We start from the raw sequence: 114310 nt of genomic DNA, 5'->3' as shown, positions 1-114310 counted from the left end.
TAGCGTGTCATCAAATTGTCTTAGGCGTCGCTGCCTGTCAATTCCTCGAAGGTCGAAAGCCCCTTTTTCAGAAGCATCGCATGCGGGCTCGGCAGCTTGCCGCGGAAGGCCTTGTAGGCGTCCTCCGGATCGACCGAGCCGCCGACGGAATAGATATTCTCCTTGAGCTTGCGCGCCATCTCGCCGTTGAAAGCATCTCCCGTCTCCTCAAAGGCGGCAAACGCGTCGGCGTCGAGCACCTCCGACCACATATAGGAGTAATAGCCGGCCGAATAACCGCCGGAAAAGATGTGCTGGAAGTGCGGCGTGGCATGGCGCATGACGATCGATTTCGGCATGCCGATCTCGGCCAGCACCTCCGCCTGCACCGCCATCGGATCCGCAACCGCCTCCCGCGTGTGAAACGCCATATCGACCAGCGCCGACGAGGTGAATTCGACGGTGTTGAAGCCGGCATTGAAGGTGCGGGCCGCCAGCACCTTGTCGAGCAGAGCCTGCGGCATCGGCTCGCCGGTTTCGACATGCACGGCGTAGCGCTTCAAAATATCCGGCACTGTCAGCCAATGCTCGTAGAGCTGCGACGGCAGCTCGACGAAATCGCGCGAAACGCCGGTGCCGGAAACCGAGGGGTAGGTGACGTTCGAAAGCATGCCGTGCAGCGCATGGCCGAATTCGTGGAACAGCGTGCGCGCATCGTCGAGCGACAACAGTGCCGGCTTGCCTTCGGCAGGCTTGGCGAAATTGCAGACATTGTAGATGATCGGCAGCTCGCCGCGGCGGCCGTTCTTCAATTCCAGTCTGTGCTGCGATTGCAACGAGCTCATCCAGGCGCCGGATCGTTTCGAGCCGCGGGCGAAATAATCGCCGAGGAAGAGCGCGACCAGCCGGTCTTCGCGATCCCTGATTTCAAACACCCTGACATCCGGGTGATAGGCGGCCACATCATTTTTCTCGACGGCGCGGATACCGAACAGCCGGCCGGCCACGTCGAAGCAGGCCTCGACGATCTTTTCGAGCTGCAGATAGGGCTTGAGCTCGGCTTCGGAGAAATCGAATTTCCGCGCCCGGATCTTTTCGGCGTAGTGACGCCAGTCCCAGGGCATCACCTCGTGGTTTCGCCCCTCCTCGGCGATCAGCGCTGATATATCGGCCTCCTCTTCGCCGGCACGTTTCACCGCCCTTGCCCAGACGGCCTTAAGCAGGTCGTTCACCGCATCCGCTGTCTTTGCCATCGTGTTGTCGAGCTTCAGCTCGGCGAAATTGCCGTAACCAAGCAGGCTCGCCACCTGATGGCGCAACGCCAGCGTTTCCTTGATAACGGTGCGATTGTCCGTCTCGCCGTGATTTTCGCCGCGCGCCACCCAAGCCTTGAACGCCTGCTCGCGCAGATCGCGGCGCTCAGAGAAGGTCAGGAACGGCTCGATGATCGAGCGTGACAGCGTCACCGCATATTTGCCTTCTTCCCCGCGTTCGCGCGCAGCCGCAGCCATGGCGTCACGCAGGAATTCCGGCAGCCCGTCGAGTTCGGCCCCGGAAGAAAGCGCGAGTGCCCAGGCCTTCTCGTCGGCGAGCACGTTCTGGCCGAATTGCGTCCCGAGGCCGGCAAGCTTTTCATTGATCGCCGCAAGCTTCTCCTGCTCGGCCTTTTCAAGCTTGGCGCCCGACTTGACGAAGCCCTTCCAGTGGCGTTCCAGCACCCGTGTCTGTTCGAGCGTCAGGCCAAGGCTGTCGCGCGCCTCCCAGAGTGTGTCGATGCGCGCGAAAAGCGCGGCATTCATGCCGATCTTCGAATAGTGGCGCGACATCTTCGGCGAGATCTCCCGCTCCAGCGCCTGGATCACATCATTGGTATGGGCGCCCGCCTTGTTCCAGAACAGCGCCGAAACGCGCGACAGTGCATCGCCGGCAATCTCCAGCGCCGTGACCGTATTGTCGAATGTCGGCGCCTCGCCGTTACCGGCGATCTCGTCGATCTCCCTTTCATGGGCGGCAAGCGCCGCTTCGAAGGCGGCGGCAAAATCACCATCGTCAACGGCATCGAAACGCGGCAGGCCGTGAAGGCCGTCCCAAGTCACCAGCGCCGGATTGAAATCATGGGGAGAGGGCATCGGAGAATTCCTTTTTGGCATGCACGGGTTCGTCAATATAGGAGAGCTGTCGTAGAATTGGTATGCGCGAAGGACCTTTTGCCTCGCCTGCAAAATCTGGTGGACAAAAATTGACGCGCGAAAATTAACCATTCGTTAACGATTGACGCGAATCGCGTGTTAGCGCTAGCTTTCCCATGTTTCTTCTTCTACGGGGACATGCGCCATGGAAATTTTTTCTGTGCGGTCTTCTCAGAGTTTGCTTTTTAAAAACAATCCTAATAACGCAAAAACTTCGAAGACCTCTGATATTGAAATCGAGACCAGGGCGGTGGCTCCAGCCTCGTTCCAGATCGACGACAATGGTGACGAAGGACCGGATTTCACCGCGGTCAGCCCTGGCGAATTGCGCAATTACGCGCGTCAGAGCTTCGACAGCGGCCTGATCGACCAAAGCACCTACGCAGCAATCTCCGAGCCGCTGCCGATGCACGCGATCGATCCGCTCGGCAACGTCATCGATCTCTCCAGCGTCACCGACGGCACCAGCTTCAATTTTCTCGATTATTACAAAAATCAGTTGCAGATCGCCATGTCGATCGGCGATCCCCAGGAGGTCCAGACGCTGAAATCGATCGTCAATTTCCTGGATAGCTAGGCTCTAAATCAAGCCTTGCGCCAGCCGATGAGGCCGGGTGTTGCATGCCAGAGTGCCTGGGCGGCAAACCCCATGAAAAGAACGCCGGAGCAGCGCACGATCAGCCGCTCATGCGCGCGATAAAAGCGGCGCACCGCACCTGCGCCGATGATGCCGATCAGGATGATGTCGGCCGTCACGAAACCGACGAACGACACACCGACAAGCCCCGGCAACGCCTCGAAATCAAGCACTTCGGCCGAGCCTGCGACCAGTGCGGTGAAGGTGGCGAGCGCCACCGGATAGCCCTTCGGATTGGTGACGCCGAAGATCAGACCGCGGCGAAACGGCCGCTCGACCACCACGAGAGCCTGCCCCGCGGCTTTCGGCTTGGCATTGACGGCGCTCCATCCGATCCAGGCGAGATAGAAGCCGCAGACGAGGCCGAGCAGGTCGAAGACGAAGGTTCCGATCGTCTTTGCCCCGACGATCGCGATCAGCGCCAGCGACGACCAGATGATATCCCCGACCAGATGCCCCATCATGAAGAAGGCGCCGGCCTTGCGGCCCTGCCCGGCACCGATGCCCAGCAGCTGCAGAAAGGCGGGGCCGGGAATGAGCACATAAAAGAGTGCCGCCAGAAAGGCGCCGACGACGAGAGACTGCGTCATGGAAATTCTCCGGGGATGATTTGGTAGACTAAGCGATGGCAGACTACCGTCAAGGGCTATGAAAAGCGGGATCGGGGATGATGGCGTTTGTGCCTTTGCTGAACAGGCGGTTCCGCCATTCAAGCGGGCCTCGACGACGCAGATTGCCTGACGATCCCAAGTGCATCGAGAGGGTGGTTCTCATTTTCACTGGGTACCGGCCCGGGCCTCTAGCCGGTAAATTTTCACCCATTCGATCAAGTGTCTCGCCAGATTGCCAATCGAAGCTGCCGGGCGTCACGAAGATCAAAGGTCCAGCGACGACGCAACGTCAAAAGGGTGAACATTATGGACAGACTCTTCTATATTGGCGTATCGGCCGCACTCTTTGCGGCCTTTGCCTTTTCGCTCAACTTTGTTGTGCCCTTCATCATGGGTGACTATTCCACCTTTGATTTTGCCCTCGTCCGTCATGTCGTCTCGGCTCTCGTCGGGCTTTACATTCTGTTTTCGCAGAAAGGTGCAATGCGCCATCTCACGCTTCGGAACTGTTTGCAGGCCGTCTGGCTCGCCTTCATTGGATATGTCGGCTACTTCCTGACGGTGACCGGAGCGGCCGTCTTTGCCGGGCCCGTCATCGCTCCGGCATTTCTCGGTCTGGTGCCGATCGTATTGATGATCATTGGCAATCAGCGTCAGGAATCATTGCCGTGGCGCTCCCTTATCGTGCCTTTGGCGCTGGTGCTGGTCGGCCTTATCCTCGTCAATGGCACCGCGTTCACGGCTGAAGGATTGAACTCCGTTAAATCCTTGTGGGTTGGTGTGCCGCTGGCGCTTGCTGCCGTGGGGCTTTGGGTCTGGTTCGCTCTCGCCAACCAGGCTGCACTCGCCGCCCGACCGGAAATGCCCTCCGGTGTGTGGTCGGGCCTGATATTGGTCGGAGGTGGCGTCTTAATGCTGGCCTTCTACCCTATCGGTGCCGCGATGGACCTCTTCCAGCTTCCAGCACTGGGATTCGGCTGGAGTGCCGCCGGCAGCCTGTATGTTTGGGGTGGATCCTTCGCGCTGCTGGCAACCGTAGGCGGCGTCTGGGCCTGGAATATTGCGTCACGGAGCCTGCCCGTTGCCTTGGCTGCACAATTGATCGTTTCGGAAACAGCCTTCGGTGTCATCGGCGGACTTATCGTGCATGCTCGTTGGCCAACCCCCATCGAAGTCGCTGGGGTGGTTGTCCTGATCGCCGGCGTTGTTCTGTCAGTGCGGATTTTCTACGATCGCCAATTTGCATCGGGAAAGATATCGCTTGCGCACGAGTGACCTGCTTCGCGTAGGGCCAGGTTCAGCGCAATACGCTCCGGCGAGACGGAGCAACCGATGCGCTCAGATTCTTCGATCGAACACAGCGACCGGCGTCTTCAGACGATAGAGCGTCGTCGGTCGCCGGGCTCTCTCGGTCTGTCGTTTTTCGCCCTCGACCACCTCGAGCAGATCGAGATCGTTGATCTTGCGGCGAAAGGCGCTTTGGTCCAGTCGTTCGCCCATCACCGTTTCATAGATTGCCTGCAGTTCCGACATCGTGAAGACCTCGGGAAGCAGCCTTGCCGGAATGGTCGAGTAGGCGCCCTTGCCGCGCAGCCGCTCCAGCGCCGCGATGATAATCTCATTATGATCGAAGGGCATCTCGCCTACGGCATCGACCGGCCGCAATTCCAGCGGGCTGGCGCCGCCTTCCAATGCTCCCCGCGGGACCAGCGCAAAATAGGCGATCGATACCGACCAGTCGCGAGGATCGCGCCGCGCCGACGCGAAGGTGCCAAGCTGTTCGAAGAAGATGCCCTCAAGGCCTGCCTTGGCCTTGAGGATACGCCGCACCGCCGCCTCCGCATCGGCGTCCTCGTCGGTGTGCAGATAGCCGCCGATCAGTGCCGGCACGCCGGCAAACGGCTCGGCCGACCGCGGCAGCAATGCCACGCATAGCCGTCCTTCGTGCAGGGTCAGCAAGACGATGTCGACCGTGACGATCGGTCGTGCGAATTCAGCCCCTGCCATCAACATCATCCCGCCTACCAATATCGGTTTTCATAGCGGCTAATCGCGAAAAACACAATTTGCAAATAGCAACTTGCAAAGTGCACTTTGCAAGTATATATAATTGGCACGAAGGCAGCGGGCAGGACGCCCGAGCCGGATCGCCAAGGCAACAGCAAAGGAGTGATGCCATGGGTATGGGACGTTTCAGCACGGCCGACTGGGCGGCCTACAACGCACGGCATGTGGATGGCCGCAGCCGGTCGGAAGTATTCGGCGCCACCGGCATTGATCCGCAGTTCGATCCGGCGCGTTTTGCCACCCGCGAGAGCCGCGACAGTGCCTACAATCCGCACTCGACCCCGATTATCCTGGCCTCGGATGTGACCGGCTCGATGGGCATGATCGCCCACGAGCTTATGCGCGGCGGGCTCATCACCCTGACGTCGGAGATTTACGACCGCCGACCGGTATCCGATCCGCATATCATGGTGGCGGCGATAGGAGATGCGTATACCGACGCGGCACCCCTGCAGGCCACCCAGTTCGAGGCCGATATCTCGCTTGCCAGCCAGATCCGCGCCTTGTGGCTGGAAGGCAATGGCGGTGGCAATGAGGGCGAGAGTTACAGCGCCGCCCACCTTCTGGCGGCGCTCAAAACCTCGACCGATGCCTTCGAAAGACACGGCCGCAAGGGCTATCTCTTCACCATTGGCGACGAGCCGGTTCACAATGGCATGACGGCCGACCAGATCGCCCGCATCTTCGGCATCGAACCGCCGCGTGGTCTGAACGCCCGAGAATGCCTGGCGATGGCGCAGAGATCCTACGAGGTCTTCCACATCGTCATCCGCGACGGCTATGCCGCCAGGCGGCTCGAGCGGGTGCTCGCGAGCTGGCAGCCGTTGCTGCCAGGCCGGACCTTCGTGCTCGATGATCACCGGCGCATTGCCGAACTGGTGGTCTCGATCATCGAGATCACCGAGGGCCGGGATGCCGGCGACGTCGCCGCCAGCTGGCCGGGTGCGGCTGCCGCAGTCGTCGCCAAGGCCATCGGCGAACGCCCGAAGCGGCGCCTGCTGCCATTCTTCTAATCCGGGAAAGTGCCAAGCACTTTCCCCAGGGATTTAAGCAAAGGGTTGGAGCGGTTCTGAACCGCTCTAGCCCATACCTTCCAGAACAAAAGCCGCGGCGCGCTCCGGGCGCCATTTTGAGGAGCAGAGCATGAGCAGCCAGGCACAGGCCGTAATAGGCGCGCTTTATGGCGACGAAGGCAAGGGACTGATGGTCGATCGCCTCGCCGCAGCCACGCCGGGGGCCGTGGTGGTTCGCAGCAATGGCGGGGCTCAGGCCGGTCATACCGTGCTTGGCGACGCCGGTGCCCGTCATGTCTTTCACCATGTCGGCGCGGGCAGCTTTGCCGGGGCTGTCACCCATTTCAGCCGTTTCTTCGTCGCTCATCCGATGCTGCTGCTCGACGAATTGGCCGCCCTCGGCCAGCTGGGTGTGAAGCCTGAGATCAGCAGCGACCCGCGTGCGCCGGTCACCACGCCGTTCGACGTCATCATCAACCAGGCCTTGGAGCTGGCGCGCGGCGCCGCCCGTCATGGCAGTTGCGGCCTCGGCTTCGGTGAGACCATCGAGCGCAATCTGCACCCGGAATTCGCCCTCTCGACCAAGAATCTGTTCCGCCCCGATCTGCACGCCCGCCTTGTTTCCATCCGCGATGCCTGGGTGCCACTCCGGCTGGCCGCCCTCGGCATCACCGCCCTGCCCGCAGAACTGGCCACCGCACTGGCTGACGACACCACCATCGCCCGCTTCGAGGCCGATTGCGCCGCCTATCTCGACCGCGTCACGCTCTGGCCCGACCGACGGCTGTGCGAACGCCGCTCTGTTATCTTCGAAGCGGCACAGGGCCTCGGGCTTGATCAGGACAGTGGCGTTTTTCCCCACGTCACCCGTTCGAAAACCGGGCTCGCCAACATGCTCGCTGTCGCCGCCGAGGCGGGTATCACCGAGCTGGACGCGACATATGCGACGCGCTGCTACACCACCCGGCACGGCGCAGGGCCCCTCAAGGGGGAAGTTGCCGCACTCCCCGGCATCAATGTCGTCGACCCCACCAATGCTCCGAACGAGTGGCAGGGATGCCTAAGGCTTGCGCCGCTCGATCTCGGCCCGTTGCGTGAGGCCATCACCCGCGATCTGACGTCGGACCGCAACGGTATCACGGTCAGAGCAGGGCTTGCGGTGACCTGCCTCGATCAGACGGAGGATGGTTTTACCGTGACGGATTGCGGAGGGGTGATGCCGCTTGATCCTGCCAAAGCGGCGGCTGATATAGCCGAACTGGTCGGCCTGCCGCTCTGGGCCGAGAGCTGGGGACCGCGGCGCGGGGATGTCAGGCTGTATATGGATGCAGCCGCGGCAGAAATCGCTGAGCAATGAAAGAGCCCGCGCGGCAATGCCGGCGGGCTCATATCCGGTGCGCAAGCGACCGTGACTACTTCTTGAGATTGCGCTTGCCGAGCGTACGCAGGCGCAGCGCGTTGAGCTTGATGAAGCCGGCGGCATCCTTCTGGTCGTAGGCGCCCTGATCGTCCTCGAAGGTGACGAGCTTGTCGGAATAGAGCGACTTTTCGCTTTCGCGGCCGATGACCATGACATTGCCCTTGTAGAGCTTCAGCGTCACTTCGCCTTCGACATGCTCCTGGCTCTTGTCGATCAGCGCCTGCAGCATCTCGCGCTCCGGCGAGAACCAGAAGCCGAAATAGATCAGCTCGGCGTAGCGCGGCATGATCTCGTCCTTGAGATGGGCGGCACCCCGGTCGAGCGTGATCGATTCGATAGCGCGATGCGCCGAGAGCAGGATCGTGCCGCCTGGCGTTTCGTAGACGCCGCGCGACTTCATGCCGACATAACGGTTCTCGACGAGGTCGAGACGGCCGATGCCGTTGTCGCGGCCGTAATTGTTGAGCGTCGCCAAGAGTGTCGCCGGGCTCATCCGCACGCCATTGATCGAAACCGCGTCACCCTTTTCGAAATCGACCTTGATCACCGTTGCCTTGTCGGGTGCAGCCTCGGGCGAAATGGTGCGCATGTGCACATATTCCGGCGCCTCCTGAGACGGGTCCTCGAGAACCTTGCCCTCGGAGGACGAATGCAGAAGGTTGGCGTCGACGGAGAACGGCGCCTCGCCCTTCTTGTCCTTGGCAACGGGGATCTGATGCTGTTCGGCGAAGGCCAGCAGGTCGGTGCGGCTCTTGAACGCCCAGTCGCGCCACGGCGCGATGATCTTGATGTCGGGGTTCAAAGCATAGGCGGACAGCTCGAAACGGACCTGGTCGTTGCCCTTGCCGGTCGCGCCATGGGCGATCGCATCGGCGCCCGTCTTGCGGGCGATATCGATCAGATGCTTGGAAATCAACGGACGGGCGATCGAGGTGCCGAGCAGGTAGACGCCCTCGTAAACGGCATTGGCACGGAACATCGGGAAGACGAAATCGCGCACGAATTCCTCGCGCACGTCCTCGATGTAGATCTCCTTGATGCCGAGCATTTCGGCCTTCTTGCGCGCCGGCTCCAGCTCTTCGCCCTGGCCGAGATCGGCGGTGAAGGTGACGACTTCGGCGCCGAGCTCGGTCTGCAGCCACTTCAGGATGATCGAGGTGTCGAGGCCGCCGGAATAGGCGAGAACGACTTTCTTCACGTCTTTGTATGATGCCATGATGATGAGGTCCGTTGCATAAAAGGCCGGCGAAAACCCGGTGTCGCGGCACTTTTAGCGAGATTGGCGCGTGACGCAAGGGCAAGCGCGACGGCCCATGCGCCAATAGCGTTTGACAGCGCCAAAGCGGAGCCCATATTCGGCTGCGTCCGAACAACGCTCCTGGAGAGACCGAGCCGTGACGAATATTCAAGACATTTTCAAGAAGTCCAATGTTGCCGTCATCACCGGCGGCGCTTCCGGCATCGGCCTGGCGGCGGCAAAATATTTCGCCGGGCGCGGCATGAGCGCCGTCATCGCCGATCTCGGCGGCGACCGGCTGGCCGAGGCCGCCGAAGAACTCAAGGCCATCGCCGGCGAGGAGAATGTGATGGCGGTCGAAACCGACGTCGCATCCAAGGACTCGCTGGAGGCGCTCGAACGCGCCGTGCTCCAGCGTTTCGGCCGCGTGCACGTGCTGATGAACAATGCCGGCATCGGCCCGGAAACCTCGATCTTCAGCTCGCAGGGGAACTGGGACCATATCTTCGCCGTCAATCTGATGGGCGTCATCAACGGTACGCGCACCTTCGGCCCGAAGATGCTGTCGCACGGTGAACCCGGCCTGATCATCAACACCGGCTCGAAGCAAGGCATCACCACGCCGCCCGGCAATCCCGCCTACAATATCTCCAAATCGGGCGTGAAGGTCTTTACCGAAGCGCTCGAGCACGAGCTTCGCAACATCGACGGCGGAAAGATCTCCGCACATCTGCTGATCCCCGGCTTCGTCTTCACCGGCCTCACCAAGGGCGACCGCGCGGAAAAGCCGGCCGCCGCCTGGACGCCGGAGCAGACCGTCGATTTCATGGTCGAAAGTCTCGAGCGCGGCGATTTCTATATCCTCTGCCCCGACAATGACGTGGCCCGGCCGGTCGACGAACGCCGCATGGCCTGGGCAGCCGGCGACATCATCGACAACCGCCCGCCGCTGTCACGCTGGCACAAGGATTACGGCGACAAGTTCAAGGCCTTCCTGGAACAGAAGTGATCGGTACTATTCCAAGGTTTGATTGGTAATTTTCTGGAAGCCGAGTAAGAAATCGTCGGATCTTTCCGGCTTTCAGAGTGTGCCATGGATTTCCTGCCCAGCCTGTCGACGCTTCTCGCCTTTGCCGCCGCGACGCTGTTGCTGGCGGCGACCCCAGGCCCCGACATGACGCTGTCGATCAGCCGTTCGCTGGCCCAGGGCAAGAAGGCGGCTCTTTTCGTCGTTGTCGGCACCAGCCTCGGGATCGTCGTTCATACCATGCTGGTCGCTTTCGGCATTTCTGCGCTGATCACCGCCTCGCCGACCGCCTTCCTGATCCTGAAGACCGGCGGTGCCGCCTATCTGCTCTGGCTGGCCGTGCAGGCGATCCGCTTCGGCTCGAAGCTCACCGTCGCCAAGGTCGAGGCGCGGAAGGGCTCGGCGCTTTCGAACATCTCGTCGGGTTTCTGGGTCAATCTTCTGAACCCCAAGGTCATCATCTTTTTCATGACCTTCCTGCCGCAATTCGTCAGCGCCGGCGATCCCGCCGTCACGCAGAAGCTGCTTTTCCTCGGGCTTTGCTTCATCCTGATCGGCATGCCGGTCAATGCCAGCGTCGTCTTTGCCGCCGACTGGCTGGCCTCCTGGCTGCAGACCAACAAGAAGGTGTTGCGCGGCATGGACTACACCTTCGCCGGCGTCTTCTCGATCTTTGCCGCGAAAATCCTGCTCACCCAGGCCAGATGATCAGCCAATCCGCGGTCGCTAGACGATCAGCACGCTGTCGGCCTTAGCCGATCACGCTGTCGCCTTAGCCGATCAGCAAAGCATCATCGTCGAGCGTCTGGCCGCGCATCTTGCGGAACATGGCGATCAGGTCCTCGACCTGGAGGTTCTTTCGGTTGTCGCCCGCCACGTCGAGAACGATCTCGCCGCCATGCAGCATAATCGTGCGGTGGCCGTAATCCAGCGCCTGACGCATCGAGTGCGTCACCATCATCGTCGTCAGCTTGCGCTCGGCAACGATCTTCTGGGTGAGGTTCATCACGAACTCCGCCATCCCGGGATCGAGCGCTGCCGTATGTTCGTCGAGCAGCAGCACTTCCGAGCCTGCAAGCGTCGCCATGACAAGCGAAACGGCTTGGCGCTGGCCGCCGGAGAGCAGATCCATGCGGTCCTTCAGCCGGTTTTCCAGCCCGAGATTGAGTTCGGCAATCCGCTCCCGGAAATAATCGCGCCTGTTGCCGCCGAGCGCTGGCGCAAGCCCGCGCTTCTCGCCGCGGCGGGCAGCCAGAGCAAGATTTTCCTCGATCGACAGCGAACCGCAGCTTCCCGTCAGCGGATCCTGGAAGACGCGCGCAACGAGACCGGCGCGCGATGCCGTCGACTTGCGCGTCACCTCGTTCTTGCCGATCAGCACCTGCCCCTCGCTCGGCAGGACGTCGCCGGCAAGCACGCCAAGCAGCGTCGATTTGCCGGCGCCGTTGGAGCCGATGACGGTGACGAAGGAGCCCTGCTCGATGGTCAGGCTGACACCGTTCAGCGCCTGCTTCTGCAACGGCGTGCCGCGGCCGAAAACGACCTTGATATCCTTGACGCTGATCATGATGCGGCACCTCCGCGGAGACGGGGAAGGATGAGCGCCACCGTCACCAGCACCGCCGTCACGAAATTGAGGTCGGACGCCTGCAGGCCGATGACGTCGCTCGACAGCGCCAGCTGGATGGCGATGCGATAGAGGATCGAGCCGAGCACGCAGCCGATCAACGCGATCAACAACCCGCGGCGCCCGAGCAGCGTCTCGCCGATGATGACGGCGGCAAGACCGACGACGATGGTACCGACACCCGAAGTGACGTCGGCAAAGCCGTTGGTCTGGGCAAACAGCGCACCGCCAAACGCCACCAGCGCATTCGAGATCGCCATGCCGAGATAGATCTGCCGGCTGGTATCGACGCCCTGGGCGCGGGCCATCCGCGCATTGGCGCCGGTCGCCCGCATGGCAAGCCCGGCGTCGCTTTCGAGGAAACGCCAGACCAGGACGAGGGCGACGATCACAAGAACGCCGACGAAGAGCGGCCGCACGTAGAAATCGCGAAGGCCATGGCCGAAGAACGGGCTGATCATCGTATCGGCATTGATGAGGGCGACATTGGGCTTGCCCATCACCCTGAGATTGACGGAAAACAGCGCGATCATCGTCAGGATCGAGGCGAGCAGGTTGAGGATCTTGAAGCGCACGTTGAGCAGCGCCGTTACCATGCCCGCACCGGCACCGGCCGCCATCGCGACCAGGGCCGCAAGCCAGGCATTGAGACCGGCGATGATCAGCACCGCGGTCACCGCAGCACCTAGCGGAAACGAGCCGTCGACCGTCAGATCGGGAAAGTCGAGAATGCGGAAGGCGAGATAGACGCCGAGAGCGACGAAGGAATAGACCAGACCGAGCTCGACGGCCCCCCAGAATGCGATTTGGCTCAAGGCTTTTGGCCCCTTTTTGTTGCCGTTCCGCCCGTCGCGAAACCGCAGCCTTTTAATACTTGAGCCGCCCCCGTGCAAACGGGAGCGGCTGAATGTGAATAGTCGATGGAACGACGACCGATTATTCGATGACCTTAGTGGCGCGAGAAAGCACGCTCTGCGGCAGGGTGACGCCCATCTTGGCCGCAGCCGCCTTGTTGACGACGAGATCGCTGCCCGCGGCAGTCTTGACCGCGATATCACCGGGGTTTTCGCCCTTCAGCACCCGCACGACGATTTCGCCCGTCTGCTTACCGACATCGTAATAGTTGAAGCCGAGGGCAGCGATCGACCCGCGCGAAACCGAATCCGTATCGGCGGTGAAGAGCGGCAGCTTGCTCTCCTCGGCAACCGCGACGGCGCCTTCGAGCGCCGAGATGATGGTGTTGTCGGTCGGGATGTAGATCGCGTCGGCACGGCCGACGAGGGCGCGGGCCGCACCCTGGACCTCGGCCGACTTGGTCGCAGCCGATTCCACAACCTTCAGGCCGGCCTTTTCGGCTTCGACCTTCAGGACGGCGAGCAGCGAAACGGAATTGGCCTCGCCGGAGTTGTAGAGATAGCCGATGGTTTTCACATCGGGCAGGATTTCCTTGATCAGCGCCAGATGCTCGGCGACCGGCGACATATCGGAAAGGCCGGTGACGTTGCCGCCGGGCTTGTCCATGTTCTTAACCAGTTGGGCGCCGAGCGGATCCGACACGGCGGTGAAGACGACCGGAATGTCGCGCGTCGAGGAGACGACCGCCTGGGCCGAGGGCGTCGAGATCGGCACGATGACATTCGGCTCGTCGCCGGCGAACTGGCGGGCAATCTGAGCGGCCGTCGCCGGATTGCCCTGCGCTGACTCGAACACGAATTTCAGGTTCTCGCCTTCCTTGTAGCCGGCGGCCGTCAGCGCATCGAGAACGCCCTTGCGGGCTGCATCCAGCGCCGGATGCTCGACGATCGCCGTCACGGCGACCGTGACGTTGTCAGCCTTTGCGGGCAGGGAAAGCGCCAAACTGGCGGCAAGAGCGAGCAGAATCGGGCGCATTTGTATCCTCCTGATTGATTTTGGCGGCACTATTAGGAAAAGCGCATGCTTAAATCAATGCAGGAGAATTGTAGCAAGGATCAAACTTGCTGATCAGTCGTCGGCGCCGTGATTGGCGATCATCATCGCCTCGAAGGCCAGGCGCTCGGTCTTGCGCATCCGTTCGGAGTCCGATTTCAGCTGGCCGCAGGCGGCAAGAATGTCGCGGCCGCGCGGCGTGCGGATCGGCGAGGCGTAACCGGCTGAATTGATGAAATCGGCGAACTTTTCGATCTGCTCCCAGTCGGAACACTGGTAATTGGTGCCGGGCCAGGGATTGAACGGAATGAGGTTGATCTTCGCCGGCACGCCTTTCAAGAGCTTGATCAGCCCCTTGGCGTCTTCAAGGCTGTCGTTGACATCTTTCAGCATGACATATTCGAAGGTGATGCGTCGTGCATTGGAAAGGCCGGGATAGGCCTTGCACGCCTCGATCAGCTCCTTCAGCGGATACTTCTTGTTGATCGGCACGAGAATGTCGCGCAGGTCATCGCGCACCGCATGCAGCGAGATTGCCAGCATGACGCCGATCTCCTCGCCGGTGCGGAAGATCTCCGGCACGACGCCGGAGGTGGACAGCGTCACGCGACGCCTGGACAGCGACAGGCCGTCGCCATCCGTGGCGATCAGCAATGCCTGCTTGACGGCGTCGAAATTATAGAGCGGCTCACCCATGCCCATCATCACGATATTGCTGACCTTGCGGCCCTCGGCAGGCATGATCGTTCCTTGCGGCGCTTCACGATCCGGGAAGTCGCCGAGCCGGTCGCGGGCAAGCAGCAACTGCGACAGAATTTCCTCCGCCGTCAGGTTGCGCACCAGCCTCTGTGTCCCGGTATGACAGAAGGAACAGGTGAGCGTGCAGCCGACCTGGCTGGAAAGACAGAGCGTGCCGCGGCCCTCTTCCGGAATATAGACGGCTTCGATCTCGACGGGGCGCCCGGCGCCCCGCGCGGGAAAGCGCAGCAGCCATTTGCGCGTGCCGTCGTTGGAGACCTGTTCCTCGACGATCTCCGGACGTTCGATGGTGAAATGCTGCTTCAGCATCTCACGCATATCCTTGGCGACATTCGTCATATGGTCGAAATCGGAGACGCCGCGCACATAGATCCAGTTCCAGAGCTGCGCGACGCGCATCTTGATCTGCTTCTCGGCCACTCCCTTTTCCCGGAGTGCCGCTCCCATCTCCTCGCGCGACAGCCCGATCAAAGACGGCTTTTCCAGGCTGGCGGCGGTGTGCGCCTGCGGCTTGCTAACAACGATCGCATCCATGACGGACATAGGCATTCATCCCGAATTCAAACATGTCCTGCCCCTGCGAGCCCGCATGCTTCAGGGTGAACCGGAAGACTTGCGGACGCATGACGGCAGATCGGCAAAAATTGAATGGCGGAACGGCGACTGATCGCGATCTATCCGCTGTTGGCGCGCCCTTTAGCATCATTTTGCCCGCGCGTCACTATAGATGGAAAACAGCAAGGCCGGCGCAAGGCCGGCCTCTTGAAACTCTGCGGCTCAAGACCGCTTACTTGCAGCTTTCGATCTGCTTCAGCGCAGCCGAGATGCCGGAGAGCGAATAGCTGTAAGAGGTGCCGGTGCCCTTGCGGGAAACGGCATTCACCGTCATCGAATGACCGGTCTTCATCGCCGCGACGAGAGCCGGCTCCTGGGCGGCATTCTCGACCCATCCGGCCTTGTCCTTGGTGAACATCACGAAGGTCTTGTTGTCGATGACGACGTTGATCTTCGAATTTTCCTTCACCGTATAGCCCATCATCGCCTGCGGTTCGTAGGAGATGTTCTGGCCCGGACGCTGCGAGACGATGAAGAAGTTGTCGCCGTGGTCGACGCTTGCCGGCTGCTTTGCCGTCGGAACGGACAGCACATAGCATACGGTGCTGTTGCCCGATTTGTAGGAGTAGGCGCCCCATGCCTGGAACTGCTGGATGCGGTTCGGCGCAGCGGCCTGCTGCGCTGCCGCAACTCCGGCCATGACAAGGGTGAGTGCGAGAGCGGATACGATACTTTTTACAAACATGGATTCCTGCCGGTTCTTGCGATCAAGGCCCGAAGCGATCATAGCGGGCGCCGCATAATCACGATCTGCTTTATTTTGACTTAATTCAGGTTACCAAATGGTCAACAATAGCCGCGATTTGTATGTGCCTGTGTCATTTCAGCTCGAGTGTCAATTTTCGACCCTTTGACGGCATCGGCCGCAACACCGTGTCCCGATGGTGCTGGCCGTCCGTTCCGCTGAATTTAAGACACAAAGATTCAGGCAAGAGTTTGACCTTTCCCAAATCCGTTGTACCTCATTAAGACTTGGAAATCCGATACGATTTTATTGCGCAGGGGGCTGGTGAGGAGACATGGATGCCGAGGAAAGACAGCGTTTCGCTGCCCTCGCGAAGGCCGTCGCCAGAGATCGCGACCAGCAGGCCTTTTCCATCCTGTTCGACTATTTCGCGCCCCGGCTGAAAGCCTGGCTGATGCGCCAGAAGATGACGTCAGGCGAGGCCGAGGAACTGGTTCAGGAGATCATGATCGTGCTCTGGCACAAGGCGGATCTCTACGATGCCACGCGATCTTCGCTTTCCACATGGCTTTTCCGCATTGCCCGCAACCGCCGCATCGACCTGCAGCGCCGCACCAATACCCGCATCATTGATGAGACCGATCCGGCCCTGCAGCCGCCGGCCGATATCGGCGCGGAAGAAATCATCGCCAATGACGATCGCGACGCCAGGATACGCGCCGCCGTCGGCCAATTGCCGGAGGAGCAGCGCGACATGCTGCGCGCCGCCTTCTTCCTCGGTCAATCGCATTCGGAAATCGCCGAAGCGACCGGGCTGCCGCTCGGCACGGTCAAGTCGCGTATCCGGCTTGCCTTCGCCAAGCTCCGCAAGGTGCTGGAACGCGAGATGGCCTAATGCATGTCGCCCGGAAGTGTGCAGCGGTTCCGGGATAACGACATGCATAAACAAAGGATTAAAGCACGTCACATGAATCAGATTTGATGCGACGCGCTTTAGATCGTCTTCATCGTATCTTCAGTCTGGTCGGCCAGAACGCGGTCGGCCGCCTCATAGTGACCTGGGCGGATATGGCCACGCACCATGGCGAAGGCGGCCGAGAGCACGGCAATATCGTCGGAAAAGCCGATGACGGCGAAAACATCCGGGATCATGTCGATCGGCATGACGAAATAGGCAAGCGCAGCAAGCAGCACGCCGCGAACCTTTGTCGGCGTCTGCGGATCGAGCGCGCAGTAAAAACCGGCAACGACATCGCGTGAGAAGGGAATCTGCCGCACAGCCCGCCGGAAAGTCGGCCAGAATTTCTGCCTTACGGTCTTTTCCCGTCGGCTCTGCGTGTCCTCGTCGCCCGGCAACAGGATTTCCCCGAATTTGACGTCGTTCATCCCTGCCTCCTTTCGTCCATGCGAACATATGGGGATGGCGCCCACTCTTTCAATCGCCCCGCTTTCAGACGCCGCGTCGCGCCGCAACCTTCTCCATCGCCTTGGCCAGCTTGAAATCCAGCTCCGTCAGTCCGCCGGCATCATGCGTGTTCAGCGTCACGTCCACCCTGGAATAGACGTTGAACCATTCAGGATGGTGGTTGAGTTTTTCGGCCGTGATCGCCGCCTCCGTCATGAAACCGAAAGCCTCGACAAAGTTTGCAAACTTGAAGCTCTTCGATATCGAAGAGGCGGCATCATTGAGCGCCCAGCCTGCAAGCTCCGCCAGTTGCGCCTCGACCGCCGTCCGTTCAAGTCTTTCCATTTTCATGCCATGCTCCTCCTATGTGTCCGACAGGTCTATCGATGAAACGCATCAGCATCCTCTTCGTTTGCATGGGCAATATATGCCGTTCTCCACTCGCGGAAGGAATTTTCAGCCACCTGGTCGCCGAGGCGGGCCTGACCCGCCGTTTCACGGTCGATTCCGCCGGCACTGGCGGCTGGCATGAAGGCGCGCCGCCCGACCGGCGGTCGATTGCCACCACTCAAAATCACGCCATCGATATTTCAGGACAGCGTGCCCGCCGTGTCCGCTCCAGCGATTTCAGGGATTTCGATCTGATCCTGGCCATGGACCGCGACAACCTGGCAGCACTCGAGAAGATCGCGCCGCCTGAGGCAAACATTCGCCTCTTCGGTGATATCGCGCTCAAAACGGGAGAGGATATTCCCGATCCCTATTATGGCGGCCCGGCAGGTTTCGAGCTGGTCTACGCCAGGCTCTTGACCGGCTGCAGCAGCCTGCTCGAAACGCTGGGCGTCGAGCGCGCCTCGTGCAGCGGGAACACTTCCTCGGTAAGGTAAGGGCCGCCGCCGACCGATTCGCGCGACGACAGCAGCACGAAGCGCGGCGCGGTGAAGGTTGTGGTGTGGAAGTTGCCGCGTCCCGCCAGATATTGCACGACATCGTCGAGCCGCGACGATTTCAGCCGCGCCAGCGTCACATGCGGCATGAATTTGCGCGGATCCGGCGGCAGGCCGATACGCTGGCAGATGCGCTCGATCTCACCCTGCAGCGCATGCATTTCAGGCGATTGCGAAACACCGGCCCAGACCGAATGCGGTTTCTTCGAGCCGAAGGAACCGATGCCTTCGAGCCGGAACTGGAATTCCGGCCGGTCGATCCGGTCGAGGCGTTCTACGATTTCATCGGCCGTGCGGCCGTCGACATCACCAATGAAGCGCAGCGTGATGTGGTAATTCTCCACATCGATCCATCGTGCTCCGGGGAGGCCACCGCGCAGCAATGAAAGGCTCATCGCCGCATTGCGCGGAATTTCGAGGGCGGTAAACAGTCTCGGCATAACGAGCACTCCCCGAATCTTTTGCAGATGCTTACACGGAATCACGCAATCAACAGCCGCGCAAGTCCCTAATTCTTCACAGAAGAAATCGCTTCGACGAAATTTGTGACGGCGGGCTCCATCTTCCTGACCATGATCTCGACACCTCTCGTGTTCGGATGCATGCCGTCTTCGAGTTTAAGCCCTGGATCCAGCGCGACACCGTCGAGAAAAAACGCATAGAGCGGAAGTCCGTGTTTTTCCGAAAGTCTCTGGTAAATCGGATTGAACCGCGCCGCATAATCCGCTCCCATGTTCGGCGGCGCCATTATGCCGGCAAGCAAAACGGCGATCCCGCGATCCTTTAGCCGAGCAATCATCTGATCGAGATTCTTCTCGCTTTCTTCAGGCGGGATGCCGCGCAACGCATCATTGGCGCCAAGCTCCAAAATGACGCCATCGGTGCCGTCAGGTATCGACCAATCGATGCGCGCAAGTCCCCCTGACGTCGTGTCGCCGGAGACCCCGGCATTGGCAACGGCAACATCGAGCCCCTTCGCCTTCAGGGCCGCCTGCAGCTTTTCCGGAAAGCCGTCGCCGGGCGGCAGCTGGTAGCCCGCCATCAAACTGTCCCCGAAACCGACGAGATTGATCGTCCGGGCATCGGCTGCAGCGGCAAAGATCAGCGAGACGGCGATGACGGTGAATTGAAGCGCGGCAACTTTAAATCTCATTCTGGCTTCCCTAGATTGGCGAAGTGCTGTTATGCGGCCATTCGATTATGGATTTTATATAGGGCGATTTCTGTTGGCAAAAACCATCATCGAGTTGAAGGGCGCCGATCTGACGCTCGGCAGTGCAGCCGCCTCCGTGCATGTGCTGAAGGGCATCGATCTCGATATCGCTGCCGGTGAATCGGTCGGCATCGTCGGCCCGTCCGGTTCCGGCAAGTCGACCCTGCTGATGGTGCTGGCCGGGCTGGAAAAACTCGACAGCGGCGAGATCAACATCAACGACACGCCGCTCCACGCGCTGAGCGAGGATCAGGTCGCCGATTTCCGCGGCCGTAACATCGGTATCGTTTTCCAATCTTTCCACCTGATTGCCAACATGACGGCGCTGGAAAACGTTGCCGTGCCGCTGGAACTCGCCAATGTCGGCAATGCCTTCGAGATCGCCCATCGCGAGCTGAAATCGGTCGGCCTCGGCGAACGGCTGAACCACTATCCCGGCCAGCTTTCCGGCGGCGAACAGCAGCGCGTGGCGATCGCCAGGGCGCTCGCCCCTTCGCCCGCCCTGCTGATCGCCGATGAACCCACAGGCAATCTCGACACCGAGACCGGTCGCCAGATCGCCGACCTGCTGTTTTCAAAGCAAGTCGAACGCGGCATGACCCTGCTTCTCGTCACCCATGACGTCTCGCTCGCAAACCGCTGCTCGCGCCAGATCCGCGTCCGCTCCGGCAGGATCGAAGGCGACAGCGCCGCCCGCCACAACGCGGCGGCAATCGCATGAGCATCGTCACGCCGCGCGTCTCGCTCGCTTTTCGCCTGGCGCTCCGCGAGCTGCGCGGCGGCATTCGCGGCTTCTACATCTTCCTCGCCTGTATCGCGCTGGGCACCGGCGCCATCGCCGCCGTCAATTCCGTTTCGCAGTCAATCACCGACACGATCGCTTCGCAGGGGCAGGAGCTGCTGGCCGGCGACGTGCGCTTCGAGCTCAACAATCGCGAGGCGACGCCTGAGGAAATGGGCTTCCTCGACGGCCTCGGCACCGTTTCGGTGTCGACGGGCCTGCGCTCGATGGCCCGCAAACCTGACGGTTCCGATCAGGCGCTGGTCGAGGTCAAGGCCGTCGATGACGCCTACCCGCTCTACGGCCGCTTCGTGGCCGAGCCGGATTATCCGCTCGCAGCGCTGCTTTCAGGCCAAGGCGGCACCTATGGTGCGGTTGCAGCTCCGCTGCTTCTCGATCGGCTCGGGCTTGCGGTCGGCGACGAATTGCTGCTCGGCAACGTCAAGCTCAGCATCACCGGCACGGTGAAAACCGAACCGGATGCATTGTCGGAGGGTTTTGGCTTTGCGCCGCGCCTGCTCGTCAGCCGCCGGGCGCTCGCAGCCTCCGGGCTGATCCAGACGGGAAGCCTGGTCGAACATGCCTACAAGATCCGGCTGGAAGACAGGGGCGCGATGTCCGGCATCCAGGCGCGCGCCGCCAAGGAATTCCCCTCCGCCGGCTGGGCTGTTCGGACCAGCGACCGCGCCGCGCCCTCGCTCACCGAAAACATCACCCGCTTCTCGCAGTTCCTGACGCTGGTCGGCCTCACCGCGCTGATCGTCGGCGGCGTAGGTGTCGCCAATGCCGTCCGCGCCTTCCTCGATTCCAAACGCACCACCATCGCCACCTTCAAATGTCTCGGTGCGCCGGCGCAGGTCGTGGTGTTGATCTATCTCTTCCAGATCGCCATCATCGCGCTTGGCGGCATCCTGATCGGCCTTGTCATCGGCGCTCTATCGCCGATCTTCGCCGCGCAGTTCCTGGCGCAATTCCTGCCGGTATCCACAGCGCCGACCCTTTATCCCGGCGCCCTGCTGCTTGCCACGCTCTTCGGCATCCTGACGACACTCGCCTTCGCCATCCTGCCGCTCGGCCACGCCCGCGAAGTGCCGGCGACGGCACTCTTCCGCGAGCAGGGTTTCGAGGTCCGCCGCCTGCCCTCCTGGCCCTATATCCTGCTGGCCGCGCTGTTCATGGCCGCCCTTGCCGGCCTTGCCATCCTCACCGCCTATGACCGCTTCATCGCCGTCGTCTTCGTCGGTGCGATCGTCTTCGCCTTCATCGCCCTCCGCCTGGTCGCAGCAGCGATCGCCTGGCTTGCGCGCCGCAGCCCGCGGGTCAATTCGCCGGCATTGCGGCTGGCAATCGGCAACATCCACCGCCCCGGCGCACTGACGCCCTCGGTGGTGCTCTCGCTCGGCCTTGGCCTGGCATTGCTGGTGACGCTGACCTTGATCGACGGCAACCTGCGTCAGCAGTTGACCGGCCGTATGAACGAGGGCGCGCCGAACTTCTTTTTCGTCGATATCCAGAGCGCCGAGGTCGATGCTTTCCGCGATCTCGTCCGGGCGCAAGCGCCGAAGGGCAAGCTCGTGGAGGTGCCGATGCTGCGCGGCCGGATCGTCGCCTTCAACGGCGAAGATGTCACCAAGATGAACGTGCCGGCCGCCGGCCGCTGGGTGCTGAACGGCGATCGCGGCATAACCTATGCCGACACCCTGCCGGAGAACGCCGCGCTTACCGAAGGCAGCTGGTGGGACAAGGATTACAGCGGCGAGCCGCTCGTCTCCTTCTCCTCGGAAGAGGCGCATGAACTCGGCCTGAAGATCGGCGATAAGATCACCGTCAACGTGCTCGGCCGCAACATCACCGCGAAGATCGCCAATCTGCGCCGCGTCCAATGGGAATCGCTGTCGATCAATTTCGTCATGGTCTTCTCGCCGAACACCTTCCGCGGCGCCCCGCATGCCTGGCTAGCGACGCTGACCGATCCCTCCTCGACACCGGCCGAGGATGCAGCGATCCTGAAATCCGTCACCAACACCTATCCGACGATCACCAGCGTGCGCGTCAAGGACGCGATCGATATCGTCAACCAGCTGGTCGGCCAGCTTGCGACTGCAATTCGCGCCGCAGCCTCCGTTGCTCTCATCGCCTCGATCCTCGTGCTGGCCGGCGCGCTTGCCGCCGGGAACCGGGCGCGCACCCACGATGCGGTGGTGCTGAAGACGCTTGGCGCCACCCGCGCCATGCTGATTCGCGCCTTCAGCTACGAATATCTGATCCTCGGGCTGGCGACCGCGATCTTCGCGTTGATCGCCGGCGGCGTTGCCGCATGGTTCATCGTCGCCCGCATCATGCGCCTGCCCTCGACCTTCCTGCCCGATGTGGCGGGACTGACGCTGGTGACCGCGCTCGTCCTCACCGTCGGCATCGGCCTCATCGGCACCTGGCGGATCCTCGGGCAGAAGGCGGCGCCCGTCCTGCGCGAACTCTGACCGGATAGCGGCGCCCAAACCCTTCACCTTACGGCGATTTAACCGACCGAGCCTTTGCAAGCCTCTTGTTTGCGATCGGCGAAAGCCTCATATTGTCTGCAGGCATGCTGGAGCTCCGCAGCGGCGCCCGGGTCGAAAACCCGACACCGTATTTCCATCGGAGCTTGTAAGAGGAAACTATGGCTGACCTTCGTAACTATCAAAGCCGCGCGCAGACCGGCGAGATGATTGATCAAGGCCTGCGCACTTATATGCTCAAGGTCTACAACCTGATGGCGCTGGGTCTGGCGATCACCGGTGTGGCCGCATATCTCGGATTTAACTTCGCTGTTCAGGACGGCCAGCTCACCCAGTTCGGCGTGCTGTTGTTCCAGTCGCCTTTGCGCTGGGTCGTCATCCTTGCGCCTCTTGCGGCCGTCTTCTTCCTGAGCTTCCGCATCAATAGCATGAGCGTGGCCGCCGCCCAGACGACTTTCTGGGTCTATGCCGCACTCGTCGGCCTGTCGCTGTCGTCGATCTTCCTGGTCTACACCGGCCAGAGCGTCGTTCAGACCTTCTTCGTCACCGCCGCCTCCTTCGGCGCGCTGTCGCTTTACGGCTACACGACGAAGCGTGATCTGTCGGCGATGGGCTCGTTCCTGATCATGGGTCTCTTCGGCCTGATCATCGCTTCGATCGTCAACATCTTCCTGGCGTCGTCTGCGCTGCAGTTTGCGATCTCCGCGATCGGCGTCCTGATCTTCGCAGGCCTCACCGCCTACGACACGCAGCGGATCAAGGAATTGTACCTGGAAGCCGATGACGTCGCCGTGGCCGGCCGCAAGGCGATCATGGGTGCGCTGACGCTCTATCTCGACTTCATCAACCTCTTCATGTTCCTGCTGCAATTCATGGGCAACCGTAAGTAAGCAGGACAGACTGACATCGAAAAGGCGGCTTCGGCCGCCTTTTTTGTTGCGCCGGCTTTCGCGGAATGGTTTAGGAAAGACCTTGCCCTCCGATGGACCTGCCGCCGAAATGTCCTTCCTCCTGCGCAATGCTTCCGAAGCCGATATCCCCGCCATTGCCGAAATCTATCGCGAATCCGTCCTGAACGGCACGTCGAGCTATGAGATCACGCCGCCGTCCGAGATCGAAATGACGCAACGGTTTGCGACGATCATCGGTCAGCAATATCCCTATATCGCCGCAGCCGATGCTGACGGAAAGCTGCTCGGCTACGCCTATGCCTCGGCCTTTCGCGTCCGTCCGGCCTATCGCTGGATGGTCGAGGATTCGATCTATCTGGCGCCCGAAGCCCGCGGCCGCGGCATCGGCAAAGCACTGATGACCGAGCTGATCGACCGCTGCACAAGTCTCGGTTTTCGTCAGATGATTGCCGTCATCGGCGGCGCCAGCCCCGCTTCGATCGCGCTTCATCTCAAGGCGGGCTTCGTGGAGGTCGGCCTGATGCGGGGCGCCGGCTACAAGCATGGCCGCTGGCTGGATACGATGCTCATGCAGCGCGTCCTCGGCGAAGGTATGACGACCGATCCGGATTCGTCCACCTATCCCGGCACGCTGTTTGCCGGCTGATGCATATCATCAGGAAGTGTGCACGGGTTCCGGGGGACATGCAGAAAAGAATGTTTCGGCTTACTTATCGACCAGCTTCAGCGCCTTGTCGAACACCTTCAACACCTGGTTCAGCTCGTGACCGCGCTTCAGAATGGTGCCGTGGACGTTGATCACCGAATAAGCGCCCTGCTTGGCGGCAAGCTTGGGATTTTTCTCGACGCGGAAGAGAGGCATTTCACCTGAGCGTTTGAAGACTGAGAACACCGCCCTGTCTTTCAGATGATCGATAGCGTAGTCGCGCCATTCGCCGTCACCGACCATACGGCCGTAGATCCAGAGGATCGCATCCAGTTCGCGCCGATGAAAGGTCACCGGAAGCGGATCCTTGCTTTGCTTGTATTCCCTGAGATCGACGACGACTGAGGAACTATTGTCGACGGAACGGCTTTCGCCGTGTCGCAAATCCGGCTGATCTGTCATTCAGTCTCCAAGGCCTCTGCATGTGACAGGAGAGTGACAGTTTGCCCGAGCCGCCGTAAATTGCAAGAGTGCCGGCCGTCACATTCGGCCGCACTCCAGCGCCGCGCGTCAGGCGCGCAAGGATGCCGTAGCATTTTGAATCGGCGCATCGTGCGATGTACATGATAGCGCTGTCGCTTTCTCGGCAGCGCCGCATTTCAGTCAAAACAGTGCCTCATTTGCAGGGGATTTATGAATCCCGGTTTGGCGCCAGCGCGCCAAAGGGCCCGGCGGAGCGTATCGACCTTAACCCCAGCCCCGAATACGCTCAGCCGGGCCACCCGGTACTTCATCCGCAAGCGGATGAAATCTCAGATATTTTTGCCAGCCATCACCACCGTCGCCCCCAGGATCGCAGCCGGATCGCCGTTGTCGGTCGCCGATTGCAGCAGGATCGCGCAGCCTTCGAGCTGCGGCCGCTGCAGGACGCTGGCCGGCAGCGTCAGACTGGTCGCCTTGCCGTCCCACATGCCGACGGTTTCGACATTGGTGACGCTGTGCAGATAGGAAATCTTCTTTCCGCTGTTCTCGCCCTTTTCGACGTCGATGGTCTTTTCCTTGTCGAAATAGACCATCACGACATTGGCTTTGCCCTGTCCCGCGCCGATCTTGATCTCCAGCTCGTCGCCGCGCATCGACGCGCTGATGGGCACGGTCAGCCCGTTGCCTTCGCCGCTATACGTATCGAGCTTGCCGTTGATACCGTTGAGATCGGCGCCGGCCAGATGATCGCGCCCGTTGACGACCGCCTGCGGCGTGTAGACGTTGCTGCGGCCCATCGTCCTCGCATAGCCATATTGCCGCTCGGTGTTTTCCTTTGAGCTCAGCGTATCGGCCCAGCCGAGATAATTCCAGTAATCGACATGATAGGCGAGCGCGATGACATCGCCCTGGCTGACCAACTTGCGGAAAGCGGCATCAGCGGGAGGACAGGAGGAGCAGCCCTGCGCCGTAAACAGTTCGACGACACCTTTCGGCGTGCCGTCTTCGGCCTGCAGCGGGCCTGAGAGAACAACGCCGGCGATCAGCGGAATCAGAAAACGGGGGGACATTCACCTGCACCTCTTTTTCAGCGCCGACGGCGTGTTCGAACCGGAGGCCCTGACATATGAACGTACGAATAATCCTTCCGGGTCCAAACGAAAAGTCACGAACGGGTGAGGCGCAGCGCAACCGGAACCCGCATAAAACAAATCATCGTGAGGTCCCTCAAATACCGTCGCCGCAAGAAAAGCCGCCGGAAACTGCTCTCCGGCGGCCATCATCATATTATGAAGCTCTTAACAATCAGGCAGCGAGATCGCGCAGAACCGTCTGCAGGATGCCGCCATTGTTGAGGTAGACCACCTCGTCGAGCGTATCGACGCGCGACAGCAGCGGAACTTCCTTCACAGTGCCGTCGCCATAGGTGATCTTGGCGATCTTCTTCTCGCGCGGCTTGATCTTCTCCAGACCTTCGATGGTGACGAGTTCGTCGCCCTTCAGACCGAGGCTCTGCCAGGTCGTTCCCTCTTCGAAGACGAAGGGAATGATGCCCATGCCGACCAGGTTCGAGCGATGGATACGCTCGAAGGACTGGGCAACGACAGCCTTGACACCGAGCAGGTTGGTGCCCTTGGCAGCCCAGTCGCGCGAGGAGCCGTTGCCATATTCGACACCGGCGAAAATGACGAGCGGCACGCCTTCGGCCTTGTACTGCATCGCGGCGTCGTAGATCGAAGTCTCTTCCTTCGACGGGTAGTGGATGGTGTAGCCACCTTCCTTGCCGTTCGGGCCGAGCATATGGTTGCGGATGCGGATATTGGCGAAGGTGCCGCGCATCATCACTTCATGGTTGCCGCGGCGCGTGCCGTACTGGTTGAAGTCGGCAACTGCGACCTCATGGCCGAGCAGATAGGCACCTGCAGGGGATGCCGCCTTGATCGAACCGGCCGGCGAAATGTGGTCGGTGGTGATCTTATCGCCGAACAGGCCAAGGACGCGGGCGCCCTTAATATCGGCGATGCCGGTGCCCTTCTTGCCCATGCCGACGAAATAGGGCGGGTTCTGGACATAGGTCGAATCGTCGTCCCAGGCATAGGTCTGGCCCGGAGGAACCTGAACGGCCTGCCAGTTGACGTCGCCCTTGAAGACGTCGGCATACTTGCTTTCGTAAAGTTCGCGGGTCACGTATTTCTGAATGAACTCCTGCACCTCGTGCGAGGTCGGCCAGATATCCTTGAGATAAACCGGATTGCCGTTCTGGTCTTCGCCGATCGGCTCCTTGGTCAGATCCATCTGCACCGTGCCGGCGAGCGCATAGGCGACGACGAGCGGCGGCGAAGCCAGGTAGTTCGCCTGCACGTCGGGCGAAATGCGGCCTTCGAAGTTACGGTTGCCGGAAAGGACGCCGGAAACGATCAGGCCCTTGTCGTTGATCGTCTTCGAGATCGGCGCCGGCAGCGGGCCGGAATTACCGATGCAGGTGGTGCAGCCGAAGCCGACGAGGTTGAAGCCGAGCTTGTCGAGATCCGCCTGCAGCCCTGATGTGGCAAGATATTCGCCGACGACTTGCGATCCAGGTGCCAGCGAGGTCTTCACCCAGGGCTTGGTCTTCAGGCCCTTGGCAACCGCGTTGCGGGCCAGAAGCCCGGCAGCGATCAGCACCGACGGATTGGAGGTGTTGGTGCACGAGGTGATGGCGGCAATCGCCACGTCGCCATGGCCGAGATCGAAATCCGTGCCTTCGACTGCGTAGCGGTTGTGGAGCTGGCCCGGCTTCTTGTAATCGGCATCCATCGAGCCGGCAAAGCCGGTCGCGATGTTCTCGAGCGAGATGCGGCCTTCCGGACGCTTCGGGCCGGCCATCGACGGCACCACGTCGCCGAGATCGAGTTCCAGCGTATCGGTGAAGACGAGATCTGAACCGTCGCCGTCACGCCACATGCCCTGGGCCTTCGAATAGGCTTCGACGAGCGCGATCCGGTCATGCGTGCGGCCGGACACGGTGAGGTAGTTGATGGTTTCGCCATCGACCGGGAAGAAGCCGCAGGTGGCGCCGTATTCCGGGCCCATATTGCCGATCGTCGCGCGGTCGGCGAGCGGCATGTTGTCCATGCCGGGGCCGAAGAATTCGACGAACTTCGAAACGACGCCCTTCTTGCGCAGCATCTGCACGACCGTGAGGACGAGGTCGGTCGCCGTGACGCCTTCCTTCAGCTTGCCGATCAACTTGAAGCCGATGACTTCAGGCAGCAGCATCGAGACCGGCTGGCCGAGCATCGCCGCCTCAGCTTCGATACCTCCCACACCCCAGCCGAGCACGCCGAGACCGTTGATCATCGTCGTGTGGCTGTCGGTGCCGACGCAAGTATCCGGATAGGCGATCGTCTCGCCGTCCTCTTCCTTGGTCCAGACGGTCTGGCCGAGATATTCGAGATTGACCTGATGACAGATGCCGGTGCCGGGAGGCACGACGCGGAAATTCTTGAAGGCCTGCTGGCCCCATTTCAGGAACCGGTAGCGCTCGCCGTTGCGCTGGTATTCCAGCTCGACATTCCTGGCGAACGCCTGCGGCGTGCCGAATTCGTCGACGATGACCGAGTGGTCGATGACGAGATCGACGGGAACGAGCGGGTTGATCTTCTCGGGATCGCCGCCGAGCGACACCATCGCGTCGCGCATCGCGGCAAGATCGACGACGGCCGGAACGCCGGTGAAGTCCTGCATCAGCACGCGCGCCGGGCGATAGGCAATTTCGTTTTCGACCGCACCCTTATTATTCAGCCATTCGGCAACAGCGAGGATATGCTCCTTGGTGACCGACTGGCCGTCTTCGAAGCGCAGCAGGTTTTCGAGCAGCACCTTCATCGAATAGGGAAGCTTCGAGACGCCGGCCAGACCGTTTGCCTCAGCCTTGGGCAGGCTGTAATAGACATAGTCCTTTCCACCAACGGAAAGCGTGGAACGACAATTGAAACTGTCAAGAGATTTAGACACGAGAAACCCCGTTCTGATAGCCAACACAGTCGTGCGAACGCCTATGCACTTAATGCACATCAGGATGCGGGTACGGCCATTTCCGCTGTCCGCACGTGGAACAGATGCTCCAAGTTCGGCGCAAGGATGAAATTCACGCCGACCGCTGGCGTGGTTGCGGCTCTTATAGATAATTTCCTAAAAACTTGCCATACCCGAGCGTGGTCAAAATCGGAGATTTTTTGACCCTGCCGCGACCCGAAACGAAGAAAGAGCCGACGCATGCATCTCACCGCCGAAAATCTGGCTGCCAGGCGCGGTGAGGATCTGATTTTCGTTAACATTTCCTTTCACTTGGCAGCCGGCGAGGCGCTTATTCTGACGGGAAGAAATGGATCGGGAAAGTCCACTTTGCTGCGGGTTGTCGCCGGCCTCCTGAGGCCGGAAAAAGGCGCCGTCATCTTCCATGACGGAGGGGGCAGGGAAGACCGCCATCCTTCCGAGGTCAGCCACTACCTTGGCCATCGAAATGCGATGAAGAATGAACTTACGGTTGCAGAAAACCTCGCTTTCTGGTGCCGCTTTTTTGGCGGTATGGGAGGCTCTGCCGGCCTCTCCGTCGAGGACGCCGCTGACGCCGTCGGCCTGTCGGGGATCACCCACCTTCCCTTCGGTTACCTCTCCGCCGGCCAGCAGCGTCGATTCGCCTTCGCCAAGCTGCTCGTCGCCCACCGCCCCTTATGGATCCTCGATGAACCGACAGCCGCACTCGATGCCAGCGCCGACCGGCTGCTGGCCGAATTGATCGAAGCACACCTCGCCAAAGGCGGCATCGTGCTGGCGGCGACGCATCAGCCGCTGGGGCTGGAAAAAGCGCAGGAATTGAAGATGACGGGCTTTGCCGGTGTGGATCAGGGGGTGTGGGGATGATGGCTTTCGGTGTCGCACCCCCCCTCTGCCCTGCCGGGCATCTCCCCCACAAGGGGGGAGTTCGGCAAGATGCACTGGCTTCGCAAAATCTTGATCACTCGCCAAGCGGCTGCGGTCATCTGCGGCGTTTGATTGGGGCAAGGGGACGCCCCTGGCCGATCTCCCCCCTTGTGGGGGAGATGCCCGGCAGGGCAGAGGGGGGTGCCGCCCGATCCACCGCGCATGCACAGAGCCGCCCCGCATGATCGCCCTCTTCCTCCGCGACCTCAAACTCTCGATCCGCGCCGGCGGCGGCGCGCTGATCGGCGTGCTGTTCTTCCTGACCATTGTCGCCGTCATCCCTTTCGGCGTCGGTCCTGACCTCAAGCTGCTCTCGCGCATCGGCCCGGCCATCGTCTGGATCGGCGCATTGCTCGCCGCCCTTCTTGGCCTCGACCGACTGTTCCAGGCCGAGCGCGACGACGGATCGCTCGACCTGATGCTGATCCAGGACACGCCGCTCGTTCTCACCGTACTCGTCAAGTGCTTCGCCCACTGGACCGCCACCAGCCTGCCGCTGGTCATCGCCTCGCCGCTGCTCGGCCTGTTCATGAACATGGACGAGACGGCGATCGGCGCGACTGCGCTGACGCTGCTTGTCGGTTCGCCCGCCATCACCTTCATCGGCGCCGTCGGCGCAGCTGTCGCCGTCGCATTGCCGCGCGGCGGCCTACTGGTCTCGATCCTCGTGTTGCCGCTGACCATCCCCGTGCTGATCTTCGGCGTCAGCGCCACCTATGCTGCCGTCGAGGGTCCCGCCCCGTTCCTGCCGCCCTTTCTCATCCTGATCGCGCTGACGCTATTCTTCGCGGTCATCGGCCCGGCTGCCGCGGCTCTTGCGCTGCGAAACACGGCGGATTGATTGGCATCCGATTGCGGGAAAAGCCGGATCACGGTAAGGAAGCGAACATGAGCCAAACCAGCCTTGCCATCAGCAAATTCAGCGATCTCGCCAACCCGACCCGGTTCTTGGCGCTGGCGGCGCGCGTCATTCCCTGGCTGGCCGCCATTACCGCCCTCTTTTTTGCGGTCGGCCTCTATCTCAGCTTCTCCACAGAAGGCGATTACCAGCAGGGCGAAACCGTGCGCATCATGTACATCCATGTGCCCGCCGCCTGGCTTGCGATGATGTGCTACACGATCATGAGCGTCTCAGCGATCGGCACGCTGGTCTGGCGCCATCCGCTGGCCGACGTTTCCGCCAAGGCCGCAGCGCCGCTCGGCGCCGCCTTTACCCTGCTTGCGCTTGTCACCGGCTCGCTCTGGGGCAAGCCGATGTGGGGCACCTGGTGGGTCTGGGATGCGCGACTGACCTCGGTTTTCGTTCTCTTCCTGATGTATCTCGGACTGATTGCGCTCAGCCGCGCCATTGACGATCCGTCGAGAGCCGCACGTGTCAGCGCCGTGCTCATCCTCGTCGGCTTCGTCAACATCCCGATCATCAAGTTCTCGGTCGAGTGGTGGAATACGCTGCATCAATCGGCAAGCGTGATGCGCCTCGATGGTCCGGCGATCGATCCGGAATTCCTGCGCCCGCTCTTCGTCATGGCGATCGCCTTTACCCTGCTTTTCTTCACGCTGCATATCATGGCGATGCGCAACGAGATCTGGCGCCGCCGCATTGCCGCCCAGCGCCGTCTTGCCGCCCGCCTGGCGAGCCGGGAGGAATAGCCGGTGACGCATGCCTTCTACGTTTACGCCTCCTACGGCTTTGCAGCACTTCTGACAGTCGCCGTCACTCTCTGGACCTGGGCTGACGGTCGGGCTCGCCGCCGTGAACTCGCAGCCCTCGAAGCCGCCGGCATTCGCCGCCGCTCGGCGCGCGCAAAGGACGGCGAATGAGCGAAACGCCTGAAACCACGACCACCAAACCGCGCGGACTTGGCCGCTACGCGCTGGCGCTTGTGCCGCTGATCGTCTTCGGCGGCATTGCCGCGACGGCCGCAAAGATGCTCTACGACCAGGATTTCCACGGCAAGAACATCGCCGAAATCCCCTCCGCCCTGATCGGCACCAAGGCACCGGCGCTGAACCTGCCGCCGCTCGACGGCACCAACCTGCCGGCGCTGACCGACGCGGCCATCAAGGGCAAGCTGACACTCGTCAACGTCTTCGCCTCGTGGTGCATCCCTTGCCGGGATGAACATCCTGTTTTGAAAGAACTGGCGAAAGACGGACGGCTGAACATCGTCGCCATCAACTACAAGGACAAGAGCGACAACGCCGTGCGTTTCCTCGGTGAGCTTGGCAACCCCTATCAGGCGATCGGCATCGATCCGAACGGCAAGGCAGCGATCGACTGGGGTGTCTACGGCATCCCGGAAAGTTATCTCGTCGGCCCTGACGGCACGATCCTCTACAAACGCGTCGGCCCCTTCGACGATATCAGCCTGAAGGAAGGGCTGTTTCCGGCGATGGAAAAGGCAGCATTGGGGAAGCCGGTTTCGTAAGAGCTTACGCGCCGCCCTGCCAGACCTTGATCGCCTCCACCGGCCAGATCAGCATAACCACGTTCAGCGTCAGGTTGTCGCGGATCATGTAGCCGGTGAAAATCTCGAAGAAGATGGCGATCGCAACCGTCAGCGCCACCGGCGCACGGGCTGCGAAGAAGAAACCGATGCACATGAAGACGGTATCCATCGCCGAATTCAGGATGCTATCGCCGTAATAGTCGAGCGCGATCGTCGCCGTACGATAGCGATCGATGATCAGCGGCGAATTCTCTAATAGTTCCCAGCCGGATTCGATGAACAGCGCCAGCAGCAGCCTTGCCGCCAACGGCTTGCGGCGCAGGATCAGATGGCCGAGCCCGTAGAACAGGAAGCCATGGATGATATGCGACGGCGTGTACCAATCCGACAGGTGCTGCGAATTGCCGCTGGTATTGACCCCGCCCTCCCATAACTTGACGTAGCCGCAGGCGCAGATCGGCACGCGGCCCATCATATATTCGGCGACGATCTGGGCGACCAGCACAGCAAGGCAGGCGACAAACCAGAAGGTCTGATGTCTGGCCCGATATTCGACGTCTGCCGCGCTCACTTCTCGCCGTCCGTTTCCAGGTTGATGCTATGTTTGAGCACCAGCGGCATCTGCGCCAGCGTGAAGATGATGGTGATCGGCATCGTGCCCCAGACCTTGAAGGCGACCCAGGTGCCGTCGGAGAAATTGCGCCAGACGACCTCGTTCAGCACGGCGAGAAACAGGAAGAAGATGCCCCAGCGAATGGTGAGCTTGCGCCAGCCCTCCGGATCGAGCTGGAAGGCGGCATTGAAGACGTAGCCGAGCAGCGACCTGCCGAAGGCAAGCCCGCCAAGCAGCGCCACCCCGAAGAGCGCGTTGACGATGGTCGGCTTCATCTTGATGAAGGTCTCGTTCTGCAGGTAGATACCGAGCGCTCCGAAAATCAGCACCACGATGCCGGAGACGAACGGCATGATCGGCAGATGGCCGAGCACGATCTTCGAAACGATCAGCGAAATCGCCGTCGCCGCCATGAAAAGCCCGGTTGCGACGAACAGCGGACCACCCAGCTCCGAAAGAGCAGGAAACCGCTCCACCAGCCACTGGCCGCGCAGATTGGCGAAGAAGAAGATCAGCAGCGGCCCGAGTTCCAGCGCCAGCTTCAGCAGCGGATGATGCCGGTCGGCCGGGGTCGGGGTGATATCGCTTTCGGTGCTCATGCGTTCTTCAAACCTGCTATTCCTGAAAACCTGTGCCGCCCGTGCCTTGCAGGCTTTCGGCGGCATATCTGTGGCATCATTGGGGAAGTCCGGCAATGGCGTGAGCGAAATCCTCGGCCTCGAACGGTTCCAGATCCTCGACGCCCTCGCCAACGCCGATGAAATAGACCGGCAGCTTGTGCTTGGCCGAGATGGCAACGAGAATGCCGCCGCGCGCCGTGCCGTCAAGCTTGGTCATGATCAGCCCGTTGACGCCGGCGACGTTGCGGAAGATCTCAACCTGGCTGAGCGCATTCTGTCCCGTCGTCGCATCGAGCGTCTGCAGCACGGTGTGCGGCGCATCGGGATCGAGCTTGCCGAGCACGCGCACGATCTTCTCGAGCTCGGCCATCAGCTCGGCCTTGTTCTGCAGCCGGCCGGCGGTATCGACGATCAGCACGTCGCATTTTTTTGCTTTCGCCTGTTCGAAGGCGTCATAGGCAAGGCCGGCGGCATCGGCGCCGAGTTTGGTGCCGATGAATTCGGATTTCGTCCGCTCGGCCCAGATCTTCAACTGCTCGATCGCCGCGGCGCGGAAGGTATCGCCGGCAGCCAGCATCACCTTCAGCCCGGCGCCGGAAAGCTTCGCCGCAAGCTTGCCGATCGTCGTCGTTTTGCCGGTGCCGTTGACGCCGACCACGAGGATGACATGCGGCTTGTGCGAGAGATCAAGCTGCAGCGGCTTGGCGACTGGCTTCAAAACCTTGGCGATTTCCGACGCCATGATCCGGCTGACATCCTCGCCGGTGACGTCCTTGCCATAACGCTCGGACGCCAGCGTGTCGGTGACGCGCAATGCGGTCTCGACGCCGAGATCGGCCTGGATCAGCAGATCTTCGAGATCCTGCAGCGTCTCGTCATCAAGCTTGCGCTTGGTGAACAGCGCGGTGATTTGACCGGTCAGCTGCGAGGAGGTGCGTGCAAGGCCGTTGCGCAGCCGCTGGAACCAGCTGAGTTTCGGCGGCGGGAGAATGAGTTCCGGTGCGACGATTGCCGGGCCGGTTGCGAAGCCTTTCGGGAGAATCGGCTCAACGGCTGGCGCTGGCTCCATCTCAGATGGCAGGGGCGTTCCAACCGATAGCGCGCGATCTGCGGCTTCCCCCCCTACCCTGCCGAGCATCCCTCCCACAGGTGGGGGGAAACTCGCGGCAATCTCTTCCGCCGCATTGACGGCATCATCCGCAGCAGCCGGCTCATTCTCCACATCTGCAGGCGCACTCTCCACATGCACTGCCTGGCGAGCGGCATCCAACTGCTCAGTCCCCCCACCTATGGGGGGGACGCCCGGCAGGGTAGGGGGGGTATCTTCCTCCGCTTCCGCCTCGGCCTCCAGCAGCGACAACGGCACGACACCCATATCGCCGAGCTGATCGGCCGGCAGCAACACGTCCGTTTCGGCCTCGACAGGCTCCTCTATCTCACCCTCACCGACATCCGCCGCCGGCCCACCACCCGTCTCCATCTCCTCGGCAAGAACCGGATCATCGGCAACCGGCAGATCCTCGACGCGCGAGCGCGGCTCAAGCTCCCTTGCCACCGCATCAGGCACGGGCTCTTCCGCCGGCTTTTCCTTGCCGAAGGTGAAGACCTTTTTGATGAAACTGAGCGCCATGGGGATTCCGTGAGAAGTCAGGCCGCCGCGGCGGCCGTCAATTGCATGTCGAGGTGCTTGCCATTGTGGCCGGTGATCGTGGCCGGCACAAGTTCGCCGGGACGAAGGCCGGGTGCCGCGGCAAGCGTGAAGTTTTCCGTATGCGCCAGGCCGCTGTTTTCGACAAGCAGCCATTGCCGGCTGCCGATCATGCCATCGAGATGGGCTTGATGGAGCCTATGTCCAGTGGCACGCAGCCTGGCGGCGCGTTCTTTGACCAGCGACCGGTCGAGTTGCGGCATGCGGGCGGCCGGCGTGCCGGGGCGTGGGCTGTAGGGAAAGACATGCAGATGCGCGATATCGGCCTCTTCGGCCAGCCGCACGGCATTGCCGAACATCTCTTCCGTTTCCGTCGGGAAGCCGGCGATCATATCGGCGCCAAAGCTCATCTCCGGGCGAAGCCGGCGTACGTCTTCGATGAAACGCAGCGCATCGGCGCGCGAGTGCCGGCGCTTCATCCGCTTCAGGATCATGTCGTCGCCATGCTGCAGCGACAGATGCAGATGCGGCATGAAGCGGGGCTCGTCGGCGATGAGATCCAGCAGGTGGGCATCGGCCTCGATGCTGTCGATTGAGGAAAGCCTGAGGCGGCGTATTTCGGGGATTTGCTTCAACAGCGTCTTGGCGAGAAGCCCGAGCGTCGGCGCGCCCGGCAAATCGTCGCCATAACTGGTTGCGTCGACGCCGGTCAGCACGATTTCGCAGTAGCCGCTGTCAGCGAGCTTGCGGGCCTGATCAACGACCGCGCCCATCGGCACCGAGCGGGAATTGCCGCGGCCATAGGGGATGATGCAGAAGGTGCAGCGGTGGTCGCAGCCGTTCTGCACCTGGATGAAGGCGCGCACATGCCCGTCGATGTGCCTGACCATCTGCGGCGCCGTCGCCTTGACGCTCATGATATCGTTGACACGGAGTTTCTCTTCGGCCGAAACGCCGAAATCCGGCAGGCGGCGATAGGAGGCGCTCGCAAGCTTCTCCTCGTTGCCGAGCACGGCATCGACCTCCGCCATTTCAGCAAAGGTCTCTTTCTCAGTCTGTGCTGCGCAGCCGGTGACGATGATGCGGGCATGCGGATTGTCGCGCCGCGCCCGACGGATCGCCTGGCGCGCCTGACGCACGGCCTCGCCGGTGACCGCACACGTATTGACCAGGACGGCGTTATTAAGCCCAGCCTTCTCAGCCTGCGCCTTCATCACTTCGGATTCATAGGTGTTGAGGCGGCAGCCAAAGGTAATGACCTCGACGCCGCTCACTGCGCCTCCGCCTCTCGGGTACCATCGCGTGACCAGAGACCAGTCGAGGGATCGAGACTGCCCGACCATTCCCATTCGGCCGGGCCGGTCATGATCACGTGATCGTCGCGCTCGCGCCATTCGATCGAAAGCGCAGCCGGCGGCTTGGCGCTCGCCACGTTGATCGTCACCTTGCGGCCGGTGCGGCCGGTGCGTGCGGCGCTGACGGCGGCAGAACAGGCAGCCGAGCCGCAGGCAAGCGTCAATCCCGCACTGCGCTCCCAGGTGCGCGTCGTCACCGATGTCGGCGAGGTCACCTGCGCCAGCGTGATATTGGCGCGCTCGGGAAACATTGGATGGTTTTCGAGCAGCGGCCCGAAACGGGCGAGATCGTAGGACATCACGTCCCGATCCACCCAGAAGATTGCATGCGGATTGCCCATCGACATCACCGAGGGCGAATGCAACACCGGATTGTCGATCGGGCCGATCTGCAGTTCGATGCGGCTGGTGTCGTGGAATTCTTCCGCCAGCGGGATCCTGTTCCAATCGAACACCGGCTTACCCATATCGACGGAGATCGTCCCGTCCTCATGCTCGACGGCGTTGAGAATGCCGGCAACCGTCTGGAAGGTAAAAGCCTTCCGGCCTGTCTCGGCGGCCAGCGCCTGCACCACGCAACGCGTGCCGTTGCCGCAGGCCTGCGCCTTCGAACCGTCGGAATTCAGGATGTCGATGAAGGCATCGGTGCCGTCGGCCTTCGGATCATGGATCGCCATGATCTGATCGAATTCGGTCTGCGGATCGGCATTGAGCGCGACCGCCGCCGCAGGCGTCACCTTATCGGGCCGGCCGCGCATGTCGACGACCAGGATCTTGTTGCCAAGCCCGTTCATCCTCGCGAATTCGACCGTTGCGCTCATAGTATCATTCCGTCCGTGTTTCCGCTGTATATGGCGGAAATGCGAAGGAATTACCAGTGGGTGAGTGCCGCGCGGCCATTGCCGCCAGCCACCCTTTCGAGGCAGTCCGGTTTACCGCTCAACACCATCGGAAGCAAAAGACGCCGCATGCGCTTCGACGATGGCGGCGGTGATGACCTTTCTCAGCTCGTAGACCAGCGAGCGGGACCGCTTGCGATCCAGATCCTGTGCCGCCTTCGCAAGGTTCAGGCCTTCGTTCAGAACAATATGATGGGCCCGCGCCAGCGCCCAGCTCTCAATATCAGCATTTAGCATTCAATATCTCCGCCGATTCATCCGGCATCAAGGATATTCACGAATCATTTTACAGGACGCACTTAAGTAGAAAGTAGAATCACAAGCGCAATAATTTGCAACTGGCCTCTATGACGAATTTGGACTGTGAGCGGTAAATCTAACCGGCCGTGCCCGGACCGCGCAGACTCGCACAACGCCCGCTATGCGGTCTTTTGTCCGCATCCGCCTTGACTTTCGCGCGACTTTCCTGTTTACCGCGCCTAATCCGCGACGAGCCGCATGACTCCGAGCCGCCGACCGGGACCTGAGATCCCGGAGGTCAACACCCGACAGCGCGATGCGCCCTCGGGTGCTTTTTGGCTTTGCGTCTTGTTTTCGTCAAGGAAAAGCACGACGTTTCCGGGCAGATCGAACCGCCCGAAACGTATCAAGGAAGAGCCGATGTTTGAAAACCTCCAGGACCGTCTTGGATCCATTCTGAATGGACTGACAGGCCGTGGCGCGCTTTCGGAAGCCGATGTTTCCGCAGCGCTGCGCGAGGTTCGCCGTGCGTTGCTGGAGGCCGACGTCGCGCTCGACGTCGTGCGTTCCTTTACCGACCGCGTGCGTGAAAAGGCCGTCGGCGCCGAGATCCTGAAGTCGATCAAACCAGGCCAGATGGTCGTCAAGATCGTCCATGACGAGCTGATCGAGATGCTGGGCGGCGAAGGTGTCGGTATCGACCTGCATGCGGCCGCCCCCGTCGTCGTGATGATGGTCGGCCTGCAGGGCTCCGGCAAGACCACGACGACCGCCAAGATCGCCCATCGCCTGTCGACGCGCGATAAGAAGAAAGTGCTGATGGCGTCGCTCGACACGCGCCGTCCGGCAGCCCAGGAGCAGCTTCGCCAGCTCGGCGCCCAGGCCAATATCGACACGCTGCCTGTCATATCAGGCCAGTCGCCGACCGATATCGCCACCCGCGCCGTCCAGGCCGCCAAGCTCGGCGGTCATGACGTCGTCATCCTCGATACCGCCGGCCGCACCCATATCGACGAGCCGTTGATGGCCGAGATGGCCGACATCAAGAAGCGCTCGAACCCGCATGAAATCCTGCTGGTCGCCGACAGCCTCACCGGTCAGGACGCCGTCAACCTCGCTCGCAGTTTCGACGAGCGCGTCGGCATCACCGGCCTGGTGCTGACCCGCATGGACGGCGACGGCCGCGGTGGTGCCGCCCTTTCGATGCGCGCCGTCACCGGCAAGCCGATCAAGCTGATCGGCGTCGGCGAGAAGATGAGCGAGCTCGAGGAGTTCCATCCCCGCCGCATCGCCGACCGCATCCTTGGCATGGGCGACATCGTTTCGCTCGTCGAGCGCGCGGCCGAGAATATCGACGCCGAGAAGGCGGCCGCCATGGCCGCCAAGATGGCCAAGGGCAAATTCGACCTCGACGACCTCGCCGACCAGCTGCGCCAGATGCAGAAGATGGGCGGCATGGGCGGTATCATGGGGATGATGCCCGGCATGTCTGGCATGAAGGACAAGATGGCCGCAGCCGGCCTCGACGACAAGCTTTTCGGCCGCCAGATCGCCATCATCCAGTCGATGACCAAGGCCGAGCGCGCCAATCCCGACCTGCTCAAGCATTCGCGCAAGAAGCGCATCGCCGCCGGCTCCGGCACCGATGCCGCCGCCATCAACAAGCTTCTGAAGATGCACCGCCAGATGGCGGACATGATGAAGATGATGGGCGGCAAGGGCAAAGGCGGCATGATGAAGCAGATGATGGGCGGCCTTGCCGGCAAGATGGGGCTTGGCGGCGGCATGGGCGGCTTCGGTGGCGGCATGCCCGATCTCTCGAACATCGATCCCCGGCAGCTCGAAGCCTTGCAGAAGCAGGCGGAAGCGGCGGGACTTGGAAAGCCGGGTGGGGGTATGCCCGGTCTCGGCGGTCTGCCGGGTGGTATGCCGGGCCTCGGCGGCGCCAAGCTGCCGGGCCTTGGCGGTGGTTTCCCGGGATTGCCCGGATTGCCGAAGAAGAAGTGAAAGGATCGCTTGCCCCATGATTGATCCAAACGTCAAAGCCCAGCTCGCGAGCTATCGTCAGTCGATCGACAACATCGACGCCGCTCTCGTGCACATGCTGGCCGAACGCTTCCGCTGCACCAAAGAGGTCGGCGTGCTGAAGGCCAAATACAATCTGCCGCCGGCCGACCCGGCGCGCGAGGAATACCAGATCGAACGCCTTCGCCAGCTGGCGAAGGCTGCCAATCTGGACCCGGATTTCGCCGAGAAGTTCCTGAACTTCGTCATCAAGGAAGTCATCCGGCATCATGAGCAGATCGCTGCGGATCACGCTGAACAAAGCGCCGCAGCCCGATAACCCCGCCTGATCAGGCGATCAAGAAAAGCCTAAGGAGTAAAGAACATGGCACTGAAAATTCGTCTCGCCCGCGGTGGCTCCAAGAAGCGCCCGTACTACCACGTCGTTCTCGCCGATGCGCGCAGCCCGCGTGACGGCCGCTTCCTCGAAAGCCTCGGTTCCTGGAACCCGATGCTTGCCAAGGACGATGAAAAGCGCGTTCAGCTGAACGCCGAGCGCATCAAGCATTGGATCGAACAAGGCGCCCAGCCGACGGATCGCGTTCTGCGCTTCCTCAATGAAGCCGGCGTTGCCAAGCGTGAAGTCAAGAACAACCCGGTCAAGGCAAAGCCTGGCAAGCGCGCCCAGGAACGCGCCGCCGAAAAGGCTCAGAAGGTTGCTGACGCCGCCGCTGCTGCTGCCGACGCCGCGGAATAATCGGGACAGTCCCTTACCGAACGGGCGGCATGGCGACATGCCGCCCGTTTTCGTTTCCAATCGTCCGCACTTCGTTTATGAGAAACCTGTCTTTCGGCTTCACATGAAGGAACCCATGACAAAGCTTGAAAACCCCGTTCTGATGGCGACGATCGGTGGCGCGCAAGGCCTCCGGGGAGAGGTGCGCGCCAAGGCCTACACGGCCGATCCGAGCTCACTTGGCGATTACGGCCACCTGCACAGCATGGATGGCCGCAGCTTCGAAGTCCTCGAAATCCGCGAGACGAAGAATGTCGTCGTCGTCCGTTTCCGCGGCGTCAACGACCGCAATGCCGCCGAGGCGCTGAATGGGCTTGAGCTCTACATCGAGCGCGACAACCTGCCGGACGAGGAGCTGGAGGACGACGAGTTCTACTATGCCGATCTCGAGGGTCTCGAAGCACGCGACGACAAGGGTGTCAGCTATGGCACGGTCACCGGCGTCTTCGATTTCGGCGGCGGTGACCTGCTAGAACTCAAGGGTCCGGGCAAACGTCCGGTGCTGATCCCCTTTTCCGAAGCCTCGGTGCTGGAAATCGACCTCGAGGCCGGCACGCTGCTGATCGATCCGATGGCGGCAGGGCTGGTCGACGATCCCGAAGAGCTTTCGAAATTCACCGCCGACAAGCCGAAAAAGAAGAAGTAACGCCATGGCCTTCCGGGCGAGCGTGCTGACACTCTATCCGGAAATGTTTCCGGGGCACCTGGGCTTCTCGCTCGCCGGCAAGGCGATGGAACGAGGGCAATGGTCGCTGGATGCAGTGCAGATCCGCGACTTCGCCACCGACAGGCACCGCACCGTCGACGACACCCCGGCTGGCGGCGGCGCCGGCATGGTGCTGAAACCCGATGTTCTCGCCCGTGCGATCGACAGCACCGCAGAAAATGATACCCGCCCGCGCCTGCTGATGAGCCCGCGCGGCCGACCGCTGACGCAGGAGCGTGTACGCGAGCTTGCTTCAGGCGACGGCGTCATCATCGTCTGCGGCCGCTTCGAGGGCGTCGACCAGCGGGTGATCGAGGCGCGTGGGCTGGAAGAGGTCTCAATCGGCGACTACGTGCTTTCAGGCGGCGAGCCGGCGGCGCTGATCGTGCTCGACGCGATCATCCGCATCCTGCCCGGTGTCATGGGCAACGATCTCTCCGGCCTTCACGAAAGCTTCGAAGGTGGCCTGCTGGAACATCCCCACTATACCCGGCCGCAGGCTTGGGAAGGCCGGGAAATCCCAGCCATTCTCACCTCGGGCAACCACGGCGCCATTGAAAAATGGCGGCATCAGGAGGCGGTGCGACTGACGCGGGAGCGACGGCCGGACCTGCTCGAAAAAGCTGAGAGTGACTAAAACGGCTGATTTCGCGGCCTTTTTCACAAAAATGTCGTGCGAGGGATGACAAGCCCTGGGCTATGGTGTATTGGCGCACGCGGAAATGGGGTTTATCCCCGTCTGCCAGCAAACAAAGAATGGCGAACCCGCTCCCGCCCGAAAGGGCAAAGTCCCGAGGCCAGTTCCAAAGGATCAGTGTCGAGCGCTCTGGCTGTTTCAGAAGAACCAAAGGTTAAGACGATGAACATCATTCAGCAGCTTGAGGCCGAACAGGTCGCCAAGATCGAAGCCAAGCGCACGCTTCCAGAATTTTCCCCGGGCGACACCCTTCGCGTCAACGTGAAGGTCACGGAAGGCACCCGTACCCGCGTTCAGGCCTATGAAGGCGTCTGCATCGCCCGCTCCGGCGGCGGCCTGCAGGAAAACTTCACGGTCCGCAAGATCTCCTACGGCGAAGGCGTCGAGCGCGTATTCCCGGTTTACTCGCCGATGATCGAAAGCGTCGACGTCGTTCGCCGCGGCAAGGTCCGTCGCGCCAAGCTTTATTACCTGCGCGACCGTCGCGGCAAGTCTGCCCGTATCGTTGAAGACACCGGCGTCCGCGCCCGTAAACTCAACGACGCCGAGCGCGCCGCCATTGCCGAGGAAAAGGCACGCATCGAAGCTGAAAAGGTTGCAGCAGCCCAGGCGCTCGCCGCCGAGAAGGCAGCAGCAGAAGCAGCGGAAGCCAAGGCCGCTGCTGAAGCAGCCGCCGCCGCAGCGGAACCGGCAGCAGAATAACATCTGCGCGACGCAGTCTTTGCTTCAAGCAGACTTCTTCGCTTGGAGCGAAATTCTTCGCTTGGAAAGGCGGCCTTCGGGTCGCCTTTTTCTATTTTTTGCTTCGGCGTGCAGCAGGCGGCCTTGCCTCGGACCTATCTTCCATGACAGTTTTTGCCGTTCAATTTTAGGGAACCGATCAATGTTGTTTCGCCGCACCGTTCTTGCGGGCTTAGCCGCCCTTACTCTTCTGCCGCTCGCCGCAATGGCCGCTGAGCTGCCCGATCTCGGCGGCAAGAGCGTCGTCGTCGTTACCGAGAATGCCTATCCGCCGCTGCAATTCGTCGATCCGAAATCCGGCAAGCCGATCGGCTGGGAATATGATGCGATGAACGAGATCGCCAAGCGGCTGAATTTCAAGGTGGAGTATCAGAACACCAGCTGGGACGCGATGATCCAGGCGGTTTCCGACGGCCAGTACAATATCGGCATGACCGGCATTACCATCAAGGAAGACCGCAAGCAGAAGGTGGATTTCTCCGAGCCCTATATGCGCTCGCAGCAGTTCATGCTGGTGCGCGGCGACGAGAAGCGTTTCACCGATGGAAAATCCTTCGCCGCATTCAAGGATGGCCTGGTCGGCGCGCAACCCGGCACGACGCCTTTCTATACCGCCGTCTATGAAGTGCTGGACGGCAACGAACAGAACCCGCGCATTAAGCTGTTCGAAACCTTCGGCGCCACCGTCCAGGCCCTGAAGGCCGGCGACGTCGACGTCGTGCTGACCGACGGCACTGCCGGCAAGGGTTATGTCGATGCCTCGGGCGGCGCCCTGAAACTGATCGGCGAGCCGCTCGGCACCGAGGATTTCGGCTTCATTTTCCCGAAGGGCTCCGATCTCGTCGCCCCGGTCAATGCTGCCATCGCTGCGCTCAAGGCCGACGGCACGCTGGATGCGCTGAACAAGAAGTGGTTCCTCGACTACAAGATGGGCGAATGACGCCGAGCCATTGCTGATGGCCTTGCGACCATCTCCCGACAGACACGTCAAGGACGACTATCCCTGGTGGCTGATCGCGCTTGTCGTGATCGGCATTGCCCTTGCTGCCGTCATCGTCGCCAACGATATCTATGCCCAGGTTTTCCGCACCGTCGTCAACGGTGTCGGCATCACCGTCTTCGTCACGCTGGTCGCCTTCGTGCTCGCCACCGTGCTCGGCCTCGGCATCTGCCTGCTCGGCATGGCCGACAGCGCGGTGTTGCGCCAGATCGCCCGGTTCTACATCGAGATCATCCGCGGCATCCCGATCCTCGTGCTCCTGTTCTACGTCGCCTTCGTCGGTGCACCGGCCCTGGTTGCTTCCTATAACGCCCTGATTTCGCCGCTGGTGACATCCGGCATGGCCGAGCCCATTCTGGTGCGCGATCTCTCGTTGATGTGGCGGGCGATCATCGCCCTGACGATCGGTTACTCCTCCTTCATCGCCGAGATCTTTCGGGCCGGTTTCCAGTCGGTCGATCTCGGCCAGATCGAGGCGGCCAAGGCGCTCGGCCTTTCCCGCTACCGGCGCTTCCGTTCCGTCGTCTTCCCGCAGGCGATCCGGGTGATCTTCCCGCCGCTTTCCAACGATTTCGTTTCGATGGTGAAGGATTCATCGCTCGTCTCCGTGCTCGGCGTCGCCGACATCACCCAGATGGGCAAGGTCTATGCCGCCGGCTCCTTCCGCTTCTTCGAAACCTATTCGATCGTCACCTATATCTACCTGATCCTGACGATCGGCCTGTCGCTGGCGCTGCGGCGGACGGAGAAGTGGATGAAGTCGCGGTGAACGATCGACAGCCGTGACACGGCTGAGGGGACCGCGGACGCTCTTTGATGATTCAAATTGAAGCCGCCGCGAAAAATCGTTATATGCAGGCGATGGAATCCAAGTTCAGATGCACAGGCGCGCATATTTTCGTGCTGCAGGACCACTATCGCCTGCCGGCGCGGTTCTTTGCATGCGTTTCCGGTGCGCTTAGCAGCCGACTTCGTTGATCGAACGACGGCCGGCGGAGCCTGATCCGCTTTTTACTCGATTTCCCAAAGCATCCAAAAAACGGACTTAACGCCATGAGCGCACCGCGTACCCTCTACGACAAGATCTGGGACGATCACCTGGTCGACGAACAGGCAGACGGCACCTGTCTTCTCTACATCGACCGCCATCTGGTCCACGAAGTCACCTCGCCGCAAGCTTTCGAAGGCCTGCGCATGACCGGCCGCAAGGTTCGCGCCCCGGAAAAGACGCTCGCCGTCGTCGACCATAACGTTCCGACCTCGCCCGATCGCCATCTCGGCATCAAGAACGAGGAAAGCCGCATCCAGGTGGAAGCGCTGGCCACCAACGCCGCCGAATTCGGCGTCGAATATTATTCGGCAAGCGACAAGCGCCAGGGCATCGTCCACATCGTCGGTCCGGAACAGGGCTTCACCCTGCCCGGCATGACCATCGTCTGTGGTGACAGCCACACCTCGACGCACGGCGCCTTCGGCGCGCTGGCGCACGGCATCGGCACCTCCGAGGTCGAGCATGTGCTGGCGACCCAGACGCTGATCCAGAAGAAGGCGAAGAACATGCTGGTGCGGGTCGACGGCCTGCTGCCGCCGCACGTCACCGCCAAGGACATCATCCTCGCCATCATCGGCGAAATCGGCACCGCCGGCGGCACCGGCCACGTCATCGAATTTGCCGGCGAAGCGATCCGCGCGCTGTCGATGGAAGGCCGCATGACCATCTGCAACATGACGATCGAAGGCGGCGCCCGCGCCGGCCTGATCGCCCCTGACGAAAAGACCTTCGAATACATCAAGGGCAAGCCGCGCGCGCCGAAGGGCGAGGCGCTGGAACAGGCGATCGCCTACTGGAAGACGCTGCAGACCGACGAAGGCGCTCACTATGACCGCGTCGTCGTGCTCGATGCCGCCAGCCTGCCGCCGATCGTCTCCTGGGGCTCCTCGCCCGAGGACGTCATCTCCGTCCAGGGCATCGTGCCGAACCCCGACGATATCCAGGACGAGACCAAGCGCACCTCCAAATGGCGCGCCCTCGACTATATGGGTCTGAAGCCCGGCACCAAGATGACCGACATCACGCTCGATCGCGTCTTCATCGGCTCCTGCACCAACGGCCGCATCGAGGATCTGCGCGAAGTCGCCAAGGTCGTCGAAGGCAAGACGGTTGCTTCAACCGTCGACGCAATGATCGTTCCGGGCTCCGGCCTCGTCAAGGAACAGGCCGAAGCCGAAGGCCTCGACAAGATCTTCAAGGCGGCCGGCTTCGACTGGCGCGAGCCGGGCTGCTCGATGTGTCTTGCCATGAATGACGACCGCCTGAAGCCGGGCGAGCGTTGCGCCTCGACCTCGAACCGCAACTTCGAAGGCCGTCAGGGCTTCAAGGGCCGCACGCATCTCGTCTCGCCGGCAATGGCCGCTGCCGCCGCAATCGCCGGTCACTTCGTCGATATCCGCGACTGGAACTGATCCGCTAAACGGCCGAAATTGAAAGCCCACCGATGCGCCTCGAGCGCATCGGTGGGCTTCGTCAATTATTGATCCTGCAGCTCGGCTGGCAATGATCGAAACGACGATCAGAAGGTTGCCGTCATCGGGTCCGGTCCCATGCGGGCGCCGGCGCTGTCGAGCTTGGCGATCGCCGCCAGGTCATCGGCATCAAGCTTGAAGTCGAATACCTGGAAATTCTCCTCGATACGCGACGGCGTCACCGACTTCGGGATGACGACGAGGCCGGTGTCGAGGTGCCAGCGGATGATGACCTGGGCCGGCGTCTTCCGATGCTTGCCGGCGATCTCACCGATAACCGGGTTCGAGATGAACTTGCCCTGGCCGAGTGGGCTCCAGGATTCGGTGGCGATATTCAGCTTCTTGTGCGCCGCCTGCGAAGCCTTCTGCTGGAAGTCGGGATGCAGCTCGATCTGGTTGATGACCGGAAGGACGCCGGTTTCGCCGATGATGCGCTCCAGATGTTCGGGGAAGAAATTCGACACGCCGATCGAGCGGGCGCGGCCCTCTTCGCGGATGCGCACGAAAGCCTTCCAGGTCTCGGTGTAGAGGCCGCGATGCGGCGACGGCCAGTGAATGAGATAGAGATCGACATAGTCGGAACCGAGCTTCTTCAGGCTGCCGTCGAAGGCGCTGAGCGCATTGTCGTAACCCTGGTCGGTATTCCGAAGCTTGGTGGTGACGAAGATATCCTTGCGGTCGAGGCCGGACGAGCGGATGCCTTCACCGACGCCCTCTTCGTTGTCGTAGCCGGACGCCGTATCGATATGGCGATAGCCGGCGGCAATTGCGGTGCGCACCGTCGGGGCGGCAATGTCTTGCGGCGTCTGCCAGACGCCGAGGCCGACCTGGGGAATGGAATGTCCGTCATGGAAAGTGATGATGGGTTGAGCGGTCACAATGTATCTCCGGGAGTTTGAAGAATTGGACGAGGCATGAATTGCGCCCACACTTTTAGGCGTCCCGGAGCGCATTTCAGCCTGAGCGCTCGGTCACCGGAAACATATAGGCAGCCGTATCCGGAAGACAATCAGAAGACCCGGACAATCGTCCCTTTCCGAAGATGCGGCAGAAGCCGGCGCATGTCACGCAGGCTGACCGCCACGCAGCCGGCCGTCGGCTCGTAGCCCGGCCGGATCAGATGGAAGAAGATCGCCGAACCGCGATTGCGCGCCCGCGAAGAGATGTTCCAGTCCATCACCAGGCAGATATCGTAGAGCCCGTCGCCGCGCCGCATCTCCTCGTGGCTTGCGCCGAATGGCGCCCGGACGAGGCGATTATAGCTGGCATTGTCCGGCTGATCGCACCAGAGCATGTCGGCGCGGATGCGGCGGATGGGAAGCGAAGTGACGAGCCGGCCGTTCCGCTCGCCGCGACGAAAGCCGGATATCAGCCGCATCGAGGCGATCGGCGTGGCGCCGTCGCCCTCGCGTTTGATGGCGGTGCGGCCGGAGCGGCCGATCGCGGCGGGCAAGGTGATGGCGCCGAGCCGGACGATCGCCCGGCTTTTGCGCCCCGGCGCCGGACGCACCACGATCGTCGACGGCTTCATCCCCGGCTTCCGCCTTGTTTTTTCCATTTTTCTCGCATGTCTTGCATTGTCTGGGGCTCCCATTGAAATCATATGAAAACCTGTGCGGCAACAGCCCGCCGCCCGATCCTTGCCAAACCCGGAATTTGGCGTAGGACTAGGGAAGATAACACGAGGACAAGACGGCATGACCGCACGCACCATTCTTCTGGTGGATGACGACGACGACCTTCGTCAGACGCTGACGGAGCAATTGTCGCTGTATGAGGAATTTTCGGTTCTGCAGGAAGCCAACGCCGGCAAGGGTGTTGCGACCGCCCGCTCGACACCGGTCGATCTGCTGATCATGGATGTCGGCCTGCCCGATATGGATGGCCGCGAGGCGGTGAAACTGCTGCGCAAGGGCGGCTTCAAGGCGCCGATCATCATGCTGACCGGCCACGATACCGATTCGGATACGATCCTTGGCCTCGAAGCCGGCGCCAACGACTATGTCACCAAGCCCTTCCGCTTCGCCGTGCTGCTCGCGCGCATTCGCGTGCAGCTGCGCCAGCACGAGCAGAGCGAGGACGCCACCTTCACCGTCGGCCCCTACCTCTTCAAGCCGAGCCAGAAGCTGCTCACCACCGACAACGGCCAGAAGATCCGCCTGACGGAAAAGGAGGCGGCGATCATCCGCTACCTCTATCGTGCCGAACAGAAGGTCGTGACCCGCGACGTGCTTCTCGAAGAGGTCTGGGGCTATAATTCCGGCGTGACGACGCATACGCTGGAAACCCACGTCTACCGGCTGCGCCAGAAGATCGAGCGCGATCCCTCCAATGCCGAAATCCTCGTTACCGAAAACGGCGGCTACAAGATCATACCCTAGAGCATTTTCATTTTTCTCCGAATCACGGAAATGCTCTATCTCTCTGTTTTCACGCAATTCCAGCAAAGCCGCTACGCGCTTTTGCTGGAATTGCTCTTAGGCGAAAAGCCCGCATGGCGCTGACCGACGACATACACATGCTCGCGCAGCTTCCTTTGTTCAGGGACATGAACGAGGATCAGCTGCGGTTGATCGCCTTCGGCGCCGATCGGCGCATGATCGCCGCCGGCCAGATGCTGTTTCGCCAGGGCTCGCCCGCCGAGAGTGCCTATGTCGTCCTCAGCGGCAGCCTGGAGCTGAGCGCCGCAAGCAGCGACGGCATACAGAAGACGGAGGGGATCGCCGGCCCCGGAACGATGATTTCCGAACTGGCGCTGGTCACGCTGGTGGAGCGCAAGTTCACCGCGGTGGCGCGCGAGGACACCGGCATCATCCGCATCACCCGCGCCCTTTTCCACCGGCTGATCGAGGAATATCCGGACGCAGCCCTGCTGATCCAGAACCGCATCCGCGACAATCTCGCCGAACTTGCGGCAAAGGCCGCAAGCCAGTTCTACCGCTTCAGCTGAAGCCCGGGAGCGCCGGACTCGATCGAACACATCCATCAGGCGCAAGCTCAATCGCGGGTAAGGCCGTCGATCGCCGCCGCAAGCTTCACAAGGTCTGCGGCGTTGAACCCGGCGGCATTGAGACAGTTCGTCTCAAGCAGCTTCAACCCCTCTTCTGTACGGCAGACATCGATGACATAGGCCGGTGAGTAGCCGGGGTTGATGTCCACCATGCGCTGCCCGAATTCGAGCACATCGTCATCGATCTCATGGCGGTGGATGACACGCGATCCGTCCTTGTAGAGCGAATAGGTGACGATCCGATCGTTGACGGCCCAGAGACGCCATTCGCGCAGGATGCGGACAGGCTTGGTGAACATCAGCAGCGTATCGTGACGAAGCGATCCGGTCGGGATTTCATCCTCGTCGAGCGCAAGAACCCTCGCTGCCATTTGGATGACCTCGCCTGTCGACTTCACTTTGCCAGGTTCCTCCTTGCTGTCGTCGACAGGGCGCAGGAACCAATCCCTTCCATCGTCAGTCAGACGCGCGGGAACGTCGCGCAGCGTCAGGAACAGCGCATCAGCGCCGTTGAGGAGATAGGGATGTCACATCTCTTCCTGAACGAATGGGCGCAGCTTGAATACACCAGGCCAGTAGCCATTCGCCTCGGCGTTCCTCCACAGCGAGTAGGAGCCGAACATGACCACTGCGCCAGGATCGGCAACGACAGGCTCGGGGATAAGCTCGCCGATGAACGGAACGACCTTGTGCCATGTGTACGGGATCGCGAGCTGGTCGAGTGCCTCGGCCAGCTTATGGGTGTCTTCAAACTCCTGGAGAAGCCACTGCATCAGAAATCGAAATGCGCCGTGACCGGCACATGGTCCGAGGGCCGGTCCCAGCCGCGCGCCTCCTTCAGGATCTCGATCCGCCGGAGATGCGGCCCGAGATCCGACGACGACCAGATATGGTCGAGACGGCGGCCGCGATCGGCCGCCTCCCAATCCTTGGCTCGGTAGCTCCACCAAGTATAGAGCTTCTCGTTCTCCGGCACATGCTGGCGCATGAGATCGAGCCAGCCGCCGCGCTTCATCACCTCGAGCAGCCCGTCGGTTTCGACAGGCGTATGGCTGACGATCTTCAGAAGCTGCTTGTGCGACCAGACATCGTGCTCCAGCGGCGCGACGTTCAGGTCGCCGACCAGGATGGCGGAGGTGTTGCTCTCACCATTGGCTTTCAGCCGCTTCATCTCCTCGATGAAATCGAGTTTGTGGCCGAATTTCGGATTGATGGTGCGATCCGGCTCGTCGCCGCCGGCTGGAACGTAGAAATTGTGCAGCCGGACACGGCGATTGCCGTGCTCGAAGATCGCCGAAATGTGGCGGGCATCGCCGACACCGCAATAATCCTGCCGGTGATCCTCCGTCAGCGGAATCCGCGAGGCGATCGCCACGCCGTGATAGCCTTTCTGGCCGTGAATGATGATGTGATCGTAGCCCATCGCCCGCAGCGGTGCGGCCGGAAAGAGCTCGTTCGCCACCTTGGTTTCCTGCAGGCAGAGAATGTCGGGCCTGTGCTTGAGAACCAGCTGCTCGACGATCGGCATGCGCAGCCGCACCGAATTGATGTTCCAGGTGGTGATCGAAAAGCCCATATTCCCAGCCCTTTCCCGCACGCCGGGTGTCGAGACGGCGTGCTTTCATGAAAGGGCTTTAGAACAAAGGCGGACGGGAGGGAACCGGCCGCGTGCAAAAGGCTCGGGCGATCAACCGAAAACCCTCAGTCGCGTGAGGCTGCCGTGCCTGGAATGCTCTCATAGGGCACGCGGAACACGCGATCGTCGAACTGCATGCCTGTCTTGACATTGAAGATCATCACCGACGTGTCCTTGCCCTGGTTGTCGGTGATCGTCCACTGACGCAGGTCGTAGGTCTTCGGGTCGAACATCATGGTGATGGTCGAGCTGCCGAACACCGTATTGTTGCCGAGCGCGATCGTCGTCAGGTCCGACTCTTCCTTGACGCGCTTCACCATGCCGGCCGACAGGTCGATATGCTGCGCCAGGAGCAGGCTGAGCGGCGTCTTCGAGAGCGGATAGAGGTCCCAGGTTTTCAGCTTCGTATTGCCGATGGCGACGTTTTTGCCGTCGGCGATCACCCGCATCGGCGATGGGTCGTCATAATTGAAGCGCAGTTTGCCGGGCCGCTGGATGAAGAACTTGCCGCCGGTCTGCTCGCCGCGCGGACCGAACTGCACGAATTCGCCCTGCATCGTCGTGACGCCGGAGAAATGGTCGGCGATCGCCTGCGCAGTGCCGGAGGCGGGAGCTGCCGCCTGCGCATAAGCACCGAAGGGAACGGCGCTCACCATCGCAGCGACGGCAAAGGCGCCGAGAAGATCGCGGCGCGTTACCGTCAAGCCGGAGAGGAAGGGGTCGGAGTTACTCATCTAAATCTCCTTTATGCGATCTGCATGCTGCCGAAAGGCGGCGTCTTCAAGGCGTAGCGATCGGCCCGCGAGAGGTAACGGCTTCGACGCTGTCAGGTTTCCGCAAAAGCGGCCCTGTTGGAAATATATGCCGATTATTTCAGCGGTCGAGGATGTCGCCCTCGGTCGGAACAAGAATCTCGCGTTTACCGGCATGATTGGCCGGCCCGATGATGCCTTCCTTCTCCATCCGCTCGATGAGCGAGGCGGCCCGGTTGTAGCCGATGCCGAGCCGGCGCTGGACGTATGAGGTCGAGGCCTTGCCGTCACGCAGCACGATGGCGACCGCCTGATCGTAGGGATCTTCCGAATCCGAGAGGTTTGACGTGCCGGCCGGGCCACCGCCGCCGTAGTCGCCATCCTCGTCGTCGTCGGCGGTGATCGCATCGAGATACTGCGGTGAGCCCTGGGTCTTCAGGTAGGAGACGATCTCTTCCACCTCGACATCCGAGACGAACGGCCCGTGCACGCGCTGGATACGTCCGCCGCCCGCCATGTAGAGCATGTCGCCCATGCCGAGCAGCTGCTCGGCGCCCTGCTCGCCAAGAATGGTGCGGCTGTCGATCTTCGAGGTGACCTGGAAGGAGATTCGGGTCGGGAAGTTCGCCTTGATCGTGCCGGTGATGACGTCGACCGACGGGCGCTGCGTCGCCATGATCACGTGGATGCCGGCCGCGCGCGCCATTTGCGCCAACCGTTGCACGGCCCCTTCGATATCCTTGCCGGCGACCATCATCAGGTCGGCCATTTCGTCGATGATGACGACGATATAGGGCATCGGCTTGAGATCGAATTCTTCGGTCTCGTACATTGCCTCGCCGGTGTGACGGTCGAAGCCGGTCTGCACGGTGCGCGAGATCGCCTCGCCCTTCGACAAGGCCTGCTCGACGCGGGTGTTGAAGCCGTCGATGTTGCGCACGCCGATCTTCGACATCTTCTTATAGCGCTCTTCCATCTCGCGCACGGTCCATTTGAGCGCGACGACGGCCTTCTTTGGATCGGTGACGACGGGTGAAAGCAGATGCGGGATGCCGTCATAGACCGAAAGTTCGAGCATCTTCGGGTCGATCATGATCAACCGGCACTGTTCCGGCGTCATGCGGTAAAGCAGCGACAGAATCATCGTGTTGATGGCAACCGACTTGCCGGAGCCGGTGGTGCCGGCGACGAGCAGATGCGGCATCTTGGCGAGATCGGCGATGACGGCTTCGCCGCCGATGGTCTTGCCGAGCGCCATGGCGAGCTTCGCCTTGCTGCCTTCGAAATCCCTGGAGGCAACAAGTTCACGCAGATAGACGGTCTCGCGCGTCTGGTTCGGCAATTCGATGCCGATCGCGTTGCGGCCGGGCACGACGGCGACGCGGGCGGCAATGGCGCTCATCGAGCGGGCGATATCGTCGGCAAGGCCGATGACGCGCGACGACTTGATGCCGGGCGCCGGCTCCAGTTCATAGAGCGTGACGACGGGGCCAGGACGGACGTGGATGATCTCGCCCTTGACGCCGAAATCCTCGAGCACGCCTTCAAGCATGCGGGCGTTCTGCTCCAGCGCATCGGCTGATAGCGTCGAGTCGCGCACGACATTCTTCGGTTCGGCAAGCAGATGCATCGAGGGAAGCTGGAAACCCTCGGGACGGATGAATGAGCCCTGCGCCTCCCGCTCGATGCGGGCGCTGGGCTTCGGACGCGAGACCAAAGGTACGACGCGCGGCTCCGGCTTGCCGGCGGCCTTTGCCGGTGCACGGATCATCCAGTCGTCGTCATCATCATCGGGCAGGATATCGGCCGGACGCGGCGGCATGTCGGCATCGAAGGGCAGATCGTCGTCGTCATCATCGTCGTCATCGACGGAAAGCGACGGTGCAGAGACGATACGCCGCGGCGAAGCTGCTCGCGCCTCCATCGACGGCTCCATGCGCTCGCCGCGGACGGTGGGCGCCTTGGCGCGGACCGGTTCGTTCAGTTTGCCGAACTCGTCATCGTTGAAATCATAGGGTGATTCGAAATCGCCCTGGCGCCGCTTACGCGGCCCCATGCCGAAGAGCCGCCGCAGCCGCCCCTGGCTCATGTACCAGGCATGCGTCATCGCACCGCTGAGAGCGACCCAGCGCGACTCGTCGTCCTCGTCCTCGTCTCCGACGACGCGGACCTTGCTTGTCGTCCCGACGTAATCTTCCTCGATCTCGTCTTCGGCGTCGCTACGACCGACGATGCCCGAGGCAAAGAGCATCATCCAGGCGGTCGGTGCGGCAAAGATGCAGCCGACGACCATCGCGAAGGTGCCGGTGGGATAAGCGCCGACGAAGAGTGCGGGAAAACGCAGGATCATATCGCCGACGACACCGCCGATGCCGTTCGGGATCGGCCAGGTGAGCGGCGGCGGGAAACAGCCGATCACGGCGCAGGACAGCACCGTACCGGCAAGCCAGGCGCCGGCACGAGCGGGGATGCGGCTGAAGCGGCGGCCCGAGATCAGCGCCAGCGCCCAGGCGACGATCGGCAGCATCGAAACGACGCTGGCAAGGCCGAGGAACTGCATGACGATATCGGCAAAGGCAGCCCCGCTATAACCGAGGATATTGGTCGGCAGGTTGGCAGTGGCGTAGGAATAGCTCGGATCGGCAACGTTCCATGTCGCCAGCGCCGCGACGCAGAGCGCCAATAGCAGAAAGATCGCAAAGCCGATGAGTGCCTGGATCTGCCGCAGCATGAATGCCGAGAAGGAGAACCGATCCGGACGGCTATCCATCGCCGGCGACGTGCTTCTTGCCATGTGTCTAACCCGTCCAATGCCTGAGGGCATGCGAATCACTGAAGCTTCGCCATGCCAAAATGCGTCCGCTCCACCTAATCAGAGCCGGGTTAAAGCGATGTTAACCATGCACGCCTGGACGTGCATTCGCGACAGGGAAATAAAAAAAGCCCGAACTTTGAGGGGTCCGGGCCAAATGCGGTCTATGATTAGATAGGCCGCGACGGGCTGTGGAGCGGCGCCCTTAAGCCAGGCGCCGCAAAGCTGATTTACGAGTGGTAGGCGGCTTCGCCGTGGGTCGCGAGGTCGAGACCTTCGCGCTCGGCTTCGACGCTGACGCGCAGGCCGATGACGACATCGACGATCTTGTAGAGGATCGCCGAACCGACGCCGCACCAGATGATAGTGGTGAGAACGGCAGTGAGCTGAACAACGACCTGGCTTCCCATCGTCACACCTTCGACATAGCCGACGCCGCCGAGCGACGCGCTGGCAAAGACGCCCGTTGCGATAGCGCCGAATATGCCGCCCACGCAGTGTACGCCGAAGACGTCTGCGGTGTCGTCATAGCCGAACTTGTTCTTCACGACGGATACGAAGAAGTAGCAAAGCGGCGAAACGGCTAGGCCCATGACAATCGCGCCCATCGGACCGGCGATTCCAGCAGCCGGCGTGATGGCAACGAGACCCGCAACCATGCCGGAAGCACCGCCGAGCATCGACGCCTTGCCGCGAGCAAGGGTTTCGACGAGCGACCAGGAAACGATGGCAGCTGCGGTCGCGATGAAGGTGTTGACCGTTGCAAGCATCGCACCGCCGGAGGCTTCGAGGTTGGAGCCCGCGTTGAAGCCAAACCAGCCGACCCAGAGCATCGAGGCGCCGACCATGGTCAGCGTCATCGAATGCGGTGCCATCATGTCCTTGCCGTAGCCGGTGCGCTTACCGACCAGAAGAGCGCCAACGATACCGGCGATACCGGCATTGATGTGGACGACCGTACCACCTGCGAAGTCAAGCGCGCCCATCTTGAAGAGCATGCCGTTCGAATCCCAGACCATGTGCGCGATCGGAAAATAGACGAAAGTCGCCCAAAGTGCACAGAAGAGAACTGCAGCCGAAAATTTGATGCGCTCGGCGAAGGCCCCGATGATCAGGGCAGGCGTGATCGCTGCGAAGGTCATCTGGAATAACATGAAGATGAATTCCGGAATGACGACGCCCTTGGAGAAGGTTGCAGCCGTGGTTGCCGTGGAAACGCCGGCAAGGAACATCTTGGCCGTGCCGCCCCAATAGGGGCTGTCCGAACCGCCGAAAGCGAAGGAATAACCGTAAATCACCCAGATCAGCATAACGACCGCGCCGATCATCGTGCACTGCATCAAAACGGAGAGCATGTTCTTGGTGCGAACGAGACCGCCATAGAAGAGTGCCAGGCCGGGCACCAGCATGAACAGCACAAGGATCGTGGAAATGAACATGAAGGCAGTATCGCCCTTGTCCGGCACCGGTGCTGCAGCCGCAGCGGCAGCCGCAGCCGGTGCAGCTTCCTGCGCGAAAGCGACGGCCGGCGCGAGAAGCGCTGCCGAAGCTGCGCAAATCCGCGCAAAGGTGGAAGAAAACTTCGAAATTGACATTGGAAAAAGCTCCTTGATCTGCCGCTTACAGCGCTTCTGAATCGGTTTCGCCCGTACGGATGCGCACGGCATGGTCGATCGAATAGACGAAAATCTTGCCGTCGCCGATCTGACCGGTCTTGGCCGCTGCCGCGATGGCTTCAACAGCCTTGTCGACGAGTTCGGATGCAACGGCGATTTCGATCTTGAGCTTCGGCAGGAAGCTGACCGCATATTCGGTGCCGCGATAGATTTCGGTGTGCCCCTTCTGGCGCCCGTAGCCCTTCACTTCGGTCACGGTCAGCCCCTGAATGCCGATCGCCGTAAGAGCTTCGCGGACCTCATCGAGCTTGAACGGCTTGATAATAGCCATCACAATTTTCATCTGGTTTCCCATCCTTCGTTATCCTCGGCGCGGAGCCGACTCTCCTTGCCGCTGACGTTCCTGAACAGCGACCGACGATATACATTCAAGGGACGTGCCAGATTCGAGGCATGGAATAACTTATTGAAAAATAAAGATTATAATACCGCGCGCCAATAAACAGGCAAATGACCGGCAAATGACCGGCCATCAATCGCACAAATAATGCGCAATTTTAAAAAGATGCATATTTTTTATTCATTTGCCTTTTTCCGAATCAAACCCTCCTGGGCGACAGAGGCAATCAGCTCACCCGATCGGGTAAACAGGCTACCCCGGGTCAGCCCTCTGGCACCCGAAGCCGAGGGGCTGTCCTGCGTATAGAGCAACCAGTCGTCGAGCTTGCAGGGCCTGTGAAACCACATCGAATGATCGAGGCTCGCCACCTGCAGGCTCTGATCGAAGATGGAGGTGCCGTGTGCATAAAGCGACGTATCGAGCAGCGTCATGTCCGAGAGGTAGGCAAGCACGGCCGCCTGATAGAGCCGGTCGTCGGGAACCGGGCCGGTGGCGCGTACCCAGACGTCCTGTTTGGGCTCGAGCTTCTTGTCGGAAAAATAATGCGTCAGCGAGACGGGACGGATCTCGATCGGCCGCTCGCGCTGCCAGTATTTGCGGATCGCCTCCGGCGCATGCGCGAGATATTGCTCCTTGATCTGCTGTTCGCCGAGCAGCGCTTCGGGCATCGTCACATCGGGAATGACGATCTGGTGATCGAAGCCCGGCTCGTCCACCTGGAAGGAGGCCGACAGCGTGAAAATCGCCTTGCCGTGCTGGATGGCGACGACGCGCCTCGTATTGAAACTCGATCCGTCGCGGATGCGCTCCGCCTGGTAGATGATCGGCACCGAGGGATCGCCGGGCCGCATGAAATAAGCATGCAGCGAATGGACGAAACGCTCGCCTTCGATGGTGCGCTGCGCCGCCATCAGCGCCTGGCCGATCACCTGGCCGCCGAAAACCCGCTGCCAACCGGCCTGCGGGCTGCGCCCACGGAAGATATCGACCTCGATCGGCTCCAGGTCGAGCGTCGAAAGCAGTGTCTCCATTGCCGAAGACCCGATCGTCTCACGCATCATTTTGTATGTCTCCCGGCGGTAGGAAGTGAAGTTGCGATGATCTATATAGGTCACATCTGAGGCACAGGGTACGGGAGCGGCGCGATGCTGGACATGCTGGTTGTGGGCGGTGGTTATGTCGGCCTTTCCGCCGCTGTCGCGGTCAAACAGGCAGCCCCCCATCTGAATGTCGTCGTCGTCGAGGCGGCCCCGGAGCATGTCTGGAAAAACGACACACGCGCTTCCGCCGTCATCGCGGCGGCGGCGAAGATGCTCGAGGTCTTCGGCATCTGGAACGAGATCGAGCCGGACGCCCAGCCGATCACCAAAATGATCGTGACCGACTCCAAGACCTCCGATCCGGTGCGCCCGGTTTTTCTCACCTTCGACGGCGAAGCGGCGGAAGGCCAGCCTTTCGCCCACATGATCCCGAATGTTGCCATGGTCGCAGCGCTGCGCGGCGTCTGCGAGCGGCTCGGCATCGACATCCGTCACGGGCTCAGCGCCACGGAGCTGAAGACGCACGACAGCCACATAACCGTCACGCTTTCGGATGGCAGCGCGCTGGAGAGCCGGCTGTTGGTTGCCTGCGACGGCGTGCGCTCGACGCTGCGCGATCTCGCCGGCATCAAGACCGTTACCTGGAACTACGGCCAGTCGGGCATCGTTGCCACGGTCGAACATGAGCGGCCGCATGATGGCTGCGCCGAAGAGCATTTCCTGCCGGCCGGTCCCTTCGCCATCCTGCCGCTCAAGAACAATCGCTCTTCGCTGGTCTGGACAGAGCGGACACACGATGCCGATCGGCTGGTTGCCGCCGACGACCTGGTCTTCGAGGAAGAACTCGAACGCCGTTTCGGCCACAAGCTCGGGGCGCTGAAAATCATCGGCGACAAACGCGCCTTCCCGCTCGGCCTGACGCTGGCCCGCGCTTTCGTCGCACCACGTTTCGCGCTGGCCGGCGACGCCGCCCATGGCATTCACCCGATCTCAGGCCAGGGCCTCAATCTCGGCTTCAAGGATGTAGCGGCACTTGCCGAAACGATCGTCGAGGCTGATCGGCTCGGCCTCGATATCGGATCGATCAACATTCTCGAACGCTACCAGACCTGGCGCCGCTTCGACACCTTCCGTATGGGCGTGACGACGGATGTGCTGAACCGGCTATTCTCCAACGACGCAACACCGATCCGCATCGCCCGCGACGTCGGCCTCGGCATCGTCGACCGGCTGCCGCGCCTCAAGTCTTTTTTCATCGGCCAGGCAGCTGGAACGACGGCAAAGGACAATCCGCGGCTGCTGGCCGGCCAAGTCATTTAACGGTGATTTAAAGCGGTCTATTCGTCGAGGCGGCGGGCTTCGGACACCAGCATGATCGGAATGCCATCGCGGATCGGATAGGCAAGCCGCGCCTTTTCCGAGACTAGCTCATTGTGTTCGCGATCATAGGAAAGCCGGCCCTTGGAGAGCGGGCAGACCAACAGATCGAGCAGCTTTGGATCGACGCGGCTGAGTTTTTCGTCCATGGCTGAAGTCTACTGCAGAACCGTGTCGGAGTCACCGAAGACGCGCGCCAGCACGATCTCGGTAATGGCGATCAGCGTTTCGGCCCGCGTCTTCAGATCGGGCGCTTCCAGCAGCGCCTGCTTTTCAGCCGGTCCGAACGGCGACATCATCGCCAGCGAATTGACAAGCGTCAGATTGCTCGCCCGCTCGACGCTCTCCCAGTCCGCTTCCAGCTTGTTGGCATCGAGATAGGCCTTGAAGGCAGTCAGCAGCGCTGCGCGGTCGACCGCCTCCTCCTCGTTCGCGGCCGAGAGATCGGCGATGAACGGCGCGATTCGGAAGGTGCGGAACGGGTCGCTGGTTGCTTTCTCTCCCAGCAGCCGAAAGCGGCAGACACCGGTCAGCGAGACGATATAGCGGCCGTCGCCAGTCTCGGCGAAGGAGGTGATGCGGCCAAGGCAGCCGACGGCGGCAAGATTCGGATCGCCGCCCTTGTCTTCGTGTTCGCCGAGCGCCGGCTGCACCATGCCGATCAGCCGGTTTCCCGTTAGTGCAGCATCCAGCATCGCCAGATAACGCGGTTCGAAAATGTTGAGCGGAAGCTGCCCGGCCGGCAGAAGGAGGGCACCGGTCAGGGGAAAGACGGCGATTGTATCAGGCAGATCGCCCGGCTTCAGGTATCTGGCATTCCCGACTTGCATGAAACCGTCCCGCATTCTGGTAACGGGCATGCCCGTCCTCACGAGAATGTGGTGCCCCCGTCCGAAAACGCAAGGGCCGATGCTCCAAACTTAGCGCATCGCCCCAAAAATCCGAATCGATTTCCAACGGGATCAGGCGCGGATTCAAAACGATCCAACGCCTTGCCGCCCTGTCGAACCCGCGGCGCGTTACGAGAACAGCATCGCCGAAAGCTTGCGCCGGGCCGAAATCGTCGCCGGATCCTTGAAGCCCCAGACCTCGAAGAACTGCAGCAGCTGGCGACGGGCGCCGTCATCGTCAAAGGCGCGGTCCTTGCGCATGATCAGCAGCAGGTGCTCGGCTGCTTCGTCGCGCCGGCCTTCGACATTGAGGATCTTGGCGAGCTTCAGCCGCGCCTCATGGTCGTCGGGGTTTACGGCAAGGTCACGTTCGAGCGCAACGGGATCGCCGAGCTTGCGGGCTTCCTCGATCTGTTCGAGCTTTTTCAGTACGGCCTGAATGCCGGCGTCCTTCGCCAGCTCTTCCGGCAGATCAGTCAGAGTTTCGCGCGCCCGCTCATGCTGGTTTGCGGCGATCATGCATTCGGCCATGCCGGCAATCGCCTTGGCATTTTCCGGATCGGCCTGCATCACCGCGGCGTAGAGCTGAGCGGCCTCGTTGATGTTGCCGGCGGCCAGCAGTTCTGCTGCTTCCGTAACCACGGCTTCGATCTCGGCCGCCTCATCGGCACCGGCCGGGCCGGCGATGCGGTCGATGAACTGCTGGATCTGGCTTTCCGGCACTGCACCCATGAAGCCGTCGGCGGGGCGGCCGTTGACGAAGGCAATAACTGCCGGGATCGACTGGATGCCGAGCTGGCCGGCAATCGAGGGATGGTCGTCGATGTTCATCTTAACCAACCGGACACGGCCTTTGGCTTCGTTGACCACCTTCTCCAACACCGGCGTCAGCTGCTTGCACGGGCCGCACCAGGGCGCCCAGAAATCGACCAGCACCGGTTGATGGCGCGATTCCTCGATGACGTCCTTGCCGAAATTCGCGGTCGTGGTGTCGGTGATGTAGCTGCCGGCTGCAGCCGCCGGTTCCGGGGTGGCGCCGAAGCTTGTCGTCGCCGTCATCTGATTTCCGAAGGAACCGTTATAGGGGTTGTCGCTGCCGCTCATAGGTATCTCCCGCCGCGCCGATCTTGCCGGCCTCATTGTAAGCGCTAAAATCGTATGTCAGGACGTCACTTTCAAGACAAGCGGCTTATGCCCGGTCGCTTCCATGAAACGAATGAGGTCGGCGCTCGCAATCGATGTCGTCGCATCGTTGGACAGCGGATGGCAGTTGATGATCTCCTCGCGCATCAGATCGGCATCGAGCACGAAGGTGACATTCGCCGCCGTATCGTTGATCGCGCCGAATGCGGTGACCGCGCCGGGAATGACGCCGAGATATTCCATCAACTTCTCGGGCCTGCCGAAGGAGACCCTGCCGGATCCGCCAATGGCATTATGCACCTGCTTGAGATCGACGGCAGCATTTTCCTCGACGGTCATGAGAAAATACCTGTCCTTCTTGTCCTTGACGAACAGGTTCTTGGTGTGGCCGCCGGGGATCTCGTGGCGCAGCGCAACCGATTCCGCCACGGTGAAAACCGGCGCATGGTCGACGGTCTTATGGGCAATGCCGAGCCCATCGAGAAAGGCAAACAATTCTTCTCTGGTCTTCGGGACATTTTCGGACATGGGCAATCCATTGGATAGGAAGGGAAAAAGACAAGGCGTCTTGATTAAGTCCGTCGACATCGTTTGGCAATCTTTGCGGCCGACGCTTTACCCCGCATTTGCGGCCTTTCCGCCCGGTCCGCGTGAGCAGGAGAATTTTTCTTCGGCTCTCCGTCATTTCCCTGTTGCATTTGAAAACCCGTTAGGCCATATAGCGCCGGTCGCCGCGAGGCGGCGCCCACGGTCCAACAACTACCCCGGACCGATGCGGATTGAGCGGGTGTAGCTCAGGGGTAGAGCACAACCTTGCCAAGGTTGGGGTCGAGGGTTCGAATCCCTTCGCCCGCTCCAGTTTCTCTAAATTTCAGAACCCTTAGTGCACCTTTGCCGTGCAAGGTGCCTATTAGGAGTGTTTGCCGATCCGCGCGTGTGCTCCTCGCGGCCGGAGCGCGTAAACCGCCGTGTTTGACGCGATCTTGCATGCATTCGACGACACGCTGCATAGCAACGCCTCCCTGCTTGGCCTCGACACGTAAAATGACATTCCGATCATCGTGATCGGCAGGAGCAGATGGCGCACTCAATGAGATTGGCCGCACGGCTTGCGACAATCCCGCACTTGGTGTCAGATGACCGGCGAAATTCTTGACGACGGCACTGGCCTCAAGGTCCAGGGCGCCGCCGGCATTGCGGCCCCTACCTTCCTGATTGCTCCCAACATCATCTGAGGTTTCCCCATGCGTATCGCCGTCGGTGGCATTCATATCGAATGCAGCACTTACAATCCCGTCCTGAACGAGGAGAAGGATTTTCGCGTGCTGCGCGGGGACGCACTGCTGGCATCACCCTACTTCGCCTTTCTCAAGGATTACGAGGCCGAATTTCTGCCGACGATCCATGCCCGCGCCATTGCCGGCGGCCCGGTTTCACGCGCCACCTACGAGGCCTTCAAGGGCGAATTTCTCGAGCGGCTGAAGCCGCTGCTGCCGCTGGACGGTCTCTACCTCGCCATGCATGGCGCCATGTATGTCGAGGGCATGGAGGATGCCGAAGGCGACTGGATTGGTGCGGCCCGCGCGCTGGTCGGCGAAGCCTGCACGGTGTCGGCAAGCTACGACCTGCATGGCAACGTCACCCAGCGCATTATCGATGCGCTCGATATTTATTCCACCTACCGCACTGCGCCGCATATCGATGTCGAGGAGACGATGCGCCGCTCGGTCTCCATGCTGGTGAAGAGCCTGAAGACTGGCGTAACGCCGGTTGTTCTCTGGGCGCCGGTCCCGGTCGTGCTGCCCGGCGAGCGCACCAGCACCGTCGATGAGCCGGCGAAAAGCCTCTATGAGATGCTGCCCGACATCGATACGATTGATGGCATCTGGGATGCGTCGCTGATGGTTGGTTATGTCTGGGCCGACGAACCGCGCGCCACGGCCGCCGCCATCATCACCGGCACCGACCACGCGGTAATGGAGCGCGAGGCCAGACGTCTCGCCAGGGCCTATTGGGACGCGCGCGAAGACTTTGTCTTCGGCTGCGAGACCGGCTCGTTGGAGGAATGCGTCGCGAGAGCCATTGCCAGCCCGACCGCCCCCGTCGTGCTCGCCGAATCCGGTGACAACCCGACCGGCGGCGGCGTTGGGGACCGGGCCGACGTGCTGGCCGAGCTGATCGGCAGGGGTGCTGCCGGCGTCGTCTTCGCCGGCATCACCGACAAGGCAGCAACCGAGGCCTGCTATGCCGCAGGCGTGGGCGCCGAACTGGACCTCAGCGTTGGCGCTTCACTCGACAGCGAGGGCAGCAAGCCGGTCAATGCTCGTTTCATCGTCGAGTTCCTGCATGAAACCGCCGAACCCGCCGACCGCCAGGCGGTCGTTTCGATCGATGGCATCGATCTCGTACTGTCCGCCAAACGCCGGCCCTATCACAACATCGCCGATTTCACCCGGCTCGGCCTCGATCCGCACAAGGCGAGGATCATTGTCGTCAAATCGGGTTATCTCTCTCCCGAGCTGGCGCCGATCGCAAATCCCAGCCTGATGGCGCTCTCGACCGGTGTCGTCGATCAGTTCGTCGAGCGCCTGCCGCGGCTGCGCAAGCAGCATCCGACCTATCCCTTCGACAAGGATTTTGCCTTCGAGCCGCAGGTCTTCCTGTCGGCGCGTTCGGCGGGGACTTGAGACGACCGATCGGCGAGAGGCGTGTCCCATCTTCACGGCCTCGCGGCACGACACCGCGGGGTAGGTGCGCTCAGCAGAGACTCCGACGCCTCATACCAGCCTATGCGATTGAGCGGCGATCACCCGCTCCACGGAAGATCGGAGGAACAAATATAGCAGGAAACAACGGCCGCGGACCGGCGCGTAAGTGCTGCTTTTGCTGCACTGCTTATATGACTTCTGCTAGATATTATTTCACGGATAATTATTAACGACCACTTCTGCCCATTTGTGTTCTCTTATCCCTGCGAATCAAAAAGGTTTGATTTGCCGGGGGACGGTCGCCATGTTCAAGCATGGGGCGATGCAACAGTTGGGTAGGAGCCTATGCTGCAACGGATTGAAGATATTGATGCAGCGCTTGTCGACAGGCTGCAGCATTCGGCATTCAAGTACTTCCTGAAATATTCCAATCCCGAAAATGGCCTGGTGGCCGATACCTCTATCGGCGGCGTGCCGGCAAGTATCGCAGCCGTCGGCTTTGCCCTGTCCTCCTATCCAGTCGGGGTCGAGCGTTGCTGGATCAGCCGCGCCGAAGCGGCCGAACGCACGGTCAATACGCTGCGGTTTTTCGCCGAGGCGCGTCAGGGCGAGGAACGCCACGCCACCGGCCACCGCGGCTTCTTCTACCACTTCCTGCATATGGATACCGGCCATCGCGCCTGGAACAGCGAGCTGTCGACCATCGATACGGCGCTGCTGGTCGCCGGCATCCTGACATCGGCGCAGTATTTCAACCGCGAAGACGACGAGACGGAAACGGAAATTCGTGAGCTCGCGACCTTCATCTACGAGCGCGTCGATTGGCGCTGGGCGTTGAACAAGGGCGACACCATTGCCATGGGTTGGAAGCCCTCTTCCGGCTTCCTGCGCTGGCGCTATCACGGCTTCGACGAGGCGATCATCCTCTACGCACTGGCGCTCGCATCGCCGACGCACCCCATCCCGCAGTCTTGCTACGACGCCTTCACGTCAAGCTATTCCTGGATGCTGCACGGCGAACAGTCCTATCTCTATGCCGGGCCGCTGTTCATCCACCTGTTCTCCCATGCCTGGATCGATTTCCGCGGCATTCAGGACAAGCCGATGGCGGAGCGGAACTGGGATTATTTCCGCAACACCCAAGTGGTCATCGACGTCCAGCGTGATTATGCCGAGCGCAATCCCGGCCAGTTCGTCGGCTATAACAAGAATATCTGGGGTTTCTCCGCCTGCGACGGCCCGCCGCCGACGCGGCGCATGCGCGGCGGCCGCCAGCCGAAGGTTCTGGGCTATGCCGCCCGTGGCGCCCCACTCGGCCCGGATGACGGCACGATCGCACCTTGGGCGGCCCTTGCCTGCCTACCCTACGACCGGCAGGCAGCTATGGACGGCACCAAGGCACTTTTGACCAGCTACCCGAACCTGCTCTTGGAAGGCGGCTTTCCCGGCGGCTTCAACCCGACAGTCAAGACCAAGCGGCCGGAAGGCTGGGTCGACGACCGCACCGTCGGCATCGATCAGGGCCTTCTCGTCATGACCATCGAGAACGAGCGCTCCGACTTCATCTGGAAGCTGATGCGGCAATCGCCGGCCATCCGGCATGGGCTCGAGCGCGCCGGCTTTACCGGCGGCTGGCTCGAAGGCATCGAGCCGCAAGACGTGGTGCGCAGGTTCGGCTGAAGCAATTCCAGGAAAAGTGTGAAGCGGTTTTCCGTCCGGAATTGCGTTAAAACAAGAAGTGATGGGGGTTCTGCGCGTCCTCGGACGCGCGACGCTTTCACTCAGCTTTCGAAGACATGCGCCTTGCCGGCGATATCGAGCCGAACGAGATCGCCTCGCGCCGGCAGCGCGACGCTCGAGGTCTTGATCAGGATCGGCGGCAGCGCAACACCGTCGAGCGACACGGCAACCGTGCAGACCGCGCCGCCGAACTCCACCTCGACGACACGTCCGCCATGATTGTGATCGCTGTCATCGGCAACGACGCGGATCTGCTCGGGCCGCAGCATGATCTCCGCTTTGCCCTGACGGCTGCCTTCGACGGCGACGCGGCCAAGCGCGCAGTCGGCCAGGCCGTTGCGAATGATGGCGGGAAGCAGCACGGCATCGCCGAGGAACAGTGCCGTCTCGCGATCCCTGGGATGCAGATACAATGATTGCGGCGACCCGGACTGAACCAGCCGTCCTTCTCTGAGCACCGCGACTTGATCGGCAAAGGTCAGCGCCTCTTCCTGGTCATGCGTAACCAGAATGGTGGTGATGCCGGCCGCCTTGAGAACGCGCGCAACCGCCTTGCGCATGTTCTCACGCAACCCGGTGTCGAGTGCCGAGAAAGGTTCGTCGAGCAGCATCAGCCGCGGCTTGCGGCCAAGCGCGCGGGCAAGCGCCACGCGCTGCTGCTGGCCGCCGGAAAGCTGATGCGGGCGCCGCACCAACATGCCGCGGTCGAGCTCGACCATATCGAGCAGCTCGATGATACGCTTCTCGCGATCGGCCGCACCCCGCTCGAAGCCGAAGCCGATATTTTCGGCGACGCTTAGGTGCGGAAACAGCGCTCCGTCCTGCGAAACGATGCCGATGCCGCGCTTGTGAGCCGGCACCGTCGCGGGGCCGTCGGCAAGCACCTCGCCATCGAGCGTCACTCTCCCGACATCGGGCTGCTCGAAGCCGGCAATGATGCGCAGCAGTGTCGTCTTGCCCGAACCGGACGGGCCGACGACGGCGGTGCGGCTGCCGGCCTGGACATCGAGCGAAATATCCTTCAGCGCCTGCACAGGCCCATAGCGCTTGCTGATGTTTTCGATCGTAAGCAGCGTCATTGGCCGGCAGTCCGTTTCGATTGGGTATAGAGCATAAGCGTGAGCGGCAGCGACAGCACGATCATCATGAAGGCATAGGGCGCAGCCGAAACATAGTCGATCTCGCTGGTCAGCGACCAGAATTTCGTCGCAAGCGTATCGACACCGTTGGGCGACAGCATCAGGGTCGCCGTCAGTTCATTGGTAATCCCGAGGGCGGCGAGCGCGACGCTGGCCGCCGCTCCGGGTGCGGCAAGCCGCATGGTGATCTGCCGCACCGCCTGGCCGGGCGTGCGGCCGAGGCCCATCGCGGCGCGCTCCAGCTCCACCGGCGCCTGGGCGATGCTGGCGCGCAGCCCCACCATGGCGCGGGGCAGGAAAAGCATCACATAGGCGACGAGCAGCGTTGCGAAGGTCTGGTAGAGGGGTAGCACGAGACGCACGGTGATCGTCACCAGCGCCAGCGCAACGACGACACCCGGCAGCGAGCCGACATAATAATGGCAGGCTTCGAGCACGCGCTGCAAGCGGCCGGGCGCACGCACGGAAAGCCAGGCCATCGGTGCTGCGGCAATCGTCGCCAGCACGCCGCCGACAATGGCAAGCACGATCGTCTGCAGGAAGGCGCTGCCGACGTCGATGCGCCAGATCTCGGTGCCGCCGAGATAGAGCCAGCGGCCAAGCGTCACCAGCGGCACGCCGAGGGTCAGCACCGCCAGGGCGACAGGCAGAAAAACGGCCGGCGCCACGAACCAGCCGAGCCGCCGCCGGTCTGTCGGACGCGGCGAGCCGGACCCGACGCGTGCATAGCGTTCGTTGCCGCGCACCAGCACCTCGAAGCCAAGCAGAAAAAGACAGCAGGCGACGAGCACGCCGCCGAGCATGTTGGAGGCAGGGCTGTTGTAGGAGGACTGGAACTGGTCGACGATCGCCGTCGCGAAAGTGTCGAACCGGATCATCACAAACAGGCCGTACTCCGACAGCAGATGCAGCCCGATCAGCAGCGAGCCGCCGCAAATGGCGAGCCGGAGCTGCGGCAGCACCGCGCGGAAGAAGACCCGCCAGGGATTGAGACCGAGCGAAGCCGCGGCATCCTCGATCGCCGGATCGAGACGGCGCAACGCCGCGGCGACCGGCAGGTACAGGAAGGGATAATAGGCGATCACCGAGACGAAGACGCCGCTCTGCAGGCCGCGCATGCCGGGCACGAGGCTGACCCAGGCATAGCTGTGCACGAAGGCAGGCACGGCGAGCGGGGCGATCGCAAGCCAGGCCCAGAGCCGCGCGAAAGGAATGTCGGTTCGCTCGGTCAGCCAGGCAAGCGTCACGGCAAGCGCGATCGATAGCGGAATGGTCAGCGATTCCAGCAGAACCGTGTTGACGAGCAGTTCGCCGACGCGCGGCCGGAAGACCAGGGCCTTTACCGTTTCCCAGCCGACATCATAGGTGACCCAGCCGATGAAGCCGAGCGGCACCAGACTGAAGATCGCGGCGACGGTTGCCAGCAGCACCACGGAAGCGTGCGGCATGGGCCGGCGCGGCAAACCCATCCGCGCCCTCGGCGCGACCGGGGCGGCGTTGCCGGATGCGAGCAATCTGTTGTCCTGCAGCAAGGCCGATGCCTTTACACGCTGAAAAAGGAAGGCAACCGCTTTGGAAGAGCGGTTGCCGGATTTCGTCATGCCCTAAGGTTTTCTTGAGCCAAAAGCAATAGTTTTGGCCGGAAGTCGCCTGCGGCAGAAGGTCAGATCAGGCCGGCGGCTGTCATCAGCTCGACGACCTTCTTGCTGTCGAGCGTCGAAGCTTCGACTTTCGGCGCGTTGAGATCGCCGAGCGGCGTGAGCTTGCCGTTGGAGGCCGCGTCCTTGCCGACGGCATATTCGAAGGAGTCACCATCCTTGAGAACCGTCTGGCCGGTCTTGCTGGTGAGGAATTTCAGGAAAGCCTGGGCTTCCTTCATGTGCTGCGTGGACTTCAGGATGCCGCCGCCCGAAACGCTGACGAAGGCGCCGGGATCCTGGTTCTTGAAGTAGTGCAGGCCGACATTCTTGCTGTTTTCGCCGGTCTTGGCCTGATCGCCGAACCAATAATAGTGATAGATGACCGCACCCTCGACTTCGCCTGCATTGACGGCCTTCATGGCGACGCTGTTGCCCTTGTAGGGCGTGGCGTTTTCCTTGAGAGCCTTCAGCCAGTCGGCAGTCGCCTGCTCACCCTTGAGCTGCAATAGCGCAGCGACGATGGCCTGGAAGTCGGCGCCGGCTGGTGACGCGCCCCAGCGGCCCTTCCAGGCCGGATCTGCGAGGTCGAGCATCGATTTCGGCAGCTTGTCTTCGGTGAGCTTCGTCTTGTCATAGGCAAAAACCGTGGTGCGGGCGGCAATGCCGGTCCACATCCCGTCGGCCGGGCGATACTGGTCGGGAACCTGATCCAGCGTTTCCTTTTCGATGGGGGCGAAGAGGCCCGCGCCATCGACCAGCGTCATCGCCGGCGAATTCTCGGTCAGAAACACATCGGCAGGTGAGGCGTCGCCTTCCTGGATGATCTGATTGGCGAACTGCATGTCGCTGCCCTGCCGCATGGTGACCTTGATGCCGGTCTCCTTTGTGAAGGCATCGATCCATTCGCGGCCCAGGCTTTCATGCTGAGCATTGTAGACGACGAGACTTTCGTCCTGCGCATTGGCGCTGCCTGTGAGCGCGGTGGCGGAGAGAAGCGAAGCGGCAAGCGCAAGGGAAAAACGGCTAAAAGCAATGTTCATAATGGCCTCCGTGGCGATGTCACCCGAGGTCTCCACGGGTGATGAGAGGCGTATATTTTTCCTGACTGAAGATTTCAAGTTTGGCTTGCCCGAAAAAGCCATCACAATATCTTGACTAAATGTTTCATATTACAGTGGAATAAATCGCGATTGGCCAAAAGAACGACGTTCCGTGCATGTCGCCCGAAAGTGTGCAGCGGTTCCGAGACAACGACATGCATCAGAACAAAGAGAAAAAGCGCGTCGCATGAACCAATTGCATGCGACGCGCTTTAGGGAATGTCGCCTGTTGCAGCCGGCTTATTCGACGTCGAACTTGACGCCCTGCGCAAGCGGCAGCGTCCTGCCGTAGTTGATCGTGTTGGTGGAGCGGCGCATATAGGCCTTCCAGGCATCCGAGCCGGATTCGCGGCCGCCGCCGGTTTCCTTCTCGCCGCCGAAGGCGCCGCCGATTTCGGCGCCCGATGGCCCAAGATTGACATTGGCGATGCCGCAATCCGAGCCGCGGGCGGAGACGAAGGTTTCGGCCTCGCGCATGTCATTGGTGAAGATCGACGACGACAGCCCCTGCGGTACGGCATTGTGCAGCGCCAGTACGTCGTCGAAGTCGCTGTATTTCATCACATAGAGGATCGGCGCGAAGGTCTCGTGCTCGACCGGGCCGGTCTGATCAGGCATTTCGACGAGCGCCGGGCGAACGTAGAAGGCATCAGCCGAACCATTGTCGACGCGGTCGCCGCCGGTCACCCTACCGCCGGCCGATTTCGCTTCACCGAGTGCTGCCTGCATCTTCTCGAAAGCCTGGCCGTCGATCAGCGGTCCCACCAGCGTGCCGGTTTCGAGCGGATTGCCGATGGTGACGGAGCCATAGGCCTTCTGCAGGCGCGGCACCAACTGGTCGTAGACGCTGTCATGCACGAAGAGACGACGCAGCGTCGTGCAGCGCTGGCCGGCCGTGCCCATGGCGGAGAAGGCAACGCCGCGCAGCGTCAGGTCGAGATCCGCGCTTGGGCAGACGATCGCCGCATTGTTACCGCCGAGTTCGAGAATGGCGCGGGCAAAACGCTGCGACAGCCGCGGGCCGACGGCGCGGCCCATGGCCGTCGAGCCGGTGGCGGAAACGAGCGGGATCTTCGGATGGTCGACCAGCACTTCGCCGACGTCACGGCCGCCGATGATCAAGGTCGACAGATTGGCCGGTGCCGGGCCGCCCTCGGCGATGAAGCGCTTCAGCGCCTTTTCGAACAGCGCCTGCACGGCAAGCGCGGTCAAAGGTGTCTTTTCCGAGGGTTTCCAGACGGTGGAATTGCCGCAGACCATTGCAAGCGCCGCATTCCACGACCAGACGGCAACAGGGAAGTTGAAGGCGGAGATGATGCCGATCACACCGAGCGGATGCCAGCTTTCCATCATCCGGTGCTCGGAGCGCTCGGTGGCGATCGTCAGGCCGTAGAGCTGACGGGAAAGGCCGACGGCGAAATCGCAGATATCGATCATCTCCTGCACTTCGCCGAGGCCTTCGGAGGTGATCTTGCCGACCTCGATCGAGACGAGACGGCCGAGCGCCGTCTTTGCGGCGCGCAGCTCCTCGCCGAGCAGGCGAACCAGCTCGCCGCGCTTGGGCGCCGGTACGGCACGCCATTCGAGAAAGGCCTTGTGCGCCTCTTCGATCGCCGCCTTCGTGTCGGCAACCGTGTGTTCCCTGAGCCTGCCTATTTCCTTGCCCGTCACCGGCGAGGTGACGGAAAGCGTGCCGCCGTGATAGCGGCCGGCATCGACGCCGAGTTCGGCAAGCAGCTTGGCGGTTTCGGTGGCGAGATCGAGGACGGCGATAGTCATTGTCGTGGTTCCAATCTTATTATTCTCAGAAGCGAGTTTCGCTTCCCGGAAGCGTTTACCGGTTCTTAAAAGCGGGCATCGGCGAAATGGGCGACTTGAGCGCCCGCTTCGTACCACAGTTCTTTGAGCGCGCGGAAGCGCGGTTCGGTCGGCGACGTCAGCGGCAGCGGCAGGTCGGCTTCGGCAAGCCGGCCGAGAATATGCTCCGCCAGCGTCCGGCCGAACACCGTGCCGGGCGCAATGCCGCGGCCATTGTAACCCGAAAAGCCGACGACCCCAGGCGCGAATTTGTGAAAGCGCGGCAGCGCATTATCGGTCATGCCGATCTGGCCATACCATTCGCACTCGAATTCGACATCGCCGATAATAGGAAAGAGCCGCTTCAAGGCGCGCTTGGCCCAACCCTTATGCACGGTGTGCCCGGTATTGCGCAGCGCCCCGACACTGCCGAACACCAGACGCCCGGCCTGATCCATCCGGAAGGAGGAGAGGATTTCCTTGGTATCCCAGGCGCCTTCCCGCCCCGGCAGGATCGACTGACGCAGATTGTGGCCGAGCGGCACGGTGGCGAAATTGAAATAGGGCAGATGCACCTGTTCGCTGCGCACCTGCTCCCACGGTCCGGTGCTGTAGGCGTCCGTCGCGACGATGATCCATTCCGCGCTGACTTCGCCCTTTGCAGTCTTCACCGTCCAGCGGTTGCCGTTACGCTCGGTTGCAACGACCGGGCTGGATGTGTGAATGGCGACGCCTGATTTGACGGCGGCATGGGCAAGACCGCGCGCATAGGCCAGCGGCTGCAGCGTTCCGGCCCGCATGTCGAGCAGCGAACCGGTATAGGCATCGCTGCCGATGCGTCTGGCCGTCTCCGCCGCACCGAGCAGCGTTACGGCGGCACCGCGGGCGGACCATTGCGCCGCGCGTTCCTCGATCTCCTTCAGCCCGTCCGCACCGACAGCGCAATGCAGCGTGCCGTTACGTTCGAGTTCACAGGCAATCCCGTGCCTGTCGATCAGTTCCATGACCAGCTTCGGCGCATTGCCGAGCAGCTCGAGCAGACGTTCGCCATGCACCGGGCCGAGCACGCCGGGCAGATCCTCGGGCATCACCCACATGCCGGCATTGATCAGGCCGACATTGCGCCCCGCGCCGCCGAAACCGATCTCCTTCGCTTCCAAGAGCACCACTTTCGACCCGGCTTCGGCAAGATGCAGGGCAGAGGAGAGACCGGTGTAACCGCCACCGACGACGACGACATCGGCAGATACCGCGCCTTCGAGAGACGAGGTGGCCGGCGGCTCGGCTGCGGTCTTTTCCCAGAGGCCGTGGGAGCGCGGATCATTCAGCATGGTCTAGTCCGATCGGATCGAAATTGCGCTACTCTAACCTAAAGCATGTCGCGCAAAAGTGTGCAGCGGTTTTGCGGCAACGACATGCGCAAAAAGAAAGAGCTAAAGCGCAAGGAGCGAATCCGAAAGATCGCGACGCGCTTTAGAAGGCCAAGTGTTGAAGCGGGCATTTCATGCGACGGTCTTCAGCTGCAGGGCCGCAAGACCGAGCGCTTCCATCGCCGCATCCAGCGAGGCGGCCTGGCGCTCGGCATAAAGCGCCAGCTCGTCCTGAACGGTCCCGCCGAGTGCCGCCTCGAAGGCGTCGCGGTTCGAGTGCGTCGCATAATTCTGCTGCTGGTCAGTGCCGAGGTTCGATTGGAAGATGCCGGCTGCGCTGACGGGCAGGAAGTCTTCGTAGACGATCGGCGAGAAGGCAAGGTAACCCTTGGCGATCAGCGCTTCCGGATCCTTGGGTAGCGTGCCGTTGACCGCGGCGGCAATACCCGCAGGCGTTGCGCAATAGCGGAAGAAGGCCAGATCCTGCCGGCGCAGCTCGTCCCAACTGTCCGGCAGCGCCTTGAAGCGCTCGGCGAGTTCCTGGTCATAGGCGCCGGCCTTGGCGCCGCCGGCGCCGACCTGCACTTCGCCGCGAACCGAGGCGAGCAGCCGGTCATAGAGCGCCCGGCCCTTGGCCGTCAGCGCCACGCCGCGCTGTTCGATCTCGCCGAAACGGGCGGTATGCGTTCCTTGAATCGCGTCCGCATCACCGGCAAAGGCGATCGTTTCTTCAAGCGCCTTGAAGCTCGTCTGCCGCAGCAGAATATCGCAATGGCGACGCGGCGGGCCTTCGATGACGGCCTTCGGCGTGATGCCGCGTTCCGGCATGCGAGCCTGAACCGCGTCGATATCCAGCGTGCGCGGCGTCAGATGGTTGATATGCGGTCCCTTGAAGCTGACGACGTCGGCGATCAGCCGGTGCGCATCGTGCAGGCGCTTGTAGGTTTCGGCGCTGACGGTCGCCTCGCCGTGCCAGCGGAAGGTTTCGAGCGCCTCGGCGACGAATTCCGTCGCTTCCTCCTCGCTCAGACCGCCGTCCCGCTCATGACGCTCGATCAGCGCGATGGCGCGCGGCGTATAGATGCGCCGCGCCGCCAGAATGGCCGCCGCTTCACCGCGCAGCCCCTCGTCTTCGATCAGCTCCAGCCGTAACAGCGAGGTAAAGACGCGGAACGGATTGACGTTGAGCGCCGCCTCGTCGACCGGCCGGAAGCTGGTGGAATGAACAGGCACGCCGGCAACCGAGAGATCGTAATAGCCGACGGCCTGCATGCCCATCACCGCAAACAGCCGGCGAATGGTGAAAAGTTCTTCTGCCGTGCCGAGCCGGATCGCGCCGTGGCGCTCGACATCGATGCGCTCCAATTCGCCGGCGCGGGCCAGTCGCTCCCGCAGTTCGGGGTCGTTTTCGAGGCAGCCGGCATTCACATCCGCCACCAGTTCGATCAGCGTGCCGTATTGCGGCACCTCTGCCCGGTACATCTGCGACATCGCCTCGGTAAAGAGCGAACGGATACGGTCTGTGGAAACGAAGGCTTTCGGCATCGGGGACTCCGGCTCATTCCGCTTTTGCAGGATGAACCTCTTTACAAGCGTGACAAACCCAGAAATATCGACATTTTGGAAATAGCTCATTCTAAAACGGAATGATCATGTTCGCTTCAAGACGATTTTTGCCATCGATTTCGCATCTCGCCGCCTTTGAGGCGGTCGCCCGCACCGGCAGCGTCACGGCAGCCGCGCGCGAACTCGATCTGACCCAGAGCGCCGTCAGCCGTCAGGTGAGCGCGCTGGAGCAGCAGCTTGGCGTCGAACTCTTCCGGCGCGAACGCCAGACCATGCGGCTGACGCTTGCCGGTGACAGTTATGCCCGTGAAATCCGCGAGGCGCTGCGGCGCATATCCAGCGCCTCGCTGAATCTGCGCGCCAATCCGTATGGCGGCACGCTCAATCTTGCCATCCTACCGACCTTCGGCACGCGCTGGCTGGCGCCGCGCCTGGGGCGTTTCCTCGCCGCCAATCCCGGCGTCACCATCAATCTGGTGACCCGGCTTTCGCCCTTCGATTTCCGCCTCGATTCGATCGACGCCGCCATCCATTTCGGCCACCCGCACTGGCCGGGCGCCGAACTTGCCTTTCTGATGTCGGAGCGCACGGTGCCGGCCTGCAGCCCTGATTTTTTGAAGCGCCACGCAATCTCCGGGCCACAGGATCTGCTTTCGGTTCCGCTGCTGCACCTGACGACGCGGCCCGACGCCTGGGAGCAATGGTTCGCCGGCAACGGCGTTTCCTTCGAAAGCGTGCACGGCATGCTCTTCGACCAGTTCGCCACCGCCGCCCAGGCGGCGATCGCCGGCCTCGGCATCGCCCTCCTGCCGACATTTCTGATGCAGGAGGAGATCAGCCGCGGCGATCTCGTTGCCGCCGTCGACCGTGAAATGGAAAGCCGCGAACGCTATTATCTCGCCTTTCCGCCCGAGCGGGCCGACTATGCGCCGCTTGCCGCTTTTCGCGATTGGATCGTCTCGGAAGCGGCCGCCGATCCAGCCGCGTGACGAACGGCTTGCATCGGCATGGCGCTTTCGACCATTATGCCGCCAACCAACCCTTTGCAGGAAATCCCCATGAAGCCGATCTTCGTCCAGCTCCAATGCGCCCCCGGCAAGACCTATGAGGTCGCCGATGCCATCTACCAGACCGAACTGGTCTCGGAGCTCTATTCCACCAGCGGCGACTATGACCTGCTGCTGAAGGTCTACATCGAGGAAGGCCAGGATATCGGCAAGTTCATCAACGACAACATCGCCAACATTCCCGGCATCGTCCGCTCGCTGACGACCCTGACCTTCAAGGCGTTCTGAAGCAATTCCAGCAAAAGTGTGCTGCGGTTTTGCGTCCGGAATTGCGTTAAAACAAAGATGCTCTGAAGCAATCAGACGCGGTTAACCTTTTTCGCGAAGAATCGCCTTTCGGGACGCCGCTGAAACCACGGCTTAACGCCGGAGAGATCTGGTCGTTGCTATAAGAGTCCCGCCTCAACCAGGGGCAACGTGGCAGCGATAGGTGGAAAATGGCGATCGTCGAGGCAGATAGGGTGCGCGAGAAGCCGCAGCCGGAAACGGCGCCGCTGATCGTCCATGTCGTGCGCCAGTTCCTACCCAACCGCGGCGGCCTGGAAGACGTGGTCGCCAATCTCGCCCGCCAGACTGTCCGGCGCGGTTATCGCGTCCGCGTCGTCACGCTCGATTCATTGTTCACAACGCCTGAGAATAAGCTGCCGCCGCGCGAAAACATCGACGACATCGAGGTGGTGCGCATTCCCTGGTCCGGCAGCAGCCGTTATCCGCTGGCGCCTCAGGTTTTCCGTCATCTCGCCGATGCCGATCTCGTGCATGTCCATGCCATCGACTTTTTCTTCGACGCGCTCGCCTGGGGCCGGCTGCTGCATCGCAAGCCGATGATCGTCACCACCCATGGCGGCTTCTTCCACACGCGAAAATACGTGGCGATCAAGAAGATCTGGTTCCGGACGCTGACCCGCGCCTCGGCACTGGCCTATTGCCGTGTCGTCTGCTGCAGCGCCTCCGACCTCAAGCAGTTTTCGGAAATCGTGCCCGACAGCCTGCTGATCGAAAACGGCGCTGATATCGGCAAGTTCGCCGACACCGCTTCGCGCCGGGCAAAGCGCCGCATCGTTACCATCGGCCGGTTCTCGGTGAACAAGCGGCTGGACCATCTGCTCGATGCAATGGTCGTGCTGAAGACCCGTGATGCGGAATGGCATCTCGACATCGTCGGCGCCGAATCCGACCTGAACCGGGCGGATGTCGAAGCCGCGATCGAAAGCCGTAACCTCTCCGGCCTGGTCACCCTGCACGTCTCACCCGACAACGGCGCCATCCGACGGATCATCACCAATGCCTCGCTCTTTGCCTCCGCCTCGGAATATGAAGGTTTCGGCCTGGTGGCGCTGGAGGCGATGAGCGCCGGCCTGCTGCCGGTGCTGAACGCCAACGATGCCTTCGCGACACTTGCCGAGCGGCATCCTGCTATCATGCTTGCCGATTTCACCGATGCTCGGGCCGCCGCCACAGCAATCGAGGCGGCCTATCAAGGTCTCTCGCGCCAAACTGAGACCATGCGCGCTGGGCTTCTCGACGCTACGCGCGGCTATTCCTGGGATATCGTCGCCGGACGCTATATCGATCTCTACAGATCGTTGGATATCGTCGCCGTCGAAAACATCTGATCCTGCTTGCTGAAATTCCAGTCACGCTCTCGCGAGACGAATGATCTCGTCCAGCACGAATTTGCGCGACTGCGGCGGCGTCAGATTGTGGTCGGCATCCGGCAGCATGAGCAGTCGGACGTTCGGATAGCGGGAAAGCCTTGCCCCGCGCGGCCCGAAATGGAAATAGACATGGTCGAGCCCGACATCGCCCTCGCTGTAGATCAGCGTCAGCGGCACCTTGCGTTTGCCGAACAGCGCGAAGGAATGCCTGACCTCGCGGGCGATATGGCGTCGGTCGGGAAGCAGCTCCAGCAGCGGCGCGATCCACGGCGACAACCGGCGGCCGGCGGCGATGACGACATTCTGCAGCGCCGAAACCACGTCCACCTGGCCGCGCAGCAGACGCTTCAGCGTATCGAGCCGCGCCAGGCGCTGTCCGTAGTCATCCAGGCTGCGGGGAACGGAAACGACATGCTCCTTGCGCACCGGGATCTTCGGATCCCAGTAATAGACGAAGGGATTGATCGACACGATGGCCTTCAACCGCTCATCGGCGACCCCTGCGCGGAAGGCGAGATAGCCGCCACTGCATCGGCCGGCGACCATGACCGGACCGGTGACGATGCTTTCGAGCAGATCGAGCGAGGCGACCGCGTCCGCGGTCTGCGTATCGGAGTAAAGCACCTGTTCCGGTGCATCCGGCCGCGGCGGGCTGTCGCCGACATTGGCGGAATCGAAACGCAGCGAAACGACGCCTTGCCGCGCGAGCTCGCGGGCCATATCAACCGTCGTCCGTCCCCAGCCGGCATGCCGGTCATAGGCCGTCGACAAGAACAGCACGGCATTGCCCTTGATCTCGCCCAGCGGCCGGCTGACGACGCCGACCAGGTGATCATGGCTTCCGAAACGCACCGGCATTTCCGTAAAACCGTCACCCACAAGCGGCGGGTTCTCGATCGCTGCCGATGAATGGGCTGCGGAGGTCTCCGTCGTCCTTGCCTCCAGCCACGTCGTCAACAGCGCGATGATATCGATCGGCGTCTTGGCAAACAGCGGATTGGTGGCGAGCTCGTCATAGCCTTCGAAAGCCCTCTGCTCGACATCGGCGCCAAGCGCCCTCAGCGCATCGGCAAAGCCGGTATCCTCGGCCTTCGCAGGACGTTCAAGGATCAGATAACGCGGGGCTGCAAGCCCCTGCGGCGAAGCGATACTGAGCTTGCCGAGCTCGGCAGCGATCTCCTCGGGCATGACCAACCCGGCGATCTGCACCTTCGCCGTCTGAACGTGCTCCTTGCCGAGGCCGAGATCGGCATCGATAATCCTCGACCACATGTTGAGTTCGCGCAGATAGGCCCGGCCGCTCAGCACCGGCGCCAGCATGACCAGGCTGTCGACGCCGTCGATCGAGGAACCGATGCGCTGGGAAAGTGTGGCGCCGAGACCCTGAGCGACGAGGATGATATGGTCGCAGCCGCTCAGCGATTTCAGCTTGGCGGCGGCGGCACGGATCGAATTTTCCCAGGTTTCCAGCCTTGCCGGCAGCGCGCCGAAATCGAGCGCATCGCCGGTGCCGCGATAGTCGAAGCGCAGGCTTGGCACGCCGATGTCGGAAAAATGCTCGGCGGCAACACGGAAGAATTTGCGGCTGCACATCTCCTCGAAACCCCACGGGCTGACAAAGAGCACGGCCGCCGAACGTTTCTTCACGAGAGGATTCTCGGACATGAACAGCCCGACCGTGCCGTCGAACACGACTGGCAGGGCAGCGCTGCGTCCCGCACCCTCAGCCGGCTCGAGCGAGAATTCGCCAGGCGCGACCTTGGCACGATCGGGATCGCCGGGAAGCCGCGGTGCAATGAAATTGATTGCGTGCCCCACAGGCCGGCGCAACAGCGACGGCATCTTGTCGAGAATGGAGCGCATGACCTCGACATCCTCGCCCGGCACGGCGCGCAGCACGCGGAGCGCCGCGAAATAGCAGATTGTACCGGCGACGATTGCAGTGATCAGTCCGACCGGGCCATGGAGGAATTCCAGCACGGAAATCGCCGCGCAAGCGCAGAGCACGGAGGCGAGCGTCACCTTCGTCAGGCTTGCGTAGAGACCCGAAAGCTGGGATCCGAATCCTGTCTGTCTGATCATCATCACCGACATCGCAACGAAGACGAGGATGCGCACGAGTGCGGCACCCTCGGCTGCAAGCCTAGGTACGATCAGTAAACAACCGACTACCATGAGAAGGCCACCTATCACACTGATGTTCAGGCGGGAGCGGGCTCTGTCCATCGACAACAGGTAGAGGCTGAGGATCTGCATGAAGGTATAGGCGGGCGCGACGAGCGCCAGCAGCGCCACCACCGTGCCGCTGCGGCGGAATGCCTCGCCGAACACCACAAGCACCAGCTCGCTGGAGATCGCGGCCAGCCCGAGGCTCATCGGCAAGACGATATAGGCCATGCTGCGGGTAACGGCGGCGAAGACCTCGACCGGCAAGGTCGAATCGTCGCTGTTATGACGCCGCTCGGAATAATAGGGCAGCAGGCTGCCGGTCATCTGGATCGGCAGTTGAAGGGCGATATTGGCGATCGACAGGCCGACAGCGTAGTAGCCGACCATCTCCACCGACCAGAACTGCTGCAGGAAGAGCAGTTCGAGCCGATTGAGGAAGATGGAATCGATGATGAATTGGATCGACAGGATGACGGAGGAGGAAGCGAGAGATTTCAGCGAAACCCCGCACCAGTCGCGCCGCGAAAGAAGGATCGGCAGCGTGGCGAAAAACAGCACGAGCTGGCCGAGCGCATAACCGACGAGAACGCCTTGCACCCCATAGAGCACAGCGCCGACGGCAACCCCGGCAAGCTGCACGATCGAGACGGCAACCGTCAGCCGGAAGAAGGCACCAAGCTTTTTTTCGCCGATCAGGTAAAATTTGACGAAGGATCCGATTGCCTGGACGAAGAACAGCACGCCGGTAACCAGGGCGACGGACGGCGCGGTATCGGCCCAGTGCATCTCCTCGGAGGTCAGGAAAAACAGGGCGTAGAGCGCCAGCAGCACGACGGTCGAAAACATCATGAAGCTGACGAGGATGGCGGCAAAACCGCGCCGGCGGCGCGCGTCGTATCCTTCCGCAGAAAGTTGCGGCAGGGTCTTCAACAGCGTGATGCTGGAGCCGAGTTCGGCGATCGAGGCGCCGGTGACTACCAGCCAGAGCGAGAAGGCGACGATGCCGTTGGCTTCCGGCCCGAGCAGCCGCGCCGTTATGATCGATGAAATGAAGCCCGTCAGCAAGAGCAACATGCCTGCCGCCGCATTCATCATCGAATTTGCGATAATACCCTTCGACATCTGTCCATCCGCCAGGATCGGCCTAAAACGCGTCGCGATCTTTCAGATTCGCTGCTCGCGCCTTACGCCTTTGTTTTTACGCATGCCGTTATCGCAAAACCGCTGCACACCTTTGCGCGACATGCTCTAAAACCGGATACCCGCCATCTCTAATGCAAAAATGTTAAAATAAAGCGGAGTGGCGACCTCACCTTAGCTGGCCTGCATCGCCGACAGCTTCTGAAGCGCTTTCTCATAGCTGTTCTCAGCGAGGTAGCGCAGCAGGAAGGCCCGCGCCCTTTCAGCCTTCTCTCTCGCAAGCTCGGGCGCGCGGAAGATATCCTTGAGGCGCGCGGCGGCGGTTTCCGGAGAAGGATCCGCCCAGACCGCGCCCTCGAGCCCGGCAAATTCGGGATGGGTATCGACGACCGGAATGAGGGGAGAGTCGACCAGCCATGTATTGTCCGGATCGCAGAAATCCGCCGTGCCCGACCAGGCGGTGGAGATAACCGGCGTGCGCTGCATGATCGCCTCGGCAACCGTCAGCCCGAACCCCTCGGAACGATGCAGCGAAAGATAGGCTTGGGAAGAGCGGATGAGGCCGTTGATCTCGGCGCTCGACAGCCTGTCGGTGACGATCCTGATTCGGGCGTCGCCCTTAACCGAAGCGACCAGTGCGCGCAGGCCTTCATCCTTGTTCACATCGCCGCTGGCCTTCATCAGTAGGAAGGCGCTTGGGGCTTCGGCGGCAAAGATCCTGAAAGCCTCGATGACGGCCTGCGGATTCTTCCGGTTGGTCGACGAGCCGGCGCTGAAAATGAAGCTGACGAGAAAGGCGTCCTTCTCGATGCTGAACTTTTCCCGCATGCCGTCCGTCGCCGGCGCCTCGATCACCGGATGTGGAACGACGATGACGGGTGCTTTGGTGAGCGGCGCAATCGTCCGCCGGGTGAATTCCGACGGCACGAAGATGGCGTTCATATAATGCATTGCATTGCGCCATTCCGCCGGCACGACTTCGAGTTCCCAGGCGAAATAGCCGATGTTGAAGGCGCGGGTGAAATTCGCAACGCCCTTCTTCAGGATGGCGCGCGGCAGCATCGGCGGATTGAGATGCCAGATACGGCTGCCCGGCGCCTCGGTCGAGAGAGGCGACGGCATCCATCCGGCGAAGGACTCTAAGTCGGGGTGCGTGCTGACGTCGGAAAGCGAAATCGCCCTTCTCGCCTCCGACAGAGCGCCGGCGCAAAGCCTTGCCGATTCGCCGACGCCGACAGCCATCGAGAGATAGCCGACGATTTCCACCGGCTTGCGCGGATTGAAGGCAAGCCGCGACCGCGGGATCAGCCGCTGCAGCACATGGGCACGCAAAAAGCGGTATGTCGTTCTCAAATCGCGGTCTTTCTCAATGGATCGGCATCGTTTTTCGCGAGATTCAGCCCGAGAGGGCGACACGATGCGAACTTCCCAGACTTCTGATCTCGCCTGCAGGCGCGATATCGCGTTCGGTGCCGGGCAGCGCCGAGAGCATCACCCGCCGCATCGCGCCGGGGGCAAGGTGGAACCAGTCGTCGTCAGCCCGGTAGCCTTCGACGTCGATATGCACCGATTGCGCCAGCCGGTCGGTCCTCAGATCGACGAACCAGTCGTCGCCGTCCCTGCCGAGCGATGCTTCGATGCCGGCATCATGCAACGCCTTCCCTCGTCCGCACGGGAAGTGGAAGCTTTCGGCGAGGATCGCGCCATCTGCCAGCGAACGCAGGCGCGCGACACTCGCATCATGCGACGGCGGTCCGAAACGGAAGGCATAGGTCGTATCGAAAAAGGCGCCGAACAGCGCGGTAGCGGCAATACGCTCCATATCCCTTGCGGCCAGCTTGAAGGCCCTGCTGCCGCTAAGCACTTGCTGTTTTCCATCACGCAGGCAGACGACTTCGAGTTCCACATCGAGGGCGGCATCCGTCTCGTTGATGATGTGCACGTCGAGACCGTTGGTTCCCTCGTCGGTGAAAACCACCTGAACCGGCCGGAATGCACGGCGCATGGCATACCAGGCCGGCTTCGGCTCTCCGGTGGAATCGATCACCCCCCAGCCGGGACCGGGCAGCAGGTCCTGCAGCGTCCAGACGAGGGCGCCGTTACACGAGGAGCCCTTGCGCCGCCATTCGGCAAAGGTCTCTTCGATCACCTCGCCGGTGACGGCGCGGGAGAGATCGAGATAATGCCCCGGATCTTCGCGGCGCAGCCGGGCCGGATCGACGCCGTAGAGAAGCCGCAGATAGAAATCGCGAACATCCTCGAAATCCCACGATGCGCTGCGGTCGCGTGGCACACGCGCCTTCCAGAGCGGGCTGTGCACAGCCGGCACATCGAGATGCCGTTGCAGCGTCCTTTGCTGCGGCACATGCGCGAAGGCGAGGCTCTCGGAGGCAAAACGCACGTCGGCGCGACGCGCATCGGCAATCGGCAGCATATAGGCGCCAACGCCGTAATAATGGGCAATACCGGCATTCGGCGAAAACGGCATCGCTCCGCCATGGGGCGAGTTCGGGACATAGGGCACGTCGGGACGCATGCGGGTAGCGATGGCCGGGATGATTTCATCGGTGACCGGCCCGCTCCAGAACTCCACGGGCAGACCAAGCATTGCCGCCTGCTGGTGGATTTCGCTGCCGCCGCAGAGCACTGCCAGGGAGGGCGATGCTTGGACGCCGTGCAGGAATTCCTCGACCTCGGCATGCACGTGGCCGAGAAAAGACTTGTCGTTGCGCGGATAATCGAAATTGGCGAACATGAAATCCTGCCAGACGAGCAAGCCGAGCTCGTCGCAGAGCGCAAAGAAATCAGGCGTCTCGTAGGCCATGGTGCCGCCGATGCGGATCATGTTCATGCCGGCTCTAGCGGCAAGCCGCAGGAACGGCTCATAATCCGCCCGCCCCCCCGGCAATCGGACGATATCCGCTGTGGTCCAAACCGCGCCGCGGCAGAAGATGCGTTCGCCGTTGACGGTGAGCGCGAAGTCATCGCCATCGCCGCCGCGGTCGACCTCGATACGCCGGAAGCCGGTCGTGCCGAGCGGATATTCCACACCGTCGGAAATCAGCGTCAGCTCATAGAGGCGTGGAGCGCCATGCGTATGCGGCCACCAGGGCTCGATGTCGGAGAGCTTGAGGATAGCCGAGTAATGATTGTCGCCGATCTTCTCAAAAGGCTGCTCCATCCCGCCGCAGCGCAGCAGCAGTGCCGGCTCCTCGGCATCACTGTGCAGCGAAACGCTGAGACGGCCGACGCCGCTTTCCTCCAACACCGCGCGGATGGAGACATTGTCGATCGAGACGGGATTGCGCCGCACCATCGAAATTGCTCGCCATGGCCCGACGGCATGAATATCGGGGCACCAGCCCGGCATATGACCAAGCAGCGTCGTGCGGAAATTCTTCAGTCCCGCCGGCGTGATCATCTGCGGCCGCCAGCGCGCGCGGGGGCCCGGCTCCGACAGGCGGGGGCCAAGTGCCCGGAAGCAGAGCGCCAGCTCGTCGCCGCCCGAAAGCGTCACCGGAATTTCATGGGCCGTGAACATGCTTTCGGAAAACAGGATTTCCTGGCCGTTCAGGAAGACATGGCAAAGCGTCGCGAGCCCTGCAAAACGCAGGATTGCCGCGCCCGGTTCGGCATCGAACAGCCGGCAGAGATACCAGGCGTCCCTGGTGTTCAACGGTTCGGGATTTTCCCGATCGAACAGCCCGGCCTTCTCAAGCGCTGCGGCGACGGTTCCTGGAACAGGCGCTGGGATGAACCGGGCGGAGAGCGGGATGTCGTGCGGCACGGCGCAGGCGCCCGGCTCCGTCAGGATCAGGTTCCAGCCTTCGGAAAGCAGACTTTCCTCGGCACCGATGCTTGCCAAACGCCCCCGCATGGTCAGATCTCCGGCCTCAGATTCGCCCCGCAAGCGACGCCATCATGGAATCCCATGCATCGGCAGCCGGATCAAGGGCTGCTTGCAGCGGCTCGAACTTCCTGCGGGTGACAGCGCGGGCAAGCTGGAACTGCACCGATTTCGCCACTTCCGAAATGCGTCGCGCATGATCGGCGGCCACCGCGAAATCACCGGGCGAAAGCCAGGTCAGGTAATCGGCCGCCAGTTCGAAATTGGCGCCCACCTGGCGAAGCGTGTTGAAGGCGTATTTGTGGAAGAAGCCGAACGGCCGTTCCGCTACCGCTTCGACCTGTTGCGGAAAGACGGCCCCGAAGGCACGGATCGGATTTCCGGAGGGACGCCTGTCGAAATGAAAACCGGCAAGCCGCCGTGCGGTCTTGCGCAGATGCACGTCATCCGCGGGCTTTTCCGGGAAGCGGGCAAATTCCGTGTAGGGCAGGAACGGCGGGCTATCTTCCGTCAGCTGCAATTGGAACAGCCCGTCGAAATCCTCGCCTTCAAGGCGGAAATAGCCGGCATTATGGAAATAATCGACGCGCTTGGCGGCAACATCCAGCCGATTGATCGCCACCGTCGTCTTGCCGTGCTCCTGCCGGTAGGCGGTGCCGCGCGTATCCGGCATGTAGAAGGAATCCATCTCGATCAGGCAGAGACGGCCCCGCGCGATCTGAACTTCAACATGGCGTTCGACACGGTCGTAAATGGCAAGCTCGGTCGCGCGAATGCCATAGAGCGCTTCGAGATCTTCGAGCGGCACCTTGAAGAAGGTGAACTGGTCGCCCTCGAAATCCTGCGCCAGGGTGAAACCGAGCATGGCCTCAGGCGCAACAGCTGAGGTCGCCAGCACCTCGATCCAGAGATCGACATAGCAATTGGTTTCCGGCCAGGCACGCTCGCTCGAATGCAGCCCGTGCGCCCGATATGTTTCCGGGTCGATTCCCGAAAATACCGATGTCATCGACCGGCTCAGCCCCACAGCGTTTTCCGGACGCTGGCCGGCCATTCCTTCACGTCGAGCCCGTGATGATGGAAGAGAGCCAGCGCGATCCGCTCCAGTCCGAAGCCGACGCAGGCGGTGTGGGCGACGCTGCCGTCTTCGAGGTTCAGGCCCCATTTCGTGCCGAAGGCATCCTGATGATAGTTGAAGCTCATGCAGGCCGTCGGATTGGCGGTCGAGGTGATCGGGATCAGCAGTTCGAATTTCAGGTTCTGGTCGCGCTGGTTGTTGGCGAGCATCTTGCCGGCGCGGCCGAAGAACGGATCGTTGGCGACGTCGATCGTCACGTCGAGGCCGACGGCTTTCATCATCTCCACACCGCGATCCATCCAGCGCTGGCGGAAATCGGTGACGTGCTCTTCGGTGCCCATGCAGACATATTCGCGCATGCGGAACAGCTGCTGGCGGGCCGGGTCTTTCGACGGCTCGTGGCGGAAGCAATAGGATTGCAGGTCGAAGAGGCCGCCCGTCTTCGGCAGGTTGCCGCGCTTGGCGACCGTCGGATAGAGCGGATAACAGGCGGCCGGCGTCAACACGATGTCGGTCGCCTCCTGCCCCTTGGTCCAGTCTTCGCCGACCTCCATGCATTGCAGCAGGCTGACATGATCGAGTTCGCTGCCGCAGAAGCTGTGCACCGTGCCGGCGAGCTGCGGAAAGCTCTTCATGTAGCCGCTCGTCTCGAAGAAGGCGCGGTTCATGCCGGGCGGAAAGCGCATGGCCTCCGCGCCGTCGGCACCGCCGAACGTGTCGATCAGCCGCTCGAAGGCAGCGATCACCTCTTCGAACTGGCCGCTGCGGCCATAGAGCCCGTCGATGCCGGTATCGATCAGCAGGCCGGCTTCAAAAAGCCGATCCAGAAACGAGGTCTGCATATCCATGACTGTCACCCCAGTAGGCTAGTGTCTTGCTTATGGACAAGAAGCATGCTCGACGTATTGCCGAGGATGCGGTCGTTCGAAATCATCAGCTGTGCGGAATGCGCGTCGCGAAGATGGCGTCCGAGGCTGAAGGGCGTGCCATTCTTGTAGCCCATGATGCCGCAAATCAGCATGGCATGGTTGACGATCTCCAGGATCGTCTCGGACGAGGCGATCTTGACGTTGTTCATCGTCACCGCAAATCCCATCGAAGACAGCCTGTCGACATCGACCTTGGCATCCTCATAGGCCTTGAGGCCGGCAACCACATTGGATTTCACCATCTGCAGCAGGTTCGAAACCTCGGCCAGGCGCAGTGCGCCCGGCGGCTGGGAATCCGGCGCCTTGCGGGCGGCGGCGCGCACGAAAGCCTGGGCGCGGGCGACGGCGTCGACCGCGATGCCGTACCAGACGCCGCTCCACAACAGGTGCGAGGAGGCGAGCATGGATTGCGCGGCGATCTCCGCGAAAGGCTTCGGCAGGATCTGATGCGCCGGCGCTTGCCCTTTGAAGAGGAATCCGTCGGAGCAGGTGCCGCGCATGCCGAGCGTATTCCAGACATGCGTTTTCTCGAGCGTGTACTGGTCCTTGAGGAAGGCCGTCAGCACCTGATCGGAGGAAGCCGCCTTCGCGTGGGCACGCGAGGTGATGAGAATGGCGTCGGCATGTGAGCCGTAAGAAATGACGGTCGCATCCTTCTCGAGGCGGCAGGTGTCGCCATCGACCTCGACCGCGCAAATACTGTTGCGCAGGTTTCCGCCGATACCGCCTTCCGTGGTTGCCGATGCGATCAGCAGTTGATCGGCGGCAATGCGGTGCATGAAGTCGCGGTGCCATTCGCTGTCGGCGCCGTGTTCGACAAGGCTGGACAATTTGATGTGATGCATGGCGAAGACCATGGCGCTTGCAGCGCAGGCCTGGCCGAGCATCGAGCACAATTCGGCGATCTCGGTGATCGAGGCGGATTCGCCGCCGAATTGGCGCGGCACCTGGATGCCGAGCAGCCTTTCGGCCTTCATCGCATCCACGGCTTCACTGGGGAAGCGGGCTTCGACGTCGACCGCATCGGCGTGTTTCGCCGCGATTTCGGCGACGCGGGCGACCCGAGCGACAAGACCGTCCTGCATGATCTTGACGGGGAAGTTCATCAGGCGACCTTCCGGCTGTCCCGGATGAGATCGACCGTCCTGGCGATGGCCGAGATGCTCGCGAAGGATTTGCGGTTCAGGAGATTGTCGGGAAATTCGATGTCGAACGCCTCTTCGATGCCGAGCATCAGCTGCACCGAAGCAAAGGATGTCAGACCGGCCGCATAAAGATCGGCATCGTCGGCGACCTGGTCGATCGCCGCAGGAAGTTTGCCGTATTTGGCTACGAGGTCGCGGATTGTCTTATGCATCCCATCACTCCAAGATTCTCATGATCCCGAACCGGCGTTCATCGCCTTGTCATGAGCGTTCTTTTAGTGCGGAAAACAGAAAATTCCGCTAATGTATTGGGTTAAATATGATTAAGGCTCACAGTTAGAATTTTAGCGACCATCTCGATGCAGGCGACAATAATTGTTTTATATCAATAATTTAAACTAATTTCGAGAGCGACGGTCGCCGCAGTTTGGCGCGCGATGAGTACAGAAATGACACGAAAAGCACCCGTTTGCGTCAATCCGCGGGCGGATAGGAATGTTCGCCGCCGCGATAATCCGAGACGGAATAACATCCGTCACCGCTAGCCCGGATGGCGCTTCCACTGACAACAGCCTTGCCGTGACCGCCCGGAATATCGAGGATGTAGGCCGGTTGGCAGAGACCGGAAATCTGCCCGCGCAGCGCGGAGACGATCCTCTGCCCCTCCTCGATCGTCAGTCTGAAATGACCGGTGCCAGGCGCCAGATCAGGATGATGCAGGTAATAGGGTTTGACGCGGATTTCGACGAAGGCCTTCATCAGCGCCGCAAGCACGTCGGGATCGTCGTTGACGCCCTTGAGCAGCACCGACTGGCTGACCATGGCAATGCCGGCATCGACGAGGCGGGCGCAGGCGGCACGCGCTTCCGCCGTCAGTTCCCTGACATGGTTGGCATGCAGCGCCACATAGACCGTCTTGCCGCTCGCCTTCAGCGCAGCGATCATCGCCGCATCGATCTTCTGCGGGTCGACGACCGGAACACGGGTGTGGAATCGCACGATCTTGACATGGGCGATTTCCGCCAGTGCCTGCATGATGTCATGGAGGCGGCGCGGAGAAAGCACCAGCGGATCGCCACCGGTGAGGATGACCTCCCAGATCTCCTCGTGATCTCTGATGTAATCGAAGGCTGCCCGCATCGCCGCCGCATCGAGCGTGCCGAGGCCCTGCGGCCCGACCATTTCGCGTCGGAAGCAGAAGCGGCAATAAACCGGGCAGACATGCACGGCTTTGAGCAACACACGATCGGGATAACGGTGAACGATGCCTTCGACGGGGCTATGGGCATGATCGCCGATCGGATCGGCGCGTTCTTCTCGGGCGATCGTGAGTTCGGCCATGTCAGGCACGAATTGCCGTGCGATCGGATCATCAGGATCGGTGCGGTCGATGAGCTCGCTGATCACAGGCGTCAGCGCGATCGCGTAACGCGCCGCAACCTGCTCGAGCGTTGAGCGATCGGCGGGCGCGACCAGTCCCGCCTCCACCAGATCGGCGACGCTCTTGAGCGGTTTGACGGCATTCATCGTCCATACTCCGCAACCGGTGCCCAGAGCACCTGGTCGATGCGTGATGCTCCCGTCGCCAGCATCACCAGCCGGTCGAAGCCGAGCGCGATGCCGCTTGCCTCTGGCATCAGCGAAACTGCGGCAAGGAAATCCTCGTCGATCGGATAGGCCTCGCCGTAGACACGCGCCTTCTCGGCCATTTCGATCTCGAACCGCCGGCGCTGTTCGGCAGCATTGGTGAGCTCACCGAAGCCGTTTGCGAGCTCGACGCCGCAGGCGTAAAGCTCGAACCGCTCGGCAACTCTCGGATCGCGTGCCGAGGGACGCGCAAGTGCCGCCTCCGAAATCGGATATTCGTCGAGGATGGTAATGCGGCCGAAGCCGAGATGCGGCTCGATCTTTTCGACCAGCACCCGGCTGAAGAGATCGGCCCAGCCGTCGTCGTCGGCAACACGCATGCCGACGCGCTTCATCTCGGTGGCCAGACGATCGCGATCGGTCGACCCGTCGGCGGCGACCGAGGCGAGAAGATCGATGCCGGCATGACGCTCGAATGCTTCGGCAACTGCGATCCGCTCCGGCCCGGCGAAGGGATCGCTTTCACCGCCTCGATAGGCAAGTTTTTCAGTCTTTAGCGTTTCGGCCGCGAGCGCCAGGATCCGCACACAATCCATCATCAGGCTCTCGTAGCTTTCGCCGGCCCGATACCATTCGAGCATGGTGAATTCAGGATGGTGCAGCGGCCCGCGCTCGCGATTGCGATAGACATGGGCAAAACACGAGATGCGCTCTTCACCCGCCGCAAGCAACTTCTTGCAGGCGAATTCCGGTGAGGTGTGCAGATAGAATGGCGCCTTCTGCCCGTCCGTCGTCAGTGCTTCGGTGGCAAAGGCATGCAGATGCGCCTCATTGCCCGGCGAGATCTGCAGCACCGCCGTATCCACCTCGATGAAATCCTCGCGCGCGAAAAACCCGCGCAGCGCCGCCTGGATCGCATTGCGCCCGATCAGAAACGGACGGCGATCGGCATGCACGGACGGGGTCCACCAGGGGGACGCTTTCGCCGAAGAGTTCATTCCAAGCTTTCTTCGCCGGAGAAGCCGGTATGGGGATGGCTATTTCCCGGATTTTAGGTTAGTTGCGCCCCAAAGAAAAATATTTGCGTCTTCGAGGCGTCTCGACAGTCATCTACGACGCCGAAAGCCGAGTTACAAGGAAGTCTTATGGTCAAGGTCATCGCCTCTTCGGTCCGCAAGGGCAACGTTCTCGATGTCGACGGCAAGCTCTACGTCGTTCTCACCGCCCAGAACTTTCACCCGGGCAAGGGCACGCCGGTCACCCAGGTCGACATGCGCCGCATCGTTGACGGCGTGAAGGTTTCCGAGCGTTGGCGCACCACCGAACAGGTCGAGCGCGCCTTCGTCGAGGACGTGTCCTTCCAGTATCTCTATCAAGACGGCGAAGGCTTCCACTTCATGAACCCGAGCAACTACGATCAGGTCGTAGTTGATGTCGAAACCATGGGCGATCAGAAGGTCTATCTGCAGGAAGGCATGTCCTGCATCCTCTCGATCTATGAAGGCCTGCCGCTGGCACTCGAGCTGCCGCGCCACGTCACGCTCGAGATCACCGAGACGGAACCGGTCGTCAAGGGCCAGACGGCATCGTCCTCCTACAAGCCGGCCATCCTGTCGAACGGCGTGCGCGCCATGGTGCCGCCGCACATCAATGCCGGCACCCGTGTCGTCATCGCGACGGAAGACAATTCCTACGTCGAACGCGCCAAGGACTGATTCCTGGTTCATTCCATGCAAAAGGCCGGTTCCGACCGGCCTTTTTTGTGTTCGCCGCCAACATTGCTGATTAGAGATGCGGGTTGCGCGGCCGGTATTTCTGCACAAGCTTCTGGTTGATCTCGGCTGCACCCGGCATGTTGGCGCTGAGATAAACCGGCGCATCGCCGGATTTCGAAAGCTCCGAGGCGACCTCGGCGAAGATCGCATTGATGACCGTCACCCCGACCGCCGTCGAGACCGGCCCAACCCGAAGCCCCGTGCCTTCTAAGTCGAGAACAGCGTCACCCGGCGGCAGCCCGTTGTCGAGCACCACATCGGCCGCGTCGGCGAGCCGCCGGCGGCCATTGGCGATCGCTGAGGAATAGGCGATCGAGGTAATGGCAATCACCTTTACGCCGATTTCTCGCGCGTAGTCGGCGGCTTCGATCGGCGCGGCGTTGACGCCCGAATTGGAGGCGATGATGATGACATCGCCCGGCTGCATGCCGTAACGCTCCAACATCGGCCGAACCAGGCCCTGCGTGCGTTCATAGACCGAACTGATGACCGCGCCCTCATGCAGCATCGCCGAGCCGACGAGCACCGGCACGGTGAAGGCGAGCCCGCCGGCACGATAGTGCACCTCCTCCGCCAGCATATGCGAATGGCCGGTACCGAAGACATAGACGCGCTTGTCGCTGTGGGCAGCAGCGAGGATGACCGCGGCCGCCTGCGCCATCGGCTCGGCAAGTGTCTGCTTCAATTCTTCCAGCCGGCCGATCAGGTTGGAGAAATAGGCATTGGTGATGTCAGTCATCCCACGTCTCCTTGAGTCAGGCCGCTTCGCCGCTGAGCCAGGTGGCGGTGACCGAGAGCGCATCGGTGAGATGCACGAGATCGGCACGCGCGCCTGGTGCGAGATGGCCGCGATCGCCCAGTCTGAGGAAGCGCGCGGGATAGAGCGTTGCCATGCGCAAAGCCTCGGCCAGCGTCAGATCGAGATAGGTGACGCCGTAGCGGATCGTCGAGATCATGTCGACGTCGGAACCGGCCAGCGTGCCGTCGGACAGTACCAGCTTCGAGCAGAACCCGCCTCGTTCGCGCCGGACGGCGCGCCCGTTCAGCGTGAACGAATCCTTCTCCGACCCGACGAGCGACATCGCATCGGTAACGAAAAACAGTCTGCCTTCGCCGCGTTTGGCGCGCAGCGCCGTACGCAAGGCCTTCGGATCGACATGGTGACCGTCGGCAATGACGCCGCACCAGGTCGAGGGATGATCGATCGCCGCGCCGACGAGACCGGGGGTACGGTGTCCGAGCTGGCTCATGGCGTTGAAGAGATGGGTGACGCCGCGCGCGCCGGCATCGAAACGTTCTTCCGCTGCCTCGCTCGAACAATCGGAATGACCGATACTGATGGTGACGCCGGCTTCGGCAAGTTCGCGCACCTGGGCAACCGTCACCTGCTCGGCAGCCATGGTGACGAGCAGCGTGCCGATCGCCTCGCGTGCCTGGATGAAGGCCTTGACGTCGCGGTCCTCGACCGGCCGCATCAGTTCGGCCAGATGCGCACCCTTGCGCGCAGGCGCCAGATGCGGGCCTTCGAGATGCAGGCCGGCGACGCCACGATTCGCCTTCACCGCCTCCTTGGCGGCCTCGATTGCGGCAATGGATGCCTCGGATGTATCGGTGATCAGCGTCGGCAAGAGCGATGTCGTGCCATAGGGCCGGTGTCCAGCAGCGATGATCTCCATCGAGGTGACGGAAGGCTCGTCGTTCAGCATCCGCCCAGCGCCGCCATTGACCTGCGCGTCGATGAAGCCGGCCGACAACACCCCGCCGGCAAGCGCCACCGTCTCGCCGTCCGGCAGATCGTTTCCAGCAGCGATCGCCTCGACGCGGCCGTCAGCAACGATGAGTGCTTTCTCGTCATGAAAGCGCTCGCCGTCGAAGATGCGAGCGCCGATGAAGATCTTGCGGACCATCAGACCGTCTCCGTCACCTTGAGCAGGTTCGCCGGCTTGTCGGGATCGAAGCCCTTGCGGCGCGTCACCGACTCGATCAGCCGGTAATAGACGAGCAGCGATACCAGCGGATCGATAAGGCCATTGCCCGTCGTCGGCACGCGCAGATTGACGCCGGAAAGCGGCTGCGTGGAGAAACCGACAGTGGTGGCGCCGAGCTTCTGCAGGCGCTCCATCGCCTGGACGTTGTTGGCGAAGGCCGCATCGTCTGGCGCAAAGGCGACGATCGGAAAGCCCGGTTGCACCAGCCGCATCGGGCCGTGCATCAGCTCCGCCAGCGAGAAGGCCTCGGCATGCAGGCCGGAAGTTTCCTTGGCCTTCAGGGCCGCTTCGAGCGCGATTGCGAAGGCCGGGCCGCGGCCGGCGGTATAGAGCGAGGTCGCATTGAAAAGCACCTCCTCGGCTGCCGCCGTGTCGATTCCGGCGGTTGCCGAAAGCGCCTCCGGCAGCTTGCCAAGCGCAGCCTGCAGGTCGGACGCGCCGCCGACCGCAGCGGTCACGCCGGCAAGGGCGGCGACCGAGGCGATAAAGGATTTGGTCGCCGCGACGCTCTTTTCCGCGCCGGCATTAAGCCCGAGAACGATATCGGCTTGCTTCGCAAGCGGACTGTCGGTGACGTTGACAACGGCAATCGTCGTCGCCCCGCCCCTTTTGGCCGCATCCTGCAATGCGACGATATCGGGGCTTGCACCCGACTGCGAGACGGTGAAATGCACGCCCCCCTTCAGATGCAGCGCGGCACCGTAGACCGAAGCGATCGACGGGCCGACCGAGGCGACCGGGACGCCGCAGGTGATCTCGAAGAGGTATTTGAAGAAGGTGGCGGCATGGTCCGAGGAGCCACGCGCCGCCGTCGTCACCACGCTCGGGCGGGAGGACGAAAACAGCCGGGCGATCTCGGCAAGGGCCGGCTTTTCCTTTTCAAGAAGCGTGGCCACCACCTCTGGGGATTGGCCGGCTTCCTGCAGCATCAACGACTGGTTCTCACTCATAGGTCATCTCCGATTCTCAATTCGGCAACGAAATCATAGGCATCGCCGCGATAGTGCGAGCGGGTGTATTCGACGACGCGCTGGTCTTCCAGGCGCGAGACGCGTTCGATCAATAGCGCCGGCGCGCCTGATTTAACGTTCAGGATCGCCGCGGAGGACGGATCGAGCGTAACCGCGGTCAGCCGCTGCAGCGCCCGCACGGGCTTGTGACCGTTGGCCGTCAGCGCATCATAGAGCGATCCCTCACCGCCGGGATCGCCGCCTAAGAATTTGATCGGCACCACGGCGCGTTCGATCGCAAGCGGCAGGCCGTCGGCGAGACGCAGCCGGTCAAGCCTCAGCACCGGCTCGTCGCCGCCAAGGCCGAGCAGGAAGGATTCCTCCGGCGACGGCGTATTGACCGCCCGCGACAAGATCCGCGCGGCCGGCAGACGCCCACGCGAACGCATGTCGGCGGAGAAGGAGGAAAGCCGCCAGAGCGACTGTTCCATGCGCTCCACCCTGCTCGATACGAAGGTACCGCTTCCGTGTCGCGATTCCAGTGCGCCCGACGCCATCAGATCGCGATAGGCGGTGCGCACGGTGACGCGGCCGAGCTTCAAGGCCTCGGCAAGGTCGCGCTCCCCCGGCAGCGCCGTGCCAGGCTTCAGCAGGCCTTCCTGAATAAGACCGGTCAGCGCCTGCGCCAGCCGCTTGTAGAGCGGGCCGGTCAACGCCTCGTCACGCAGGCCGCGGTTGTTCAGCTCCGCTATCAGACTGGTTCTATCCATAGATAAGCAATAGAACCTATATAGAACCAATCCACAAGCCGGAATCGCACGCGGCCATGAAAAAACCTCCCCGGGGACCGGAGAGGCTCATAGCGGCAAAATTTGACACCTTGCGTTCACAGCGCCGCGCGCCTGGAAAGGACGTCAGCTCTTGGTGAAGATATAGTCCGTCTCCTGGCGCAGCACTTCGCCGGGGCGCAGCACCGCATTCGGGAAACCTTGGTGATTGACGGAATCCGGCCAGACCTGCGTCTCCAGGCAGAAGCCGGCAAACGGGCCGTATTTGCGCCCGCCGATGCCAGGAGCGCCGGTATCGAGCTTGAAGCCGGCATAGAATTGCACGCCCGGCTCGGTGCTGCGCACCTCCAGCGACACACCGGAATACAGGCTGCGGACAAGCGCAACGCTGCGCTTGGCGGTGCGCTCGCCGGACAGGCAGAAATTATGGTCGTACAAGGCCTGTTCGCTGCCGACGAAACGCTTCATCGGCGCCATCTCGCGGAAATCGAATTCCGTACCCTCGACGGAACGGATCTCGCCGGTCGGCACCTGTTTCTCGTCGGTCGGCAAATAGTGGTCGGCAGCGATCATGATGTCATGGCCAAGCGCGTCTTCACGGCCGTCGAGATTGAAATAGGCGTGCTGGCAGACATTGGCGAGTGTCGGCTGGTCGCTGGTCGATTCATAGGTCACCGACAGTTCGCCGTTGCCATGCACCCGGAAGGTTGCCTGGATGGTGCAATTGCCGGGATAGCCGGCGCGGCCATCGGGATCGACGATCTTCAGCACCACCCGGTCGACATCATGCTCGACGATCGTCCAGTTGCGTTTGGCGATATTGTCGCTGCCGCCATGCAGATGGGTGACGCCATTTTCGTTCAGCTCGAGCTGGTAGTCCTTGCCGTCGAGCGTGAAGGCGCCGCCGCCGACACGGTTGGCGCAGCGGCCGGGCGTCGCGCCGAAATAGGCCGAATAGAGCGGGTAGCTGTCGAAATCCTCGAAACCGAGCTGCAGCGGGGCCTCATGTCCCTGAAGGCGCAGATCCTGGATGACCGCGCCCCAGGTGATGATCTTGGCCGTCAGCCCGCCGCCCTTGATCTCGACGCGATAGACGGTCTCGCCTGCCTTCGTCTGCCCGAAAACTTCCCGCTCCAACTTATCCGACATGATCGACCGTCCATTCTAATTCAAAGTTTTACAGCGTTGTGCGTCACAAAGACCCGCAACGCTTTAGGTTCAGGAGCGGAACCTGCCCGCATTTGCTCCAAACCGCAACCGGTCGGGTCAGAAGAAACGCCCCGGCATCGGCCAAGGCGGCGACGCTTCAGAGGTCCGCGCCGATCTCCTCCACATCAAAGGGCGTCGTCTGGTAGATCTCGTTGATCCAGTTGCCGAACAGGAGATGCGCATGGCTGCGCCAGCGGTTTTGCGGCGTCAGCGCCGGATCATTATGCGGAAAGTAGTTGTGCGGCATCTTGATCGGCACACCGGCGTTGACGTCGCGGAAATACTCGTCGGAAAGCGAGGTGGAATCATATTCGACATGATTGAACATGTAGAGCCGCCGCCCCCTCTTCTCGTGCACGAGGCAGACACCCATCTCGCCTGATTCCATCAGGATCTCCAGGCTTTCGGATGGCTCGATATCGGCGCGGCGCACCTCGGTCCAACGCGACACCGGCACCTCGAAATTGTCGGAAAAGCCGTTGAGATAGATGGAGGACGGCTTCAGGTTCCGGTGGCGGTAGATGCCGAAGGCTTTCTCTTTCAGCTCGTATTTCGGAACACCGTGGAAGTGATAGATCGCCGCCATCGCGCCCCAGCAGACGTTCATCGTCGAATGCACGTTCGTTTCCGTCCAGTCGAGAATCTGCTGCATCTCAGGCCAATAGGTGACGTCTTCATAGGGCAAAAGCTCGATCGGCGCCCCGGTGATGATGAAGCCGTCGAACTTGCGGTGCTTCACTTCCTCCCAGGTCTGGTAGAAGGCGAGCAGATGATCTTCGGACGTGTTCTTCGCCTTGTGGCCGCCGATGCGGATCAGCGACAGCTCGACCTGCAGTGGCGAGGCGCCGACGAGTCGGGCCATCTGCAGCTCGGTCTTGATCTTGTTCGGCATAAGGTTGAGCAGCCCGATCTGCAGCGGTCGGATATCCTGACGGATCGCCAACGTCTCGGTCATCACCCGCACACCCTCTTGAACCAGGGTTTCGAAGGCGGGCAGCGTATCGGGGATCTTGATGGGCATTGCGGTCACTCGATCAAAAAACAAAAAAACCGGCGGCGAAAAAAATCGCTACCGGTCCGCACGCGGCCCTTTAGCGACTTTTTTAACGTGGCTGCAAGCCGGCCGGCCAAATCACCACGGAGCTTTAATTAGACCCAGTCGGACCGCGAATCAACTGCCGAATGCACGCAGGAGCGATCCATGCAAGCATCATCACAGTTTAATGACTGATAGAATCTGTTGATAGACCGGTAACGCCACCATGTTAATAATGGTAAGCATGGGCGATGTTGGAAAAGCGTAATGGCAGATAAGATCGAGGGGAGGCCGGGCATCCGAAGGCACGATAGGGTAGGGTATGATCTCAGCCTGACGAATCGCCTCGGGGTGATGTTCTCCGCATTCTGGAATTCGCAAGTGCGTGGCAAGGTGCTGTTTCTGGCAACCGTGCTGATCCTTGTCATCCTGTTGACGTCCTACGGCCAGGTCATCCTCAATCAGTGGAATGCTCCGTTCTATGACTCGCTGGAGCGCCGCGATCTCGGTGAATTCTTCCACCAGCTCGAAATCTTCGCGATGATCGCCGGCGCGCTGCTGCTGCTCAACGTGTTGCAGGCATGGTTGAATCAGATGACCGCGCTCTATATGCGCGAGGGCCTGTCGCGCGACCTCGTCGATCAGTGGCTGAAGCGCAAGCGGGCGCTGCGGCTTGCTTCCAGCGGCCTGATCGGCGTCAATCCGGACCAGCGCCTGCACGAGGATTCCCGCAACCTCGCCGAAAGCACGACAGGGCTCGTTCTCGGCCTGCTGCAGTCGACCATTCTTCTGGTAAGCTTCATCGGCGTGCTCTGGGAGCTTTCCAGCGGCTTCATCTTCCATATCAGCGGCCACAGCTTCTCCATTCCCGGCTACATGGTCTGGGCGGCGATTTTCTACGCCGCTTCCGCCTCGGTGCTGAGCCAGGTCGTCGGCCGCAAACTGGTCAAGCTGAATGCCGACCGCTTCTCGAAGGAGGCCGAGCTTCGCTTCACGCTGATGCATGCCAACGAGAACATGCCGGCGATCACCGTCGCCCGCGGCGAGGAGAATGAGCGCCGGCGCATCAACGCCGATCTCAGTTCGGTGCTGAGGGTCGTCAGGCGCCTCGCCATGGCCAATACCAACCTCACCTGGGTTTCGGCCGGCTACGGCTGGCTGGTGATCGTCATTCCGATCATCGTCGCCGCACCCGCCTATTTCTCCGGCGGCCTCACGCTTGGTCAGCTGATGATGTCGGTCGGCGCCTTCAATCAGGTCAATACGGCGCTGCGCTGGTATGTCGCCAATTTCGGTCCGATCGCCGAATGGCGCGCGACACTGATGCGCGTCACCGATTTCCGCCAGGCGCTGCTCGACATGGAAGAGGAATTCGCCCTGAAGGACGGCATCGCCTATGAAAACACCGCGCCCGACACACTGACGTTGAAGGATGTGGTGATCATTGCCAAGATCGGTGAAGAGATCGACGAATGCGGCGGTTTCCGCCTGCGTGAAACCGATGTCGTGATCAAATCCGGCGAAAAAATCATGATCAACGGCGATCACAGCGTCAACCGCAAGCTACTCTTCCAGGCGATGGCCGGCCTCTGGCCGTGCGGCAGCGGCACGATGGGCCTGCCGCCGATCGACGACATGCTGTTCGTCCCGCAGATCGCTTATGTTCCCGGCGGCACGCTGCGCGAGGCGCTGGCCTTTCCCGCAAGTCCTGAAGCCTACGAGCAAGCCGCTGTCGAGACGGCCCTCGACAGAGCCGGCCTGCATTCGCTGATCGCAAGGCTCGATACCCGCGCCCGTTGGGACAAGCTGCTCGACAGCGATGAACAGAAGGCGATCGGCTTTGCCCGCCTGCTTCTTGTGCGCCCGCGCTGGATCATCTTCGACGAAGTGTTGGAAGGCATGGAGCCGGAATGGCAGGAAACGATGGCCGGACTGCTCACATCCATGCCCGAAAGCGGCATGATCTATATTGGCCGCTCCGAGGCCTATCTCGAGGCATTGAAGCCGCGCGTGCTGCATCTGCAGGCGCTGCCGGCAAAATCCGAGGAACCGCAGCAGCAACAGCAGCAAGTAACCCTTACCGGCGCCAGCGCCGCCACGGGTGCTGCCGTCATGCCCGCCCCGGCGCTTTAAGAAGAAGCCTTATTCGGCTTTGGCAAACATGATGCAATCTTTGCCAAAGTATGCCATGATGAGAAGGCGAGGTAACCAACATGGCGACGATGAATGTTTCCCTGCCCGATCCTATGAAGGAATGGGTGGATTCCCAGACCAAAACGGGGCGTTACAGCAATGCGAGCGATTATGTCCGCGACCTGATACGGCGCGATCAAGAGCGTTCGGACAAATTGGCGGAATTGCAGCGGCTGCTCACAGACGGATTGGAAAGTGGCGTCAGTGATTGTTCCAAGGACGATATTCTCCAGATAGCACGCGAACGGCTGGCTGCGCGACGCATATGAAATATCGCACAACCGTCGAAGCAGATCAGGACATAATTGAAATTTATGTCCTCGGTGCCGATCGGTTTGGCGTATTGCAGTCAGAGCGATACGTCGATGACTTATTCAGCACATTCGAGTTGCTTGCCAACAATCCACGCATGGCCCGTGAACGACGCGAGTTGAACCCACCGATGCGGCTTCATCTTCATCAAGCGCATATAATCGCCTATGTGGTCCGTGAAGAAGGTATCTTGATTGTTCGCGTGCTGCATGGACGTGAAGATTGGCAAAGCCTTTTTGGGTAGGCTCGCGCTTTAAAGCATGTCGCGCAAAAGTGTGGAGCGGTTTTCCCAGGCAAAGCGCGAAGCGCTTTTGCCGCAACGACACGCGTAAAACAAAGAACTAAAGCGCAAGGAGCGAATCTGAAAGATCGCGACGCGCTTTAGCCATTTTCTGAAGCCAGGTCACATCGGCGGCGTGATGCCGTTGAGGCCGACGGCCACCTGGCTGGCCGAAATGCTGCCGTCCGCTGCTTTCTCGCCGGTGACGATGACGCCGGCGCCGGTCTTCAGATCGTCCTTGGTCGCCGGCGCCAAGGTCACGATCGGTGTCGCATCGGCGATGGTGATGGTCTTTTCCTTGCCCTGATAGGTCAGCGTGATCGTATGGCCGTCGACGGATTTGACGGCATTGCTGACGGTCGCGTTGGTCATCTGGCTGTTCGGCTGCGCATCCCAGGGGCGGTTGCCCTCGCCGGTTCCCTTCATCGAAGCCGGAAAGATCAGCACCTCGATCGCCCCATCCGGGCCGCTGCCCTTCGGGAGCGAGGCAACCCCGACGAAATCACCGGGCTTGATATCCTCGACCGAGGCTTTTTTGATCCCGCCGACTTTCCAGCCAGCTCTCAGCGTGATCGTCGCATCGCTACCTTCGCGCGTCTTGACGACGAGACTATCGCCGCTGAGGCTTTCGATGGCGCCGCGAACGCGAACGCGGTTGCCATCCTGTGCCTGTGCGGCCTGCGATAACGCAAACGCGACAAGGCCACCGGCGGCAAGTGCTGTGAAAATTCTGGAATAGGGCTTGAGAGACATGTGACCTTCCTTGTCGCCATTGCGATCGGCGCTATCCCCAGCTGCCGGGCGACACTTTATGCCGCGCGTCGATACACTGGCCAATCAAGGAAAGGTGAGCCGGTGAGGGGTGGGAGGCCTCAGCCTTCCAGCTCTTCACGCAGCATTTCAAGCTCCAGCCACTCCTCCTCCATTTTCATCAGGCCGGCGCGCAGCTTCTCCATCTCGCTGGCAAGTCGGTTGAAAGCTGCCGGATCGCGCGTGAAAAGGTTGGGATCGGCCATCACCTGTTCGCGCTTGGCGATCTCGGCTTCGGCTTTCGCCATCTCCTTCGGCAGGTTTTCCAGCGCGAATTTCTGCTTGAAGGAAAGCTTGCCCCTCGAACTTCCAGCGGAAGTCGCTGCACCTTGCGTCTTCGGCCTCTCCGCCGCCTTCTCGGCCCGCTTGCGCTCCTCGATCGCGCCCTTGCGCTGCGCAAGCATGTCCGAGTAGCCGCCAGCATATTCGATCCAGCGGCCGTCAGGTGCGTCCGGCATGGCGGGTGCAATCGTCGAGGTCACGGTGCGGTCGAGGAAATCGCGGTCATGGCTGACGAGAATGACGGTGCCGGGAAAGCCGGCAACGATTTCCTGCAGTAGATCGAGCGTCTCGATATCGAGATCGTTGGTCGGTTCGTCGAGGATCAACAGGTTCGTAGGGCGCGAGAGAATCCGCGCCAGCATCAGCCGGGCGCGCTCGCCGCCGGAAAGGCTTCTGATCGGCGTCCGCGCCTGTTCCGGCTGGAACAGGAACTCCTTCATGTAACCGGTGACATGACGCTGTTCGCCGTTGACGAGCAGGTTTTCGCCGCGCCCATCCGTCAGGTAGTTGGCGAGCGTATTTTCGGGATCGAGATCCTCGCGTTTCTGGTCGAGTGTGGCGATCTCCAGATTGGTGCCGAGCTTAATGGTGCCGCTATCCGGCGAAAGCTGACCGGTCAACATCTTCAAGAGCGTCGTCTTGCCGGCGCCATTCGGCCCAACCAGACCGATGCAATCGCCGCGGTGCACGCGGATCGAGAAGGGTGTGACGATTGCCCGGTCGCCGAAGCTTTTGGTGATCTTGTGCGCTTCGATCACCAGCTTGCCGGATTCCTGCGCGTCCGAAGCCGTCGCCTGCACCGAGCCCTGCGGGCCCTTATGGCCGCGATAATTCGAGCGCATCGTCTGCAATTCGCCGAGGCGGCGCATGTTGCGCTTGCGCCGCGCCGTGACGCCATAACGCAGCCAGTGCTCCTCGCGCTCGATCGCCTTGCCGAGTTTATGCTGCTCCAGCTCCTCGGCCTCGAGCACCTGGTCGCGCCAGGCCTCGAAATGCGAAAATCCCCTGTCGAGCCGGCGCGAGGTGCCGCGGTCGAGCCAAACGGTTGCCGTCGAGACCTTTTCGAGAAAACGTCGGTCGTGCGAGATCAACACCAGGGCGCTGCGCGTCTTCTGCAACTCGCCTTCCAGCCATTCGATTGTGGGAAGGTCGAGATGGTTGGTCGGTTCGTCGAGCAGGAGAATATCGGGCTCCGGCGCCAGCACCCGGGCAAGGGCGGCCCGGCGCGATTCGCCGCCGGACAGCATGCTCGGATCTTCCTCGCCGGTCAGCCCGAGATGAGACAGCAGATAGGTGACGCGATAAGGGTCGTCGCCCGGCCCGAGGCCGGCCTCGGCATAGGCCTGGACAGTATTGAAACCGGCGAAATCGGGCGCCTGTTCGAGATAACGCACCGTCGAGGACGGATGACGGAAGACTTCGCCAGACTGCGCCTCGACCAGGCCGGCGGCGATCTTCAGAAGCGTCGATTTTCCCGAGCCGTTGCGCCCGACGAGACAGATTTTGTCCCCGGGCTCGATCTGCAGGCTAGCACCCGCCAGCAGCGGTGCGCCGCCGAAGCTCAGGAAGATATCGTCGAGTTTTAGAATGGGAGGGGCCAAAAATCAGACTCCGGAAAGATCATAGGGCCTGGCGAGCACGATCGCCCGGCCGCTGCGGAGCGAAAAGCGAATCTTGCTTTCCGCAACATTGGAAATGGTGCGCGACGAGCCGAAAGGCAGATGGAAATCGGCCAGCGGATAACGCGCATTCTCGATGGAAAGCCCGGTCAGCTCGCTGAACCCGAGCACGGAAAACAGGCTGCCCTTGGGAAGATCCAGCTCGACCGTCCCGGCAAGCAGCGGCACCGCCTCCTCCTTGCCCGAGGTCAGCAGCACGTCGAAACCCTCCTCCGCCAGACTGACGGCCGACAGCAGATGCTGAAGCCCGTGGTCCGAGCGTTCGCCGCCAAGCGCACCGGCCAGGATCAGCCGCCGCGCACCCCGCGCGATCGCTTCCGACACGGCGATTTCGCCATCCGTCGCCGCCTTTGCCGCGGGATAAGGCTGTTTCGGCACATCGGGAAACGCACCCTCGAGATCATCAGGCGTCGAATCGAAATCACCGACCCAGAGCTCCGGCTCGATACCGAGTGCCAACGCATGCCGCATGCCGCCATCGGCCGCGATGGAACGACTGCCGCCGATGGCTTGGCGCAGGCGCTCCGTCAGGCTGAGTTCGCCGCCGAGGAGAATGGTGAAGGTGGATGGGCTCATGGGCATTGCCCTTAGCGCAAACCGGGGGTCGAGGGGAAGGGGCGCCAGCGGATCGGCGCCATTTGCCTTCGAGCGCCGCTAGAACAGGATGCCATAAGAAAACCGCACACATTCTTCGGCATGATGCTCTAGCCCGGCGTATCCTTGTCGCGCGACTGGAAGATCGCCTCGTAACCGCCGATGAAACGTTCGAAGAGCATGGCGAAACGAGTGACATCCTGCTCAGGCCAGTCGGAGACGATCTCGGAGATGATCGCGAGTTTCTGCGCGACGATCTCGGCCAGCAGATTCTGGCCGACCTCGGTCATGACAACGACAATCCGTCGCGCATCGGCCTGCGAAGCCTCGCGGCGCAGCACGTTCCGCCCGACCATGTCGGCCACCACCCGGCTGGCCCGTGACGGATCGATGCGCAGCATTTCCGCGATCATGCCGACGGTCACCTCGCCGGCAGGCTGTGCCCTGCGCACCGCATCGAGCACGTCGAGATGCGAAAGTTCAAGGCCCGGTGCAGCACTCTGGATCGCCAGCCGGCCGATCAATCGCCGCCCGGTCATCAACCGCATGCGCCCCATGCTTCGGCCGATGCGAGGCACGTCTTCCTCAACCGGCTCTGGCTCTGTGGAAATGGTTTTGGTCAGCACTTCGTTCATGCCGGGACCATAGCAGAGCCGTGGTGGAATTTGAACATGCCGATGTCATTAATGTGCCATTGACAAATATATGCTGTTAGCACATAAAAATCTACCCAACCCGGAATGATGCTCCATGGATATGCAACTCGCGCCTGCGCCGCTCGTGACGGATCCTCGTCGCCGGCTCATCCTCTTCTTCTTCCTGATGACGGCCATGTTCATGGCGACGCTGGATAATCAGATCGTTTCGACGGCGCTGCCGACGATCGTCGGCGAGTTCGGCCATCTCGAGCGCTTCGGCTGGATCGGCTCGGCCTATCTGCTGTCGCTGAGCGCCGTCATGCCGGTTTATGGCAAGCTTGGCGATCTCTTCGGCCGCAAATACGTGATGATGACGGCGATCCTGATCTTCACCGTCGGCTCGGCGGTCTGCGGCCTTGCGGTCTCCATGAACACGCTGATCGCCGCCCGCGTGCTGCAGGGTCTTGGCGGCGGCGGCATCATGGTGTCGATCTTCGCCGTCAATGCCGATCTGTTCGAGCCGCGCGAACGGGCCCGCTACCAAAGCTATTCCAGCCTCGTGTTGATGGCGTCAGGGGCGATCGGACCGGTGCTTGGCGGCACGATGAGCGACCTTTTCGGCTGGCGCTCGATTTTCCTCGTCAACGTGCCGATCGGCTTAATCGCGCTTGCCGGCCTTGCCGTGATGCTGCCCTATCGCAAACCGCATCGCCGGCCCAAGATCGATTATGCCGGTGCGCTGCTTCTCGCCCTGACGACGACCAGCATCGTGCTTGCCACCGACAGCAGCGAACTCTTCGGGGCATTGGTCTCGCCACAGAGCATCGTCATCATCGCCTTCGGTATCGTTTGCGCCGTCGCCTGGGTGCTCGTCGAACGCCGCGCGCCGGAACCGATCGTTCCCCTGCAGCTCTTTCGCAATTCGACCTTCAGCCTGCTCTTGGTGATGTCGATCATGGGCGGCGCCATCGCCATCGGCATGGTCAACTATCTCGCCCTCTTCCTGCAGACCACCACCGGCCTTTCGCCCTCTGCCGCCGGTGCGCTCTTCATCCTTCTGACGGGCGGCCTCGTCTGCGGATCGCTGTCCGCAGGCCGCATCATCTCGAAGACTGGGCGTTACAAGCCCTTTGCCATCGCAAGCCTGACCTGCAGCGCCATCGCCTTTGCGCTGATGTCGCAGATCCACGCGGGAACGCCGATCGCCTTCATCGGGGCGATCATGATGCTGCATGGCATCGGCATCGGCCTTGCCCAGCAGGTTCCCATCATCGGCGTACAGAATGCAGCGCCGGCCCGCGATGTCGGTGCGGCCACCGGCTCGGTGACGCTGTCGCGCATGGGAGGTGCATCGATCGCCATTTCCATCTATGGCGCCATTATCGCCTCTCAGCTCGACAAAGTCGGCGTCTCCATTCCCGGTGTTACCGATATCGAGCAGCTGACGCCGAAAATGATGGCCGCCCTGCCCGAAACAAGCCGCCAGGCCGTCGCCGATATCTATGCCGCCGCCTTTTCGCCGCTCTTTATGACCTCCTGTGCTATTGCCCTGATCGGCCTTGTGGCCGCCATCATGCTGAAGCCTGTGCAGTTGCCCCGCGCCGGCGAGGCGAAGATGCCGCAACCGCCGACGGCGGAGGCGGCGGAGTAATCGAATCGAACTCTCGGAATACCTCATCGGGAGGCGTTCCTCCCGATGAGGTATTATCGGCGGTTGCAATTTTCTCGCATGGCTGCCGCCATCGTTTCGGTTACTTCAATCGGCCCGTTCTTTTTCTGCGCCGCCGACGAATCTCCGTGTCGTGACGGAACTTTCGCCATAATTTCATCCGAGCGGAGGGAATGCCTCATGAGCGAGGCTGGCTAAAATGCAACGGCGCCACATTTAAACAGAGTCTCGCTATGCAACCGATGCGTAAATCAGCTACAGCAAGGACTTGTATCGGCCGATTGTGCAGCGCGAGATCAGGGGTGCGCACCTGTTGAATTCCCCTTGCCACGGTCGGTGTCAATCTGCGGCAAACCGGCAAGACAGCGACATGATGCGGAGAACCAGACTGGACAGCTTGACGACGTGGAAATCGCCCGCGCTTTCCAGTGATGCCATCTCCGCGCCGCGGCGTTTCGCGCGTCGCCTGATGCTGCTTTCGGCCGTCGCAATGGCGCTGAATGGCTGTCAAACGCTGATCGACCAATCCTACCAGCCGAGCGTTTCGCCTTCTTCCAATCCGCAGATCGTCGACGAGGTGCAAAAGAACGACCCGCGCGCGGCGATGGGCGCCCGTGAGCATCCGCGCATCGTCGCCAGCTACGGCGGCGAATACAAGGACGCCAAGACCGAGCGCCTCGTCGCCCGTATCGCCGGCGCGCTGACGGCGGTGTCGGAAAATCCGAGCCAATCCTACCGCATCACCATCCTGAATTCTCCGGCGATCAACGCGTTTGCGCTGCCCGGCGGTTATCTCTACGTCACCCGCGGCCTGCTTGCCCTTGCCAACGACGCCTCGGAAGTCGCCGCGGTACTGTCGCACGAGATGGGCCACGTGACGGCGAACCATGGCATCGAGCGGCAGAAGCGCGAAGAGGCTGAAGTCATCGCCAGCCGCGTCGTCGCCGAGGTCCTCTCCAGCGATATCGCCGGCAAGCAGGCGCTAGCCCGCGGCAAGCTGCGGCTCGCCGCCTTCTCACGTCAGCAGGAACTGCAGGCCGATGTCATCGGCGTGCGCATGCTTGGCGAAGCCGGCTACGACCCTTATTCCGCTGCCCGTTTCCTCGATTCCATGGCGGCTTACAGTCGCTTCATGTCGGTCGATCCCGAAGCCGACCAGAGCCTGGACTTCCTGTCGAGCCATCCGAATTCGGCGCAGCGCATCGAGCTTGCCCGCACCCACGCCCGGGCCTTCGGCCAGGAAGGTTCGGTCGGGGACAAGGGCCGCGACTATTATCTCGACGGCATCGACGGCCTGCTCTATGGCGACAGCCCTGAGGAAGGCTATGTGCGCGGCCAGACCTTCCTGCATGGCGGCCTCGGCATCCGCTTCGACGTGCCGCCGGATTTCCACATCGACAATAAGGTCGAAGCGGTGATGGCCACCGGCCCGAACGACATCGCCGTCCGCTTCGACGGCGTCGCCGACAATCAGAACCAGAGCCTCACCAACTATATCTCCAGCGGCTGGGTGACCGGCCTCGACCCGTCGACCATCCAGCCGGTCACCATCAACGGAATGGAAGCAGCCACAGCGCGGGCAAGCGCAGACCGCTGGGATTTCGATGTCACCGTGATCCGCAACAATTCGCAGATCTTCCGTTTCCTCACCGCCGTGCCGAAAGGCAGCGACGCCCTTGAGCCAACGGCCAATGTCCTGCGTGCGAGTTTCCGGCGCATGACGCCGGCGGAGGCAGCTTCGCTCAAGCCGCTGCGCATCCGCGTCGTCACCGTCCGGCCGGGTGAAAACATCTCGACCCTCGCCGCCCGCATGATGGGCACCGACCGCAAGCTCGATCTCTTCAAACTCATCAACGCCCTGCCCACGGGGGCAGCCGTTTCACCAGGCGATCGCGTCAAGATCATCGCCGAGTAAAAAATAACCCGGCTTGCGCCGGGCCAGTCTGTGCTGCTGGAGGGGAACGAGGTTTACCGCGCCATGCATCTTTCAGACGCTAACGGCGCCGTAGCACTTATCTAAGCGTAAGCCGCCATATGCGGATCGGCGCTGACAAGCGCGCTGCGGAGTTTTTCCATCGCCCGGCTTTCGATCTGCCGCACACGTTCCTTGGAAATACCGAGATCGGCGCCGAGTTCTTCGAGCGTGGCACCGTCTTCCGCCAGACGCCGGGCGCTGATGATCTTCATCTCACGTTCGTTGAGATGTGTCAGCGCCGAGGCGAGCCAGACGCGGCGGCGCTCTCCGTCGATCATGTTGGAAACCTGCTCGTCCGGCAGGGGATCATCGCTGACGAGGAAGTCCATCTTTTCCGCACTCTCGGCATCGCCCGAGACCGAAGGCGCCTGCAGCGAGGCATCATTGCCGGAAAGCCTGGCGTCCATGGTCTGCACATCGGAGAGGCTGACGCCGAGCGCCGCGGCAATTTCCTGGTGAATGGATTGCAGCGTCAGCTGTGTGTCACCCTTGGCGAGCTTGGCGCGCAGACGACGAAGATTGAAGAAAAGCGCCTTCTGTGCCGAACTCGTGCCGCCGCGCACGATCGACCAGTTGCGCAGGATATAATCCTGGATCGACGCCCTGATCCACCAGCTCGCATAAGTGGAAAACCGTACGTCGCGTTCCGGCTCGAAGCGAGCGGCAGCCTCCAGAAGGCCGACATAGCCCTCCTGCACGAGATCGCTCATTGGCAGCCCGAAATTGCGGAACTTACCCGCCATGGAGATGACGAGGCGCATATGGGCCATGGCGATCTGGTTGCGCGCGCCGCGATCATCGTGATCCTTCCAACGAATGGCGAGATCGTGCTCTTCCTGACGGGCAAGATAGGGGGCGGCCATCGCGATTTTGATCATGCGCCGATCTGCAGACATGTTCTTCATTTCGATCTCCTGAAACAGGCCTCTCGCCCTAAATGAACAATAAAACGCACCCTCCGGAACATCGCTGTCCGGACTGAATGGGGTTCTGAATGCATAAAGGCCTCGCCCCTGGACTTTTCAGGGGGAGGCCCTATTTCTCATCATGTGCCGTTAAGACGGCTGGGCCGGACCTGTTTCTTCACGTTGCCGGATGGGCAATATTGAAAAGGCATGATCCGCTCCTCATCGAACATTGACGGAATGACAGTTCGCCCGTCGGGGCCATTGCCCTGCGAGCAGTCCGCAATCACGTGTGTTAAACGCGGCAGTCGAAAAAAAGTTCCAATAAAAAACCCGGCGCAAGCCGGGTTTTTTGATAGGGGAAAAACAGGGCGCCTTATGCGGCTTCGTCCTGTGAGTCGTCTTCTTCTATCGCCTTGCCGCGCTTCGGACCCTTGTTGAGATTGGTCTCGACCAGGCGGACGGCTTCGGTTTCCGACATCTTGTTGACGGCGGCGATTTCGCGCGCCATGCGGTCGAGCGCAGCCTCATAAAGCTGACGCTCGGAATAGGACTGTTCGGGCTGGTTTTCGGCACGATAGAGATCGCGCACGACTTCAGCGATGGAAATCAGGTCGCCGGAATTGATCTTGGCATCATATTCCTGGGCGCGGCGGGACCACATGGTGCGCTTGACGCGCGCCTTGCCCTGCACGACCTTCAATGCACGCTCGACGAAATCCGTTTCCGAAAGCTTGCGCATGCCGATGCTCATCGCCTTGGCGACCGGAACCTTCAGCCGCATCTTGTCCTTTTCGAAATCGATAACGAAAAGTTCGAGCTTCATGCCGGCAACTTCTTGCTCTTCGATAGCGGTGATGGTACCGACGCCGTGAGCGGGGTAGACGATCGATTCACCGGTCTTGAAGCCATGGCGTGCGGTGGAAGGCTTTTTCTGCTGAGTCGTCATTCTATTCAAAAACTCCCTGTTACGCTTCCGGCGGCGGCCGGAGCCGGGTCAGTCAGGCCCGGGTGAGACGGTAGTATCCGTCGGGTGACTTCACTCTGGTCCCATCGGGCAAAAGCAAAGAACTTCTCGCGCACGATCTTGGGACCCGGCGCTCAAAGCGTTGATATGTCACGGAAACCGCGTACGGATTGGTTTTGCTTTCGTGATGGTTTTGGGCATGCGTCATGCCACAAATGGAACAGTAGCCGAAACCTATCATAAAAATATGAGGAAATCAATAATTTGCTTCACTTGAGTCATGCGGGCAACACATGTCACCCATATGCCTCGCGCAGCTTTAGGAGCCTTTCCTGGTCAGATTTCAGCATTCTGTTGGCTCAAACGGAGTCGGATGGTCGAGCGGCCGGCGCGCGTCGTAGCAAAGCTCTACGGCCAAGCCGGCCGGTCGATCAGCCGGCCCGTTTCAGCCAACCCTCCCGCAGATTTGCCTGGCAAATCTGCAAGACTCAGGAAACGCCGGACGCACTTATCGCTTCGCCATGGCGAAGCGGTGCGGCCGGTGGGCCGGGCATTTTTCCGCCAGGATCAGAGGCGATCGGCTCGGACGTACCAAGGGGTATGCCCATCGCCAATCGCCTCTGCCCTGACGAAAACCTGCTCCGGCAGAATGCTGCAATCTGACCAGGAAAGGCTCCAAACGTTTCGCCCCGCGGTCGCCCGAATCCAGCGACCGAATATGGCCGCCGTCTCAATCGCCGGAACCGGGTTTCTCGGAGAAATATTTCTCGAACTTTCCGGTCTCGCCATCCATGTCCTTGGCCTCGGGCAATGGGTCTTTCTTGACCGTGATGTTCGGCCAGATGGTGGCATATTCGGTATTGATCTTCAGCCATTTGTCGAGACCCGGCTCGGTGTCGGGCTTGATCGCCTCGGCGGGACATTCAGGTTCGCAAACGCCGCAATCGATGCATTCGTCGGGATGGATGACGAGGAAATTCTCGCCCTCGTAGAAGCAGTCGACAGGGCAGACTTCCACGCAATCGGTGTATTTGCACTTGATGCAATTGTCGGTCACGACATAGGTCATGAAGAACTCCAGGATTCCATGCAGATGGGGCCGGGCAACCTGGAACGTCGCGCCTATCCCCGTGCCGGAGGAAAGCGTGGGCAGGCTTGGGAGGCAAGCACGTTTCCGGCAGGTTGTCAGTGACGTATCGGCTTTAACGCCGGATTTCAAGGATAAACGATCTGCAAAAGCCGCCGCCGCAGACAGAGTTTTCTAATCCTCGTCCGACATCAGCCTGTCGATTGCCCGCCGTTCCTTTTTGGTCGGACGGCCGGTGCCGGTCGCCCGGATCGCCTGCTCGTAAGGCGTGAGAGGTTTTGCCTCATCGGGGGGCGGCGACAGGTCTTCGTAAAGCAGTCGGGCCTCCTCAAAGGGGCCTCGCCGCTCGCCGGCGAGGCGCACGAGAAGAATGAGATCGCGCCACTCCAGCGTCATCTCGATACGGTCGCCCGGCTTGACCATCTGGCTCGGATGCTTGCAGCGCTCGCCGTTGATGCGCACATGGCCCGATTGGATATGGCTCTGCGCCAGCGAGCGCGACTTCGCCATGCGCGCGAAGAACAGCCACTTATCGATGCGCTGGCGCGAACCGCTTGTCGGCTGTGTCTCCCCGCTCATGACTACTTCTTCATCTGCTCCTTCAGAGCCGCGAGCTTGGCGAAAGGTGAATCCGGATCGATCGGCTTCTCCTTGCGCGGCGGCTTGGCCTCGAAGCGCAACGGCTGCGAACCACCGCGATTGTTGTTGCGATCGTTGCGATCATTTCGCTCGCCGCGATCCTTGCGGTCCTGCCGGTCGCCGCGCGGCTGGTCGCCCCGTGGTTGACTGTTGCGATCGCCTCTTGCCTGCTGCGGCCGGCCGCCATCGCGATTGCCGCCGTCCTTGCCGCGGTTTTGACGATTATTGTCGCGGCCTTCGCCGCCGCGATTGCTCTCGCCGCCTTCACCGCCGGCCGGCCGGCGATTGCGGTCGGTGCGCTCCTGGTTCTGACCGCGCTCCTGGCCCTGGCCGCCACGGCGTTCGCCATGACCGCCGCGCGCCTGGCGCTGATTGTCGTTGCGGCCGCCGAGGCGCCACAGAAGAACTGGCTTCGGTTCCGAGGGCTCCCCGGCTTCCCCGGAAGCGGATGCCGCCTCCTCGGGAGTCGACACAGCTTCCACAGAAGGGGATGCTGCTTCCACGGGAGCGGAGGCCTCCGCCAGGGACGTCTCGATCGCCTCATCGGGAGCGGGGGTTTCGACCGCTTCTGCCACAGCCGTTTCGACGTCAGCCGAAACCGGCTCGGTTGCGGATGGCTCGGCGGCAATCTCGTCCGCTGCCCCGTCGGCATCGTCGTGATCGGCCTTTTCCGCCTCGTCCGCAGGCGTTTCGGTGGCGGCAGCCGGCACTGAGGCCGCATCCTGCGTCGCAAGATGTGCCGATGCCTCTTCCGCCTTCACGGCATCGGCGCGATAACCGAGACCCTTGAGGATTTCTTCCATATCCTCGAGCGTCGCACCGAGGATCGACAGCATGGCTGTCGTCGTCGTGAAGCGGCGACCGTCATAGGCGCCCTCCGGACGGTTGTTCTGACCCGGCTTCCACTGCAGCAGCGGGCGGATGATATCGGCAAGCCGTTCGAGAATGTCGATGCGCACGGCACGCTTGCCGAGGAACCGGAAGCCGGCGAGCTTGTAGAACATCCGCTCGAAACTCGGATCGGTGACGACGGAGGTGCGGCCGGCGGCAAGCACCGGAATGAGATCGCCATAACCAGGCTTGTCCAAACCGTCGTTCTTCAGCGCCCAGAGCAGGGTGATGAGCTCGGCCGGCGCCGGCTTCAGAAGTGCCGGAACGAAAATATGATAAGCCCCGAAACGCACGCCGTAGCGGCGCATGGAGGCTCGCGCCTCCTGGTCGAGCGATTTCACTTCCTCGGTCACGTCACGGCGGAACAGCACGCCGAGATTCTCCACGAGCTGGAAGGCCAGCCCCTTGGCGAGACCCTGCAGGTCCTCGGCCCGCGACAGATCATCGAGTGGCTTCAGCACCGTGCTGATATGATGATTGACGAAGCGTTCGATCCGGGCGGCGACATGATCGCGGGCATTGCCCGTCAACTGCTCGTCGGCCAACAGAATCACGCGCGGACGCATGATGTGATCGCTGCCCGAAAGCCGCGCCACCGGGTCGCCGATCCAACGGATCAACCCATCCGAGCCGATCGCCAGGTCGCTGTTGCCCGCGGCATGGATTCGAGCCGCGCGCGCCTCGAATTCGAGCGCGAGCGCTTTTTGCGACGCAGCCTGAACCGCCTTGGCATCCGGCCCGTCCGTTCCAGTCACCGGCGTGAAACGGAATCCGCTCAATTGCCCTACATGATGTCCTTCAACGAAGACATCGCCATTCACACTGATTTCAGCTTCCAGCATCGCATTCTCTCTCAGGCGCTTCATGAGCACAGATGTCCTGCGATCAACAAAGCGTTTCGTCAACCTTTCATGTAACGCGTCGGACAATCGATCTTCGATTTCCCGCGTCTTTTCCTGCCAGTGTGTCGGATCGGCAAGCCAACCGGGCCGATTCGAAACATAGGTCCAGGTTCTTATCTGCGCGATTCGCGCCGAAAGCGTGTCAATTTCCCCATCTGTCCGATCGGAGCGATGAACCTGCTCCGCGAGAAACTGCTCGTTCACCGTGCCATAGCGAACGAGATCAGAAAAGAGGGTCGAGATAAGATCGGCATGTTGTGCCGGGGTGATACGCCTATAGTCGGGAAGCGCGCAAGCCTCCCAGAGTTTTTCGACGCGGGCAGGCCTGTCGGCAAGACCGACGATCTCGGGATAGCGCGAAAGCTGTTCGAGCGCCTGCTGGTCGACCGCAGGCAGCGCCCGCGTCAGCCCCGGCACACGCGGCCCTGTCTCGAGGCTGGCGCGCAGCGATGGGATCGAGGAGAAGTCCATCTCGGTCGTCCGCCACTGCAAAACCTTGACGTTGTCGAATTCATGCCCCTCGATGCGCTGCACCAGCTCTTCGTCGAACGGTGAGACCTGTCCGGTGACGCCGAAGGTACCGTCCCGCACGTGCCGCCCGGCGCGCCCGGCGACCTGACCGAGTTCACCCGGATTGAGATTGCGGAACTGGTAGCCGTCGAATTTCCGGTCCTGGGCGAAGGCAACGTGATCGACATCGAGGTTGAGGCCCATGCCGATCGCATCGGTCGCCACCAGATATTCGACATCGCCCGCCTGGTAGAGCGCGACCTGCGAATTGCGGGTGCGCGGGCTGAGCGCGCCAAGCACGACGGCCGCACCGCCGCGCTGCCGGCGGATGAGCTCGGCGATGGCATAGACCTCGTCGGCCGAGAAGGCAACGATGGCCGAGCGCTGCGGCAACCGGGTGATTTTCTTCTGCCCGGCATAAAAAAGATGCGAAAGCCGTGGCCGCTCGACGATAGTGATGCCGGGCAGAAGCTGCAGAAGGATCGGCCGCATCGTCGCCGCACCGAGCAGCAGCGTTTCCTCACGGCCGCGAAGATGCAGGATGCGGTCGGTGAAGATATGGCCGCGCTCGAGATCGCCGGCGAGTTGCACCTCGTCGATCGCGACGAAAGCTGCCTTGGTCTCGCGCGGCATCGCCTCGACGGTGCAGACCGAAAAACGCGCATTGGGCGGCGAAATCTTTTCCTCGCCGGTAACCAGCGCCACATTCTGGACGCCGACCTTCTCCACCACCCGCGTATAGACCTCGCGCGCCAGCAGCCTGAGCGGCAGGCCGATCACGCCGCTTCCATGCGCGACCATGCGCTCGATGGCATAATGGGTCTTGCCGGTATTGGTCGGCCCGAGCACCGCGGTCACACCGCGTCCACTCAGAATAGTCGGCTGCGAAGTCAGAATCATGGGTCCATGCAAATGGGGCGGGCGCCCCCAGGAAAATCTCGGCTCCTCATGGAAGCTAGAGAACACATGGACAGCTGTCACCGCAAACGCAAGGGCAGATTTCAAATTGCTTCTGGGATTACGACCTTTGCGAGTCTCGCGGAACACCTGAATTTCCGATTCGGAACAGCGTGAGAACGAATCAGCGACGAATCGCTGACTCGCGATGATTCAGCTTTTGTTCACGGCTAAGTATTGATTTTGAATCAGTTTTTCCCACTAGATGCTGAATCGCCGGACTCCCTCCCCTTTTTTATTTCGCTGTCGTGGAAGACGAGTCAGCCCTGCGGCGAACAATCGAAAATTGCGCCCGAAATTAACCTGTCGACCAAAACCTGAACGAATCGGCGACGAATCGCCGACTGTATTGGTTTCGCCTTCTGTTCACGACAATATCTGGTGGGCTGAATTCAATCGGCGCGCTAGATGCGGATCGATAGCGGATGCCCCGTTCCGTCTCGTGGTCTTGGCGTTAAGCTTTGGGGAGGCGGATTTAGATGCGATTAACGTCAGGATGGTCAATGGCAGCGCACCGATCAAATAAGGAACGAATCGCTGACGAATCGGCGACATCGCGATTTTCTCGCTTTGTTCACCGCAACATATTGTATTTAAATGCTTTTTTAACCATTGGAGCAAGTTTCCGATAGGCCGAGGTCAGGACGCGTGACATTTCCTGGCTTAACCGGGAACAAAAATCGCCAATACGTGTTTCTCGTCCATTCAAATTGCCGATGAAATGAAGGAAACACACCATGCTTGGCACAATACTTCTTGTTATCCTCATTCTGCTCTTGATCGGAGCCTTGCCGAATTGGGGTTATAGCCGTGGCTGGGGCTATGGACCTTCCGGCGGTTTGGGGCTAGTTCTCGTGATTATCATTATTCTTGTACTCATGGGCCGCGTCTAAAGGCCAACAAACCTGGGGAGTTTCGACATGATGAAGAAGATTGTTCTTATTGGTGCGCTCGTTGGCGCTCTGGCATCCTGCACAGCGACCGAGCAAGGTACCGCGATCGG

The 114310-nt window shown here is 61.5% G+C and carries 107 protein-coding genes, 1 tRNA gene, 1 pseudogene and 1 riboswitch (1 of these 110 only partly in view); of the genes and pseudogenes, 44 read left to right on the top strand and 65 right to left on the bottom strand.

The features are described 5' to 3' along the window. Positions 1–20 precede the first annotated feature (20 nt). Positions 21–2108 (bottom strand): M3 family metallopeptidase, encoded by a 2088-nt coding sequence (locus GR197_RS06195; protein WP_164007622.1) that lies wholly within the window; start codon positions 2106–2108, stop codon positions 21–23. 205 nt (positions 2109–2313) lie between these two features. Here GR197_RS06195 and GR197_RS06190 point away from each other — a divergent pair, with 205 nt between their 5' ends. Continuing rightward, positions 2314–2745: a hypothetical protein gene (locus GR197_RS06190; protein ID WP_164007620.1), complete on the top strand. Its 432-nt coding sequence runs from the start codon at positions 2314–2316 to the stop codon at positions 2743–2745. 8 nt (positions 2746–2753) lie between these two features. On the opposite strand, the gene GR197_RS06185 is transcribed toward GR197_RS06190, so the two are convergent. Then, positions 2754–3395 carry a LysE family translocator gene (locus GR197_RS06185; protein ID WP_164007618.1) on the bottom strand — a complete coding sequence of 214 codons (642 nt, stop codon included), beginning with the start codon at positions 3393–3395 and terminating at the stop codon, positions 2754–2756. A gap of 327 nt (positions 3396–3722) precedes the next feature. On the opposite strand from GR197_RS06185, the gene GR197_RS06180 reads away from it, so the two are divergent. Continuing rightward, complete coding sequence (locus GR197_RS06180; protein WP_164007616.1) at positions 3723–4691, top strand: DMT family transporter; 969 nt, start codon at positions 3723–3725, stop codon at positions 4689–4691. Between the two features lie 63 nt (positions 4692–4754). Here GR197_RS06180 and GR197_RS06175 read toward each other — a convergent pair whose 3' ends face one another. Further along, positions 4755–5423: an NUDIX hydrolase gene (locus GR197_RS06175; RefSeq protein WP_164007614.1), complete on the bottom strand. Its 669-nt coding sequence runs from the start codon at positions 5421–5423 to the stop codon at positions 4755–4757. Between the two features lie 170 nt (positions 5424–5593). Between GR197_RS06175 and GR197_RS06170 the strand changes: the two genes are divergently transcribed. Continuing rightward, positions 5594–6496 carry a hypothetical protein gene (locus tag GR197_RS06170; RefSeq protein ID WP_164007612.1) on the top strand — a complete coding sequence of 301 codons (903 nt, stop codon included), beginning with the start codon at positions 5594–5596 and terminating at the stop codon, positions 6494–6496. A gap of 130 nt (positions 6497–6626) precedes the next feature. Beyond that, entirely contained in the window at positions 6627–7853 is a 1227-nt protein-coding gene (locus GR197_RS06165; protein WP_164007610.1) for an adenylosuccinate synthetase, read from the top strand. A 55-nt stretch (positions 7854–7908) separates the two neighbouring features. Here the strand turns inward: GR197_RS06165 and GR197_RS06160 are convergent, their stop codons facing one another. Next, a complete protein-coding gene (locus GR197_RS06160) occupies positions 7909–9132 on the bottom strand; it encodes an argininosuccinate synthase (RefSeq protein ID WP_164007608.1) in 1224 nt (407 codons plus the stop codon). A 178-nt stretch (positions 9133–9310) separates the two neighbouring features. Between GR197_RS06160 and GR197_RS06155 the strand changes: the two genes are divergently transcribed. Together GR197_RS06155 and GR197_RS06150 are read left to right on the top strand one after the other, a co-directional pair. Continuing rightward, positions 9311–10162, top strand: a complete 852-nt coding sequence (locus tag GR197_RS06155) for an SDR family NAD(P)-dependent oxidoreductase (RefSeq protein ID WP_164007606.1) — start codon at positions 9311–9313, stop codon at positions 10160–10162. Positions 10163–10246: 84 nt separating this feature from the next. Next, positions 10247–10888, top strand: a complete 642-nt coding sequence (locus GR197_RS06150) for a LysE family translocator (protein WP_164007604.1) — start codon at positions 10247–10249, stop codon at positions 10886–10888. 64 nt (positions 10889–10952) lie between these two features. Here the strand turns inward: GR197_RS06150 and GR197_RS06145 are convergent, their stop codons facing one another. The 5 genes from GR197_RS06145 to GR197_RS06125 all read right to left on the bottom strand — a co-directional run bounded on the left by GR197_RS06145 (position 10953) and on the right by GR197_RS06125 (position 15774). After that, positions 10953–11747 (bottom strand): ABC transporter ATP-binding protein, encoded by a 795-nt coding sequence (locus tag GR197_RS06145; RefSeq protein ID WP_054182408.1) that lies wholly within the window; start codon positions 11745–11747, stop codon positions 10953–10955. Further along, positions 11744–12622 (bottom strand): ABC transporter permease, encoded by an 879-nt coding sequence (locus GR197_RS06140; RefSeq protein ID WP_164007602.1) that lies wholly within the window; start codon positions 12620–12622, stop codon positions 11744–11746. Before GR197_RS06140 ends, GR197_RS06145 begins: the two co-directional genes overlap by 4 nt. Before the next feature lie 121 nt (positions 12623–12743). After that, positions 12744–13697 carry an ABC transporter substrate-binding protein gene (locus GR197_RS06135; protein ID WP_164007600.1) on the bottom strand — a complete coding sequence of 318 codons (954 nt, stop codon included), beginning with the start codon at positions 13695–13697 and terminating at the stop codon, positions 12744–12746. Between the two features lie 93 nt (positions 13698–13790). Further along, complete coding sequence (rlmN, locus tag GR197_RS06130) at positions 13791–15017, bottom strand: 23S rRNA (adenine(2503)-C(2))-methyltransferase RlmN (protein ID WP_164007598.1); 1227 nt, start codon at positions 15015–15017, stop codon at positions 13791–13793. Positions 15018–15261: 244 nt separating this feature from the next. After that, complete coding sequence (locus tag GR197_RS06125) at positions 15262–15774, bottom strand: invasion associated locus B family protein (RefSeq protein ID WP_007632470.1); 513 nt, start codon at positions 15772–15774, stop codon at positions 15262–15264. A gap of 334 nt (positions 15775–16108) precedes the next feature. Here GR197_RS06125 and GR197_RS06120 point away from each other — a divergent pair, with 334 nt between their 5' ends. After that, positions 16109–16669, top strand: coding sequence for a sigma-70 family RNA polymerase sigma factor (locus tag GR197_RS06120; RefSeq protein WP_164007596.1), 561 nt, complete (start codon positions 16109–16111; stop codon positions 16667–16669). A 98-nt stretch (positions 16670–16767) separates the two neighbouring features. Here the strand turns inward: GR197_RS06120 and GR197_RS06115 are convergent, their stop codons facing one another. Both GR197_RS06115 and GR197_RS06110 read right to left on the bottom strand, forming a co-directional pair. Then, positions 16768–17160, bottom strand: a complete 393-nt coding sequence (locus GR197_RS06115; protein WP_164007594.1) for a YkvA family protein — start codon at positions 17158–17160, stop codon at positions 16768–16770. A 64-nt stretch (positions 17161–17224) separates the two neighbouring features. Continuing rightward, the gene (locus GR197_RS06110) at positions 17225–17530 is read right to left on the bottom strand and encodes a 4a-hydroxytetrahydrobiopterin dehydratase (RefSeq protein WP_164007592.1); all 306 of its coding nucleotides are present in this window, start codon (positions 17528–17530) and stop codon (positions 17225–17227) included. Between the two features lie 35 nt (positions 17531–17565). Here GR197_RS06110 and GR197_RS06105 point away from each other — a divergent pair, with 35 nt between their 5' ends. Then, positions 17566–18066: a low molecular weight protein-tyrosine-phosphatase gene (locus tag GR197_RS06105; RefSeq protein ID WP_164007590.1), complete on the top strand. Its 501-nt coding sequence runs from the start codon at positions 17566–17568 to the stop codon at positions 18064–18066. Here GR197_RS06105 and thpR read toward each other — a convergent pair. Further along, on the bottom strand, positions 17973–18566 hold the full coding sequence (thpR, locus tag GR197_RS06100) for an RNA 2',3'-cyclic phosphodiesterase (protein ID WP_164007587.1): 594 nt from the start codon (positions 18564–18566) through the stop codon (positions 17973–17975). The genes GR197_RS06105 and thpR overlap by 94 nt on opposite strands. Before the next feature lie 68 nt (positions 18567–18634). After that, positions 18635–19279, bottom strand: a complete 645-nt coding sequence (locus GR197_RS06095) for an arylesterase (RefSeq protein WP_164007585.1) — start codon at positions 19277–19279, stop codon at positions 18635–18637. A gap of 73 nt (positions 19280–19352) precedes the next feature. Between GR197_RS06095 and GR197_RS06090 the strand changes: the two genes are divergently transcribed. The 4 genes from GR197_RS06090 to GR197_RS06075 all read left to right on the top strand — a co-directional run bounded on the left by GR197_RS06090 (position 19353) and on the right by GR197_RS06075 (position 24175). Continuing rightward, the gene (locus GR197_RS06090) at positions 19353–20060 is read left to right on the top strand and encodes an ABC transporter ATP-binding protein (RefSeq protein ID WP_164007583.1); all 708 of its coding nucleotides are present in this window, start codon (positions 19353–19355) and stop codon (positions 20058–20060) included. Next, positions 20057–22600 carry an ABC transporter permease gene (locus GR197_RS06085; RefSeq protein WP_164007581.1) on the top strand — a complete coding sequence of 848 codons (2544 nt, stop codon included), beginning with the start codon at positions 20057–20059 and terminating at the stop codon, positions 22598–22600. The genes GR197_RS06090 and GR197_RS06085 overlap by 4 nt, the downstream gene beginning before the upstream one ends. 179 nt (positions 22601–22779) lie before the next feature. Then, entirely contained in the window at positions 22780–23508 is a 729-nt protein-coding gene (locus tag GR197_RS06080; protein ID WP_164007578.1) for a Bax inhibitor-1/YccA family protein, read from the top strand. 109 nt (positions 23509–23617) lie between these two features. Then, positions 23618–24175, top strand: a complete 558-nt coding sequence (locus GR197_RS06075) for a GNAT family N-acetyltransferase (protein WP_164007973.1) — start codon at positions 23618–23620, stop codon at positions 24173–24175. A gap of 60 nt (positions 24176–24235) precedes the next feature. Here the strand turns inward: GR197_RS06075 and GR197_RS06070 are convergent, their stop codons facing one another. The 3 genes from GR197_RS06070 to acnA form a co-directional block, all read right to left on the bottom strand. Then, positions 24236–24637, bottom strand: coding sequence for a DUF2794 domain-containing protein (locus GR197_RS06070; protein WP_164007576.1), 402 nt, complete (start codon positions 24635–24637; stop codon positions 24236–24238). A 350-nt stretch (positions 24638–24987) separates the two neighbouring features. Continuing rightward, a complete protein-coding gene (locus GR197_RS06065; protein ID WP_164007574.1) occupies positions 24988–25728 on the bottom strand; it encodes a DUF1223 domain-containing protein in 741 nt (246 codons plus the stop codon). Between the two features lie 235 nt (positions 25729–25963). Continuing rightward, positions 25964–28654, bottom strand: coding sequence for an aconitate hydratase AcnA (acnA, locus tag GR197_RS06060; protein WP_164007572.1), 2691 nt, complete (start codon positions 28652–28654; stop codon positions 25964–25966). A gap of 261 nt (positions 28655–28915) precedes the next feature. Between acnA and ccmA the strand changes: the two genes are divergently transcribed. From ccmA to GR197_RS06035, 5 genes are all read left to right on the top strand, one after another. Continuing rightward, positions 28916–29563 (top strand): heme ABC exporter ATP-binding protein CcmA, encoded by a 648-nt coding sequence (gene ccmA / locus GR197_RS06055; RefSeq protein WP_164007570.1) that lies wholly within the window; start codon positions 28916–28918, stop codon positions 29561–29563. A 241-nt stretch (positions 29564–29804) separates the two neighbouring features. Beyond that, positions 29805–30464, top strand: coding sequence for a heme exporter protein CcmB (gene ccmB, locus GR197_RS06050; protein ID WP_164007568.1), 660 nt, complete (start codon positions 29805–29807; stop codon positions 30462–30464). Positions 30465–30511: 47 nt separating this feature from the next. After that, entirely contained in the window at positions 30512–31273 is a 762-nt protein-coding gene (locus tag GR197_RS06045) for a heme ABC transporter permease (protein ID WP_164007566.1), read from the top strand. 3 nt (positions 31274–31276) lie between these two features. After that, a complete protein-coding gene (gene ccmD, locus GR197_RS06040) occupies positions 31277–31444 on the top strand; it encodes a heme exporter protein CcmD (protein WP_164007565.1) in 168 nt (55 codons plus the stop codon). Further along, complete coding sequence (locus tag GR197_RS06035; RefSeq protein WP_164007563.1) at positions 31441–32052, top strand: DsbE family thiol:disulfide interchange protein; 612 nt, start codon at positions 31441–31443, stop codon at positions 32050–32052. The genes ccmD and GR197_RS06035 overlap by 4 nt, the downstream gene beginning before the upstream one ends. A gap of 4 nt (positions 32053–32056) precedes the next feature. Here GR197_RS06035 and GR197_RS06030 read toward each other — a convergent pair whose 3' ends face one another. From GR197_RS06030 to GR197_RS06005, 6 genes are all read right to left on the bottom strand, one after another. Next, a complete protein-coding gene (locus GR197_RS06030; RefSeq protein WP_164007561.1) occupies positions 32057–32644 on the bottom strand; it encodes a DUF2585 family protein in 588 nt (195 codons plus the stop codon). Next, entirely contained in the window at positions 32641–33285 is a 645-nt protein-coding gene (locus tag GR197_RS06025) for a septation protein A (RefSeq protein WP_164007559.1), read from the bottom strand. The genes GR197_RS06030 and GR197_RS06025 overlap by 4 nt, the downstream gene beginning before the upstream one ends. A 76-nt stretch (positions 33286–33361) precedes the next feature. Further along, positions 33362–34936, bottom strand: a complete 1575-nt coding sequence (gene ftsY, locus GR197_RS06020) for a signal recognition particle-docking protein FtsY (protein WP_164007557.1) — start codon at positions 34934–34936, stop codon at positions 33362–33364. A 17-nt stretch (positions 34937–34953) separates the two neighbouring features. Then, positions 34954–36228 (bottom strand): tRNA (N(6)-L-threonylcarbamoyladenosine(37)-C(2))-methylthiotransferase MtaB, encoded by a 1275-nt coding sequence (mtaB, locus tag GR197_RS06015; protein WP_164007556.1) that lies wholly within the window; start codon positions 36226–36228, stop codon positions 34954–34956. After that, the gene (gene dapF / locus GR197_RS06010; RefSeq protein ID WP_164007553.1) at positions 36225–37130 is read right to left on the bottom strand and encodes a diaminopimelate epimerase; all 906 of its coding nucleotides are present in this window, start codon (positions 37128–37130) and stop codon (positions 36225–36227) included. Before dapF ends, mtaB begins: the two co-directional genes overlap by 4 nt. Before the next feature lie 111 nt (positions 37131–37241). Then, the gene (locus tag GR197_RS06005; protein WP_164007551.1) at positions 37242–37445 is read right to left on the bottom strand and encodes a hypothetical protein; all 204 of its coding nucleotides are present in this window, start codon (positions 37443–37445) and stop codon (positions 37242–37244) included. 423 nt (positions 37446–37868) lie between these two features. Between GR197_RS06005 and ffh the strand changes: the two genes are divergently transcribed. The 10 genes from ffh to leuC all read left to right on the top strand — a co-directional run bounded on the left by ffh (position 37869) and on the right by leuC (position 45855). Next, a complete protein-coding gene (ffh, locus tag GR197_RS06000; protein WP_164007549.1) occupies positions 37869–39455 on the top strand; it encodes a signal recognition particle protein in 1587 nt (528 codons plus the stop codon). Between the two features lie 16 nt (positions 39456–39471). Continuing rightward, on the top strand, positions 39472–39792 hold the full coding sequence (locus GR197_RS05995) for a chorismate mutase (protein WP_003543666.1): 321 nt from the start codon (positions 39472–39474) through the stop codon (positions 39790–39792). 45 nt (positions 39793–39837) lie between these two features. Then, positions 39838–40209 carry a 30S ribosomal protein S16 gene (rpsP, locus tag GR197_RS05990; protein ID WP_164007547.1) on the top strand — a complete coding sequence of 124 codons (372 nt, stop codon included), beginning with the start codon at positions 39838–39840 and terminating at the stop codon, positions 40207–40209. A 115-nt stretch (positions 40210–40324) separates the two neighbouring features. Next, on the top strand, positions 40325–40894 hold the full coding sequence (gene rimM, locus GR197_RS05985) for a ribosome maturation factor RimM (RefSeq protein WP_164007545.1): 570 nt from the start codon (positions 40325–40327) through the stop codon (positions 40892–40894). A 4-nt stretch (positions 40895–40898) separates the two neighbouring features. Next, positions 40899–41591 (top strand): tRNA (guanosine(37)-N1)-methyltransferase TrmD, encoded by a 693-nt coding sequence (gene trmD / locus GR197_RS05980; protein WP_164007543.1) that lies wholly within the window; start codon positions 40899–40901, stop codon positions 41589–41591. A 222-nt stretch (positions 41592–41813) separates the two neighbouring features. Then, complete coding sequence (gene rplS / locus GR197_RS05975) at positions 41814–42353, top strand: 50S ribosomal protein L19 (RefSeq protein WP_164007541.1); 540 nt, start codon at positions 41814–41816, stop codon at positions 42351–42353. Between the two features lie 181 nt (positions 42354–42534). Further along, the gene (locus GR197_RS05970) at positions 42535–43332 is read left to right on the top strand and encodes a basic amino acid ABC transporter substrate-binding protein (protein WP_164007539.1); all 798 of its coding nucleotides are present in this window, start codon (positions 42535–42537) and stop codon (positions 43330–43332) included. A 16-nt stretch (positions 43333–43348) separates the two neighbouring features. After that, complete coding sequence (locus tag GR197_RS05965) at positions 43349–44161, top strand: amino acid ABC transporter permease (protein WP_164007537.1); 813 nt, start codon at positions 43349–43351, stop codon at positions 44159–44161. A 47-nt stretch (positions 44162–44208) separates the two neighbouring features. Next, positions 44209–44370, top strand: coding sequence for a hypothetical protein (locus GR197_RS05960; RefSeq protein ID WP_007632413.1), 162 nt, complete (start codon positions 44209–44211; stop codon positions 44368–44370). Positions 44371–44445: 75 nt separating this feature from the next. Beyond that, positions 44446–45855, top strand: a complete 1410-nt coding sequence (gene leuC, locus GR197_RS05955; RefSeq protein ID WP_164007535.1) for a 3-isopropylmalate dehydratase large subunit — start codon at positions 44446–44448, stop codon at positions 45853–45855. A 107-nt stretch (positions 45856–45962) separates the two neighbouring features. On the opposite strand, the gene GR197_RS05950 is transcribed toward leuC, so the two are convergent. Further along, positions 45963–46793 (bottom strand): aldo/keto reductase, encoded by an 831-nt coding sequence (locus tag GR197_RS05950; protein ID WP_164007533.1) that lies wholly within the window; start codon positions 46791–46793, stop codon positions 45963–45965. A gap of 131 nt (positions 46794–46924) precedes the next feature. Then, positions 46925–47446 carry a L,D-transpeptidase family protein gene (locus GR197_RS05945; RefSeq protein WP_164007531.1) on the bottom strand — a complete coding sequence of 174 codons (522 nt, stop codon included), beginning with the start codon at positions 47444–47446 and terminating at the stop codon, positions 46925–46927. 166 nt (positions 47447–47612) lie between these two features. Between GR197_RS05945 and GR197_RS05940 the strand changes: the two genes are divergently transcribed. Continuing rightward, positions 47613–48296, top strand: a complete 684-nt coding sequence (locus tag GR197_RS05940; RefSeq protein WP_003582964.1) for a response regulator transcription factor — start codon at positions 47613–47615, stop codon at positions 48294–48296. A gap of 113 nt (positions 48297–48409) precedes the next feature. Next, positions 48410–48865, top strand: coding sequence for a cyclic nucleotide-binding domain-containing protein (locus GR197_RS05935; protein ID WP_164007529.1), 456 nt, complete (start codon positions 48410–48412; stop codon positions 48863–48865). Between the two features lie 47 nt (positions 48866–48912). On the opposite strand, the pseudogene GR197_RS05930 reads toward GR197_RS05935, so the two are convergent. The 7 genes and pseudogenes from GR197_RS05930 to tesB all read right to left on the bottom strand — a co-directional run bounded on the left by GR197_RS05930 (position 48913) and on the right by tesB (position 57202). Next, positions 48913–49698 (bottom strand): annotated as a pseudogene (locus GR197_RS05930) (ATP-grasp domain-containing protein). After that, positions 49698–50501 carry an exodeoxyribonuclease III gene (locus GR197_RS05925; protein WP_164007527.1) on the bottom strand — a complete coding sequence of 268 codons (804 nt, stop codon included), beginning with the start codon at positions 50499–50501 and terminating at the stop codon, positions 49698–49700. Before GR197_RS05925 ends, GR197_RS05930 begins: the two are co-directional and overlap by 1 nt. 125 nt (positions 50502–50626) lie before the next feature. Further along, positions 50627–51295 (bottom strand): outer membrane lipoprotein carrier protein LolA, encoded by a 669-nt coding sequence (locus tag GR197_RS05920; protein WP_164007525.1) that lies wholly within the window; start codon positions 51293–51295, stop codon positions 50627–50629. 139 nt (positions 51296–51434) lie between these two features. Next, complete coding sequence (locus GR197_RS05915; RefSeq protein WP_164007523.1) at positions 51435–54107, bottom strand: FtsK/SpoIIIE family DNA translocase; 2673 nt, start codon at positions 54105–54107, stop codon at positions 51435–51437. Between the two features lie 248 nt (positions 54108–54355). Further along, positions 54356–55720: an ammonium transporter gene (locus GR197_RS05910; protein WP_164007521.1), complete on the bottom strand. Its 1365-nt coding sequence runs from the start codon at positions 55718–55720 to the stop codon at positions 54356–54358. Positions 55721–55745: 25 nt separating this feature from the next. Then, positions 55746–56096, bottom strand: a complete 351-nt coding sequence (locus GR197_RS05905; protein WP_164007519.1) for a P-II family nitrogen regulator — start codon at positions 56094–56096, stop codon at positions 55746–55748. A 221-nt stretch (positions 56097–56317) separates the two neighbouring features. Then, positions 56318–57202, bottom strand: coding sequence for an acyl-CoA thioesterase II (tesB, locus tag GR197_RS05900; RefSeq protein WP_164007517.1), 885 nt, complete (start codon positions 57200–57202; stop codon positions 56318–56320). 84 nt (positions 57203–57286) lie between these two features. On the opposite strand from tesB, the gene GR197_RS05895 reads away from it, so the two are divergent. Next, positions 57287–58501, top strand: coding sequence for a ubiquinone biosynthesis hydroxylase (locus GR197_RS05895; protein ID WP_164007515.1), 1215 nt, complete (start codon positions 57287–57289; stop codon positions 58499–58501). Positions 58502–58518: 17 nt separating this feature from the next. Here GR197_RS05895 and GR197_RS05890 read toward each other — a convergent pair whose 3' ends face one another. From GR197_RS05890 to GR197_RS05875, 4 genes are all read right to left on the bottom strand, one after another. Beyond that, on the bottom strand, positions 58519–58707 hold the full coding sequence (locus GR197_RS05890) for a Trm112 family protein (RefSeq protein ID WP_003589705.1): 189 nt from the start codon (positions 58705–58707) through the stop codon (positions 58519–58521). 9 nt (positions 58708–58716) lie between these two features. Then, positions 58717–59403 carry an LON peptidase substrate-binding domain-containing protein gene (locus tag GR197_RS05885; RefSeq protein ID WP_204330091.1) on the bottom strand — a complete coding sequence of 229 codons (687 nt, stop codon included), beginning with the start codon at positions 59401–59403 and terminating at the stop codon, positions 58717–58719. A gap of 174 nt (positions 59404–59577) precedes the next feature. After that, on the bottom strand, positions 59578–60552 hold the full coding sequence (gene trxA, locus GR197_RS05880; protein ID WP_164007512.1) for a thioredoxin: 975 nt from the start codon (positions 60550–60552) through the stop codon (positions 59578–59580). A 57-nt stretch (positions 60553–60609) separates the two neighbouring features. Then, positions 60610–61119, bottom strand: coding sequence for a prolyl-tRNA synthetase associated domain-containing protein (locus tag GR197_RS05875; RefSeq protein ID WP_164007510.1), 510 nt, complete (start codon positions 61117–61119; stop codon positions 60610–60612). 255 nt (positions 61120–61374) lie between these two features. On the opposite strand from GR197_RS05875, the gene GR197_RS05870 reads away from it, so the two are divergent. The 3 genes from GR197_RS05870 (at position 61375) to GR197_RS05860 (ending at position 64979) form a co-directional block, all read left to right on the top strand. After that, a tRNA-Gly gene (locus GR197_RS05870) sits at positions 61375–61449 on the top strand. Positions 61450–61835: 386 nt separating this feature from the next. After that, the gene (locus GR197_RS05865; protein ID WP_164007507.1) at positions 61836–63278 is read left to right on the top strand and encodes a M81 family metallopeptidase; all 1443 of its coding nucleotides are present in this window, start codon (positions 61836–61838) and stop codon (positions 63276–63278) included. Positions 63279–63644: 366 nt separating this feature from the next. Next, complete coding sequence (locus tag GR197_RS05860; protein WP_164007506.1) at positions 63645–64979, top strand: glucoamylase family protein; 1335 nt, start codon at positions 63645–63647, stop codon at positions 64977–64979. Between the two features lie 101 nt (positions 64980–65080). Here GR197_RS05860 and GR197_RS05855 read toward each other — a convergent pair whose 3' ends face one another. From GR197_RS05855 to hglS, 6 genes are all read right to left on the bottom strand, one after another. Next, positions 65081–66118, bottom strand: a complete 1038-nt coding sequence (locus GR197_RS05855; RefSeq protein WP_164007504.1) for an ABC transporter ATP-binding protein — start codon at positions 66116–66118, stop codon at positions 65081–65083. Then, a complete protein-coding gene (locus tag GR197_RS05850) occupies positions 66115–67779 on the bottom strand; it encodes an ABC transporter permease (protein WP_164007502.1) in 1665 nt (554 codons plus the stop codon). Before GR197_RS05850 ends, GR197_RS05855 begins: the two co-directional genes overlap by 4 nt. A 62-nt stretch (positions 67780–67841) precedes the next feature. Continuing rightward, positions 67842–68858 (bottom strand): iron ABC transporter substrate-binding protein, encoded by a 1017-nt coding sequence (locus GR197_RS05845; RefSeq protein ID WP_164007500.1) that lies wholly within the window; start codon positions 68856–68858, stop codon positions 67842–67844. A gap of 300 nt (positions 68859–69158) precedes the next feature. Beyond that, positions 69159–70697 carry an L-piperidine-6-carboxylate dehydrogenase gene (gene amaB, locus GR197_RS05840; RefSeq protein ID WP_164007498.1) on the bottom strand — a complete coding sequence of 513 codons (1539 nt, stop codon included), beginning with the start codon at positions 70695–70697 and terminating at the stop codon, positions 69159–69161. A 65-nt stretch (positions 70698–70762) separates the two neighbouring features. After that, positions 70763–72046 carry an NAD(P)/FAD-dependent oxidoreductase gene (locus tag GR197_RS05835; RefSeq protein ID WP_164007496.1) on the bottom strand — a complete coding sequence of 428 codons (1284 nt, stop codon included), beginning with the start codon at positions 72044–72046 and terminating at the stop codon, positions 70763–70765. Positions 72047–72217: 171 nt separating this feature from the next. Beyond that, complete coding sequence (gene hglS, locus GR197_RS05830) at positions 72218–73630, bottom strand: 2-oxoadipate dioxygenase/decarboxylase HglS (protein ID WP_164007494.1); 1413 nt, start codon at positions 73628–73630, stop codon at positions 72218–72220. Between the two features lie 101 nt (positions 73631–73731). Between hglS and GR197_RS05825 the strand changes: the two genes are divergently transcribed. From GR197_RS05825 to GR197_RS05815, 3 genes are all read left to right on the top strand, one after another. After that, the gene (locus tag GR197_RS05825; RefSeq protein WP_164007491.1) at positions 73732–74640 is read left to right on the top strand and encodes a LysR family transcriptional regulator; all 909 of its coding nucleotides are present in this window, start codon (positions 73732–73734) and stop codon (positions 74638–74640) included. Positions 74641–74709: 69 nt separating this feature from the next. Beyond that, positions 74710–74946, top strand: a complete 237-nt coding sequence (locus tag GR197_RS05820) for an Lrp/AsnC ligand binding domain-containing protein (protein ID WP_003567502.1) — start codon at positions 74710–74712, stop codon at positions 74944–74946. 209 nt (positions 74947–75155) lie between these two features. Continuing rightward, complete coding sequence (locus GR197_RS05815; protein ID WP_164007489.1) at positions 75156–76334, top strand: glycosyltransferase family 4 protein; 1179 nt, start codon at positions 75156–75158, stop codon at positions 76332–76334. 21 nt (positions 76335–76355) lie between these two features. Here GR197_RS05815 and GR197_RS05810 read toward each other — a convergent pair whose 3' ends face one another. The 9 genes from GR197_RS05810 to epmA all read right to left on the bottom strand — a co-directional run bounded on the left by GR197_RS05810 (position 76356) and on the right by epmA (position 89269). Further along, complete coding sequence (locus GR197_RS05810) at positions 76356–79667, bottom strand: oligosaccharide flippase family protein (RefSeq protein ID WP_164007487.1); 3312 nt, start codon at positions 79665–79667, stop codon at positions 76356–76358. Positions 79668–79859: 192 nt separating this feature from the next. Beyond that, positions 79860–81038, bottom strand: a complete 1179-nt coding sequence (locus GR197_RS05805; RefSeq protein WP_164007485.1) for a glycosyltransferase family 4 protein — start codon at positions 81036–81038, stop codon at positions 79860–79862. A gap of 43 nt (positions 81039–81081) precedes the next feature. Continuing rightward, the gene (locus GR197_RS05800) at positions 81082–83562 is read right to left on the bottom strand and encodes a glycoside hydrolase family 2 protein (protein ID WP_164007484.1); all 2481 of its coding nucleotides are present in this window, start codon (positions 83560–83562) and stop codon (positions 81082–81084) included. A gap of 16 nt (positions 83563–83578) precedes the next feature. Beyond that, positions 83579–84559 (bottom strand): DUF1839 family protein, encoded by a 981-nt coding sequence (locus GR197_RS05795; protein ID WP_348643247.1) that lies wholly within the window; start codon positions 84557–84559, stop codon positions 83579–83581. Further along, a complete protein-coding gene (locus GR197_RS05790) occupies positions 84550–85458 on the bottom strand; it encodes an amino acid--[acyl-carrier-protein] ligase (protein WP_164007480.1) in 909 nt (302 codons plus the stop codon). Before GR197_RS05790 ends, GR197_RS05795 begins: the two co-directional genes overlap by 10 nt. 5 nt (positions 85459–85463) lie before the next feature. Then, the gene (locus GR197_RS05785) at positions 85464–86645 is read right to left on the bottom strand and encodes an acyl-CoA dehydrogenase family protein (RefSeq protein WP_164007478.1); all 1182 of its coding nucleotides are present in this window, start codon (positions 86643–86645) and stop codon (positions 85464–85466) included. Beyond that, positions 86645–86896, bottom strand: coding sequence for an acyl carrier protein (locus GR197_RS05780; protein WP_164007476.1), 252 nt, complete (start codon positions 86894–86896; stop codon positions 86645–86647). Before GR197_RS05780 ends, GR197_RS05785 begins: the two co-directional genes overlap by 1 nt. A 262-nt stretch (positions 86897–87158) precedes the next feature. Continuing rightward, positions 87159–88211: a lysine-2,3-aminomutase-like protein gene (locus GR197_RS05775; RefSeq protein ID WP_164007472.1), complete on the bottom strand. Its 1053-nt coding sequence runs from the start codon at positions 88209–88211 to the stop codon at positions 87159–87161. Then, on the bottom strand, positions 88208–89269 hold the full coding sequence (gene epmA / locus GR197_RS05770) for an EF-P lysine aminoacylase EpmA (RefSeq protein ID WP_164007470.1): 1062 nt from the start codon (positions 89267–89269) through the stop codon (positions 88208–88210). The genes GR197_RS05775 and epmA overlap by 4 nt, the downstream gene beginning before the upstream one ends. 147 nt (positions 89270–89416) lie before the next feature. On the opposite strand from epmA, the gene efp reads away from it, so the two are divergent. Next, positions 89417–89986, top strand: a complete 570-nt coding sequence (gene efp, locus GR197_RS05765; protein ID WP_164007467.1) for an elongation factor P — start codon at positions 89417–89419, stop codon at positions 89984–89986. Between the two features lie 70 nt (positions 89987–90056). Here the strand turns inward: efp and GR197_RS05760 are convergent, their stop codons facing one another. The 6 genes from GR197_RS05760 to metA all read right to left on the bottom strand — a co-directional run bounded on the left by GR197_RS05760 (position 90057) and on the right by metA (position 96002). Continuing rightward, positions 90057–90785, bottom strand: coding sequence for an SIS domain-containing protein (locus tag GR197_RS05760; RefSeq protein WP_164007465.1), 729 nt, complete (start codon positions 90783–90785; stop codon positions 90057–90059). 16 nt (positions 90786–90801) lie between these two features. Further along, a complete protein-coding gene (gene nagA / locus GR197_RS05755) occupies positions 90802–91953 on the bottom strand; it encodes an N-acetylglucosamine-6-phosphate deacetylase (protein WP_164007463.1) in 1152 nt (383 codons plus the stop codon). Beyond that, a complete protein-coding gene (locus GR197_RS05750) occupies positions 91953–92984 on the bottom strand; it encodes an SIS domain-containing protein (protein WP_164007461.1) in 1032 nt (343 codons plus the stop codon). The genes nagA and GR197_RS05750 overlap by 1 nt, the downstream gene beginning before the upstream one ends. Then, positions 92981–93754, bottom strand: coding sequence for a GntR family transcriptional regulator (locus tag GR197_RS05745; protein WP_164007459.1), 774 nt, complete (start codon positions 93752–93754; stop codon positions 92981–92983). The genes GR197_RS05750 and GR197_RS05745 overlap by 4 nt, the downstream gene beginning before the upstream one ends. A gap of 144 nt (positions 93755–93898) precedes the next feature. Next, complete coding sequence (locus tag GR197_RS05740) at positions 93899–94921, bottom strand: aldose epimerase family protein (protein WP_164007457.1); 1023 nt, start codon at positions 94919–94921, stop codon at positions 93899–93901. Positions 94922–95078: 157 nt separating this feature from the next. Next, positions 95079–96002, bottom strand: a complete 924-nt coding sequence (gene metA / locus GR197_RS05735; RefSeq protein WP_164007455.1) for a homoserine O-acetyltransferase MetA — start codon at positions 96000–96002, stop codon at positions 95079–95081. Positions 96003–96052: 50 nt separating this feature from the next. Further along, a riboswitch (SAM riboswitch) is annotated at positions 96053–96130 on the bottom strand. A gap of 154 nt (positions 96131–96284) precedes the next feature. Here metA and GR197_RS05730 point away from each other — a divergent pair. The 3 genes from GR197_RS05730 to GR197_RS05720 all read left to right on the top strand — a co-directional run bounded on the left by GR197_RS05730 (position 96285) and on the right by GR197_RS05720 (position 98766). Next, positions 96285–98150, top strand: a complete 1866-nt coding sequence (locus GR197_RS05730) for an ABC transporter ATP-binding protein/permease (protein WP_164007453.1) — start codon at positions 96285–96287, stop codon at positions 98148–98150. A gap of 80 nt (positions 98151–98230) precedes the next feature. Then, positions 98231–98479, top strand: a complete 249-nt coding sequence (locus GR197_RS05725) for a type II toxin-antitoxin system ParD family antitoxin (RefSeq protein WP_164007451.1) — start codon at positions 98231–98233, stop codon at positions 98477–98479. Then, entirely contained in the window at positions 98476–98766 is a 291-nt protein-coding gene (locus GR197_RS05720) for a type II toxin-antitoxin system RelE/ParE family toxin (RefSeq protein WP_164007449.1), read from the top strand. The genes GR197_RS05725 and GR197_RS05720 overlap by 4 nt, the downstream gene beginning before the upstream one ends. Positions 98767–98925: 159 nt before the next feature. Here GR197_RS05720 and GR197_RS05715 read toward each other — a convergent pair whose 3' ends face one another. From GR197_RS05715 to GR197_RS05700, 4 genes are all read right to left on the bottom strand, one after another. Beyond that, positions 98926–99555, bottom strand: coding sequence for a DUF5666 domain-containing protein (locus GR197_RS05715; RefSeq protein WP_164007447.1), 630 nt, complete (start codon positions 99553–99555; stop codon positions 98926–98928). Positions 99556–99674: 119 nt separating this feature from the next. Next, positions 99675–101495, bottom strand: coding sequence for an ABC-F family ATP-binding cassette domain-containing protein (locus GR197_RS05710; RefSeq protein WP_164007445.1), 1821 nt, complete (start codon positions 101493–101495; stop codon positions 99675–99677). A gap of 3 nt (positions 101496–101498) precedes the next feature. Next, the gene (locus GR197_RS05705; protein WP_204330080.1) at positions 101499–102155 is read right to left on the bottom strand and encodes a thiamine diphosphokinase; all 657 of its coding nucleotides are present in this window, start codon (positions 102153–102155) and stop codon (positions 101499–101501) included. Between the two features lie 122 nt (positions 102156–102277). Continuing rightward, a complete protein-coding gene (locus GR197_RS05700) occupies positions 102278–102802 on the bottom strand; it encodes a MarR family winged helix-turn-helix transcriptional regulator (RefSeq protein ID WP_164007441.1) in 525 nt (174 codons plus the stop codon). Positions 102803–102917: 115 nt separating this feature from the next. Here GR197_RS05700 and GR197_RS05695 point away from each other — a divergent pair, with 115 nt between their 5' ends. Continuing rightward, the gene (locus GR197_RS05695) at positions 102918–104456 is read left to right on the top strand and encodes an MDR family MFS transporter (protein WP_164007439.1); all 1539 of its coding nucleotides are present in this window, start codon (positions 102918–102920) and stop codon (positions 104454–104456) included. 388 nt (positions 104457–104844) lie between these two features. After that, positions 104845–106389 carry a M48 family metalloprotease gene (locus GR197_RS05690; RefSeq protein ID WP_164007437.1) on the top strand — a complete coding sequence of 515 codons (1545 nt, stop codon included), beginning with the start codon at positions 104845–104847 and terminating at the stop codon, positions 106387–106389. A gap of 101 nt (positions 106390–106490) precedes the next feature. Here the strand turns inward: GR197_RS05690 and GR197_RS05685 are convergent, their stop codons facing one another. From GR197_RS05685 to GR197_RS05660, 5 genes are all read right to left on the bottom strand, one after another. Then, positions 106491–107354: an RNA polymerase factor sigma-32 gene (locus GR197_RS05685; RefSeq protein ID WP_164007435.1), complete on the bottom strand. Its 864-nt coding sequence runs from the start codon at positions 107352–107354 to the stop codon at positions 106491–106493. Between the two features lie 376 nt (positions 107355–107730). Continuing rightward, complete coding sequence (locus GR197_RS05680; protein ID WP_003543775.1) at positions 107731–108303, bottom strand: CarD family transcriptional regulator; 573 nt, start codon at positions 108301–108303, stop codon at positions 107731–107733. Between the two features lie 748 nt (positions 108304–109051). Continuing rightward, positions 109052–109390, bottom strand: a complete 339-nt coding sequence (gene fdxA / locus GR197_RS05670) for a ferredoxin FdxA (RefSeq protein WP_003543777.1) — start codon at positions 109388–109390, stop codon at positions 109052–109054. Positions 109391–109582: 192 nt separating this feature from the next. Next, on the bottom strand, positions 109583–109987 hold the full coding sequence (locus tag GR197_RS05665) for an RNA-binding S4 domain-containing protein (protein WP_164007433.1): 405 nt from the start codon (positions 109985–109987) through the stop codon (positions 109583–109585). Between the two features lie 2 nt (positions 109988–109989). Continuing rightward, positions 109990–113250 (bottom strand): helicase-related protein, encoded by a 3261-nt coding sequence (locus tag GR197_RS05660; protein ID WP_164007431.1) that lies wholly within the window; start codon positions 113248–113250, stop codon positions 109990–109992. 794 nt (positions 113251–114044) lie between these two features. Between GR197_RS05660 and GR197_RS05655 the strand changes: the two genes are divergently transcribed. Continuing rightward, positions 114045–114200 carry a DUF3309 family protein gene (locus tag GR197_RS05655; protein WP_007632343.1) on the top strand — a complete coding sequence of 52 codons (156 nt, stop codon included), beginning with the start codon at positions 114045–114047 and terminating at the stop codon, positions 114198–114200. Between the two features lie 27 nt (positions 114201–114227). Further along, positions 114228–114310, top strand: the 5' portion of a protein-coding gene (locus GR197_RS05650; RefSeq protein ID WP_018071981.1) for a YMGG-like glycine zipper-containing protein. 172 nt of this gene lie beyond the right edge of the window; only the first 83 of its 255 coding nucleotides appear in the window; it begins with the start codon at positions 114228–114230; its stop codon lies off the right edge, out of view.

The sequence above is a fragment of the Rhizobium phaseoli genome (genome assembly GCF_010668805.1).
In the GTDB taxonomy this organism is placed as follows: domain Bacteria; phylum Pseudomonadota; class Alphaproteobacteria; order Rhizobiales; family Rhizobiaceae; genus Rhizobium; species Rhizobium phaseoli_A.
This window is presented reverse-complemented; position numbering and strand designations above follow the sequence as displayed.

Bases quoted from the DNA above. Each gene is read 5' to 3' on its own strand.
- GR197_RS05890 (WP_003589705.1), bottom strand. From the start codon at position 58,707: ATGGACGAAAAACTCAGCCGCGTCGATCCAAAGCTGCTCGATCTGTTG.
- GR197_RS06150 (WP_164007604.1), top strand. From the start codon at position 10,247: ATGGATTTCCTGCCCAGCCTGTCGACGCTTCTCGCCTTTGCCGCCGCG.
- GR197_RS05780 (WP_164007476.1), bottom strand. From the start codon at position 86,896: ATGCATAAGACAATCCGCGACCTCGTAGCCAAATACGGCAAACTTCCT.
- GR197_RS06095 (WP_164007585.1), bottom strand. From the start codon at position 19,279: ATGAGATTTAAAGTTGCCGCGCTTCAATTCACCGTCATCGCCGTCTCG.
- GR197_RS06185 (WP_164007618.1), bottom strand. From the start codon at position 3,395: ATGACGCAGTCTCTCGTCGTCGGCGCCTTTCTGGCGGCACTCTTTTAT.
- GR197_RS05730 (WP_164007453.1), top strand. From the start codon at position 96,285: ATGGCAGATAAGATCGAGGGGAGGCCGGGCATCCGAAGGCACGATAGG.
- GR197_RS05655 (WP_007632343.1), top strand. From the start codon at position 114,045: ATGCTTGGCACAATACTTCTTGTTATCCTCATTCTGCTCTTGATCGGA.
- GR197_RS05790 (WP_164007480.1), bottom strand. From the start codon at position 85,458: ATGGATATGCAGACCTCGTTTCTGGATCGGCTTTTTGAAGCCGGCCTG.
- GR197_RS06075 (WP_164007973.1), top strand. From the start codon at position 23,618: ATGTCCTTCCTCCTGCGCAATGCTTCCGAAGCCGATATCCCCGCCATT.
- GR197_RS06070 (WP_164007576.1), bottom strand. From the start codon at position 24,637: ATGACAGATCAGCCGGATTTGCGACACGGCGAAAGCCGTTCCGTCGAC.
- thpR (WP_164007587.1), bottom strand. From the start codon at position 18,566: ATGCCGAGACTGTTTACCGCCCTCGAAATTCCGCGCAATGCGGCGATG.
- GR197_RS05705 (WP_204330080.1), bottom strand. From the start codon at position 102,155: ATGCCCATGAGCCCATCCACCTTCACCATTCTCCTCGGCGGCGAACTC.
- ftsY (WP_164007557.1), bottom strand. From the start codon at position 34,936: ATGGCGCTCAGTTTCATCAAAAAGGTCTTCACCTTCGGCAAGGAAAAG.
- dapF (WP_164007553.1), bottom strand. From the start codon at position 37,130: ATGAGCGCAACGGTCGAATTCGCGAGGATGAACGGGCTTGGCAACAAG.
- GR197_RS05800 (WP_164007484.1), bottom strand. From the start codon at position 83,562: ATGCGGGGGCGTTTGGCAAGCATCGGTGCCGAGGAAAGTCTGCTTTCC.
- GR197_RS05775 (WP_164007472.1), bottom strand. From the start codon at position 88,211: ATGAATGCCGTCAAACCGCTCAAGAGCGTCGCCGATCTGGTGGAGGCG.
- GR197_RS06080 (WP_164007578.1), top strand. From the start codon at position 22,780: ATGGCTGACCTTCGTAACTATCAAAGCCGCGCGCAGACCGGCGAGATG.
- GR197_RS05750 (WP_164007461.1), bottom strand. From the start codon at position 92,984: ATGAGTGAGAACCAGTCGTTGATGCTGCAGGAAGCCGGCCAATCCCCA.
- GR197_RS05945 (WP_164007531.1), bottom strand. From the start codon at position 47,446: ATGAAGCCGTCGACGATCGTGGTGCGTCCGGCGCCGGGGCGCAAAAGC.
- GR197_RS05680 (WP_003543775.1), bottom strand. From the start codon at position 108,303: ATGACGACTCAGCAGAAAAAGCCTTCCACCGCACGCCATGGCTTCAAG.
- GR197_RS05745 (WP_164007459.1), bottom strand. From the start codon at position 93,754: ATGGATAGAACCAGTCTGATAGCGGAGCTGAACAACCGCGGCCTGCGT.
- GR197_RS06065 (WP_164007574.1), bottom strand. From the start codon at position 25,728: ATGTCCCCCCGTTTTCTGATTCCGCTGATCGCCGGCGTTGTTCTCTCA.
- GR197_RS05865 (WP_164007507.1), top strand. From the start codon at position 61,836: ATGCGTATCGCCGTCGGTGGCATTCATATCGAATGCAGCACTTACAAT.
- GR197_RS05835 (WP_164007496.1), bottom strand. From the start codon at position 72,046: ATGCTGAATGATCCGCGCTCCCACGGCCTCTGGGAAAAGACCGCAGCC.
- GR197_RS05825 (WP_164007491.1), top strand. From the start codon at position 73,732: ATGATCATGTTCGCTTCAAGACGATTTTTGCCATCGATTTCGCATCTC.
- GR197_RS06170 (WP_164007612.1), top strand. From the start codon at position 5,594: ATGGGTATGGGACGTTTCAGCACGGCCGACTGGGCGGCCTACAACGCA.
- GR197_RS05850 (WP_164007502.1), bottom strand. From the start codon at position 67,779: ATGACGAAATCCGGCAACCGCTCTTCCAAAGCGGTTGCCTTCCTTTTT.
- GR197_RS06110 (WP_164007592.1), bottom strand. From the start codon at position 17,530: ATGAAAATGGAAAGACTTGAACGGACGGCGGTCGAGGCGCAACTGGCG.
- GR197_RS05715 (WP_164007447.1), bottom strand. From the start codon at position 99,555: ATGTCTCTCAAGCCCTATTCCAGAATTTTCACAGCACTTGCCGCCGGT.
- GR197_RS05970 (WP_164007539.1), top strand. From the start codon at position 42,535: ATGTTGTTTCGCCGCACCGTTCTTGCGGGCTTAGCCGCCCTTACTCTT.
- GR197_RS06120 (WP_164007596.1), top strand. From the start codon at position 16,109: ATGGATGCCGAGGAAAGACAGCGTTTCGCTGCCCTCGCGAAGGCCGTC.
- GR197_RS06085 (WP_164007581.1), top strand. From the start codon at position 20,057: ATGAGCATCGTCACGCCGCGCGTCTCGCTCGCTTTTCGCCTGGCGCTC.
- GR197_RS05905 (WP_164007519.1), bottom strand. From the start codon at position 56,096: ATGGGAAACCAGATGAAAATTGTGATGGCTATTATCAAGCCGTTCAAG.
- GR197_RS06135 (WP_164007600.1), bottom strand. From the start codon at position 13,697: ATGCGCCCGATTCTGCTCGCTCTTGCCGCCAGTTTGGCGCTTTCCCTG.
- GR197_RS05960 (WP_007632413.1), top strand. From the start codon at position 44,209: ATGATTCAAATTGAAGCCGCCGCGAAAAATCGTTATATGCAGGCGATG.
- fdxA (WP_003543777.1), bottom strand. From the start codon at position 109,390: ATGACCTATGTCGTGACCGACAATTGCATCAAGTGCAAATACACCGAT.
- GR197_RS06145 (WP_054182408.1), bottom strand. From the start codon at position 11,747: ATGATCAGCGTCAAGGATATCAAGGTCGTTTTCGGCCGCGGCACGCCG.
- GR197_RS06045 (WP_164007566.1), top strand. From the start codon at position 30,512: ATGAGCCAAACCAGCCTTGCCATCAGCAAATTCAGCGATCTCGCCAAC.
- GR197_RS05660 (WP_164007431.1), bottom strand. From the start codon at position 113,250: ATGATTCTGACTTCGCAGCCGACTATTCTGAGTGGACGCGGTGTGACC.
- GR197_RS05965 (WP_164007537.1), top strand. From the start codon at position 43,349: ATGGCCTTGCGACCATCTCCCGACAGACACGTCAAGGACGACTATCCC.
- GR197_RS05760 (WP_164007465.1), bottom strand. From the start codon at position 90,785: ATGACTGACATCACCAATGCCTATTTCTCCAACCTGATCGGCCGGCTG.
- GR197_RS05855 (WP_164007504.1), bottom strand. From the start codon at position 66,118: ATGACGCTGCTTACGATCGAAAACATCAGCAAGCGCTATGGGCCTGTG.
- ccmA (WP_164007570.1), top strand. From the start codon at position 28,916: ATGCATCTCACCGCCGAAAATCTGGCTGCCAGGCGCGGTGAGGATCTG.
- GR197_RS05700 (WP_164007441.1), bottom strand. From the start codon at position 102,802: ATGAACGAAGTGCTGACCAAAACCATTTCCACAGAGCCAGAGCCGGTT.
- GR197_RS05695 (WP_164007439.1), top strand. From the start codon at position 102,918: ATGGATATGCAACTCGCGCCTGCGCCGCTCGTGACGGATCCTCGTCGC.
- GR197_RS05665 (WP_164007433.1), bottom strand. From the start codon at position 109,987: ATGAGCGGGGAGACACAGCCGACAAGCGGTTCGCGCCAGCGCATCGAT.
- ccmB (WP_164007568.1), top strand. From the start codon at position 29,805: ATGATCGCCCTCTTCCTCCGCGACCTCAAACTCTCGATCCGCGCCGGC.
- GR197_RS06005 (WP_164007551.1), bottom strand. From the start codon at position 37,445: ATGCTAAATGCTGATATTGAGAGCTGGGCGCTGGCGCGGGCCCATCAT.
- GR197_RS05685 (WP_164007435.1), bottom strand. From the start codon at position 107,354: ATGAAGAACATGTCTGCAGATCGGCGCATGATCAAAATCGCGATGGCC.
- GR197_RS05915 (WP_164007523.1), bottom strand. From the start codon at position 54,107: ATGGCAAGAAGCACGTCGCCGGCGATGGATAGCCGTCCGGATCGGTTC.
- GR197_RS05875 (WP_164007510.1), bottom strand. From the start codon at position 61,119: ATGTCCGAAAATGTCCCGAAGACCAGAGAAGAATTGTTTGCCTTTCTC.
- GR197_RS05740 (WP_164007457.1), bottom strand. From the start codon at position 94,921: ATGTCGGATAAGTTGGAGCGGGAAGTTTTCGGGCAGACGAAGGCAGGC.
- GR197_RS05925 (WP_164007527.1), bottom strand. From the start codon at position 50,501: ATGGGCTTTTCGATCACCACCTGGAACATCAATTCGGTGCGGCTGCGC.
- GR197_RS06165 (WP_164007610.1), top strand. From the start codon at position 6,627: ATGAGCAGCCAGGCACAGGCCGTAATAGGCGCGCTTTATGGCGACGAA.
- amaB (WP_164007498.1), bottom strand. From the start codon at position 70,697: ATGACTATCGCCGTCCTCGATCTCGCCACCGAAACCGCCAAGCTGCTT.
- GR197_RS05920 (WP_164007525.1), bottom strand. From the start codon at position 51,295: ATGAGTAACTCCGACCCCTTCCTCTCCGGCTTGACGGTAACGCGCCGC.
- GR197_RS05940 (WP_003582964.1), top strand. From the start codon at position 47,613: ATGACCGCACGCACCATTCTTCTGGTGGATGACGACGACGACCTTCGT.
- GR197_RS05845 (WP_164007500.1), bottom strand. From the start codon at position 68,858: ATGAACATTGCTTTTAGCCGTTTTTCCCTTGCGCTTGCCGCTTCGCTT.
- GR197_RS06195 (WP_164007622.1), bottom strand. From the start codon at position 2,108: ATGCCCTCTCCCCATGATTTCAATCCGGCGCTGGTGACTTGGGACGGC.
- nagA (WP_164007463.1), bottom strand. From the start codon at position 91,953: ATGGTCCGCAAGATCTTCATCGGCGCTCGCATCTTCGACGGCGAGCGC.
- GR197_RS05935 (WP_164007529.1), top strand. From the start codon at position 48,410: ATGGCGCTGACCGACGACATACACATGCTCGCGCAGCTTCCTTTGTTC.
- GR197_RS06025 (WP_164007559.1), bottom strand. From the start codon at position 33,285: ATGAGCACCGAAAGCGATATCACCCCGACCCCGGCCGACCGGCATCAT.
- GR197_RS05690 (WP_164007437.1), top strand. From the start codon at position 104,845: ATGATGCGGAGAACCAGACTGGACAGCTTGACGACGTGGAAATCGCCC.
- epmA (WP_164007470.1), bottom strand. From the start codon at position 89,269: ATGAACTCTTCGGCGAAAGCGTCCCCCTGGTGGACCCCGTCCGTGCAT.
- GR197_RS05860 (WP_164007506.1), top strand. From the start codon at position 63,645: ATGCTGCAACGGATTGAAGATATTGATGCAGCGCTTGTCGACAGGCTG.
- GR197_RS06105 (WP_164007590.1), top strand. From the start codon at position 17,566: ATGAAACGCATCAGCATCCTCTTCGTTTGCATGGGCAATATATGCCGT.
- GR197_RS05895 (WP_164007515.1), top strand. From the start codon at position 57,287: ATGCTGGACATGCTGGTTGTGGGCGGTGGTTATGTCGGCCTTTCCGCC.
- GR197_RS05820 (WP_003567502.1), top strand. From the start codon at position 74,710: ATGAAGCCGATCTTCGTCCAGCTCCAATGCGCCCCCGGCAAGACCTAT.
- GR197_RS06160 (WP_164007608.1), bottom strand. From the start codon at position 9,132: ATGGCATCATACAAAGACGTGAAGAAAGTCGTTCTCGCCTATTCCGGC.
- GR197_RS06035 (WP_164007563.1), top strand. From the start codon at position 31,441: ATGAGCGAAACGCCTGAAACCACGACCACCAAACCGCGCGGACTTGGC.
- hglS (WP_164007494.1), bottom strand. From the start codon at position 73,630: ATGCCGAAAGCCTTCGTTTCCACAGACCGTATCCGTTCGCTCTTTACC.
- leuC (WP_164007535.1), top strand. From the start codon at position 44,446: ATGAGCGCACCGCGTACCCTCTACGACAAGATCTGGGACGATCACCTG.
- efp (WP_164007467.1), top strand. From the start codon at position 89,417: ATGGTCAAGGTCATCGCCTCTTCGGTCCGCAAGGGCAACGTTCTCGAT.
- GR197_RS05910 (WP_164007521.1), bottom strand. From the start codon at position 55,720: ATGTCAATTTCGAAGTTTTCTTCCACCTTTGCGCGGATTTGCGCAGCT.
- GR197_RS05810 (WP_164007487.1), bottom strand. From the start codon at position 79,667: ATGTCGAAGGGTATTATCGCAAATTCGATGATGAATGCGGCGGCAGGC.
- ffh (WP_164007549.1), top strand. From the start codon at position 37,869: ATGTTTGAAAACCTCCAGGACCGTCTTGGATCCATTCTGAATGGACTG.
- GR197_RS05785 (WP_164007478.1), bottom strand. From the start codon at position 86,645: ATGAACTTCCCCGTCAAGATCATGCAGGACGGTCTTGTCGCTCGGGTC.
- tesB (WP_164007517.1), bottom strand. From the start codon at position 57,202: ATGATGCGTGAGACGATCGGGTCTTCGGCAATGGAGACACTGCTTTCG.
- rimM (WP_164007545.1), top strand. From the start codon at position 40,325: ATGACAAAGCTTGAAAACCCCGTTCTGATGGCGACGATCGGTGGCGCG.
- GR197_RS06180 (WP_164007616.1), top strand. From the start codon at position 3,723: ATGGACAGACTCTTCTATATTGGCGTATCGGCCGCACTCTTTGCGGCC.
- GR197_RS05995 (WP_003543666.1), top strand. From the start codon at position 39,472: ATGATTGATCCAAACGTCAAAGCCCAGCTCGCGAGCTATCGTCAGTCG.
- GR197_RS06175 (WP_164007614.1), bottom strand. From the start codon at position 5,423: ATGGCAGGGGCTGAATTCGCACGACCGATCGTCACGGTCGACATCGTC.
- rpsP (WP_164007547.1), top strand. From the start codon at position 39,838: ATGGCACTGAAAATTCGTCTCGCCCGCGGTGGCTCCAAGAAGCGCCCG.
- trxA (WP_164007512.1), bottom strand. From the start codon at position 60,552: ATGAGCGGCAGCGACAACCCCTATAACGGTTCCTTCGGAAATCAGATG.
- rplS (WP_164007541.1), top strand. From the start codon at position 41,814: ATGAACATCATTCAGCAGCTTGAGGCCGAACAGGTCGCCAAGATCGAA.
- GR197_RS05885 (WP_204330091.1), bottom strand. From the start codon at position 59,403: ATGCGGGACGGTTTCATGCAAGTCGGGAATGCCAGATACCTGAAGCCG.
- GR197_RS05720 (WP_164007449.1), top strand. From the start codon at position 98,476: ATGAAATATCGCACAACCGTCGAAGCAGATCAGGACATAATTGAAATT.
- GR197_RS06190 (WP_164007620.1), top strand. From the start codon at position 2,314: ATGGAAATTTTTTCTGTGCGGTCTTCTCAGAGTTTGCTTTTTAAAAAC.
- GR197_RS06125 (WP_007632470.1), bottom strand. From the start codon at position 15,774: ATGTTTGTAAAAAGTATCGTATCCGCTCTCGCACTCACCCTTGTCATG.
- metA (WP_164007455.1), bottom strand. From the start codon at position 96,002: ATGCCCATCAAGATCCCCGATACGCTGCCCGCCTTCGAAACCCTGGTT.
- GR197_RS06115 (WP_164007594.1), bottom strand. From the start codon at position 17,160: ATGAACGACGTCAAATTCGGGGAAATCCTGTTGCCGGGCGACGAGGAC.
- trmD (WP_164007543.1), top strand. From the start codon at position 40,899: ATGGCCTTCCGGGCGAGCGTGCTGACACTCTATCCGGAAATGTTTCCG.
- GR197_RS05725 (WP_164007451.1), top strand. From the start codon at position 98,231: ATGGCGACGATGAATGTTTCCCTGCCCGATCCTATGAAGGAATGGGTG.
- rlmN (WP_164007598.1), bottom strand. From the start codon at position 15,017: ATGTCCGTCATGGATGCGATCGTTGTTAGCAAGCCGCAGGCGCACACC.
- GR197_RS05815 (WP_164007489.1), top strand. From the start codon at position 75,156: ATGGCGATCGTCGAGGCAGATAGGGTGCGCGAGAAGCCGCAGCCGGAA.